Origin of the sequence: Nostoc cycadae WK-1 (assembly GCF_002897135.1) — a bacterium.
Lineage (GTDB): Bacteria > Cyanobacteriota > Cyanobacteriia > Cyanobacteriales > Nostocaceae > Nostoc_B.
Map to the genome: position 1 here is coordinate 104809 of NZ_DF978430.1, position 82131 is coordinate 186939.

An 82131-nucleotide genomic window follows, 5' to 3' on the forward strand; every position below is an offset into this window, starting at 1 on the left:
CAAAAGAGACTTAACGGGAAAAGTCAGATTAGACAAGACTGTTTCTCAGTATTATCTCGTAGTCTTTTTCAAAAATCAAATATGATTCCTATAGTTATTTATCGTCAACAAAGCGCAGATATGAAAGAGATTTTAGGCTTGTTAGCAAATAAGCCAATTAATGTTCAAGTTGATAACAAAGTAGAGAATAAAAATATGCCTAATGGTAACGATTCTAGCCGGAACTTTAATATTGGCAGTATCGGTGGAGATTTTAATAATAGCGGCACAATTAATTTAGGTGAAATTAGCGGTACGGCAACAAATACTATTAACCAGTTACCACCTTCACCTGAACCAGATAAACCCGGAATTAAAGAATTATTAGAAAAATTAAAAACTGCAATTGAGGCAGACAAAGATTTAGCTGAAGAAGATAAGGTGGAAGCATTAGAACAAATACAAGCTTTAGCTGAAGCTGGTAAAAATCCTCAAGAGGGGGCGATGCAAAAGGCGGCGAAAACGGCGATGAAGATTTTAAAAGGAACGATCGCTAGTTTACCCACTACAGCCACACTGGTTGAGGCAGGTAGTAAGCTGTTACCGTTGATTTCTAAATTTTTGGGTTTGGGTTAAAAAAATGGGCAGGCTTTTAGTCCTACCCCATAAGAGTTTTATGAAAAAATTTGCCTAATTAATGAGTACGAGGTGTGTTGAAAGCTTCCCAGGCGGCTTTGGCCGCACTTTGGAGGCGATCGCCAAAATCAGCAAATTCTTTCCAAAGTAAGTGCCAGTTTTTCTCTGTTTCTTCTTGGATAATAGCCCAAGCATTTTCCAGGCGATCGCGTTCAATTAATTTTTCGCCTTCAATGGCTTCTCTCGCTTGGCGCACAGCATTTAAATATGTTTCGCGGGTAAGAGTACCGGCTGATTCTGCTTCGGCTTGGGCGCGTCTTTTGAGTGCTTCAATTAAAGCTTTGGTTTCGTTCTTTACTTCATCAGTCTCCCCAGCCATTTCTGCTTCTACCATTTCATTAGTTTGAGAACTGATTTCTACAACTACAGTAGATTCAATGGATTCAAAATTATTACCAGTCATAGTTACAATATCCTCTTAATTCAGTTTCCCACAAAGGACAAATGACTAATATTTTGTAGACAGTTGTTGTTCTAATTTCAGCAATTGTTCAATCCGTGATTCTGTGTCAGGGTGACTAGAAAACAAGTTACCCAAAAACTTACCAGAGATAGGATTAATAATTAATAACGGTTCAAAAGCTGGATTCGCATCTAAAGGTAACTGTCGTGCTGTAGCTTCTAATCTTTGGAGGGCGCGAGCTAATGCACGGGGATTACCTGTTAATCTCGCAGAACCAGCATCTGCGGAGAATTCTCTTGTGCGAGAAAGGCCTAGTTGAATGATTGTTGCAGCTATTGGCGCTAACAATACAGTTAACAATATTCCTAACGGATTACCGCCTCTATCATCATCGCGTGAACCACCGCTAAACCACAAACCATAACTCACCATTTGTGCCAAGAAAGAGATAGCACCGGCAATAGTAGCAGCTACAGCTTGGGTTAAGGTGTCACGATTGATAATGTGCGTCAGTTCGTGGGCAATTACACCTTCTAATTCATCTTCTGGCAGGATACGTAAAATCCCTTCAGTCACAGCCACAGCCGCGTGTTCTGGATCGCGTCCTGTAGCAAAAGCATTAGCAGTTTGACCGGGAACGATGTAAACACCAGGCATGGGGATATTAGCGCGTGCAGCTAATTTCTCAACCATCCGATAAAGTCCTGGTGCGTCGGCTGCACTCACTGGCTGGGCGCGATATGCTGCTAATGCAATCTTATCTGATTGATACCAAGAAATTAAATTAGTTACTGCTGCTAAACCTATACCTGTAATTAAGCCGCTAGTGCCACCAATTACCCAATAACAGATAGCAATTAATAAACCACTGAGCGCACCAAGCAATGCAACTGTTTTAAATTGATTTCCCATATTTATGCTCTCCTATTAATGCTGTATGATTTTTTTCAGCTTTGATCAATCACAGCATTACTTAAGCCACATATAGATTGTATCCATCCCAACACATCTTTATCAGGTAGAGATTGCGCCCCAAGACAGTACGGTTTTCCTACTCACATCAGCAAATAATAACTTACTTGAAAAGTAAAAAAATTAGGATTCACTTAATCTAGTCAGAGTGTTAAATTAAACTATCAATTTAAGAAAAAATAGTAATTAATGCCCAATCTAGATAATATTTATTCTTTAATAATTAGTCTTGAGCAGATGAAAACAACTCTTGTAGGTAAGATGATAGTTTAGCGATCGCTCGGTTTATCGTCTTCTCTTCCACACTCATCAGAAGATTGTGTTCAAATTTGGCTGAGTTTCATATCCTGGAGATAGACAGCAAGGAAAGCGGCATGACCAGTCAGAAAAAACAATCAAAAACTCTCAAAATTGCTGTAGTTGGAGATATTCACGACCAATGGGAAGTGGACGATGCCATTGCACTCAAGTCTTTGGGTGTGGATTTAGTGCTATTTGTGGGAGATTTTGGCAATGAATCAGTGGAAGTGGTAAAAGCGATCGCTTCCATTGATATCCCCAAAGCAGCAATTATGGGCAACCACGATGCTTGGTACACTGCTACAGAATGGGGACGAAAGAAATGTCCCTACGATCGCTCTCAAGAAGACTGGGTACAAGAACAACTTGATTTATTGGGTGCAGCCCATGTCGGTTACAGCAAGCTGGAGTTTCCTGAATGGAATTTAACAGTAGTTGGCGGTCGTCCTTTTAGTTGGGGTGGCCCAGAATGGAGATTTGCCGATATCTGCAAAGAACGTTATGGTGTCACAGACATGGAAGAATCAGCAGCTAAAATTACCGCTGCGGTCAAAAGTGCTGCTGGCGACGCAGTTATTTTTCTCGGACACAATGGGCCGAGTGGGTTAGGCGATCGCCCCGAAGACCCCTGTGGTAAAGATTGGCATCCTATCGGCGGCGACTTTGGCGATCCAGATTTTGCCGAAGCCATTTCTCAGACAATCAACCTTGGTAAAACCATTCCCCTAGTTACCTTTGGACACATGCACCACACTTTGCGGCACACCAAAAAAGTGTTACGCACATCAGTGTTTAGAAGTCCAGAAGGCACAATTTACTTAAATGCAGCCAGCGTCCCCAGAATTGTTGAAAATGATGGACACAAGCAGCGGAATTTCTCGATTGTCAACTTAGAGGCAGGTGTAGTTACACAAGCTGCCTTGGTTTGGGTAGGCCAAGATTTACAAGTGATCTCAGAGGAAATTTTGTATGAGCTTTCCCCTAGTAAGTTGTAGATATTTACTTTCAGTAGTGCAACCTGCGTAGATGTAAGATATATTATTATCTGTCAGCTTTGTTGCTCACCAAAAAATATAGGGTAAGCAGTTGCTCGACAGTTTTACTGGAGAGGTGGCAGAGTGGTCGAATGCGTCCGACTTGAAATCGGATGAACCGAAAGGTTCCGGGAGTTCGAATCTCCCCTTCTCCGTTGTTATATCCAAACTAGCCGAAAAAAAGATTAGGGTAGCAACCAGTATCATGTTCGCTACCCTAAAATATATTTATATTACTTAATTACTACAAACAATTACTTAACTTCATTAGCTGCAAACTTCTCGACTCTACCTTTTTTCACAGCTACAACTACATCAAAGGTAGAACAGTAAGAAAATGTCACATCGTTAGCTTTGTTGTAGAGATTAACTACATGACCTGCACCACCAGGTTGAATTCCGATAGGTTCAAGGTCGCCAAAGAAGAAACGACGCAGCTGATCACCATTACCAAAAACACCTTTATTCTTAGTGATCAAATCAATTTTTTGTTGAGCAGATAAACCTGTAGCATCAGCCGCTGAGGCTGGAAGTAGTGAAATTGAAGGTTTTACAGCCTGAAATGAAACATTCCCAACTGTCAATAAACCAGCTATGGCAACACCTGTAAGTAATGAAGGGGCGAATTTCATGGGTTAATTCCTTATGTTTGAGCTTCGTAGCTATTCAGAGCATCTCAGATACTACTGAAGCTCATCTGAAACTTAGCCATAAATTGTCTGAATTTATTCCTTAATAAAATTCAGTTTAAACTCAGCATTTTCTCAGGTAATTGTGATGTCAAAAATCTCAGCTAATTTTTAAGGCTGTTTCAGATTGTTCTCACCTAGACTTAAGCTAAGATTTTTAGTATTGTTGACGTTACTTTTATTGCAACTGCAAGTGGTATTGCTGTGACTAGCCTGAGAAGATGGCATCGTTTCATTGATAGAATTCCTAACCAAGCCTATCTCTGGGTAGCAATCCTCATTTTTGGCGCATCAGGTGCAGTTACGCGCAAGTTAACAGAAATTGGTTCGCAAAACTTAATAAATGGGAGAAATCCAATTTCTCTGTGTAATGTTTTGTTCGTTGGCAATATCTGTGCATTGCTGGTGCTGATTATCATCTATCGGCAACAGTGGAACAAAACAACATTGAAGCAAATATCTGTAAAGCATTGGCTAGTGTTATCGGTAGTAGCAATCTTATCAGGGGCGTTGGCTCCTGGGTTAATTTTTCAGGCATTAGCACTCACCAATGTTAACAATGTGATTTTAGTTGGTAGATTAGAACCGCCACTGGCTTTAGCTTTATCAATCTGGTTATTAAAAGAACGAGTAAATATTTGGGAAATTATTGGGGCGATCGCAGCTTTTGTGGGTGTCGCACTGACTGTCTTACTCCAACCAGCAGGACATACCATAATGAATACGCCAGGCTTTCATTTGGGTACAGGCGAAATTCTGACAGCAGTGGGATCAGTCGCCGCAGCAGTAGCTACAGTTCTTGGTAAAAAATATGTCTTCCATATTCCTTTAGGAATTTTTACAATCTATCGCACTGCTGTAGGGACTATAGTATTTTTCTTTCTGGCTTTACGGCTATACGGTCAACATCATTTTGCCGAAGTATTTTCGCCTTTTTTGTGGCGGTGGATGTTGCTTTATAGTGTGGTGATTGTAGTATTAGGCCAGTCCCTATGGTTTAAAGGTTTGAGAGCTACTACGGTATCTGTCGCTTCCTTAGTTGGCTCATTTACTCCCATTGCAGGTATTGTGGCTGCTTATTTTATCTTAGATGAAGCCCCAACCCTACCTCAATATATCGGTGGTAGTTTGATTATCGTGGGGATATTAATTAGCCAACTGGGAGTTATGCGTCACACTCGTCTTACCGCCGCGGCCGATCAGGTAAACTCTACACAAGTACAACAAGTAGAAAGCGAAATGGGATTTAAAGGCATTTAATATTTAATATTTTCAACCTACCCAGATGTAGATTCTTGTGGAAGCATTTCTCCCTCTTCACCTGCAACCGCAGTATTACCATCATTAGATACAGCAAAACCATCGGCAACATCTTTAATAAAACCCGCCACTGGTACAGCAATAATTAATCCCAAAACCCCACCAATATAAGTTCCTACTAATAAAGAAATTAACACCCAGATTGGTCTTAACCCTGTGAAACTGCCTAATAATCGCGGTGCGATCGCTTGGTCAATTAACTGATCAATAATCACCGCTACTGCCAGCACTTTCACGGCTAACCAAAAATCATGGGTAGCTATAATTAAAGTGATAACAATCAAACTCAACACATCTCCAAAGGGAATCAAGCTTAAAATTCCCACTCCCAAACCAAAAAGCAAGCCAAACTGGACTTGAAACAACAAAAACATGAATGTTTGGGCAAGTCCCATCAGTAAAGCTAATGTCCCTTGACCAATCAAGTAATTTTGAAAGTTTTGTTGAATAGATTTACTAATTTGTTGGGCGAAATCCCAAGGAAGCTTTTTAAATACTCCCTCCCACAGTCTTGGCCCATCTAACAACAAGTAAAAACTTAAAACTACTGTAATTAATGCTCCCGAAACACTATCAATTGTGTCGACGATAATGCTTAAAAGTTTATCGGAAAGATACTCCAATTCATCAGGAATTTTATCAGTAACTTTAGTAAAAATTTGACTGAAATCTATTCTACTACTCTGGCTAAAAGCCCAATCATTTAAACCCTGTAATTTTGCCTCACTAGAATCAATCCATTGAGGCAATAATTTAACCATTTCATTAAATTGCTCGGAAACTATGGGTAATAATGTAATTCCCAAAGTCACCAGAATAAAAGTAGCTAAGATAAAAACTAGTGTGACTCCATAGTTACGTTTAACTCCTTGTCGTTCCAGTAACGAAACGGGGTAGTTTAAAATAAAAGCAAACAAAGAGGCTAAGACAAGAATAGCTACTAAAGGTTGAAAATATTGAAAAAATCGCAATAATAACCATCCATTAAGAAATAATAGGGGAAATAACAATGTTAAAATTAGCCATTTTAGAAGTCGATTAACTGATAAATTCATAATTATTCCTAGCTTTCAGTAAAAGCTAAAAGTTGCTCATCATTGATTCTTCCTGCTTGGTACAAAGTTTTGACGATTTGGGAAATAGTGAAAACTGCATAACTTCGATAACCATTTTCTCGGAGTCTGGCTTGCACTCCTTGTTCATGGTCAATTAAAACCACAATATCATGCACATTTAAGCCAGCAGATTTCAATTTTTCGGCTCCTTCCATCACACTTTTACCACTGATGAGAATATCATCTACTACTACTACTATTTCACCAGGCGCGAAGTTTCCTTCAATTACCTTACGTGTTCCATGTGCTTTCACTTCTTTACGGGGAAAAACCATTGGACAATTCAAACGCAACGCTAAACCAGTCGCCGTTGGCAAAGAACCATAAGGTATACCCGCCAATCTATCAAAAGTCAAGTTTCTGATAATTTTTTCATAGGCACTGAGAACTTGATTAAAAACTTGCGGATTAGAAATAATTTTGCGTAAGTCTATGTAATAGGGAAATGTCGCTCCTGATGCTTGCACAAATTTACCAAACATAATGCAACCAATATCATAAAGTTGCAAAATTAAATCATTCTGGAGTTGCTGATCTTCAAAATGAACATCAGGTAGCCATACAGAACAGCTAGAAGCATCAGCATTAATTTGACTTTTTGTTTGATTAATTTCGGCACGTAAAGATTGGATTTCCTGGGATAAGTTTGGGTTTGACAACATATCTTGAGGTACAGGAATTAGCAATCCATCACCATTACTATTTAAGCCAGCTTCTAAAATTTGCTTAAGATTACTACCCTCAGCCCAAATGCTGCGTGCCATTATGGTTCTTTCTGGTGCCACTGCCCGAATTAAACCCAAAACTTCAGGATTAGTCGTTCCTACTTCTAAAGCTAATTCTTCTGGGGTTCCCCAGTTTTTTGCTTCTTTGACCACCTGCAAATAAAGCGGTGAATCATTAGCAGGATACTGTTGTAGAGTTTCGGCTCCAGGATTAGAAGTACAGCATAAAATAAACACTGCTTTATCAGGGTAAACCAAAAATGGTGCAACATGATCTTGCCCTGTATATGGGCTGAGAGTAATTGCATCCACATGCCATTCTGCAAATACAGTGTGGGCAAAAATACTACTGGTATTTAAATCACTATGTTTGGCATCCAAAATAATGGGAATATGACTGGGGATAGCTGCTAAAGTTTTGTATAACAGTTCCAAACCAGGAATACCTAAAGCTTGATAAAAGCCGAGTGTTGGCTTATATGCACAAACAAAATCCGCAGTTTCGTGAATAATAAATTGCAACCAATCCCCCAAACCAGTAATCACATCTTGAGACCGATAACGACTAGGTATCATCTCTGGGTTGGGATCAAGCCCTACAAATAGTAAGCTTTGGTTTTGGATAATATTTGTGTATAATTTATCAAAAAATTGCATAATTTATTTATCAAGCTTGAAAAGAAAATAGATAAGTAATATCAATTCATTACATTCAGGTGATGTATGTCTTTTATTGTAGAAATATTAAGTTGTAATTAATATTTTATTTTAATATTGCTCAAGTATAAAGTAGTTATGCTCAAGCTAGAGATAGGCTGAAGCAACTTAATTTGCTTTCAGAAAATTATGATTTATTTTATCTGTATGATGATATTTAATGGTAGACATGCTGAGGGGCGCAAGATATTGCGCCCCTATTAGTTGTCACCTAGTCCCCAAAATATTCAAGAGTAGAAGTATTAACGAAGAGAGGTCAGTGGTACACCTAACCAAGCAGCAAAATTTTCTTTTTGTGTAGCATCAGGATTGTTGATTGGAACTACCTGATACTTACTAGGACGTGGTGCAGCCAGGGTGACAGAACAAGTGCGGAGTTCATCTTGATGAAAAACTGTAACTTGAATGATGTCGTTTGGTTGGTAATCTTTTAAGCGATCGCTTAGTTGATGAGATGTTACTCGTATGCCGGCAATAGCCAGTAACTCATCACCTGCATCAATTCCCGCCAATTGTGCGGGTGAACCAAATTCGACAAATTTGACTATCTCTCGTCCATTTTCGGTGTTTAACCTCAAACCAAAGTAAGGTTCTTCTTCTCTATCGGCAATCACTTGTAAGCCAAAAGGTTCTAGGTACTGATTAAAAGGCAATTCTTCTGTGCCATTAATGTAGCGATTAAAAAAGTCAGTTAAACCCATTTCTGCGACAGATTCAATCACTTCCTGTAATTCTTCGGGTGTGTAACCAATCTCTTGTTTGCCAAATTTCCGCCACATCAGCCGCATAACGTCATCTAGCGATCGCTGATTTCTAGACCGCTGTCTAATTAGCAAATCTAGCAATAAAGAAACCATTTCTCCCTTCAGATAGTAGGAAACTTGGGAATTATTGCTATTGGCATCTGGGCGATAAAGTTTAATCCAAGCATCAAAACCTGACTCAGCCAGTGATTGCACTTTCCGCCCTGGTGTAGTTAAAAACCGCGAAATTTCTTTACTCCAATTATGAAAATATGACTTCGCATCATAAATTCCTGCCCGCAAGGGAATTAACAAATCGTAGTAACTGGTAGTCCCTTCACAAAACCACAAAGAAGATGTATAATTTTCCCGGTCGTAATCAAAAACTTCTAAAGCTTTTGGGCGAATCCGTTTAACATTCCACAAGTGAAAGAACTCGTGTGCCACCAGCTGAATGAAGCGATCGTATTTATCTGGTGAGCTAAAACCAAAACGCTGATAAATTAAGGAGCAGCAGTTTTTATGCTCTAAACCGCCATAAGCTTGGGCAAACAAATGCAGTAGAAACACATACCTGTCGTAAGGCAAACCGCCAAACATCTGGGCTTCTACATGAATGATTTTTTGAATATCGGCAATTATTTGTTGTGCTTGGTAATTTCCTTGACCCCAAATAGCTAGTTCATGAGGTTTTCCCAAGACCTCAAAGTGATATAACTCGTGATAACCAATTTCAAAGGGACTATCTACAAGAGTATCAAAATCAGCAGCATAAAAAGTAGAAGACTGTCCATCAACTGATGGCAAGGCAGTAGTTACTCGCCATTCAGGATGGGGCGGTACAATAGTCACTTGAATTGGCAACCCTTCACAGCCTCGTAATCTAAAAAACAAAGCTGCACCGTTGAAATAACCGTGAGTGCTATCCAAATGGTTTGTCCGTACCGATAGCTCGTTGGCAAATATGCGGTAACGCACGGTTAATTCAGAAATACCGTTTGTGTTTACCTGCCAGTGGTTTTTACTGATTTTGCGCCAAGATAAGGGCTGCTCCCCGGCAAAAGCAGCAAAATCTTGTAAATTTTTCGCATATTCCCGCACTAAGTAGGAGCCTGGTGTCCAGACGGGCATTTTCAAGTCGAGTGTTGGGGATGAGTGATTAACCAGCAGCAAGCTCACCTCAAACAGATGGGTTTCTGGTTGGGGCATTGCTACCAGGTAGTGAATCGTCGGTACGGTTTCCTTAACGCCAATTTCGAGACGAGGTGCTGTTGCTTCAGTCATTTGTAGTAGTAGACAGGAGTGATAAGTTATGAGTTTATAGTTATTAGTCAATAATTAATAGTCAATGGAGAGAGTTTGTAAAGAACTATGAATAAAATAGTCTGAACGTGAGATTGGAAAAAATTTACAATTAATTAATATTTTATAGTTGATGTCAAAGTTTCAGGTGTTTTTATCCATAATTAATTAATTTTTCTTACCAAGCATGTGTTTCCAGCATTTTTGATGCTCAGAAGTGTTTCATCCACAATAGTCAATAGAGGTGATTTCAAAACTTGTAACTCAATATCTTCATGCTCAACACCATTGCCAAAAGTCGCATCTGGGGTCTTTGCCGTTGATAACTTCGTAAAGGCTTCCTGACAAAGACATCAGCTGTTAGTGCTATTGTTAGCAAGTCTGTGAGTTGGCAAACTGAATATAGGATGAATTGTCACAGTATCTGAAATTGTGGCTACCCTACACTCAACTCAAATTAGATTTTGCCTGCCAAATTCATCAATTGCTTGAAGTTAACCAAGTAAATGATGTTATTAACATTATCAATTGTAATCCATCCCTTTTCATGTAATTTTTCCATGATTTTGGTGGTTTCTTCTACTCCGATTTCTGTCACTTCAGCCAGATCTTTAAAGGGAATATTAAAAATTTCTTTACCTGGGGCTGAGTCTTGTCCATAGCTTTCACCCAAACTTACTAAGGTGTGCGCCAGTTTTACAGCTGGTGGAGAAGAGCGAATCTGTAAGCGTTGGTTAAATTGCCGGATTCTTCGCACCATCAGTTGCAGCATCCGATGATGCAATTGCGGATCTTTAAATAAGATTTGAATAAAACGCTCACGAGAAATGCTGAGTAACTTCACAGGCGAAAGGGCAATGACATCAGTTGAACGCGGAGATTCATCTAAAATCGCCATTTCTCCAAAAAAATCGCCCCGACCTAAAATTGCTATAGCAACAGAATCTTCTCCGGAAGTACGGCGGACTTTCACCCACCCAGATACCACAAAGTAAACTGCGTTACCCCAGGCATCTTCCATTAACACGGCACGTCCTACGGGATATTCGTGATCAATTGCAACATTGAGCAGCCATTCTAAAGTTTGTGGGTTGGCTGTACTCAGCAAGGGGAAAAGTTCACTAAAAACCTCAGTCTGCATGAAATATCTGTAAAAATGAATTCAATAATGGAAAATTAAGTTGACTAATATAAGTTTAAAAACCGCTACCATAGTATTAATACAGTTAAAATATGTAATGATTAATACTTAAAATTATGGTAATTCGGTCTAATGTTCTTTTACAACATAGCAATTATGTCAGGGATCGAAATCAGCGGTTTTACTGACCCAATTGTGATTTATTATTTGCCCATTGAATCGCTATTTGCTGTGAGTATTTTGACTTGTTGTTCTAAATTTTCGACTATGCGATTTAAGCTATCTAAAGCATCTGATTGCTCTGATGTAAGGTTAGAGTTGAGTATTAGTCGTTGATTTAGTTCCTGTAATTTATAGCTGAGTTGTTGAGAAATACCCAAAACATCTCGGCTGAGACGGGCTAACTGTTGTTGTTGATGAAACTTTAAGGCGGCTCCCCGTAACACTTGTAGTGTAGCTTCTTCACCGTAAATTCCTGGCATCACTCGCAGACGTAATAATACACGGTTTTGTTGATATACACATTCTTTTTCAATTTGTTTTGGTTCTGTAATTGTGGTAACAGGTAAGCTGGCAAATCGCTTTAATTCATTCAGTACGCCTTGAAAAACCGATAGCGGTAAATTTTCTAATACCGATTGCACAACACCATTATCACTCCAGAGTATCCTACCTTTGTAAGGTTGTCTTTCTAAATACAAGCGACCAATTCCGCCACCAAGCACTCGACCGAGTAATTCTTCTAGTAGTTTTTTGGGTGGGAGTAATGCTAACACTTCTACAGGAGTAGATAGTTCTGGTGCAGGGACTGGCAGGATAGTTAAATTATTGGTGAGTACTGCTTCGGTGATCTCTTCTCTGAGCTTTTTGGCTAAAGCTGAAAGATTCGGTTCTGGAAGCGGGGGAAAATCTGTTAATTTTTGAGTATTTTCAGGAGTTTCCATATTTGCCACCATTGATGCTGGTGGTTGCTGCTGATTTTGAGATGCGCTAAAGGTATTTTTATAGTTGAGGTAGGCTGAAAGGATGTGGCGGTGGCTGTCACTGGCAATTTCTTGAGTCATCATTGTGCAGTTGATATAAGCTAAGATGCGATTCACATAATCTAGGGCGCTGCTGTCTTGTGGATGCACCATACCTAGGAGTAATTTGTTACTTTCTAATCGAAAGGGCAAAATTTGATGGTATAGACAAGCTTCAAAGGACAGGAGATGATCAATTAGCTGAAATATTTGTTGACGATCGCTTTCTTGCTCTAAGTTGATCGATATGTTTGATAGTATCTGCTGCTCACTGGTTGCGGTATCAACTGGCTTGTCCTCTGAAGACAACATAATTTTTGATTATTTTAAAGTTTCCTTATATTTTATTTTGCTCTAAGTTGATTGGCAGTAAATAAAGATACTTTGTTATCTTGGTAAAAATTAAATTAATCACTCTCAGTAAGATGATACTTAGTTAAATAATTAAGGGAGCAGGGGAAAGGTTGCTAGGTTGAAAAACCCTCCCAATTGCGTTCCGCAAAGTCCCCAATTTATTTATGGGTAGGAATTGCGGCGATCGCTGATTATGCTCCTGATTCTTCGGTTCTCAACGATTGGGCGATGAGATAAATTTTTGTCCATTCTCCCATTGCCTGATGGCTTTTGAGGTTTAACTGTTGGGCGATCGCTTCAAGGGAATGACCTGCTTTGCGTAAATCTAGTACCTGCTGCCCCAGTGGAGTTAATTTTTGATAAAGTTGCTGCCATTGACTAGGTGTAAGTCCCAAGTTATGTTCTTCTAAGGAAATTGATAACCAGCTATTGACGAGTTCTGGTTTGCCTTTAAGGGCAAAGACACGGACTGCATGGTAGCTAATTTTTTCGCGCAGGCGGTAGATTTCCCGAATCGGCTTTTGCAGTTGCTTGGCAATTTCATCTTGAGATTTGCCTTGAAGATACAACTTCAGCCACTCGACTGCGTCTTGTCCGAGATTTTCTTGTAAATAATCGGCAAATTCTGTTTGCACAGATTGGCGCAGTGATTGTTGTTCTTCTAGTTGTTGTGCTTCTTGATATTCGGCAATCGCTTGGGTATCTACCAAATTAACGCGATTATCACTGTCGTCGGTGAGAATTTCTTCGGAAACGAGTCTCACCATGTCACTACCTGGTACTTGAGTTAAGCCACCACGCTGAGTCCGACGCAAGTAGTTGACAAATCGGTAAACGAGTAGGGGTTGATTGCGGACTGGGCGCAACGCATACTCTTCTACACTGGCAAACAGGAGTGTATCTTGTAGTCTTCTGTCGGGCGTAAATTCCACAATGCAAGCCATTTGCTGCTGCATATAGGTGTCGCTTTGCAGTAATTCTTGGATAACTTCTTGTAATACATCCATGACACTGCGTTGGCGATCGCGGCTTAACGCTACCCAAGTTTGAATTTTATGGCGTAAGCTCACTAAACTCCCCAATCGTGTGATTAAGTTACGATACGCACGTTCTCGGCCAATACCCAAGTAGCGTTGACGTAAAATTTTCCAGCGATATTCCATCGCTTGCTTGGCAATTTCCAGTTCTTTGGGATTTAATAGTTCAAATCGGTTTAAGTCTTTTCCCAAAAGCCACAGAACAATACTCTCCCTCACAGATACACTTTGTTCTGGAATTTCGACAGCTAAACGTTTAAGCCAATACTGTGCCAGTTGGTCTGCATCTTTTGCCATAGTGAGATTGTATTCTTCAAAACCTTGCCTTAAAGTTTGCATCACAACCCCCGTTTATCGTCAATCACTCTTAACATTTTGGCTGGCAGTTGTCCATGAATCGGTCGCTTTCATGAAGACATTTCAGCGATTCTATTCTTATTACGTTTTTATTCCCAAACTTTATGCAGAAGTTTTCAGATTGTAGTTTTAGCTTTTATTCTCTGAATAATATAAATTTCAGGATTCAGAAATTTTGTTTCTATCTCTGAAAATTTTAACTTTTGTAAACTTATCATCAAGATACTTTAAAAGCAGATTTATCCCCAACCAAACTGATCAAGAAAAATTGCGATTAAAGTTCTTCAGTTAGTAAAAGCTAGAAAGTTGACACTTCTGCAAAAGAAGTAGTGGGATTTACCCAAAAGACGTTATCTTGGGTAGATAAGTTTCACCCCATAAAGTCTTTTTTTAGCTGTTGGGTAATTATGTAATTTTTCTTATTAATCTTTACTAGTTTACCTATAGCTTTCACGCCCAAAAGCTATAATTTATAGTTAACTCCTTAGTTTTTTCTGGCTATTGGCAAGTCTTTTGAACTTGGGAAGCGATCGCTAACACTACAATTTTCTTAAAATTTAATACTCTTGGTAAGAAAATTTTTTTTAATTATATGCAAATTTGACAACTAGTTGTACAAGTAATTTGTTTCTCTTAAGAGTTATTTGTCAGTTGAGTCAAAGTGATGTTTTTGACTAACATCTATCTCAATTAAATCGAAATAACATATCTAGCAAAAAGTCAATAGTCTAGTCTCAATTATTAATCATCGATTAGCAATTAGACTGAGAACTTTTGACTTTAGCTGTTGGATGAATATGCTAATGAACTTAAATCTAGCGTCCGTTACCAGACCTACCAATGATGGGATTTTCTACAGAGTCTCGATACTGTTGCACTTCTTCAGTGTAAGCAATTGGTAAAACAGCCTCAACGTTTTCATGGGGACGGGGAATAATTACCCAAGATTCTAATGTTCCACCATAAACATTTTCTGCTGCTTCTACACCGGCAGCCATCGCGGTTTTGACTTCTGATACATCTCCGCGAATATTGACTGTAAAACGTGCGCTACCAACTCTGATATAACCAACGAGGGTAACTCGCCCAGCTTTTACCATTGCGTCTGCTGCTGCAAGCACAGCAGGAAAACCTTTAGTTTCCAGCGAACCAACGGCTTGTAATGACATTAGCAATCTCCTGTATAAATAAACGTATGTGGTAACGCTACAAGTTAATTGTAGAAAGCTTCGTTACAGATTTTAATGGCAAAATCTTTTAGAAGATACGGAAAGGTTCTGATTTGGCGGTGAAGTGGATTGGTAGTATTGTTTCCACGTTTTCCGGGGGATTAGGAACTATATAATGGGTGATTACTGTTTCAGCCTTTACTTGCTCTCCAGCATTTATCCCTTGTTCAACGGCTCTTTTTACTTCAGCAACATGTCCTCGGACAGCAACAACAAAGCGGCCACTTTCTGCTAGGCCATAATACACTAGCGTGACTGCGGCAGATTTCACCATTGCATCTGCTGCGGCTAACACAGATGGAAAACCTAAAGTTTCAATTACGCCAACAGCCATTGGCATGGCATTAGCTCCTGAGACACTAAAATAAGTAATCTTTATTTTACGAGGGTTTGGCTCCAATTGTGACATTGAGTAGTGTTTTTTTCACTACACTGAGTCACCATTTGACCAATCAATATTATTTTGGTAATGGGGTGCTGTAAATTATAAGTTATGTTTCCCAGCTTTTTACCGACCGCAGTTAGTCAATTAACAGAGCCAGAATCGATCGCCCTAGCGCGGAGTATTCAAAGTCAAGCGATCGCTACTCCTTTATCTAATCAGCCAATTACCACTACCTATGTGCAGCAAGGTAGTGGTGGGATACCGATTTTACTAATTCACGGCTTTGATAGTTCCGTATTAGAATTCCGCCGACTGTTGCCACTGTTGGCAGAAAATAATGAAACTTGGGCAGTTGACTTACTGGGTTTTGGCTTTACCGATAGACTCGCAGGCATACCATTTAGCCCTGTCGCCATTAAAACCCATTTATATTATTTCTGGAAAACTTTAATCAAGCAGCCTGTAATTTTGGTAGGCGCATCAATGGGAGGTGCAGCCGCCCTTGATTTTACCCTCACTTACCCAGAAGTCGTCAAAAAACTGATATTAATCGATAGTGCTGGGTTAAAGGCGGGTTCACCTTTAGCGAAATTTATGTTTCCGCCGTTAGATAATTGGGCTACACAATTTTTGCGTAATCCTAAAGTGCGCGATCGCATTTCTCGGACGGCTTATAAAAACCCCAGTTTGATTTCCCTGGATGCTAAATATTGTGGCGGATTGCATCTAGAAATGCCTAGTTGGCATTTAGCGTTAATTGCTTTTACCAAAAGTGGTGGCTACAGTGCCTTTAGATTTAAGCAACTGGCACAAATTTTACAGCCAACATTAATTCTCTGGGGCGACTCAGATAAAATCTTAGGCACTACAGATGCTAAAAGATTTAAACGGGCAATTCCTCACAGTAAACTTATTTGGATACAAGACTCAGGTCATATCCCCCATTTAGAGCAACCACAAGTTACGGCTAAACGCATTCTAGAATTTCGAGAGGAATCATAAAAGCATAAAAATAGAGTGAAAGGAACTCAATAAACATATCCTTTCACTCCAAAATCTTGATTAATTGCCTGCTAACAAACCAAAATAAACGATCGCCTAAACGTTAACTTTTTCCTTTGACCAAACACCGTTTTGGTCTTCATCAAAACGCTGATGTACTGCTTGCCAAGCAGCTTGTTCAGCATTAAACTCATCACTGGTTTCATTCAATACAGCATTGTAACGCTCAATGAATACTTGTTGAGCTTGTGCAGACAAATGCGAACGTACTTCAGGAGATAAATCCTCTGCACTGTTACATGGCCCAGGACAAGGATGAGCTAATGTTTTATCGATTGTGTTAATTTCTTCAGCACCAGCACTTTCTAAAAGCAATTGAAATTCGCCAGCGCGATCGCTGGGGATTTCTGCCATTAATAAAAATTCGCCAGCTTCTAAGCGAGTTTGGTAGATTGTAGCTTTATCTTCTGGCATTCCCCAAGCGGTGAGAACTGAGACTAAACCAGCACCAGCACTACCGGCGATCGCACCACTTGCAGCCCCCAACAGTAATGCACTAATTGGCCCAGCAGCCACAATTGGGCCAACAAAGGGAATGAACAGTACACCTACACCTGTGAGCAAACTTAGGAAAGAGCCAAATAGAGAACCAAAAATCGCCCCTGTTCTCAAACCTCCTAAAATTACATCTCTCTTAGTAATAAAGCCTGCAATTCTAGTTTCCGACTGGAAATTTCGTCCCAGAACCGAAATATGATCTCTGGGTACACCTCTGTCTAGTAAACGTCGAATTACATCATCAACTTGCTTCTGTTCTTTAACTACCGCTGAGATAGTACGTTCTGCTTGATAGACTTCTGGCACTTGAATACTCCTGAAAATCTGCTTTTTTATAACGCACTGGCTAAAGAGGCAAATGCGGGAGATAAGTTCTTCCCGCAGCCTAGTATGTTCAGTCAGACTCTAAAATTTAGGGATAAAAGGGATAAATCTGCGTTCAACTACACACCCACAGGAGTTTTTGATCCTGTAGCTGGCTTGGTTCCATCTGGCTGCAATTCTTGTCCTTCAATAAATGAGCGCAGCATCCAAGCCATTTCTTCATGCTCTTCCATAAGTCCAGTTAAAAAGTCAGCAGTTCCTTCATCATGAAACTCTTCACTAGACTGATCTATATGCTCTCTGAGATTGCGAATAACCTGCTCATGATCTTCCACAAGGTTGGCTACCATACCTGTAGCTGTGGGAACATCACCTGAATGTTCTTTGAGGGTAGCAATTTGCAGAAATCCTTCCATTGTCCCAATAGGGTAACAACCCAAAGCACGAACCCGTTCGGCTAGTGCATCAATATTGAGAGTCAGTTTTTCGTAGTGTTCTTCCCAAAGCTGGTGCAGACTGCGAAACTGAGGGCCGACAACATCCCAATGATACTTTTTAGTTTTTACTAAAAGTAAATAGGCATCTGCTAAATCTTGATTTAACAGATTTGCCACACCTTGACGCTGTTCTTCTGTCAAACCAATGTTGATCGCACGCATTGAATTTAATTCCTAAATAGACTAAATAGACTTATTTATAAGTTCACAAAATTCAAACATCATTTACATCAACCATAGGAATGATTGCCAAAGTCGAATTATTTATGACTTAAGTTCAGATTGATTTATAACCTTGAATAGAAAAAATTAAAAAATCTATTTCATCAATAAAAATAAACACCTTGATAAAATGAATTAACCAAGGTGTTTAAATTGAGTAACTATTCTATAGAAGGGAGGAGGTATGAGGAGTATTTTTCCTAACTAGCAGTCAAAGTATTTATTTGGTAAAGAATTCTGATTCCAGGATTACTCATAATTACCAAATATTCTTACTTATATTACCTTTGGATCTGCTAAGTAGTCTCATTGATTTTTACTTCTTATTACCTGTGACTTTTTCCAACAGATTTTCAACTTCATCTTCAACGGAAGTTGCTCCTTGAGAATTGTCAGGACGCTTCATTTTGTCAATGTCAGCATCTCCTTGCACTTCGTTAAGTCCTTTATTAGATTCTTCTTGTACCTTCTTCAGTCCAGGAGGTGCAGATCTACCAATTTCATCAGTTTTCTTTTGAGTTTCTAGCAGTTGTGTTGTAGCTTCTGTCGGGTCACTTTTATAGCTTTCAATCGCAAAAGCTGGAAAAGCATTAGACACCAATATTAATGCACAGGTAAAAGCTACAATGAGAAAACGTACTGGACGCAGTAGAGATAAAACAGAAGTCATATTTTTCATTTGAATTCCTCAAAAACAACGTTAACAACACATAAGTTATATTTTTCTAGCAAAGCCAGACTGAGTCATCATCAGATAAAATGGTGGCAGAAAAAATTAATCCATGCTTTACTAGTGAGTTATTTTTAGGTAGATATTTGCCATAAATTATTGCTGTGAATCAATTTAATTATGGCTAGATAAAACTTAATATAGCCATCAATTCTGTGTAGTTTCTTCACAACAATTTTTCTAGCGAATTTCACCTAACTTATATTTACGTTGAATCATCCTACTTTGGGATCGACCTGTAGAGTGAAGTTTATCGCTTCTGAGTTAGGGAGAAAATCAACCTGTAGGTAGAGTGGCTGAATATGGGTAAATTTGGCTATTTATTGCTTTTATCTGGCGTTGGTGCAGTGTAGTCGCTAGATTGATTAGTCTGGATGACTGTATAGAGGGATTACAGCATACAGCAAATAGAAGCAGTAGGAAAGATTTATCTGATAGTGCTATTGATAAATAATTAAATAACTTTCATCAAATTAGCGATGTCTAACGACAAGCCGCTTTGCGTCTACGCAACCATTAAACTCGATTGTTTTATCCATATATCATGAAGATTTATCAACCTCATACTTGGCCTCAAACCCTAGAAGCAGCTATCACTATTCAAGAAAGTTTGAGTCAACAAGTAATTACAGAAGATCAATTAAGAGAACCTATCAGTTATGTTGCTGGTGTAGATATGGGTTTTACCGCTGATGGGACAGTTAGCCGCGCCGCTGTAGCAGTGCTGAGTTTTCCTGATTTGCAAGTTGTAGAAACAACCCTCGCACACCGTCCGACTTCATTTCCTTACATTCCAGGGTTTCTCTCCTTTCGAGAAATTCCTGCTGTACTTGATGCCTTAGAAAAGATTCAAACAGTACCAGATATTATCCTTTGTGATGGACAAGGCATTGCTCATCCCCGGAGATTTGGTATAGCCAGCCATCTTGGGGTAATTTTGGATATGCCAACTATTGGCGTGGCTAAATCACTGTTAATTGGCAAACATCAGGAATTGCCAGAAACTAGAGGTAGTTGGCAACCACTGATACATAAAGGTGAAACTATTGGTGCAGTTTTACGGACTCGCATTGGGGTTAAACCTTTGTATATTTCTAGTGGTCACAAAATTAGCTTGACTACAGCCATTGATTATGTATTGCACTGTACACCAAAATACAGACTACCAGAAACTACTCGTGTGGCTGATAAGTTAGCTTCTAATAGATAATCGGCTTAATTCAGAAAAGTTAATATTGCAGCATCAATGACAAAAAAGATACGTTGGAATAGTGTAGAAATGTATAGAATCTTGTAAAGATATAAAATATAGTCTTTTTTAGGATGCAAACACTACAAGCTCTTTCTTCAATGCAACTGTCTTTAGCCCCGAATCAATGTCAGTCTTTGAAGATTGTCGCTCTTGGAGACAGCATAGTTTACGGTTTTGGTGATCCCGAACGTGGTGGTTGGGTAGAACAACTGCGGCGATGGTGGATGTTGCCCGGTAGTGCTGGTCATGTTTTATATAATTTAGGTGTTAGAGGCGATCGCACACAACAGGTAGCCCAAAGACTAGAAGTAGAATTTCGCCATCGCGGCGAACTCCGCAACCGCGTTCCCGATTTAATTATTCTTTCCGTCGGGTTGAATGATTCAGCACGGTTAGGTCGTCCCAATGGTAAAAATTACACAGATTTTGCCGTTTTTGAGACAGATATCGCCCATTTGCTAGATTTGGCACAACAACTTTGCCCAGTTTTATTTGTGGGTATGACACCCGTAGATGAAACCAAGATGCCATTTCTGGATTGTTTTTACTTTAATCACAGCGACCAACTCCGTTACAAAGAAGCTACACGCCTAGCTTGTAACCAACGCCAAATTCCTTACTTGGATATTTTCGACCAATGGATGGGACGCGGTGAAACTTGGCTACAGCAAAGAATGAACGTCGATGGTTTACATCCCAATACATTAGGCTATCAAGCTTTGTTAGACGATGTGTTGAAATGGGATGCTTTAGCACCATATCATTCTCAACCAGAATACCAACTGAGATCATTTTAATGATTCGGTTCGGCTAAATATTGATACATTTGCCAACGTGCATCGACTAAGGATTCTGTTGGGCTAAATATTGATACATTTGCCAACGTGCATCAACTTCGGCTTGTGCTTGTTCTAACAATTGCTTGGCAATTTCTGGCTTACTCTTGGTGAGCATTTTGAAGCGATTTTCTAGATACATTGATGCTTCTACAGATTGTGTAGGAGGGCGCATATCCAATTGCAAGGGGTTCTTACCTTTTTCTCGTAATTGGGGATTGTGGCGATACAATAACCATCGTCCTGATTCTACCAATGCTTTTTGGTGATTCATCCCGGTGGTCATGTTGATGCCGTGAGCAATGCAATGGCTGTAGGCAATAATTAATGATGGCCCGTCGTAAGCTTCGGCTTCTAAAAAGGCTTTGAGGGTATGTTCATCTCTTGCACCTAAAGCTACACTGGCTACGTAGGCATTGCCATAGTTCATAGCCATTAAGCCTAAGTCTTTTTTTGGTGCTGGCTTACCACTGGCGGCAAATTTCGCTACGGCTGCTTTGGGGGTGGCTTTGGAAGATTGTCCGCCTGTATTAGAATATACTTCTGTATCCATCACCAAAATATTGACGTTGCGACCACTGGCTAACACATGGTCAATACCACCAAAGTCAATATCATAAGCCCAACCATCACCGCCGATAATCCAGACGCTTTTTTTAACTAAATAATCAGCGAGGGATTTGAGAATTTTGGTTTTAGATATTAAATTAGCGTCTATTTCAGAAGTGAGAATTTTATCTAATTTTTCTTTTAATAATGCTACTCTTTCCCGTTGTTCCCAAATATCGGCTTCGTTTTTTTGTTCTGCTTTGAGGATGGAATGAACAAGATTATCACCTAATTCACTGCCTAATTGTTGTAATAATTCGGTGGCAAATTCTGCTTGTTTATCTATAGATAAGCGATAACCAAAACCAAATTCGGCGTTATCTTCAAATAAACTATTTGACCAAGCCGGGCCGCGTCCTTGGGCGTTGGTAGTCCAAGGTGTGGTGGGTAAGTTCCCGCCGTAGATGGAAGAACAGCCAGTGGCGTTGGCAATGACTGCGCGATCGCCAAACAATTGGGTTAATAATTTTAAATAAGGTGTCTCACCACAACCAGCGCAAGCACCAGAAAATTCAAATAAGGGTTCTTGTAATTGTTGTTGACGAATTTGGGTTAATTTTAAATTTCTGCGGTCAGGATTGGGTAATCTTAAAAAGAAATCCCAGTTTTTCTTTTCTTGTTCTGTTAAAGGTAGTTGCTGCGCCATATTAATGGCTTTTTTAGTCGGTTCAGATTTATTTTTGGCCGGGCAAATATCTACACAAATAGCGCAACCTGTACAATCTTCTGGGGCAACTTGAATAGTAAATTTTTGATGATTAAAGTCTTTATCTTTGGCATTTACCGACTTAAAAGCTTGTGGTGCATTAGCTAATTCACTTTCTGCATAAGCTTTTGCACGAATAGCACTGTGCGGACAAACCATCACACATTTATTGCACTGTACGCAGATATCCGGTTCCCAAACGGGAATTTCTTGGGCGACGTTGCGTTTTTCCCATTTGGCTGTTCCTGTGGGGAAGGTTCCATCTGCGGGTAAGGCGCTGACAGGTAAATCATCACCTTGCCAAACCATGATTTTACCAAGGACTTCTTGAATAAATTCGGGCGCAGTTACAGGTAAGGAAGTTGTAGAGAATAATTCCTCATCTAGCCATTTACTTTGTTCGGTGGTGGGGACTTGGACTTGATGCAGATTATCCAGTGTCATATCCACCGCTTGCATATTCATACGGACGATATCTGCACCTTTCTTACTGTATGTTTTTTCGATCGCCTTTTTAATTTTGGCGATCGCTTCTGCTTGTGGTAATACCCCAGCTAAAGCAAAGAAGCATACTTGCATAATTGTATTGATGCGTCCCCCCATTCCACTGTCGCGAGCGACTTGGTTGGCGTTAATTACAAACAATTTCAGATGCTTATCTAAAATTTGCTGTCGCACTTTTGGCGGGAGATTTCGCCAAACAGTATCCTGATCAAAGGGACTATTTAATAAAATTGTCGCCCCAGTTGCCGCCGCTTGCAGCACATCTATTTTTTCTAGAAAGACCCAGTGGTGACAGCCAATAAAGTTAGCTTTGTCTATGAGGTAGGTAGAATGAATGGGTTGCGGCCCGAACCGCAGGTGAGAAACGGTAATCGAGCCGGATTTTTTGGAGTCGTAGACGAAATAACCTTGGGCGTAGTTATCGGTTCCCTCACCGATAATTTTGATGGAGTTTTTATTCGCCCCTACCGTACCATCTGAACCCAACCCATAGAACATCGCTCGGACGACGTTATCGGGTTCAATAGAAAAGTTGGGGTCAAAGTTGAGAGAAGTGTGGGTAACGTCGTCGTGAATACCCACAGTGAAATGATTTTTTGGTGTCGGTTGCGCGAGGTTGTCGAAGACGGCCTTCACCATCGCCGGAGTAAACTCCTTGGAGGAAAGGCCGTAACGTCCACCAACAATTACAGATGGAAGTTTATCTCTACCACTACCACGCGCAGCAACAGTTACAGATGGAACTTTGTCTCTACCACTACCACGCGCAGCAACAGTCACAGATGGAACTTTGTCTCTACCACTACCACGTTCAGCACGGATTTCGTGGATAGCTGCGACCACATCGAGATATAGTGGTTCGCCGGCGCTACCTGCTTCTTTGGTGCGGTCTAAAACCGCGATCGCTTGTACAGTTTCTGGTAACATATCAACAAACCTTTGGACATCAAAGGGACGGTAGAGGCGCACTTTCACCACGCCTACTTTTTCCCCACGGGCGTTGAGATAATCCACTGTTTCATGGACGGTTTCACAACCAGAACCCATGATGACAATTACCCGTTCTGCATCTTCCGCACCGTGATATTCAAAAATGCGGTAGTATCTACCTGTGCGATCGCCAAATTGATCCATAACGTCCTGCACAATCTCTGGACAGGCGTTGTAGTAAGAGTTAGCGCCTTCCCGCGATTGGAAGTAAACATCAGGGTTTTGGGCTGTACCGCGTAACACAGGGCGGTCTGGGGTTAAAGCACGGGCGCGGTGTTCTAAAATTAATTCATCGGGAATGAGCGATTTAATCTCGTCATCCGCCAGTAATTTCACCTTCTGCACTTCATGAGAGGTGCGGAACCCATCAAAAAAGTGCATAAACGAAACTCTCGATTTGAGAGTAGCTGCATGGGCGATGAGGGCTAAGTCGTGACTTTCTTGCACTGAAGCGGAACACAACAAAGCAAAGCCAGTCGCCCGCGCCGCCATCACATCACTATGATCGCCGAAAATTGATAAAGCGTGAGTAGCCAAAGATCGTGCAGCCACATGAACAACTGTGCTAGTGAGTTCCCCAGCAATTTTGTAGAGGTTGGGAATCATCAACAATAGCCCTTGAGAAGCCGTAAAAGTCGTACTCAGAGAACCTGTTTGTAGCGCCCCATGAACTGCACCAGCCGCACCACCTTCACTTTGCATCTGTACAACGCTGGGAACCGTACCCCAAAGATTAGGGCGGCTTTCCGCTGACCAAGCATCTGCCCACTCGCCCATTGCCGAAGAGGGGGTGATAGGATAAATAGCAATTACTTCATTTAATTTGTAAGCAACACGGGCTACAGCTTCATTCCCGTCGATGGTTGCAAAGGTTTGACTCATAATTGTAGTCCTAGCCTTTAAACGGCACTATCAGACAGCGTTGTGATACTAATTAGAAATAGTTAAAGCCTAGAAGTTGGTGTTTCATGTTAGCTGCATCTAACTGGAAAATCCAATATATGTAGGTAGGATTATCCCTGGTTAGGATAATATTTGATTGACCACTTGCGGGCTTTGGATTTGACTCTAAATAGTGATTATAAGCTTTAGTATCTCATCCGAAATACTTTATTTATTTATATCTATTAACGATGTACTCAAGCGCCAAAACAATATCTGGCAAAGGTTTTTAAACGAGTACTTCTCATTCGTGGGGGTACAGGTTCGGGATTTGATTTCTAATGTAAAATCAGCTTTATTTTATTGTTTAATCTATTCTAAAATTTTAGCTGATTATATTTAAAAGCACAAAATTAAATTTTTAAATATGCCTTAATCTATGAATTAAACAATAATGATTATTACCTAATATTTTTCGTTTGTGGCTGAGGCGACATTACAGATGGGCGCGGCGTAACATGATTTCGGAAAAATAGTAAAGGAATACTCAGCAAGCCTAAAATCATCACAATTGTGGTGATAAACCAAACAGGTAAACGATTGGGTTGATAATCTCCCCGTTCAATTTGCCAGAACACCTGATTATATCGCCAAGCAGCTAAAGCGATCGCACCTACTCCCACAATCACCAAAGCAACTCCTAAATTTTCCGAGTTAAATAGCGGATGTACTGTTGGTTCTTGTTGCGTAATTGCCGTATTTAATTGGCGTAAAAATAGACCAAACCTTGCAATGGCAAAACCAAAACCAATTAAAGCGATGGAAGTTCTCAACCAAGCTAAAAAAGTTCTTTCATTGGCTTGATGTTCCCGTTGACGGTCTATTTTATTCATGAGTAAAGTTAATCTATAACTCCTGATACTCTCCGCGACTCTGCGCGACGGACACTTTGCTCAAGTCGGGAAACCCGCCCACGCAAGTGTCCTCCTCTGCGTGAGGTAATATTATATGACGTAATTGCGATCGCCCCGATAAACGCCACCAAATTGCCAAAGTTGGTTTTGCTGTAAAATCACGATGGACAGCGTAACGCAACCAACAGAATTTCAAGCAAATTCCAGGTTGATATGCTAACAACCAAGTTTGTTCATACCTGACTAAATCACCTATCCAAGCAGGTTCTAAATTTTCATTTTGCGCCACCTTAATCATAAAGTTAGCAAAAGCGATCGCATCATCCCGATGTTTTTTAATTCCCGTAGGTAAATAAGTCTCTGCATATCGCCAAAACAAGGTATTAAAATTTTTCCCCAACGCCTTAGCAGTACGAGGTAATAATTCCCTTATTTCCCCTAACCGCTTCCACTTGAGAGAATTGGCAAATATATTGACTTCCTGTGATGAAACTTCTGCTAACTGCTGCACTTCATCATCACTCAAGCCAAACTCCACACCCACAGCTTGCGGGTTGGCAAAAAAACGCTCTCGAAATTCAGTATTGGTGTAAAGCTGGGCTAAAACTTGCTGAGTTTCTGCTAACCCCATCTCTGATGACTCCTACCAATTTCTCGTGCTGTTTGCAATTCTTGGGCTATTTCTGTGAACGGGGGTAAATTTTCATCCCGTTCTAACACTATCCCTTTCACCGGAATACGGCCTACAACTTCCTCCATTATTTGCCAGACTTCGGTTGGTGTGGACTGGGAATGACTATCAATTAATACACCATCATGCCAATGTCCACCAACGAAATGTAACTGTACAACACGTTCCCAAGGTAAATCATTGAGAAAATCATGCACATCATAACCATAATTCACCGCATTGGTATGTAAATTTGTCACATCCAACAGCAACCCACAGTCAGCACGTTCTACCACTTCTGCCAAAAATTGGGCTTCGGTCATCTCTGCACCAGGAAGTTTTACCATATAGGTAATATTTTCCAAAATTAACGGCACATCAACAAAGCGCCGCACTTCGGCAATATTGCGACAGAGTATATCTACCGCCTCTTTGGTGTAAGGTAAGGGTGACAAATGCCCTATATCCACACCGCCAGCTTTGGTAAAACAAATATGTTCACTCCACCAAGGCGGGTTAAGTTGTTTAATTAAGGTTGCAAGTTTGCGTAAATAATCTGTATCTAAACCTTCCGCACTACCCAGCGACAAATTAATGGCGTGGGGAATTATCGGGAAATGTGCAGCCAGTATTTCTAACTCTTGTTGTTTTTGTACAGGTGCATCAAGATAATGTTCGGCCACAATTTCCAGAAAGTCCACTTGTTGACGGTTGAGAAACAAATCACTTTTGAATGGTTCTCGAAAACCCAGTCCGACACCTAAACTAGGGAGATGAGATAACATCATTTTTTAGTCTCCACCACAACCGCCACAACCCCCACAACCACCGCCACCGCAGGAACCGCTACAACCGCCGCCACTACATCCCCCTCCGCCACAGCCGCCAGAACTACTATTTTGACTACTGGTAGTAGTTCTCACGGGTACAAAAATATTTTGATATCTGTCGTAACGAGTTCCTGCAAGTAAATCAAAACCGTAGAGTGCTACAGCCAAGTTATATTCAAACGCAGAAGGAATGCCAATTTCTACTTTTTGTTTTAACTGTGCGAAAGTTGCTTCCGGGATATCAGCTTGAATTTTTTGTTTTAATTGCTTAAATGTTGCTTCCAGTTGTTTCAGGTACTCTACCCCTAGTAGACTTCTATGTTGAGTTATCTGACAGGCATTCTGAAGAAAGTAAAACGAGAATATTCCCATCAGCACGAGATAACCCATATTATTGCGACTATGTAACGAAGCTATTACCAACTTAAAGCCGCCCAAACCGACAATGATAGAAGCCCCTATCCATTTGATTAACTCTGTTCTAGCTTTCAGGTTGTCAGAAGTTAGCAGTTGTTCATTTAGGAGTTGCTGCTGATAAACTGTGCAGTGCGGCTGCAATTGTCTAGCTAATAACCACCCAGATGTTCTTGGTGTTGTCGGTGTAGCAAACCAATCAAATGCTTCACGCTGTATTGTTGTTAGCAAAGAGATATCAGGATGATTTTCCGCTTGCTGGATAGACTCTTCCGTGATTTGTAAATAACCGCGCTGTGACAAGTCCATCACTGCTACTTTAGCGACTCCTATTTCTTGAGAACGCAGGTAAGCAATTTTGTAAGGATCTGGTTCAAGAGGAATTAACGGTAAAGATTGATTTTTTGTGGGATCTAGGACTAGCCAACTACTAACTAGCACTGTGATAGTCACAATAGCACCATAGAAAAGCAGAAAATCAGGATCAGGCATATCTGGTACTATTGTTGCGATCGCCACTACTAAACCTATCGCCACTGAAATAATCAGTAACTTGAGTATTACCGATTTTGTAATTGTGCTTGGTACAGGTTTATCTAACATTCTTTCAGTCTCAATTCTTCAGACAGCCTGTTGTATGACATTTGTCGTCCAAGTCTTGATGACATTCTCTCTAGTCTCCACCGCCACAACCACCACAACCCCCACCACAAGAACTACCGCAGGAACTACCACTGCTGCATGAACTGTCGCCAGAACTACCACTGCTGCATGAACTACTACTGTACGAACTACATCCAGAACTACCACTGCTGCATGAACTACCACCAGAACTACTACCACTTGAACGATTAGATGATCTGCTAGTGGTGCGGCTACTTATTCTGTAAGAATAAGTAGGTGGAAAGAATGCTTTGTAATAGGAATCGTAGGAAGTACCAGCAAGAGCCTCTACACCAAAGATTGCTATTAACAGGTTGTAGTCAAATAGAGAAGGAATATGATATCTAGCTTTTTTTATGAGTTGCGCGAAGGTTGTTTGAAGTTGTTGTAAATACCTTTTTCCCAGATGACTTAGGGGCGAATGGTGCTTGCTCACAAACCACAGCAGATAGATAATAGAACATACACCCATAACTATCAAAAAACTAACGTTATAGCGTCCTTTATCCAGAGCTATTAGCAATTTATAACCGCCTAAGCTCAAAATAAGCATTGCCCCAATTAAGCCAACTTTAACGTTCCATATTTGCCATTTGCCTGCATACAGCAATTGTTCATCATTCAATTGTTCTTGATAAGCAATGCAGAATGACTGTACACACTGGGTAGCCAGCAAAAGGGATGTTTTAGCTGTAGCAGGTTCCGAAAACTTTTCCAATACTTGCTGTTCTATTGGCTCTAAATTTGATGTGTCGGGATGGCTGGGTATTTTGCTAATAGTCTGTCCGCTAACTTGCAAATAACCTTGCTGAATCAAGTTGAATAATACTAAATGAGTAATTCCTGTTGCTTGAGAACGCAAGTAAGCGATTTTGTAAGGATCTGGTTCCGCCGGAATTAGCGGTAAAGGCTGATTTTTTGTCGGATCCTGGACTAACCGCCCACACAGTAACAAAGTTACGATAATAACAACACCATACAATAACAGAAAGTTCGGCCCATACATATCTGCAACGGGATTATGCAGTAATGTATCCATTACTTTTACTCCTTATAAGGAAATTCCTAAATTTAGGAAAAATTAATTGTCAAAATCTTGGCAGCGGTTTTTCAATACATCTCGCTTTTTCAACTCTGCAATGTATTATATCACACTCAGTTTTAGCCACCACCACTGCCAATTCTCAATTTAGTACCACATCTTTTACAAAAAGCTGCATCCATATCATGAAAAGCTAAACCACAGCCGGAACACACAGTTTCTACCTGATTAGCATTTTTTACCAAACGCTTAATTAAATCTCCCACTTGCCAAGGAATTAAGCCTACACCTGTTAAAATCATCAATACAGTTAACAAACGACCGACTTCAGAAATTGGTGCGATATCCCCAAATCCGACAGTCGTCATGGTCACAACCGAGAAATAAAACGCATCCAAAAATGTAGTGTAGAGTGGATTTACTGGATGTTCAACTTGATAAATTAACCCCGAATAAACAAAAATAATGGCAAATAATGTAAATAATATCCGCGCGAAAATTAGCCCATCTTCTGTACTGATGCTGGCGAATAAAAACTTTTGATCGATAAATCTAATTAATCGTAAAATACGAAACCATCTTAATAGGCGAATAAAACTGATATCTACTGCGCCGAGAAAAAAGGGCAATATCGCCATTAAATCAATAATTGCATAAAAGCTAAAAATATACTTAAGTTTGTTTTCAGCACTCCAGAAACGAATTATGTATTCTACTGCAAAAATTACAAGGATAGCAGTATCAATTAAATCTAGCAAAAACCTAATATTATAAGGAATATTATAAGTTTGAGCCACAAAAATTCCTGACGAAATTAGCACTAAAGCGGCAATTGTCAGATTGATAATTTTACCTGTAGGTGTTTCCAAGTCTGTTAGATAAAATTCTGTTTTTTCTCTACTTAACAACATATTTTTTCGACCTTTCGAGTCTGTACTTGCATCTCATAAATCATGAGATATGATTGAGCATGATTTTTCCCTGATAATAACGAAAATGAACCAAGAATATTTTATGCGGTTAGCTTTAGAAGCAGCAAAAAAAGGTGATTGGCCTTATGGTGCTGTGGTTGTCAAGGATGACGAAGTTGTTGAGGTAGCATATAATACTGTGCAGCGAAATAATGATCCATCTGCCCATGCAGAAATGAATGTTATTCGCAGTTTAACAAATAAACTAAAAAACCCTTCTTTAGAGGGTTACACCATATATACGACTTGCGAACCTTGTCCTATGTGTGCGACAGCTTGTATTTGGGCTGGGATATCCGAAATTGTTTATGGGGTTTCCATTCAAGATTTAATTAGGCTAAATCAGTCACAAATTCATGTTTTTTGTGATGATATTATCGCCAAGTCTTTTAGAAACATTAAAGTAACAAAAGGCATTTTAAAAGATGAATGCTTGGCTTTATTTATGGAAAATTAGCTATTTTAAGATTTTTGGGTATTAAATGTAACCGATAGTTGTTTGGCTGGCTTGACTGGATTAATCAGACTCATTTAAATAAGCTAAAAATGTATTTGCAATAATAGCCGCCTGAGTGCGATCGCGCAAACTTAAGCGATTTAAAATATTAGTAACATGATTCTTGACTGTACCTTCAGAAATATATAATTCCTGGGCAATTTCGCGGTTACTCGCACCTGTCGCAATTAATTTTAAAACTTCTTTTTCTCTGGGTGTCAGTTCAGTTAAACTAGGCGGCACAGGTTCTGATGGAGTTTGCCCACCACGAGGAAATTGATTCAATAGTTTTTTCACTATTCCTGGGCCTAGTTGAGTATAACCTTTGTGAACGGCGCGAATTGCCGCAGCTAATTCTTCTGAAGGTGTATCTTTGAGTAAATAACCCATTGCACCATGTTGTAATGCGGCGGAAACATATTCATCATCGTCAAAAGTTGTGAGTACTAAAATTTTGATGTTACCAAAATTTTGATGAATTTCTTGTGTAGCTGCAACTCCATCCATAATAGGCATTCTAATATCCATTAGCACTACATCTGGCTGTAATTTTGCTACCAAGTCTACAGCTACCGCACCATTTTCTGCTTCGCCCACAATTTCTAAATCTGGTTCCAATTTTAATAATTCTTTGAGACCTTGACGAATTAAATTTTGGTCATCTACCAGCAAAACTCTAATCATACTCTGCAACTTTATAAAGGAATATCAACTATAATTTGACAGCCAGAATTGGGAGTAGTGTTAATCTTAAATTCACCACCCAATGCTAAAGTGCGATCGCGCATACTATGTAAGCCAAAACCAGTAGTATTTTGCTGAATATCAAAACCTATGCCATTATCTTGAACCATTAAACGTAAGCTTTTTTTCGTACTAGTCAGTGCTAAGATCACTTCTGTAGCTTTTGCATATTTAGAAATATTTGTCAATGATTCTTGAATAATGCGATAAAGGGCAATATTAATTTCTGGAGGTGGGGAATAATCCAGGTTAATAAAACAACGTGGGCTAACGCCATTAGCTCGATGAAAATCTTCTAAAAGTACAGAGATAGCCTGCTCTAAAGTTTTTTCCTGCAAGGGATTAACCCGTATTGTTGAAACCGACTGGCGTACATCTTTTAAAGCTTTAGAACCAAGTTCTTTAGCTCTGGATAAAAATGTTTGAGCTTTCTCTGGATTAGACTGCCACAATTTTAAAGCAGTTTCTAATTGTAAATTTAATGCTGTTAAAGAATGTCCTAAAGAATCATGAATTTCACGGGCAATGCGAGTTCGTTCTTCTAGAGTAGCTTGATTTTCAATTCGTAAAGCATATCGGCGCAGTTTTTCATTAGCGATCGCTAGGTGTTCTCGACTTTGCCGTTCTGATAATACAGTATTCATTAATAATAAAACAAAAATTAAACTTAATCCAAATAACAGAGCCGTGTTGAAAGTAATAAACCGAAAACGCTCTTGCGCTTGTGGGGGTAAAGCACGAGGTAAACGAGCATTCAAAGTCATTAAAAATAAAGAGAAAGACAAACCTGTGACAACTAAGCGTCCAGGTAACTGAAAAATTAAACAACTGCGAGTGACTAAAATTAGGTAAATAAACGGGAACAATCGCGCAACTCTTCCGCCAAACATCCCCGTAATAAATAGTAAAATAATTTCAATAGCTGTGTAAATTATTTTATAGATAGGTTTACCTGTAGGTAATCTTAAACCCATAAACCCAAAGATAATTAAACAGCCAATAGTAAGTTCAGGGAACTGATTAGCAAATCGCGGCGAAGGATCAGGAAAAGTTGATGTAGAAATAGCCAGAGTTAGCAATATCCATTCTAGATACAGTAAAAACCGAAAAGGATGATTGTTAATTTGAATAGGTTGATTCATATTATTTGATATTTGTGATCAAAAACTTGGGTTAATAGTGATAATAGTGAGTATTAGTTCATCATTACAGCTTGATTGAGAGTTGTACTAGAAAATGTACATATATAGATAATTTTGCATTCTGTTGTAACTATAATTTACAAGTTATTGTTACTCAAATAACACAAAAAGAAAGTATGACTAAAGTCATGGGTGTAACCATGACTTTCTCCTCATGTGATGAGTAAGAGTAAATTCCTATGATGATGACATCCTCAGAAGGAAAATAAAACAAGGTAACAAATGAAACTGAAGTCATTATCATTAATTGCTGGTGCGATCGCTCTTACTCTGTCTGCAACATCCTTCGCTGTTAAAGCTCAAGCCTTATCTCATTCACCTCTATTAGTTGCTCAAGCTCAAAAAGAAGGACAATGGCAAGGTAAAAAAGGCCCTTGGGCAGAATTAGGTCTGTCCGATGCCCAAAAGACCCAAATTCAGCAAATTCAACGCAATACCCGCAGTCAAATGGAAAATGTTCTTACACAAGAACAAAAAGATAAATTAAAAGCAGCCTTTGAAGCACGTCGCGCTCAAAGACAAGCTAATCAAGGTCAATCACGGCAACCTGGACAGCGTGCAGGCCGTCGAGGTGGTAAGGGTTTTGCTGAGTTGAATTTAACTGAAGCACAAAAAACTCAAATGCGGCAAATACGTGAGTCTTCTAAACAACAAATTGAAGCAGTTTTAACTCCAGAACAACGGACAAAACTTCAGCAATTACGTCAAAATGGCAAACAGCGCCGTCAACAACGCCAACAACCCAATAGCTAATTCTGCTACCCCAGCATTGAAGTTCAGAGCAAAAACTATCACTAGTTAGAAGGTTATGTTTATGAACCGCTTTGCATACATTGTTCTATGTGCGACTGCTATTTTTTTACCTACCGTAGCTTCTGCTGGGGAAATTCATCACCGCGAAGTGAATCAACAACAACGCATCTATCACGGTGTTAAAAACGGCTCAATTAATAGAGCAGAATTACGGCAATTAGAACGGCGTGAAGCGTCTTTGGAAGCTGAAAGAAGACGGGATATTCGTAGTGATGGACATCTAACTCCTCAAGAAAGAAGACAACTCAATCGCCGCGAAAATCGTCTCTCTCGTACCATCTACCGAGATAAGCACGACTAGTTATTTAAGTAGGGTGGGAATTAACCCACCCCACACAATCCTTAATCTCAAAATTATGCAACCTGATATTGCTTCCTCAAAATCTCATCCCCCCATCCAAAAATTTTTAGATAAACTCGATCGCGTTGCTGAAGCACGCGGCAAAAATGTACCACAAATTGTGTATGTAGAAAAATTGCGATCGCTCCCTGTCGGCACTTTTGGTCAAGCTTGGGTTGATTTTCTCGATACACACAACCTCAAACCCTTCACGACAGGTCTTCGCCGCAAACAACTCCACGATGGTGTTCATGTTCTGACAGGTTATGGTGCAGACCCCATTGGTGAAGCAGAAGTACAAGCATTTTTATTAGGTGCAAAATTTGGATTGTTTAATCTTGTTATAGGATTAGGTCTATTAAGGGTTATTTATAAAAATCTCAATTCTCGTCAAGAATTTACATGGAAAAGATTATGGCAAGCATATCAGCGTGGTAATCACTCCAACTTTGACCCCGATACTTGGCAGCCTGAATTAGTTTGGCACTTACCCCTAACTGAAGTGCAATCAATATTTTCTATAGACAAATAAATCTTTTAACTTTTAACTTAATTTAGGCTTCCTTGCAGAAGATGGCGGGAGGGGATAAGTTCCATCTCCTTTCGCATTCCTAATTTTTTCCCAACTATATTTACTCTACCCCAACAAAATTGGCAACCCCTTTAGGATAAAGTTAGGAGTTAATTCAAACTTCTAGCTTTTTTTATATGTCCAAAGAATTCGCTATTGGTAGTAAAGTCCGGGTTGTGGCGCTACCACCTTACGTCAAAACAGCCGACCCTATGCCGATGTTACGTCCCCCAGATGTAATCAATCTTGGCGAAGAAGGTATTGTCCTTGACCGTCGTCCTGGCGGTTATTGGGGTATCCGCTTTACTAGAGGAGCTTTTCTTCTCGATAGCCAATACATTGAAAGCACAGATATTCCTAGTGAATCTGACCAAGGTGACAATAACAGTAACCAAGAATTATAAACTTATGTAAAGTTGTAATTTTGGTCTAAACCATGATTTCTCGGCGCAATTTTTTGAATATATTATTTGCCAGCTGTTTTGCCCTCATCAGCTGGTTAAACTTTTCCCCGACGGCTCAGGCGCTTGGTGGTAAATTACCAACAGTGAATCAACCTGCACCAGAGTTTACTTTACCTACCAACACAGGCGACGGCCAAATCTCTCTTACCGATTTGCGCGGAAAGTGGGTAGTACTATATTTTTATCCCAAAGACTTTACAGCAGGTTGCACTATCGAAGCACGGCGTTTTCAGCAAGACTTACCCAAATATTTAGCAAAAAATACTCAAATAATTGGTGTCAGTGCTGATGATATCGATTCTCACGCCGAATTTTGTGATTCCGAGGGATTAAAATTTCCTCTATTAGCTGATACAACTGGCGCAGTCAGCAAAACTTATGGTTCTTGGATTGGTTTTGTCTCTATGCGCCACAGCTTTATCATCGACCCAGAAGGTATTTTGCGCGAGACTTTTGTCAAAGTTAACCCATCTGTTCATAGTCAAGAAGTGTTAGCAAGATTAGAAAAATTACAATCCTCCGCTTCCTAGACTTTATATATCTGTCTTGGTGGTGAAATTGAACCCATCAAGACATAGACACTAAAGATATTTGCGCGGCTTCCACTGATTAGTTAGGCTATTTGTATCCTCTTTTTTCTATAGCCTGCTATGGATTTTGAAGGCGAAGCTACCGCCACGACGGCTACAAAAAACACAGAATTTACTCAATCAGTAACGGCTCGTAAACCATTAGAATTGTTACGAGATACCGAAGCGTTACTACGTCGGCCTACAGTAACAACATTAGTGCCAATTTTGCCCCCAAAATTGAGTAACAGAATGCAAGAAGTCTCAACTGTTGCCGAAACATCGTTGCAAAAATTGGCAGAAATTGACCTAGAACAAATTAGTGACTGGGAATTACAGCCTATACGTCTACGCGTAGGTTTAAGCTTTGTAGGTTTTGGCGCACTAATGATACTGGTGCTGCTACTGTATTTGAATACACTGCATCCAGAACTGAGTACAGTTGGGCAGATTCGCCAATACTGGTACCAATATGTTTGGTTTGTTTGCTTGGGGATAGCCGGGATGTTTGTGATTGGTCGAGAAACTATGCGACCCACTATCAGGCCAAAAAAGCTCAAAAAGCGATAACATAAGCGATGTTTTATAGCAATTAAACTCAGATGGGTAATGCTTAAAATTCAGTCAAAATTTTATTTTGCATCTGTGAATATTGCCCATCCTACACACCATAAATACTTGATATTTCAAACTTCATACTTTATATGAATCACGATGCTTTTATTGTGCCACCTGCTGCCAAGATTTCTCTCCTCAACAATTATGACCCGGCTTATACAGCTAATTATCATGACAGAAATGATGCAGCACTCAAATTAAAATCAGACATAGAAAGATTAGCCAAATATCAAGATACTCTTTATGCTCAAAATAGCTATGCTTTACTAATTATCTTTCAAGCAATGGATGCGGCTGGCAAAGATAGTACCATTAAACATGTGATGTCTGGGATTAATCCCCAAGGCTGCCAAGTCTTTAGTTTCAAATCTCCTAGTCATGAAGAATTAGACCATGACTACCTGTGGCGCACAATGAAGGCTTTGCCAGAAAGAGGTAGGATTGGCATATTTAATCGCTCTTACTATGAAGAAGTTTTAGTAGTGCGGGTTCATCCAGAAATTCTCCAAAAACAGCAACTTCCTCATTTGCCAAAAGGCAATAAAATCTGGCAACAGCGATTTGAGGAAATAAATAATTTTGAAAAATATTTAGTAGATAATGGCATTATTGTTTTAAAGTTTTTTCTTAACGTCTCAAAATCTGAACAGAAAAAAAGATTTTTAGCGAGAATTGATGCTCCAGAAAAAAATTGGAAATTTTCGGCTAATGATGTTCGAGAAAGGGCTTTTTGGTCAGATTATATGGCTGCTTACGAAGAGGTTTTTCAGCACACTAGCACCAAACATGCACCTTGGTATATTATTCCTGCCGATCGCAAATGGTTTATGCGTATGGTAGTGGCTGATATTATCTGTTCTAAATTAGAGTCGCTGAAGTTAAAATATCCTACCGTCAGCGAAGAAGATAAGCAGCAACTTTTGCAAGCAAAGTATGCCTTAGAGCAGGAAGAATAGCTCATCATTGTATCAATTTAATCAATCTATATAAACTTTTCTAAATCTGCTCTACCTAGAGGCTGATCACAACTTTATGCAAATATGTCATTCTGGGCAAAGTGTAGATATTGAGAATTTGTCTACGTCGCACTAGATTAAAAGCCAAATTAATTAGATATGTTGATGAATATGAATTAATATCCTCTATTACATAGCTTCAGCTAGGTTTTATGCTGTAGTTCGTCACAATTTTCTCAAATTCTTTTGATAATTTTAAGATAAAGTCCAAGCATTGATTGCTTGGGAATTTAATTCCTTGATCATAAACTAAGGAACCAGGTATGGACATTGCTGTTAAATACGACATTGAACTAATTAAAGACGAAGCACGTCAACTAGTTAAAAAGGGACTTATTAGTCGCCAGCGACCAATTTATGCTTTGTGCAAGTATATCCCTGAACGTGACTGGGCCATTTTTGAACTTGAACTTGAAAAAAATGAATTTTTGCTCCGAGATAGAATTATTGACCTGTTGGGTAGTGAAAATTGGGAAGAAGATGGCAGTTGATCATCCAAGTTATTAATCTTGGGAGTGATTTGGCGGGAATAAATAGGCGATCGCCGCCCAGCCAGAGATAGTTAGTAAACTCACTAAACAAGAAGCCAGTACAAAAGTAGTCATCTCAAAAATCAATTAAAACTCTAGTTTGAATATCTTCAAACTATCAATTGAGTATGACAGTAATGCGACTAGCTTGTGTCAATTCTTTGTACAATTAAAGTGCTGAGTGCTGAGTGCTGAGTGCTGAGTATAAAGCCATTTCTTTCAAAGCTTTGTAACAGCCATTAAGCTAAAGGTAGACAAAAACGAAATGTACTGCCAATTCCTAATTCGCTTTCTACCTGAATTATTCCACCTTGTAATTCAACTAAATGCCGAGAAATAGTTAAACCAATCCCAGTTCCGCCCGAATGGCGATCGCGCGATTGATCGGCTCGCCAAAAGCGCTCAAATACATGAGGTAAATCCTGTGCCGCAATACCAATCCCCGTATCAATCACAGCAATCCAAAGTTGAGATGCTTCCGGCCAAAGTTGCACAGTAATTGAGCCATTGGTAGTGTAACGAACTGCATTTCCTACCAAGTTGACTAACACTTGTTCCGTACGATCAACATCCGCTAATACCAAAGGTAATGGTGTAGGGCAATCTAAACGTAGCACTGGCCCATCTTCTAACAGTTGTTCGCTAAATCTTTCTACTAAAGACTCTAATAAAGGAACTAGATTTATCGGCTGTATTTTAATTGGTAAATAACCGGCTTCTGCCTTAGAAAGTTCTTGCAAATCATTCACTAATCTTTCTAAGCGTCTAGTTTCTCTGGCTAAACGCCGATAAACTTCCGGTGAAGGTTCTATTTCACCATCTGCTAATTGTTCCAAGTAACCGCGTACAACTGTTAGTGGTGTCCGCAGTTCATGAGTCATATCACCAATTAATTCTCGTCGCCGTGCTTCTACACCCTCTAAACTAGCAGCCATACGGTTAAAACTAGCACCCAAGCGATTTAGTTCGGGAATCTCCGACAGAGGTAGTCGTGCGTCTAACTCACCAACGGCAAACTTTTGAGTAATTTGTTCCATTTCCGTTAACCGCTGCATAATTCGTTTAGACACCCAGTAGCTCAATCCTCCCGCCGCTGTAGTACCAACAATAACTGACCAAATTGTGCTGCGCCGCCAAGCTGTTTCAAAGCCTTCCACTAGTTCAGTCCGGACGTTAATTAAATCTAAACCCTGGCTTTGTAGTCGCTCTAAGTGCAGTACAAAAAAACGAGGTGACGAGACTTTGCTGATAATCACAAAACTCACTACCCCCACAATCATGACTACCAAGTGGGAGAAAAACAAACGTGATGCCAAAGGCAAAGATTTCGTCCAAGGCCAACTCATTTTAAAAAGTAAAAAGTAAAAAATAATTCCCCAGAATTAGGGAATTTGAAGCAAATACTTTTTTCAGGGAGCTTATTACCCTATAAATGTTACTGCTTTTTTTGCCTTTTAGCTCTTGCGAGTTCGCCAGTTGACGACAGTTGCCTCAAGTCGGGAAACCCGCCCACGGCACTGTCTCCTTTATGCCGGGGAACCCGTCCACCGCACTGGCTCACTTTTTACTTTTGCCTTCTGTTTTGTTGATCACGCTCACGTTACAGCAGAGTCTTCAAATTTATAGCCGACTCCAACAACAGTTTTAATAAATGAGGGATTAGCTGGGTCAGGCTCAATTTTTTTCCGCAACCGCGCTACATGGGTGTCAACAACTCGCTCATCACCAAAAAAATCATCCCCCCAGAGTTTATCAATTAGCTGGGTGCGGTTCCAAACTCGCCCAGGATTACTAACAAAGGTGCTTAATAAATTAAATTCCAGGTTGGTTAAGTCTAAAATTTCTGCTTCTTGAGAATTTAACTGACGAGAAGCTGTGCGTTGTTCAACATCGACGATAAAGTTTTGCGTCCGCGTGACTTGATGTTGTCCGCCTTGGCGGAGACTACGCCGCAATAACGCCCGCACTCTCGCCACTAACTCTCTAGGGCTGAAGGGTTTAACCATGTAGTCATCAGCACCCGTAGATAAACCAATCACGCGATCGATTTCTTCACCCTTGGCCGTCAACATCAAAATATAAGGGTCTTTTGTACCAGGTTTTTGCCGAATTCTGGCACAAACCTCCAATCCATCCAACCCAGGAATCATTAAGTCTAAAATGATTAAATCAGGCGGTTGCTCCTGAAACATTCGCAAAGCGTTAACACCATCGCGGCTTATGCGACAAGAAAATCCTTCTTTTTCTAAAGACAGTTGGATTAACTGAGCAATTTCAGATTCATCCTCAACAATTAAAATATCCATCGCAATTCAAAATTTAGCGGAATACGCAGAGTTATTTCCTGGCTTGTAATTGTACTCTAAAAACCTGCGATGGAGGATGAGTAATGGAATTTACAGTTGAGAGTTAGATAGTGACCGATAGTTGTAACCCAAATGGGAATCTTTTTGAATTTCTTGTTTGATGCTATCGAGATCAAGAAAGTAATCAGCTACATCAATCAAACTATCACTGGTCATCGGTCGCAAACTCACGACTTCTACTCTTCCACCTTTGCTAGTGACAGCTTCGACAGCATAGGCTAAAGCGCCATCACCACTGACCAAAATAGCAGTATCGTAATAAGGCGCTAAAGTGATCATATCGACAGCAATTTCTACATTCAAATTAGGTTTTTTTGTAGTGTCTGTCAGCTGTGCTTCTTTGGTAACTACTCGATAACCATTTCGCCGCATCCAAAACAGAAAGCCTTGTTGTTTTTCATTCGCCCGTGGGCGTGTTGGTGTTGGTCTTGTAACATCAACTATTGTGTAAAAGAAAGCCCGTAATAACCGTGAACCAGAGGTTAAACGGCAAAGTAATTTGAGATAGTCAATTTCAATGCCTAGTTGCAATGCTGCATGAAATAGATTGACACCATCAATAAAAATTGCTACTCGCCCACGGTTTAATCCGTTGATTGTTGAACTGCTGGTTCTTGGTTCTCTATTGTGATAATTGTCGATTTTGGCAGGATTCTTCAAGACAATTTTCCCTGATGAGGGTGATTCTTGTTCCAGAGGTTTATAGGCATTTCTGGGTTTGGTAAAATTAGTGAAAGTCATTGAATCCTCGGAAATTTTAAATTTGTGAAGACTGTTGAGAAATGACCAAGAAAGCATCTGTGCTAGTTTATTTACATAGCAGCAAATTATGTGAAGCTATTTGTGATTAAGCTGTTATCTGTTTAAGTTACACATTGGCTTGCAGAGTTTGTATTGTGTTATTAGTCATTGATATTGATGAGAACAAACTGAAAAATGACTAATGAGTTTATACTTAGCAGCACTAGCTTAATACACAGGTATTGTGTTAATTTTGCAGATTCCAAAAATAAACGCCCCAGAGTTATAAACTCTGATCAGAGCGAGTTTTACGAGATATTCCCTTTGCCTACAAATATAAGGCTCTTTATCTATTCCCTCTGCATCTCAACTTACCACAGGATGCTAACACTTGCTCAAAGGCAATTTGTTTTAAGGTGAATAGCGAAAAGCGATCGCATCTATATCTTATTGTACAACTGTATGGCAAAATCCTTCAATCAAAGTAAGCTTTGTATATTGATATCAACATATATCAAGATGTAGAACTCGGCATTGACTAGAAAAATCTGCCAGAAAAATTCTCAAGTCTCTACTTAGGTTGATGGCAAGTATAATTATTTAAAATTAATGGTAATAACAATTACAGCAATATTTGAGAATATTTGCTATTTAAAGTTTATCTACTGACAACATCAGTCAAATAAGCAGTTAGCGAAATTGTCATCCCAATAACTTATCAACTTAACCTTTAATTCTTCTTAAGATGGAGTGCATTGATTGAGTAATAGAGCTAAATTTATATCTAGACTAGTCCACAAAATGTCTTTGCTCATCTCCTCCAGTGGTTATTTAACCCCGGAGGTTATTTTTTCTCATACACCATTAATTGGTAATAACAATCAATAAATGCGTTTAGTAAAACAAATTACTTTCTAGACAAAAAATTAAGAAATGCTAAGTAATATTCTCATCTTTCCTCAGCTATATGTTATTCTGGCAATAATTTGTACCTAAAACAAAATGTTAGAAAAACTACGTTTATTTTGGCATTAATTTGTTTTAGGTAGCCTGATAAAGAAAACCAAAGATTTTCTCGAACTGAGGAAAGAAAGCTGGGTTTTCTGTTGAATTCACTTTGTTTATAACACGCTAACAAACCGATAACACGATCGCGCCAGTTTTATTCCGCTTTAACTGGCGCTTTTTCTCGGTTGAAAATAGTGAAACAGGTTAATTTTGACTTTTGATCTGCAAAATTTCTAGAAGCGATCGCTCAATTGCTGCACTCACAAACTGATTACCCTGTAAGTTCATGTGAATGCTGTCATGATATAAAGCTTGAGCATTGGCAGTTTCATTAAACAGCGGTAAAAAATCTATATAGAAAATTTGCTGGGTTTTGGTAAACTCACTCAACCGTTGACGCGCTGTAATTTCGTAATCCAGGGGGCCAGGTTCGCCGAGTTCTCGCAGCAAAGGAGTCATGGCTAAGAGAAATTTGCTGTTGTGTTGACGAACTATGGCTTGAATTTGCTTAATTGCTGCGAGATTCACACCGACGCGATCGCCTGGTTCTGTTTGAAGTGCTTTGAGTTCGGGAATTGGCTGTTGTTTAGTGATATAACGCTGCCATACTTCGACTAATGCTAAAGGTGGTTTACTATCTGGATAGTTGCGATCGCGTCCTACTGGTAAAGCTGTAGGAGTATGAGCAAACAAATCGTCAGTATTAATTAATAAAACTACTACCTGCGCCTCAAAACTGCCAAATCGCTGCAAATAAGCGAGTTCGTTTCTTGGCCCCCAAGAATTAGCCGAAGCATTCAAAACTTCGACTTGGGGATATTTGTCAGCGATCGCTGATGTTAGCGAATTCATGATTAAGCTGGAGATGGTATTTTTTTGATCCGTCCACCAACCACCATTGGCGATGGAGTCTCCTAACAACAGCACTCGCAACGTCGAAGGTGCAGGAATTTTAGCGATGGAACTGCTACGCATGGAAAATTCGTTAATTTCAATGCGATTACCAAAGCGACGAGTGCTTTGATTTGGTGCTAATAAGTAACCGATCTGGGAGTCGCCAATATAAACGAGGGGATTACCAAAACCAAAAAGCGATCGCAATCCCATCTCAATCACAATTAGTAGTCCGATTACTCCCAAAATCATGAATATTACTACTTTCACTTGTTAACCCTCAGCGATAAATTATGCAAATCTACAAGTATAAAGTAATCAACTATACTATATTTTTTCAGTATGTCCTTCTGAACGCATAGATTTATCAACTCGTAGATTCACTGAAAAATCTCATTAATTAGCGCCCAACATGATTATTTCTGAATAAGTCAAATCAGGTATATAGAAGAATGCAGGAGAATAAGGTATTAATCTTCAGAATAAAGCCATATACCTAGAGATTTTCCTACCTATTTCCTGCCGTATCTTGGTTCTTTGTATAAAGTAAAATAGTACTACTAACGGCATAAGTAAATTTAGGGATGTATTTGTTGCAAAGCTTAAACAAAATAACAGAAGAAACTTAACTTGTTTTGCTAACAGAAGGACTACAATCAAAACGGACAAATTAGGACTCTAACGAAGGAGGATTAAAGGCTATGTCCGACTTAAATAGAGGAATTATGAAATTTGAGGGTGCAGACTCTCCAAAATTGGTGACTATTTCTACCGTGTTGCTTTTGGGTTCGATTGCTGGCCTAATTATTTGGGCGCTGCAAGCGGCTTATGCCCTAAATTAAGTAACAAAGTTAGAACTTACGTACAACAATTGTCTGTAGAGACTGGTTTTAGGGGTGTAAGGGTTTTGAATAACTACACCCATACTCCCCTGTAACCTTGCCCAAAGCCTTGATTTTGCGCTTTTATGCGTAAGTTCTATTCAATGGTAGAATTTTGGCCATTGACCCCGGAATTCGACTTTGAGAAAATGTCTGCACACCCTTAAAAAAACTTCAAAAAGATTTTAGACTTTGCGATTTGAGATTTTAGATGCAATATAAATCTAAAATCCAACATCAACAATGCTTGAACTTTGGGGTGCCTTAGTTATTTTAATTGCCTGCCCCTTATTAGGCGGCTTACCGCTGATAGCCTGGATTACCAACGGGTTAACAGGTAGGCGATTGTCACAAATAGGCACAAAAAACATTAGCGTCTCGGCTGCTTTTTATCATGGCGGCACATTAGTAGGGCTTTTGGCAGTATTGTCAGAAGCGTTAAAAGGAATCGCCGCCGTTTTTCTGACTCGTGCATTTTTCCCAGATGGATCACCTTGGGAAATAGTCGCCCTGATAGCCTTAGTCTTAGGTAGATTTTGGCTAGGTAAAGGTGCAGGAACCACTAATGCTGCTTGGGGATTTCTCATCCATGATCCCCTAGTGACTGTATTTGTCAGCTTTTTGGCAATCACGACATTTTTAGTATTTCGTGCCAAAAAACCAGTAAAGTACGGGGTGTTAGTTTTGTTTCCCTTACTTGTGACTATTGTGCATTCGGATGATGTATTTAGAATGCTGGCAGCGATCGCCTTAGCTGGCTTACTAGGCTGGATTTATCGGCAAATGCCTGACGATTTAGATTTACCAGCCGAAGAAGCACAGACAGATACACAAGCAACATTAGAAAAGTTACAGGGCGATCGCCCAATTTTGACTTTAGATAATGAATTAGATGGGGCGATAGTTGGGCAGAAAGCTGCTACTCTCTCGCAAATTAAGAGTTGGGGCTATCCTGTACCGAAAGGTTGGGTAATTGTTCCTGGTGCTGACCCAGAAAAGTTAATCGCCATTCTTCAGCCATCAGATTTATCGCCGTTAATTGTGCGTTCATCAGCCATTGGGGAAGACTCCGAACACGCTTCCGCCGCTGGACAGTATGAAACTGTAATCAGTGTCACCAGCAAACAGCAATTGCAAAATGCGATCGCCCAAGTGCGTGATTCTTACAACCATCCGGCTGCTGTGCAGTATCGTAGCGATCGCGGTTTACCAGAAACAGCCATGACTGTACTGGTACAACAGCAAGTGCAGAGTGTGTATTCCGGCGTGGCTTTTACTCGTGATCCCATTACCCAGCAAGGTGATGCGATTGTCATTGAAGCTTTACCTGGTAGCCCCATTCAAATCGTCTCTGGACAAGTTACACCAGAACCATATCGCGCCTTTGTTGTCGAGACAGATAATATTTCATCTATTCATATAGAAGGAACGGGACAAGTCCCTCAATCCATCCTCAAACAAGTAGCTTACCTCGCCCACCGCATCGAAAAACGTTATCACGGTATTCCCCAAGATATTGAGTGGAGTTATGACGGACAAACTTTGTGGGTGTTGCAAGCAAGGCCAATTACTACCCTATTACCAATTTGGACAAGGAAAATTGCAGCGGAAGTGATTCCCGGTGTGATTCATCCCTTAACTTGGTCAATTAATCGCCCGTTAACTTGTGGTGTGTGGGGAGATATTTTCACAATTGTTTTAGGCGATCGCGCTTCTGGGTTAGATTTTACAGATACTGCTACATTGCATTACTCTAGAGCTTATTTTAATGCCTCCCTCTTAGGAGATATTTTTCTGCGGATGGGTTTACCGCCAGAAAGTTTAGAATTTCTCACTAGAGGCGCAAAAATGAGTACCCCGCCGTTGCAGTCAACAGTGCAGAATCTGCCAGGATTAATGCAGTTGCTGAAACAAGAATTAAATTTAGACAAAGAATTTAAGCAAGACTACCGCCAATTATTTATTCCTGGGTTATCTCAATTAGCCCATGAATCAATTGAGGAAATGGAGTCGTCGGAAATCTTAGCCAGAATTGACTTTAACTTAGAATTACTGCGACGTGGTACGTATTACAGCATTTTAGCGCCCTTGAGTGCGGCAATTAGACAATCAATTTTTCGGGTAAAAGATGGGCAGATTGATAACAGTGTGACACCAGAAGTCGCCGCCTTGCGATCGCTCAGTGCTTTAGCCGCCGATGCAAGACAAGTATTACCAGAGTTTGAACCAGACAGAGTTTTTGAACAATTAGAACAAACTCCCGAAGGACAAAAAGTTCTTTACGAATTTAACGAACTGCTAGAAGATTACGGTTATTTAAGTGATGTGGGGACTAACATTGCTGTTCCCACCTGGAAAGAAGACCCCCGACCGATTCAGCAGTTATTCATCCAGTTGATTCAAGGTAATCAACCTGAAACTGGGGATGTTGACCCGATTAATCGCGCCTTATCAGGTAAACGCAAGCGTGGCTTTGTCCAAGAACGTATAGATATTAAAGGACGGGTGACAGAGGTGTATTCGCGGCTATTAGCCGAATTGCGCTGGCGATTTGTAGCGATTGAGAAAACTTGGCTAAAATCTGGGTTACTCAAAACAGCCGGAGATATTTTCTTTTTAGAAATAGCCGAAATTAGACAACTAATTGCCGAAGCTGATACACCGTTGCGAGAACGCTTACCAGAAATTATCGAATATAGGCGATCGCAATTTATAGAAGATAGCAAAATTCCCCAAGTCCCAATTTTAGTTTACGGTAATACACCACCGCACCCCCTAGCACCTTCTCCTATCTACTCTGACCAAGTATTACAAGGTATTCCCGCCAGCCACGGACAAGCAGTCGGTCGAGTCAAAGTTGTGCGGAACTTACAAGATTTACCACAAATCGACCGCGATACTATTTTGGTTGTACCTTACACTGATTCTGGCTGGGCCCCTTTGTTAGTTAGGGCTGGCGGACTAATTGCAGAAGCTGGCGGTAGATTATCTCATGGTGCAATTGTCGCCCGTGAGTATGGTATTCCTGCTGTAATGGATGTCAAAGGTGCAACTTGGCTATTGCAAGATGGTCAACGAGTCCGCATTGATGGGTCTAGGGGTATCGTAGAACTATCTAACGACTTAAGACCACAATGATTACCACTTCCCTCAATAATTTGCCGGAAGAATCCGTTTCTCACAACCCCGATATCAAAAAAAAGGTGATGTTACGCCTTGGCGATTTACCTCACCTCACTAACTTTTCTCAAGCCCGTTTTGCTCCCGGACACACCGCACCAGCACACACCCATCGAGATATGTGTGAAGTATTTTTTGTCGAAGCTGGCTCAGGGATAATTCGTGTTGACAACCAAGAATATCCTCTGCTTCCCGGAAACTGTATCGCCATAGAGCCAGGAGAAGTTCATGAAGTCATCAACAATGGCGTAACTGAACTAGTCCTTACCTACTTTGGTTTAAGAGTGGAATCAAGAGCGTAATTATTGGGTTATTGTCAAGTAATTCTACTGATATATCTGGGGGTGCTTACATCCAGAATCCAAAATGATAGTTACTCAAGAGGTATAGTCTTTTATCTATGTCATCAATTTAATATTTAGGATTGCTATAACCATAATTGGCATAAATTAGTCTTGCCCCGCTTGCCAATGAGGATTAATCAGACTTGTGAGAATATGGTCTTGCCATTTACCATTAATTAATAAATAGTCTCTAGCATATCCTTCCACGACAAATCCCAGTCGTTTTAGCACATTACCGCTACGTTGATTATGTGGCATATAATTTGCCATAATGCGATGAAAATTTAAATCATCAAATACATATTGAATTGCCTCTTTTAGTGCTTCTGTCATGTAGCCTTTACCTTGTTCATTTTCTGCCAAGCCATAACCTACATAGCAAAAATGGGCGGCTCCCCGAATAAAATTATTAAAATTAATAGTTCCGACGATGAGTTTAGGATTTTTTTTAGAAAAAATAAATAGTTTTAAAGATTGGTCATGAATGAATTCTAAAAATGTATTTTCTAGTTGATATTCCCAATACTCCTCTGTAAAAAAATCATCTACCCATTGAGGATAAAATGGAGTCAGATAAGCTTTGTTTTCCCGAAAATATTTTAATATTTGGGGAATATCTTCTTTGATGGCAATGCGTAATAGTAGGCGATCGCTAGTAATAATTGGTAATTCCGAATTCATACAAATTTGACTAAATCAACAACTTATAGCTACAGTATTTAGACTTATTGACTTTTTTATTCCATCTGTTTACGGCTGTAACTGCTGATCGAAAATAGTAAAACTGTTATAACAAGATTTCAGAAAATTAGCATTTTCTAGATTTGTACAGCAGAAATCTGCTTAAACTAGGTTTTAGTTTGTAAGTTAGCATAAATAATACATAAGTATCATAAAAGAGCGAGCGCACTGTACTAGATCGAAAATTTGGGAAATGAGGCGATCGCATTTTGATGATATTCAAGGCTTTAGTAGCAGAGGGTGAGTTGTCTGTTGAGGTAGTCAACAATCTTAGAGAGATGGTAGCGCGATCGCTATATAGAATTCCCTCGTTATACCAATTCACCAAATAATTGAGACAAATAGATTGACACAACTCAGGCGCAGACAGCAATTCCCAATCCAAAATCTAAAATGGTATTAGCAGGTTAATTCACCACCTTGCACAAAAAATATCACAAGCCACGTTTCTCAACAGGGTTCTTGAGGAAAATGGCTTGCAATTACGAGAGATTGAATAACAATCTTCAGGCTAAATTTTCGGGTTCTACACCTAAAGCTTTTAATTGTTCTGCAAGTAGCTGCATTTTGTGTTCTGTTTGGATACGTAGTTGTCGCTCAACATATAACTGTTCTTCTATTTCTTGGATACGTTCTTCTGGAGTAGGGAACCTTTGTCCTTGCTCGTCATACCAATACAACCATTCCCGTGCAATACCTTGATAAAGTCCTATTTCGCTACCAATTCCTAAATTAATTTCTGGTAGCCAAATGGGATTTCCTGACATAAGGATATATTCACCATCTATTAATTGATAAACTTCCAGATGTGGCTTTTTCTTTCGTAAGGGTTTGTAAATAACGTAGTATAAAACTCCTAATTCTTTGGCGTAAAATTCTTTTTTGGTACTGTATTCGTCATGACTGAGTTGAGAAACAACCTCTAGTGCTAAAATTGGGGGCTGTTTTTCTTCCCACATAACATAACTCAGGCGTAAGTCACCATCAATAAAGCGCTTCACTCCTACACTGAGAAATCCATCAGGAGCGATCGCCGCTTTTTTCGGGTCGTAATAGATCCCCATATTAACGCCAAAAAACCAATCCCAGCGTTCTGACCATACAAACGCCAGTGTCGCTTTCAGCAAACTGGGAATTAAATCTTGTAGTTCATTATCCACAGGTATATCCTCTGAGTCTGGTAGCTCTTCGGAAGACGGCAAACAGTGTAACGGGTTGTAGTTTAACATGACTGGTCTTAGTAGATGCTATTTCTAGAAAGATTTTAGAAAATAATGTAATTTTGATATGTGTAGATATCGCAAAGTTTTAATAATGTAAATTAATACTGCGTTTTTATGGAGAATATGACATGAAGTGCCAAAAATAATCAACGAATAACAAATGACGCATAGACACGTCAGCTACTTCCCACAGGTTAGATAATAAGTAACTTTATAACAAAATATCTCTTGGATGAATCAGATTATATATGACTCATATTTGATTTGAAGAAAAAACTCAGTACACTTTTATCCCTTCTTATCTGTTCCCTATTCCCTTCCTACGCAAATCATTTTAGTAATCAAAGCGGATTCCCATATAATAATTCTCAATAGTTAATATCTTAGCTTGAATAAAAAAGGCGAGTATAAAACCCGCCCTCAAAAACATAAATCGAACTTAACAATACTTGTCTAATTCCCAATTGTTGGCGCATTCAATGAAAGCTTTGGTGCTGCTTCTTTTTCCTGTGCCAACGTTGGTACAGAATCACGCAATCTTGCTGTCAATTGTACGGTTGTAGCGTCGTAAATTTGAGTGAGCAATTTGGGATAGAAACCAATACCAATAATTGGTACTAACAAACAAGCAATGATAAAGACTTCACGGGGTTCGGCATCGATAAGTTTCTGGTGAGAAACTAATTCTTCGTTTTCTTTACCGTAGAAAATTTCCCGCAACATTGATAGCAAATAAATTGGCGTTAAAATTACACCAACTGCCATCAAAAACACCACGATAACCTTGAAGGTAGAGCTATAAGCATCGCTAGTGGCAAAACCCACAAATATCATCAATTCTGCTACGAAACCACTCATGCCTGGCAATGCTAAAGAAGCCATTGAACAGGTAGTAAACATAGCGAAAATTTTCTGCATTCGCTTACCAACACCACCCATTTCATCTAACATCAGGGTGTGTGTGCGATCGTAAGTTGCACCGACCAGGAAGAATAAACTTGCCCCAATTAAGCCGTGAGACACCATTTGTAAAACTGCTCCACTCAATCCCAAATCGGTAAAGGAGGCGAGACCGATGAGGACAAAGCCCATGTGCGATATTGAGGAGTAAGCAATTTTTCGCTTGAGGTTGCGCTGGGCAAAGGATGTCAGAGCAGCGTAGATAATGTTCACCACCCCTAAAATTACCAGCACAGGGGCGAAATAAGCATGGGCATCAGGCAACATTTGGGCATTCATCCGCACCAAGGCATAACCGCCCATTTTCAGAAGAATACCTGCCAGTAACATGTGTACAGGTGCTGTTGCTTCACCGTGGGCATCGGGTAGCCAGGTATGCAAGGGAATAATTGGCAATTTGACGGCGTAGGCAATCAAAAAGCCAGCATACAATAACAACTCGAAATTGAGGGCGTAATCTTTGAGAGCGAGCGATCGCATATCAAAGGTGACTGTATCGCCATAAAAGGCCATCGTCAACGCGCCGACTAAAATAAACAGCGAACCGCCAGCAGTGTACAAAATAAACTTTGTCGCTGCGTATTGCCGCTTTTTACCACCCCAAATCGCCAGCAGCAGGTAAACCGGAATCAATTCCAGTTCCCACACCAAGAAAAACAGCAGCATATCCTGCACGGCGAAGACAGCAATCTGTCCGCCATACATCGCCAAAATCAAAAAGTAAAATAGCCTGGGCTTGAGGGTTACAGGCCATGCTGCCAAAATTGCCAGGGTAGTAATGAATCCAGTCAAAAGAATTAGGGGCATGGATAAGCCATCTGCCCCTACTGACCACTTCAAATCTAGTTGTGGTACCCAGGCATAACTTTCAAACAGCTGCAAATCTGGATTGGAGAAGTCATACCCGGTATAAAAGGCGTAGACAATCAGTGCGAAGTCTAGTAGCCCAATAATCAGGGAATACCAGCGCACGGTTTTACCATCTTTATCAGGGATGATCGGAATCAGGAGTGATGCCGCAATCGGAAATAGGATAATCGTCGTCAGCCACGGGAAATTAGCTGTATTCATCACAATTTATCTGCAATCAAAATCATGTTTTTCAAGGAAGCCCTAGCTATTAACTAGCAGCTTTTTGAAGATTTGGCATTCCTTGTTAGGTTGATTTAATGAATATAAAGAAAGATGAAGGTGGGTCAACCTATACCCTAGCCTTCATCTTTGAAAGTGCTGAGTTCTGAGTTAAAAGTGCTGAGTCAAGATAGTGTCTGCGGTACTGCTTGCTAATTGCGAATTCTCTTTCTACTCAATACTCAGCACTCGGTTAGGTGATACCAAAAACGATCACTAAGCCCAAAACTGCACCAAACACAATCAAGGCATAGAATTGAACGCGACCGTTTTCTAAATATTTCAGACCTTCGCCGCTGACTAGGGTAAAAAATCCTGTCAAGTTAACAGCACCATCAACAACGCGGAAGTCAACTTCCATCACTTGTCTAGCTACACGACGTAAACCAAGGACGAAGACGCGATGGTAAATGTCATCAAAGTACCACTTGTTGAGTGATAGCTCGTACAGCGGTTTGATTTTAGCTGCGATCGCAGCTGGGTCAATTTTCCCGCGCAAATACATCAAGGAAGCTAAGGTAATCCCAATCAAGGAAATCCCCACTGAAGCCCCCGCCATAATATAAAATTCCGTCGGGTCAAACTCGGCGGCTTTTTCGAGAACTTCGCTGAGAGTTTCGTTGGGTGAGTAAATAAATTCCTCAAAGTAATTGGCAAAGGGAGTTCCCACCAAACCAATCAAAATCGAAGGCACAGCCAGCACTACTAATGGCAAGGTCATTGTCCACGGTGATTCATGGGGAGAATCGCTGTGATGACCATGAGAACCATGATGGTCTCCTGTGGCAGCTAGTTCACCGTGTTTCATTGCCCCAGGGCCAAAATTCGGGGCTGGTTCTGCGGCTTGTAGTTCGAGAATGATTGTCGATGCTTTTTTTAGCTTGTCTTTGATTTTCTCGTCGTTGCCCCGGAATTTGCCTTCAAATGTCATGAAATACATTCTGAACATATAGAAAGCTGTAATCCCAGCAGTTAGCCAGCCAATGATCCACAGAAATGGATTGGCCTCAAATGCCTTGCCGAGAATTTCATCTTTTGACCAAAAGCCGGCAAAAGGAGGCATCCCGGAGATTGCCAAGCAACCAATCAAGAAGGTTGTAGCTGTGACGGGCATATATTTCCGCAGTTTGCCCATCAGCCGCATATCCTGGGCTAAAGCGGGGTCATGACCGACAACTCCTTCCATACCGTGAATTACAGAACCGGAACCTAAGAACAGCATCGCCTTGAAGTAAGCGTGAGTCATCAGGTGGAATAAACCAGCACTGTAAGCGCCTACTCCCATCGCCATCACCATGTAACCTAATTGGGAGATGGTGGAGTATGCCAAGCCTTTTTTGATGTCGTTTTGCGTAATCGCAATGGTTGCCCCTAAAAATGCCGTAAATGCCCCAGTAAAGGCAATGACGTTCATAGCAGCAGGAACGTGTTCAAAAACAGGGTACATCCGAGCAACCAGGAACACACCCGCAGCCACCATTGTGGCGGCGTGGATTAAGGCAGAAATGGGTGTCGGGCCTTCCATCGCGTCTGGTAGCCAGACATGGAGAGGGAATTGCGCCGATTTCGCCACTGGGCCGAGGAAGACTAAAATCGCAAACAGAACGGCAAGGAAATTGCTGATTGTCCCTGATTGCACTAGTTGGGCGAGGCGGTCGCCCATGATATGAAAATCAAAGCTGCCGGTTGCCCAAAACAGTCCCAAAATACCGAGTAATAAGCCAAAGTCACCGACGCGGTTGGTCACAAATGCTTTTTGACAGGCATCTGCCGCTGACTTGCGATCGTACCAGAAGCCGACCAGCAAGTAGGAACACATCCCCACCAGTTCCCAGAATATATAAATTTGCACTAGGTTGGGGCTGACCACCAGACCCAACATTGAGGAACCGAATAAGCTCAGATAAGCGTAAAACCTTACATATCCTGGATCATGTGCCATGTAGCCATCGGTGTAAACCATGACTAGAAAGGCTACGGTTGTCACAATTACCAGCATGAGGGCGGTTAGATGGTCAATAGTGTAGCCCATGCTCAGGTGGAAATTTCCCGCTGCTGCCCATTCCAAGGTACGGAGATAAGTCGGGTGTCCTTGAATTTGACTCCATAGCAAGGCAAAGGACAAACCCATCGCTGCTCCCATCAAGGAGATAATCAACACAGCGTTGAGTTGCCGCAGGCGGTTAGTCACCTGATTTATCGAAATTAATCCCAAACCGACCAGCATTGCCCCTAATAAAGGGAACACCGGAATCAGCCAGGCATATTCATAGATTGCTTCCATCACTGACGCGTAATTTTAGAATTCTTGACTAGCTTAGGACAGTTTTGCGGCGGCTGTCCTCCGCAAGCATCTGTCCAGGTCGGAACTGTTAATAATTGTGACACACACCCCTGATGATAAAATACCCCACCCAAGGGTGATTGGGTGGGGTAATTAAGCATGGTTTTAGATTTAGCCAAAAGTCCATAGTTAACAATCAAAATTATTATCTATTGACTATTGACTTATATTATGCTGTACGACATTCTAAATCTGCCGTTTGGGGATGGTTGTATGTTTTAGAACGGTTGGTATAGGTGAGTTTGATTTCTTCTAACGCCAGACGTAAATCGTCTCTGCCACGAAAACCTTCTAGGCGATGTCGGATAATTCCGTTTTCTACTAAAAGTAAAGTGGGTAGTGACTTGAGACGATATGTGTTGGATAGTTTGAAGTTTTCATCAGCATTAACTCCCACCAATTTAATTTGCTCCCCACATTGAGATTTAAATTGCAACAATAAAGGGTGGATAATGCGGCATAAGCCGCACCAGGGTGCTTCAAAATTCACTAAAACAGGTACTGGAGATTCTAAAACTTCTTGAGTAAATGTCCGCTCACTAACCGACAACACCATGACGCCTCGAAAATTATAAGGTTTTAATATCAAACTAGCTATCAGCAGGGAGAATTGGCAACTTAGTCAGCACCTACCTATGAATAAGCATTCAGGATTAAGATGATTCAAAAATTTCTTCTGCTTTGATTTTAACTCTGATAAAAAAGCCAGCGCGATTGTCACAGTGGCATTTTGATTTTTTAACTCCTGATTGCCTCTGTGATAGAGGGCGTTGAAAATACTGTGCCATTAAATTCTCAACCAAAGTATTTGATCAGCGACTTACCACTATATGAAGATCAAACTGGCTAAGTTTACCCCCACTGACTACTAGTTGATTTGATCCTACATTGATTTGGGAGCAATTGATAAGTGGAAGTTTCTATTGACTCAGATTTTTTGTTGATAGTGGGGATCAGCAAAAATCACCATCCTATCTTACTAGTTCCTATTATCAACAGTGGATGTGACCACCACAGCAGAGCTACAAAAATTACTACTCCTAAATAAGCCGGACGGATAAATTCCTGCCATAAGATAGATTGACGACCATCAATAATTGCTTTAAAGGGAATGATGGAAGTTCTTTGTTTCACAAGTTCAAAAGCTTCGCCGTAACGTTGGGATAAACGGCGATCGCCATGCCAAACTCCAAATAAGTGATGTAATACCAATCCCAGAGATGTTACGAGGGTAAAGCTAGTTCCTAACCACAGACTATGGGCAATACACCAAATAACTTGTCCTACCATTTGGGGATGACGGGTAATTCGGATAATCCCCGTTTCGTACAGATGGACTTGGGGCTTTTGAATAGCCGCAATTTCTAGTAGATTGAAGGTGGCAGGATACAAAAACAAAAACGAAATTGCTGACAACACCCAAACGACAGCCTTTACCCCTGGTAATCCCTGTACCTGCCAAATTTGCCAGCCATCATAGCGGTGGTTAAAAAAGTAAATAATTAAGATGACAGCCAACGGTAAACTAACTAATGCAAATAAAATGCGATAAAGCCTTGCTCCTATGTGCTTCTCAGCCAATGGACGTAGAGCAGCCCCGCCGCTGTGGGCGATCGCAAAAGCAAATTGTAACCCCAACATGACAAAATGACTGGGAGTAAACCAAGGATCGGGCATCGTAGACATGGGTGAAGTTATTTAAACAAAAGTTAATACAGTACAACCAATAACACAAAGTATTCAACAGGGGACTTGAGCAAAGATGCAATATTACTGTCTTTTTCGAGTCAAGTCTTCAAGTTTTAAGATGCAATAAATCATCTCTCACTTTTTCGTGATGAAATCGGATTTATTGCCAAAGTTGCTCCTTTCAAAGTTTGTGGGTTGAGCCTTATGTCTGACCTTCCTTTCACTTTAGATCAGTTACGTATCCTAAAAGCGATCGCTGTAGAAGGGAGCTTCAAGCGTGCTGCTGATAGCCTGTATGTCTCCCAACCTGCCGTTAGTTTGCAAGTGCAGAATCTGGAACGGCAACTAGATGTTCCCTTATTTGACCGTGGTGGCCGTCGCGCACAATTAACCGAAGCAGGGCATCTACTTTTAAGTTACGGCGAAAAAATCCTCAGTTTGTGTCAAGAAACCTGTCGCGCTATTGAAGATTTGCAAAATCTCCAAGGCGGTACATTAATTGTTGGCGCTTCTCAAACCACTGGGACTTATTTATTGCCCAGAATGATTGGGATGTTTCGCCAAAAATATCCCGATGTGGCAGTGCAATTGCACGTTCACTCGACTCGGCGGACGGCTTGGAGTGTAGCCAATGGACAAGTTGATTTAGCAATTATCGGTGGTGAAATTCCAGGTGAATTAGCAGAATCTTTGGAAATTATTCCTTATGCAGAAGATGAACTGGCACTGATTTTGCCAGTCTTTCATCCCTTTGCCAAACTTGAAACAATTCAAAAAGACGACCTATATAAATTACAATTCATCGCTTTAGATTCACAATCAACTATTCGCAAGGTCATCGATCAAGTACTAGCACGCTGCGAGATTGATACCAGACGTTTTAAGATAGAAATGGAACTCAACTCCATAGAAGCCATCAAAAATGCTGTGCAATCAGGCTTAGGGGCTGCCTTCGTTTCGACATCAGCGATCGCTAAAGAATTACAAATGGGTGTGCTACACTGCTCCCCCATTGAAGGAGTGATCGTTAAACGCACACTGTGGCTGATTTTTAATCCCAATCGGTATAGATCCAAAGCAGCGGAGGCATTTAGTCAAGAAATTTTGCCGCAGTTTGCTACTCCAGGATGGAACCAAGACCTGATAAAATTATCAGAAAAAAAGCTAGTAGTTAATACATTAGATGTAGCAACACCCAGTTCCTCTGACGAGGGCTGATACTTGTCAATAGTCAATAGTCACTAGTTAAGGGCTACAGGCTATTGACTACTAACTGTGGACTATTGACTCAAAACTAACATGGAAGCTTACTGCACCCGTCCACGCTGCCCCCGCCCGAAAAACTATTTTGCCGACCTAGATGAAGCGACAACCTTAAAAACAGCGCAGCAAAAATACTGTGCTACCTGCGGAATGCCACTCATCCTTGATGGTAGATACATGTCCACCAAATTGCTGGGTCGGGGAGGATTTGCTTCCGCCTTTCTTGCACGCGATCGCCGTATTCCAGGAATTCGTGCCTGTGTAGTCAAACAGTTCCAACCTGCGGAAAACATCAGTGCCAATCAACTGCGAATCGCCCAACAACTATTTGAAAGAGAAGCAGATGTCTTAGCCGAAATTGGCAGAGAACACGAACAAATACCAGAACTATACGCTTTTTTTCAAATTACTGTTCCTGGCTTTAATCAGCCAAATCACGAAGAACAGTTTTTTTACTTAGTACAAGAATATATTGATGGGCTAAATCTTGAGGAAGAACTAACGCAAAAGGGTAAATTTTCTGAAGCAGAAATTTTATATGTGTTGCAAGAAATCCTGACAGTACTCAAGTTTGTCCATGATAAAAGTATTATTCATCGAGATATCAAGCCTTCTAATATCATGCGCCGCCAAGATGGGAAACTATTTCTCTTGGATTTTGGTGCAGTTAAGCAAGTCACAAATGTCGCAACAGGTGCGGTTGCCGCATCCACAGGAATTTATTCAGCCGGATTTGCACCCCCAGAACAAATGACTGGGAATCAAGTATTTCCCTGCACCGATTTATATGCTTTGGCTGTGACTGCTGTTACCTTGCTCACAGGTGAACCAGCCACACAGTTATTCGACCCATTGATTAACCAGTGGACATGGCGATCGCATGTGAATATTAACCCCCACCTAGCTGATGTTTTAGATAAAATGCTTTTGCCTGCGGTCAGTCAACGCTTTCAATCAGCAGAGGAGGTGTTAAAAGACCTTTTTCCTCAGTTCATACCCCCAACAACTCTGGGAAACACACCACCTCAACCCCAGGTAATACATTCAAATTTCGCTTTTTCTACTAGGGAGTTATTATCAGGGGCAGCTGTTAGCGGCTTTGAAAGTGCATTAATTGCGATCGCTCTATTTAGCCTCATCCCATTACCCATAATCGTTGTGATGATCACAATGGTGATTTTGGGTGTCATCATTTTTGCTCAAACTCGACGCTGGATTAAAACCACAAATTTGTTAATTGTTGCAGCAATTACCTTTGCGATCGTTCTTTTCATTCCTTCCTTGCAAGCAGGAATGGATATTCAACAAATAGTCATACTAGGACTTGCTGGCAGTTTAATAGCTATTGCCGTTACAACACTATTTCGACTTGTATATAGATTTTTATCTATGATGTTTTAAATAAAACCAAGCACATTTCTACTTGTCACCTACAGCCAGTAATTTCAGGAATTAGATCGAGGTATTGTGTAGCATATTTCGTACCAAAATAATTGTACCTAGAGAATTAGAGTTTAACGAAACTTTAACCTAGAGTTACCCATAAAATGAGAAATTACTTTCAAGGGAAAAAAACCATACAACCAACTATGACGCAACAACATAGAACTAACGAAACTAAAGTTTTGGTTCTAACACTAGCAATCACCTTGGGACTAGTGGGTGGTTTGTTGTGGTGGTTTTCTCACAGCTATGGCATAAAAGCTGGTTATTTTAATAGAACACGGGTAGACACACCAAGTACTGATACTTTTTCCCAAGTACCCAATGTTCCCACAGGATTATTTAGTTATGGGGGTAGTACTACTTGGGCCCCCATCCGTCAACAAGTAGATTCAGCAGTAAAAATTGTTTGGCCTAGATTTCAACTACGCTACACCGAGCCGATAGAAGCTGCACCCGGTTCTGGTACAGGAATTAAGATGCTACTAGGTAATCAGTTAGCATTTTCTCAGTCTTCCCGCGCCTTGAAACCAGAAGAAAACGAACAAGCAAAACAATTGGGATTTACAATCAAAGCTGTTCCAGTAGCAATTGACGGAATTGCGATCGCTGTTCACCCGAATCTCAATCTGCCTGGATTAACCCTCGCCCAGCTAAAAGATATCTACACAGGTAAAATTACTAATTGGGAGCAATTAGGCGGAACAAAGCTACCAATAACCCCATACTCTCGCCGTCCAGAAGACAGCGGAACTATCGAGTTTTTTGATGAGAACGTTCTAGGTGGAGAAAAATTTGGTAGCAATGTGCAATTTATTGATACTACAACTAATGCCTTAAAAGAAATAGCCAAAAACCCTGGTGCAATTTACTATGCCTCAGCACCAGAAGTAGTTGGACAGTGTAGCATCAAGGCTTTACCACTAGGACGACAGCCAGACAAATTTGTTGAACCTTACAAAAAACCTTATATTCCCTTAGAAAAATGCCCGCAACAGCGTAACCAACTGAATACAGAAGCATTTCAAACTGGTGAATATCCCATCACCAGACGTTTATTTGTCATTGTGAAACAAAATGGACAAAGTGATCAGCAAGCCGGAGAAGCTTACGCCAATTTGCTGCTCACAAATCAAGGTCAAGAATTAATTGCTAAAGCCGGATTTGTCAGACTGCGCTAATCAAGATTGGCGATTTATCGCAGTCCAAGCATAAATTAGGTCTATGAGGATGTTTGAAAAGTCAAAAAAAGCTCAAGTAACAATATTCTGTCAGTAGATAAAAAAGCGACAGCGTTAATTGAGCCATGTTTAAATCATACCCAAGTGACCTCACCTCGGAACAATGGGAATTACTGTCAACTCTGCTCCCACAAGAAAACCCAGCTTGTCGTCCTCGTTGTGTTGACCTACGGGCAGTCATGAACGCGATTTTCTACATTTTGTGTGCAGGTTGTGCGTGGCGGATGCTACCACATGATTTTCCAAACTGGCAAACCGTCTACTATTACTTTCGCAAATGGCGTTTGGATGGGACATGGGACAAAATGAACCATAAACTCCAACAATGGGTACGAGTCTGTGAAGAGCGTGAACCCAACCCCAGCGCAGCAATCATTGATTGTCAGTCTATAGAGAGTGGAACAATGGTGTCACAAGACGTTGGTTTTGATTCAGGCAAGTTAGTCAAAGGACGTAAACGTCATTTTCTCGTGGACACTCTTGGATTGGTGTTGATGGTCGTAGTTACATCAGCGTATGAATCTGACCAGGCTGGGGCAAGAAAATTATTTGCGAAAGCAAGCAAACAGATTAGCCATCGCCTGACACGGTTAGTTTGTATTTGGGTTGATGCTGGGTATCAAGGTGAGGGGTTTATGAAATGGGTTATGGACACCTATCGATGGATTTTAGAAGTTGTACGTCGGCCGACTGCGGCTAAAGGGTTTGTTCTTCTACCAAGACGTTGGGTTGTGGAGCGTAGTTTTGGTTGGTTTAATTGGTGTCGTCGGTTAAGTAAAGACTACGAAATCTTACCACAGACCCATGAAACATTTGTACAGGTCGCAATGATTCGGTTAATGCTTAAAAGACTTGCTTAATTGATTCCTTTAATACTTTCCAAACATCCTCTATGTTGATTATTAAAAGTCTGAAACATACTAAATTTAACGCCGTTTGCAACTTTTTTCTCAAACCGAGTAAATTTATGTTCAGTACTTTGCTACGTACAGGCAAAATTGACAATTGGAGCCTAGGGTTAGGCTCCAATTGTGTGAATCAACTGTATTTCCACTGCACCACTGATAACAACAAGATAGACAATTGCACTGAAAAAGTCTTGGGTAATCAATACTTTCGACTCTAATTGTGAGTTTTTTCAAGACCACCCAAACTTTAGATAAAGTTGGCTGATCTTTATTACTGGAATCTACTACGCTTTTGCCTTAAACAAGCATTATCTTTATGGTTCAATTTAGTTCCTGCTGTTGAAAGGCAAACAAGATAATTAATAAGTTCTCTACCAAGAACTATTATTTTTGCCTTGTGAATATCTTGTACAAGAAACAAACTTCACACAGAGGCTTTTTTATCTAGAAACCACCCGATTACGCACAATCTGTTTGTGGTGGTCAAACAGATTGGTCAAACACAACAGTAAGGAGGTGTTGCTGCGCCAACTTACTGATGACTGATCGGGGTCAAGTTCTCATAGATGCCATGACAGGAACTCTAAAAGCGTCTTAGCTGGCTCTATTAATTGATTCTGCTGGCAAGCAAATGAGATTATCTCCTTGAGTGAGGATTAAACCTCTTTGACGCAATTTGCCCATTAAGCGGGTAACAGTTACACGAGTAGAGCCAATCGCGCTACCAATTTGGGCATGAGTTAGAGGGAAAGGCAAACAATAGCCTCGAATCACATCGGGATCAGTTTCACTCATCGCCGGTTCACCATATTCCTCAATCAATAATGTGAGGAATCCTAAAAGTCGGTCAATTGTGCGTCGTTGGCCTAAAGCACTCAGCCACAACAATTTACGTTGATGCTGATACCTAAAGGCATCCATAACTTCGCGCCGGAAGTGAGGCCAATTATCTAAATCGTGCCAGTACATCCATAACACCGCAGTTTGGTCAACGTGCGCGTATGCCTGGAGGGTGAATGGTGACTGAGCCACAATTTCAAATGGTTGTCCTGCTCCCACAAAACCCAAGAAGGCTTCTTCTGGAGTTCTGTTAATGCGTCGAGATGTTAGCTGACTGGCAGTAGCACTAACTTGAGCAGTACCTACCATACGGATCGCACCTCTTTGCACCAAATACAGCAATCCAGGTCTAGCTGGAATGCGCTCATCTTTGCTAAAGGTGCGGCAACGATAGTGTTCTTGAGCCCAATCAAGAATACGTTGCCAAGTCAAAAAAGGGCGTGATGCCTCAGAAAAGGAGGATGGAGATTGCATAGGTAACAAAGAGCGTTCGGCTGAAGACAAAGACGTTATAAAACAAGGTGCAAGGAGTGTCTTTGTGTTGACGGGTAGGCTTAACGCCTAACAGCGCCAGCCATCCAAAGAGTAGAAAGCAATTTCGCCCCTACTCTTTTGTTATACTTCTTACTGTACAATGATGGTAGTAAAGTTTACTTACTATTCATAGAATATTTATTAAATTTTATGCTCTTCTCATTTTCCTTTATATAGATAAAACTTATATCTAAAGAAAGATGACAAGCCACTGTTAGAGAAATAATCAAAAGATATTCTTATCGTATTTAGTGCAGAGTCAGTCAATAATCAGCAATTATTCGTCAATTAAGCAGTTACTATATGCCTTGTTGTTTAATACACTAAGTGAAAGTACACAGGTAGAAAAAAAGCAGTTCATAGAATTTAAAAAAAATCATCTATATAAAGATAGAGATAACAGCAAAATTTTGTATATCTCAGGAGTGGCACAGCAGTTATCAAAATCTCATAATTGCACCGCTATGGATATAGCCGATAGTATCAGATCTAAATTATCGGCGACCAGTGGCGACGTTTGTCAGGTCAAAATTGTTCCACCCGGTTGGATTTATTTAGAATTAACTCCTCCTTTTTTGGCAACTTGGTTACAACACCTGGTGATGGGATGCTTGGGACAAGACGGAAAGATGGGAACAGAAAAAATAAACTCAAAATTTAAAGACCACAACCCTGCAAATATTTTTGTTGTTCAATACTCCCATGCACGCTGTTGTTCATTAATATTGCTAGGTCATCGAGAGGGATTAATCAAACTGAGGGAACCTTTACCAGATAATCATCCTGCATTTGGGCAGCTATTACCTCAACAGCCAATACCTTGGTTGAATCATGACAAGCAACTTTGGCTCAATCTCTCAACTGAGAAAGATTTACTTGCTCAGTTAGTACAAGTAGTGGACAACTTGGCATGTGCGAGTAATAGTGATGCAATTAACTGGCAAAAAGCAGCTTTGAAGTTGAGTCAAGCGCTAGAAAACTTCTGGTGTCAGTGCCGCATTTGGGGTGATGTAAAAATTTATTCACCTGAACTAGCTCAAGCTCGGTTAGGTTTGGTGATCATTACTCAACATTTGTTGAGATTTTTGCTAGTAGAAAAACTAGGAGTTACTGCTCCGTGGGAACTGTGAACTTTTATCGTTGCCTAAAACTCACAAATTCAAAGGAGTTATCCCAATTCACCAAAATCTTGATACACATACAAAAACTGGCATGACTCAATAATTTATTGAAGTTATAAAGTTGAATTTTCCAGAAACAGCTACGCGATTTTGTTAGAAATAAGCGTGGTATTCAATCAGTAGTGTTTCTGACAAGAAATATAACAATTTTTATCGTAGCTATTGACCCATGAAAGTAGTTCGACTATACTTTCAGTTGTGTGAGGAGCGAACCAGCAAGAACACCGAGACGAAACACGGCCAGTCGTCGGTGTTCTTTCTGATTTCATGATGTACAAAAGCTTAAATAGCAATCTTTAAGAGAGTAGAAATTTTTTGATTGCGATCGCGGCTCCATCTTTTTCTACACTAGGAGCTATCCACTGAGCGATAGCTTGCACGTTTTTTGGTGCATTACCCATCGCTACACCAATCCCAGCATATTCCAACATTTCTACATCATTAAAGTTATCACCAATAGCCATCACATTGTTTCTTTGTAAACCTAGAAGTTCTTCTGCAAAATAACGTACAGCCGCCCCTTTGTTGACAGCAGGATTTGTGGCTTCAAAAAAGGTAGCAACAGAAGTTGTTAGGTAAAGTTCTGCGGGTGTGTACTGACAGCGCAAATTTCCCAGTAACAGATCAATCGCTTCTGTGTCATCACACAAAGCTAGAATTTTTGTTGGTTCATGTTCAATTAAGATTTGGCGCAAATCACCCACAGCAATTGGGGTAATTCCAGATCGTTGTGCATAAATTTTGGTTTCTCTGGTTAACTCCCGCACATAAAGTTCATCATTAACGTAAAAGTGGATAGAAAGAAGCGATCGCCACTGGGGTTGTTCAAAATAGTCTAGTAGTTGGTGGGCTAGTTCTTGAGCTATAGGCAAATGACGATGTATTTTCTGGTTGTTTGGGTCTTGAATCCAGGCTCCTTGATAAGCTGCTAATGGCAGGTTAGAGCCAATTTCTTGGTGGAAGCGTAAGGCGGAACGATACATACGCCCAGTAGCAATTGCGACATGAATTCCTTTAGCTTGGGCTGCGGCGATCGCTTGTTTGACAGGTTTGCTTAAGGAATTAGATTTTCCTGCGATCGTACCATCTATATCTAAAACTAGTAACTTAATATCTTGTGTAGGTAGAGCTTGATTTTCAGGCGATGCCATATATGTAAATTTTTAACCTGTGAACTTCCAGTATGAGGGTAGCAGGCATTGGCACAAGATGATTCAGTCTAGGCGTTGCAATTGTCAACTAAAATGTAAGAATTTATTACTCAAAAGTCAGAATCATGAATAAATCGGGAGTCTCCTAGATCAAGATTTTCCTATTCTCATAGTACTGATGATCAAACTCTAATTAATTCTGACTTCTGTATTCTGCACTCTTACCCCAAAATAAAAAACCCAGACTTATTGTCCAGGTTTTTCACAGTTAAATCAAATATGATTTTGACAGTAATAATCGGCATGAAGAGCAGTCTAACAAATGCACACCTTTGTAACTATGAAATGTGCTTTTTGGTATTTAATTGGTAGTAGATTAAATCAGGTGAGAAAAATCATCCATTTCAACCAATTAGTTAGACGCTTTGAGCCAGCTTTTTTTGCGTTGGGACATTAAACCAATTCCTGCTACTAAACCAAGACCAATTGCAGCAGAAGGTTCGGGTACAGCTTTGGGATCGTATTCGTAGGTGACAGTTAAACCTGCGGCAGCGTATGTATTAATGCCATAGGAAAAATTACCTGAACCTTTAACACTTGAGGTTGCATCTGCAAAGAACTTAAAGTCTGCTGTTCCTGCGCCAAGAAAATATTGGAAAAATTCGTCGGTACTATCGATTGTTTTTGTTTGTGCTAGAGTAGCACTCAGCCCATTAACTTGCTTGCTAGATTTGGCAGCGACGGTATAATTATAAGACTGTGTTGGGCTGATGTTAAAGCGCTCTACACCTTCTGGTAGTTCCAATCTCAAATTACCTGCAAAATTGACCAGAACATTAGTAGCTTTGTTGCCTGTGTTGTTAAAATTCGCATCTCCCTTCAAGTTACCGAGAAAATCTATCGTTACACTTTTGAGAGTACCTAGTTTTGAGTTGAACTTTTGAACGCTGATTGTATCGTCGATATCTGTTTTATAGTAACCATCAGCTGATGCTGCTTCATCTGTAGGTTTGTATTGGTATTGAGTAGAGTAAGAGAGTGAAGCTGCATTTGCTGCGCCTGCGGTGGCTACGATACCTGCTAATGTGGTAGCTGCTGCTAGAGTTTGGAATAGTTTTGTTGTCATGGGAAATTGGGAAATTATCTTCTCAAACTGGATAAACGCAAGATTGCTACATTATTTCTAACTCGTAGTTTTTGGTTCTCGGCTTGCTAAATTTACCGAAATTTATGTGAAGCTTTGATTAGGAAAAAACTCGGATAAATCTAGCTTTGAGAACTATATATAAAGTTGTGTTAAGGTTAACAAATTAGATGGGGACATTGGTTGCACCTCCTTGACCCCTAAAAACTATCAAAAGTTTTTCCCCATAACAACTACATTTAACTCAGCAAATGCTCAGATATGAGGTAAATTTCCTATACATCAAGTTATTTATTAAGGATATATGCACTATTAGTATGATGAGCGTATAAGCTAGTGTGAATCGTTAAAATTTAAAAATTCTATGGGTGTAATTAGCACTATCTATGATTTAGAAATGAAAAGGTCTATTAACGATCGCCACAATAGTAGATAAAGGTACTTCAGAAAAATACTGTTGCTGAAATTGTTCTTCGCTGACTGCGGCTAAAAATTGAGTGACGGCTGCATCCGCTAGGTTGGCGGAAATTGTTTGGGGATTTTGGCTAATTTGTAAAGAACGGTCTTGTCTTGTGACGATAAATCCCCAATATTTTAAAGCTTTGATGCCTAACAGTAAGCTTTGGTTGCCTATGCTTAATTTTGCTAGTAGTTGTGTGCGGGTAACTAGTTGTTGTGTACGACTCAGATATTTAGCTATGCCAACTAGAGTCTGCCAAATTTCTTGGGGTGGTTGTAGGTGAGGTTTAGACCAAGCCAGGGCTAATTTTTGATGATTGTAAAGAGAACGTTGCCACCAAATGCGTACTTCATCCCAGCTAGTAGGGCATTCTTCGAGGATGAGTGGTGAGTGGGATGTGGGAAGTACTGAGTATTCTTGGTTGCGCCAGTCGAGAATTTGTGTTGAATATTGTTGATTGAGTTCTGAGTTAGCACTGGGGCGGACGGCGATTAATCTAATTTCATAGCGTTTTTTGAAACTGTTGTAATCTAGCTCGACTATGCAATCAGATTTACCTATAGGTAATTCATCTTTATAATGTCCCCACCACACACCTGGAAAAGGATTTTTAGTTGATTCATCCCGAATGTCAAAATCTGTTTTAATGTACTGTACTTTTTTTCCTTGCCAGTCTTGCTGATTGCGATGCCAAGCGTTTTCAAACCAGCAGTTTTGGATGAGTAGTTTTGGGACTGGGTTTCCCATACCGCAAGGTTCTAGCAGTTTCAGTTCTAAAAATAATTCTTTGCTTAAGTCTGCTACGGTAACTTTTAAATCTGCTTGAACTGTAGGCATCAATTCTGTACTACCCAAAGATTGCCGCAACTGCTGATTAATTGCTTGGGTAAATAAAGGTATATTTTCTACTGGTAGACTCAAACCCGCAGCATAGGGATGTCCGCCAAAACGATGTAATAAATGTGCTTGGTCTTTGACTAGTTGATATAAATCAACAGAATTGATGGAACGGGCTGAACCACGGGCTAGAGGAGTGGAGTTATCCAAACTCTCTTCTGTGCTTAACAAAATTGTGGGACGGCCTGTTTCTTGGGCTACTTGTCCGGCGACTAAACCTAACACGCCGACTGGCCATTGGGGATCTTCGAGAACGATGACGCTGGTAGTTGATAAATCTAATTGGGTGAGTTTTTGAGCTACTTGGGTTTGCACATCTTTTTGTAATGACTTGCGGCGAGTGTTGGCAAGTTCTGTCTCTTCAGCCAATTGATTGCAGTGTTTGGCATCACGGCTGGTCAATAATTCTACACAAAAACTTGCATCGCCTTGAATGCGGCTGACTGCGTTGATGCGCGGCCCTAAACCAAAGGAAATATCTGTGGGGCGATCGCCACTTTTTTGGCACAATTCTAATAATCGCCCTACACCTGGCCTGCGTCGCGCTGTTGGTGGTTGTTTAAAGTCTGTTTGTAAGCGTTGAATTCCCAATTGCGCTAAATACCGACAATCTCCCTTGAGTTGTACCAAGTCGGCAATTAACCCCACTGCTACTAAATCTAATAAATTTTCTAGCGCATCTTGCGGTACATTGGGCAGAGTTTGATAAAGTGCTTCTACCAACTTGTAAGCTACTGCTACCCCAGAAAGATGAAATAACGGATGTTCGCTTGGTAAATAACGGGGGTTAATAATTGCTGTAACTGGTGGACGTTGGGCGGGTAAGGTGTGATGGTCAGTAACAATAACATCTATACCTAACTGTTTGGCATAAATAATTTCATCAATATTTGTGCTACCCGTATCACAAGTAACTATTAATTTAAAATTTTGTTTTGCTAAATTCTCAATTCCTGAATTATTCAGTCCGTGAGATTCTCTGAGGCGATTGGGAATGTAATAAGTTAACTGTGTATGTTGCTGAAAAAATTGCCCCAACCCGTCCCATAACACGGCAGTGGAAGTGATACCATCAGCATCAAAATCTCCCCAAATAGCAACTTTTTCACTAGTATTACGTGCTTGCTGTAATCTTTCTATTGCTAGGTGCATTTCTGATCCAAATTCAAAAGGACTAGCAGGTTGATAGGTTTGATAGTTAACAAAAGCTGCTAGTTGTTGAATATCTTTGATACCTCTTTGCCACAATAATTGTGCAGCATATAATCCACTTGATGCAGGTATGTAAGGGTTTACTGCGGCAATAAACCAATCTGGTGGTTGTTCAGTTGGTGCTAAAAGCCACTGTGTTTGGTCATTAGTCATTTGTTATTTTTATTCTTCAGTTTTTATAGGTTCATTTACTAAAGGATTGAGGACTAATTCATTAGCAATACCGTCCGATTTTCTTGGACGAATTGTCGGACGCGATCGCCTGTAACCTGCTCTTTCTGCTTTTTGATGTTCGTAATCAATTAGTCTGCCATAATGCGGATGTTTACTTAAATTCATCGACAAGAAAATATGTTGCCTGATGTTACCAAATCCTTTACGATTAAAAAATTTCACTGCGGCTACATTGGTGGGATCAGTATCTACTAACATGAATCTTGCCCCATCTTCAATCATCCGAGCAACGACTTTATCAACTAATTTGTCTGCTACGCCTTGACGCTGATATTTTGGGTTAACGCCTAGCCACAAAATATAACCATAAGTCCAAGAGGCTTTAGTAATAATAGTTCCTAAAATAAATCCTGCTAGTTCTCCATTTGTTTCAGCTACTAAGCAATATTCTGGATCTGTATTATAAAGTCCTATTACTTCCCATTCATCCCAAGTACGGTATAGATATGGATATAAATCGCTTGTAAATAATTCTTCGCCCAAATGGTATATGGGAGCGATATCATCAATGCCTAATTCACGAACATAAATTGAATCGCTTTCGTCAAAGTTAGTCATAATTTAATATTCAAAACATGAGATTTTAAAAATATGCTAAATATAATGTACTTAGTTATAGACCAAAGTGCTAATTGCTGAGTCTAAACCCATATAGTAATTATTATTTAAAGAGAGACTTCTTGAATACTATCAATAGTTGGAAGTGGAGATGTGATGTTACCTTCAGTTGATGGTGTGCGTTGACAACGAATAGCAAACTGACAGTAATCGCAAGCTTTACTACTTTCAATTATTTGCGGAAATGGTTGACCATTTTGGTAAAGTTTTAGCCAATTAGACAGATAATTTAACAGTTCATTAAGGTCTTTTTCTGTTTGCTGATGTTGTCTATTATTATAAGTATATTTTATATTCTGTGGTCTGCCTTGAGACTGAACAAACCAGTAAGTCATAGAAATATTTTCTGGCAAATATTCGCTAGTTTCAGCTAACACGTACATATAAAGACGTGTTTGCCAATTTTGGGCTAATTTGCGTTTATCTGGCGGTTTTGGATAGGTTTTCCAATCTAAAATTTGTGCTTGTTGGTTATCTGCAATTAATAAATCATAAATAACAGTTAGTAAATAATCTTGAAATTGTAGGGTGCGGTAGTGTTCACTGTCCCGAAAGGTTTGATTATGTCTTAGAGGTGTGACAATTTCTGGTGCAGCATTGGCAAAAGCAGACATCCAGCTTTGCAGTTGCGGGTCTGCTTGTAATAAACTATCGATTGGTAAACCTATTTCTTGTTGCTGCATTAGCAAGTGAAAGCGGCTACCTAAAGTTTGTCTTTCTTCGTGTTCTGGATCTGAAGGAGAATTGAGTTGTTCTAAATAAGTATGCTGAAACTGACGGGGACAACGTTCTAGTAAGTTGAGTTGTCCTTGAGATAGTCGTAATAAATTAGTAGAATTTGATAGCATTATTCTAGTTTAAATTTATAAGCGATCGCTCAGAGTAATTATTTCTCATTTGTAATAATTTTTATTTTGAGGATTATTTTGTTTATCTCAGATAAACTATAAGTAATTACTTAAATTATTCGTTATAACCAAATTTTTGTCTAAATTCTTCAAAATGATCTGCAAAAATAAATTTTGCACATATATGTTTTGAGCTAACTGGACAATAAATGCCAGGCTGTAATTGATATTTTGTGATTAAAGTTTTATCTTCATAACCAATTATGATTAATTCAGAACCGCATACTGCACATAAAATTCGACCTCCATTTGTATAAATATCAAGAGCTTTTTGTAAGTTGTCACACTTACTATCATAAATAAAATTTTCTCTATTCATTACTATTCAAAACTTTAATTTAAAGCTTCACTCAACAAATCGCGGTGCGTTAAGGCACGATCTATTAAAGATTGAATTTGTGCTGATAAAAGTGGCTCACCATTTGCATAATGTTCCAGCCAAGTTTTACTAATAATATTTGCATCATCTGGTAAATTATCTAAATCCCATCCAGGTATCGCTAAATCTTCCATTAAACGATTAACTTTGGGATCATAACTGAGGGCAAAACAGCGACAACCTTCAGCAGCAGCCATAATTAAACTGTGTAATCGCATTCCAATTGCCATTTCAACACCACGATATACACCTTTTAACAGTTGTGGATCTTCCAGACATAATATTTGACTAACATCTGCAAGATGAGGTTGAATGGCTTGGGCAATGCCCAAATCTTCACTTTTTTGAAATGGTAACAGTAAAATAAATGCTTGGGTAGCTGTTTGAAAATCCACTAATGCTTTTGTGAGTTTAGCTAGGCGTTTTGCTGTCAATTGAGGATGCGATCGCAATGTTACAGCAACTCTTGGCGCAGGTAAATCTGCTAATCCTGGTACTGATTTTCCTTGTAACGCCCAAACCGGATCAGGTGCAATGATATGGGGAATTTGCCAATCTGATAATAAAGCAGCACTGGCGCGATCGCGTACACTAATTTTGGTACAACCAGCAAAGTTGCGTTTTGCTAACCAACGAGTTTGCGGACGCACCAAAGGGCCAATACCTTGCGCCCAAGCAATGGTTTTCAAATTCATTGTTTGCGCCAATGTCATCAATCCCCCATAATACAGAGGGCTAATGGTACTGGTGACATCTTGAATTAAACTCCCACCGCCCCAAATAAAAGCATCACAAGAACGTAAAGCTTGCAGTACAGGTAGCATAGCCATACGGTTGTGAGTTTCTACATTGTAGCGATCGCGCGTTTCTTTTGGATTGCCAGAAAGCACCACAGGTGTGACATGAGATGGCAACATTTGTAGAAGCGTCGCCAGTAAAGCTTCATCACCACCATTACCTTTGCCATAATAACCAGACAATAACGCCCGCATAGTTCCCATATTGAGAGTTTGGATTTTAGAATATCAACTTTTTCCTAGTAGTTCATAGAAAGTCAGCCATCTTGTCGACAAAAGATGAATTTCCTTGTGGGAAGATGAACTGAAGGGAGAATCAGAGGACGATTAACTCTTGACTTTTGACCTTTGACTTTTGACTTTTAACTTTCCTATGCACGTCCTATCAATTCCCACTTGGATTATTCATATTTCTAGCGTTATTGAGTGGATTGCCGCGATTTGGTTAATCTGGACTTACGGCGAACTCACTGGTAATCGTAGTTGGTGGGGATTGTCCCTGGCTATGTTACCAGCTTTAGTTAGTGCTATGTGTGCTTGTACTTGGCATTATTTTGACAATGCAGACTCTTTAGAATGGCTGGTAACGCTACAAGCTACCATGACCTTAGTTGGTAATTTTACCCTGTGGGCAGCTGCGGTGTGGATTTGGCGTTCCACCAAGTCTGTCAAAAATCCCACTGATACTATTGCAGTCCCATCTATTAAATCAGAACCATGATCTCGAAAGAAACCCTATTTGCCCTTTCTCTATTTCCCTATTTGGGTTTCTTGTGGTTTATTAGCCGTAGTCAGCAAATGCCACGTTTAGCACTATATGGATTTTACGGCACACTTGTATTTGTGGGCGTGACCATTCCGGTAGGGATTTACGCTAAGGTGCATTATGGAGAAACTTTAGCAAATGTAGATTGGCTACACGGTGGTGCTGAAGTATTTTTAACCCTAGCTAACATCTTGCTTGTAATTGGTTTTCGCCAAGCTGTGAAGGAATTAAAAGGCAAGAGGCAGGAGGCAGGAGGCAGGAGGCAGGAGTAGATATTATGGTTTCGACCTTTGAACTTGGAACTTCAACCTCAGAACTCAAAACTTCGACCTTTGAACTTGGAACTTCAACCTCAGAACTCGAAACTTCGACTTCAGAACTCAAAACTTCGACTTCAGAACTCAAAACTTCGACCTTTGAACTTGGAACTTCAACCTCAGAACTCGAAACTTTGACCTTTGAACTTGGAACTTCAACCTCAGAACTCGAAACTTCAACCTCAGAACTCGAAACTTCGACCTTTGAACTTGGAACTTCAACCTCAGAACCCGAAACTTCACACTTTTTTCCTTACTCCCTGTTTTTTAAAAGGAAAGTTAAATGGACGTAATTCCAGCAATTGATTTACTTGAAGGTCGTTGTGTGCGACTGTATCAAGGAGACTATGAAAAATCGCAAGTTTTTAGCGAAAATCCTGTTGATGTTGCTCAACAATGGGTAGATCAAGGTGCAACTCGATTGCACTTAGTAGATTTAGATGGAGCAAAAGCAGGTAAAGTAGTAAACTTGAAAGCGATTGAAGCGATCGCTCAAGCAATATCAGTACCAATTGAAGTTGGTGGCGGATTGCGCGATCGTTCTAGCGTGCAGCAAGTGTTTAACTTGGGTGTACAATGGGCAATTCTGGGAACTGTCGCTGTTGAACAACCCCAGCTAGTCCAAGAACTTTGTCAAGAATTTCCCCAACAAATAATTATCGGCATTGATGCGCGTAATGGTAAAGTAGCAACTCGCGGTTGGTTAGAAACCTCGGAAGTTTTAGCCACCCAACTAGCGGTGCGAATGCAAGAATTAGGTGCAGCAGCCATTATCTACACCGATATTCACCGCGATGGAACTCTCAGTGGCCCCAACATCGAAGCATTACGCGAACTTACCAATGCTATTTCTATTCCGGTAATTGCTTCTGGTGGTGTGAGTTCTGTGACTGATTTGTTGAGTTTGTTAGCCTTAGAAGCGCAAGGTGTCACAGGTGCAATTGTGGGACGCGCTTTGTACACTGGCGATATTTTACTCCCAGAAGCACTGCGAGCGATCGGGCCAGGACGCATTCAAGACGTACCCCCAAATCTGGACTTTTCCTCCTTCGCCTAAAAATAGCTTGATTCAAAATTGCGGCTAGACAAACTCAGGTTATGTCTGTTTAGCCGTATGTAATTTCCGGAATAGCTATTTACACTGTTGTAGTTCAAGTAGTAAACATTCTACCAACAGTGAGATTATTCTTATGACTCGTCAAAAACCACTTAATAACGGTAAACCAAGGAAAACAGAACCTGGTGCTATTCAGTCTATTGGAAAAATTGACAGAATCAATCAACAGAAATCTAACAAACTTGATAAAGCAGAATAATTTAGTATAAAACTAACCTAACTAATTATAGTAATCACAGGTAATAAGACTTTTAATTTTTACAATATTGGGTTTCTTCTCGACTTAGAGACATGATTATAATCACGTCTCTTTTTTATTTTTGTATGTAAATTTTTTAACTAATTTCTGGATTCAGTAATATCCTTGTTGTATGTAAACTTATCGTTAATTTCCGCAGTCTTATGTCTAATCAAAAATCAAACGCTAACCCACAACCTAATAAAAAATCTAATGAAACTAGCACTCCTCGCAAGAAACCTTTGAACAACGGTAAACCAAATAAAACCGATCCCTAATTATCAATAAAAACTCATAATCAATTATGCTTAAATAATAGAGACGTAATAGTAATTACGTCTCTAAATTATTTTATTTGTATCCTAACTATTTATTTTTTACCTGGCTTTTTGCCTGTTCTAAAGCTATTTCCTTAATAGCCTGATAAGAATTGACATTTGCAGTACCTTCAATAGCCTTAACTGCCAAATCTTGAACTTGTTTCAAAGCCGAGTCTAACTGTTTAGAAAGATTCTGAATACGTGTTTCTTGATTGTTGATAGTTTGTTCTAGAGATTGTAACCTCTGCTCATAAAAACGTTTTTGTCCCTCTACTTCTTTCCCATATAAATCTGATTTTACTTTCGCCTGATAATGAGCAATACCCTTACCTTCTTCTGTAGCTTTTTTCAAGGCTGCTTCTTTATCTTTCGGGAAGGATTCTACCTTAGCTTTAGCTTCTACAAATTGCGTTTCTCGTTCTACAATTTGTTTTTCACGTTCATTCCATTGTTTTTCTGTAGCTTGTTGAAATTCTTCTAACTGCTTGTATAAAGTTTTTTGCACTTGTTCATATTCATCAGATTCCAATTTGCGTTGCAGTTCTAAATCATATTTATACCCTGCTGTATCTCGTTGTCTGGTTTTATTTAAACTATCATTGCGTTCTTTAATTGACTGCTTATATTCTTCTTGTTCTTTTTGCCAAGCAATACGTTGCTCAAGTATATCTTGTGATAAGACTTCATAACGTTGACTATATTCTTCCTGATATGCCTTAGAATTATCTTCATAGGCTGTAATCAAAATATCTAATGTATCCTCTGCAACTTCTAAGTTATGTAGTTGTTTTAACGCTGTAATTTCAGTTTCTACAGATTGCCTAATTTCTCCTAATTTAGAAGCTTGTGTGGTTAACTGTTCTGATAGCTCATTTGCCGCACTACCGAAGCCTAATTGAATTTTAGCTAAACTTTCAATTGTGAAATTCATCTTCTGTTGGATAGTTGCTGGCTGAGTCATAATTGTATTTGGTTCTACTTTTGGCTTTTCTATATCTACATCGACATTTTGATTAGCTTTTGTAGCTTGATTTATTTGGGTTTTGAGTCCTGAAGCTTCCTTTGTCAATTCTTCATAAGCTTGCAAAATTTCTGCTTTTGTATTCTTATCTGTGAGTTTTTTACTAGCCATTATAAATCTCCTATTATTCGCAACTATTTAGATAAGAACTGCCTATTTAGCAGCAGAATTACCAAAAGCTCTCATTGCCAAATCTTGTGCTTGCTTCAGAGTAGCCTGTAGTTGTGTAGAAATACTTTCTATTTGCTCTACTTGCTTTATAATGGTTTCTTCCAAGCTTTGAATTTTTTGTTCATAGCTTTGCTTGCTAGATTCCCATTCTTTCTCAAATAAATCAGCTTCGATTTTAGCTTTTTGACTGGTTTCTTTAATTGCTTCTTCTCTCGCCTTTTTAACTGCTTCTTCCAATTCACCAGGAAAAGCTGTAACTTTTTGTTGATATTCTTTAAACAGAGATTGATTACTAGATAGAAGTTTTTCCCGTTCAGCCCAATCTTTTTCTTTTTCTTGTGTTTTCTCTTGAATATCTCTTTCTAAGTTGCGTTTCTTAGCTTCATAAGCATCTGTATTAAGCTTGCGAGTAGTTTCTAGTTTATATTGATATTCTTCTTGTTCTTGTTGGCGTTCTTTATTAGTCACATCATTGTATGCTATGACTGCTTCTTCATACTCTGACTGTTCCTTTTGCCATTCTTTACGCTTAAGAGCAATTTCTTTTTCAATTGCCTCTTTCTTACTGGTAGTATCTTGTTCAAGAGTTTTTAATTTTTCTTGATGTTCTTGAGTGAGAATATCTAATGTATCTGCGACAATTCTGATTTTTTGTAATTCTTGCAGATGTTGAGTGGCAATTTCTATACCTCTGTTTAGTTCATCTAACTTGGAGTTTTCTTTAGCTAACTTTTCTGCCAGAGAATTGACAATACTCCCAAATTCCAATTGTAAATCAGCTAAACCTTTAACAATGCTATCAACTGTATATGTAGAAGCCGCAGTTAAAATTTCTTGGTTTTTGACTTTTTCTGCTTCTTCTTGTTTAGTAGCAATTTTTGATTCTAATTTTTTTCTTTCAGTTAAAATTTGTTGAAATGCTTGTATTAGTTGCTGTTTGCTATCTTTAACTGCAACTGAAGTCATACTCGAACTCCCTTAATTAGCAATGAATTGATGGGGTAACAAACCATACCAATAGCTACCCTATGCAGACATCAGAGTAACCTTTAAAACAGTAGTTTTTGTTCAGTACAAATACTGGAATGAAGAAATACTGAAACTGGATTACGATGTAAATTTACCGTACTGCTTTTTGTAAGTATGGTTTCTACTGGGAAAGTAGTAGTATTTTTGTACTAATTACTATACTCAAACTCATTAGCCCTTGTCAATAGAGAATGGCTGCTGGAATGAGAATATATGTAGGGTGTGGTAAAAAGCTTGTTTTTCAGCGATGTGGCGGTGTAAAATCACCTAACTTTGCCACTTATAATCAGTAAAAGCAAGCTTTATCATAACTGTCGCTCTAAGTTTGACAAAGAATTTTTCTTGCCAATATGCAATAAATCTGCTTTATAATATTTGTAGATATAGCTGTTACATATGTTACTTTTTGCAAATTAATTTGCGACGGTGCGACTGTAAATGCACCGAGAAGTTAGATAATTGACTCAATTCTCATATTGATACAAGCACAGGGCAGACTTTTGTGATATCAATGTACACCAGTGAATCGACCAAGTATTCTGCTAGAGCAGATATCGGACACACCAGCCAGATTCTAGTGGTAGAAGATGAAGAGTTAATCCAAGAGATGCTATCTGTAGCCTTGGAAGAGGAAGGTTATGAGGTCGTAACAGCGCCAGATGGGCGGGTAGCGATCGAGTATCTCAAAAACTTTGAAGCCAATTCAGGCGAGTTTCCCTTTGATTTGGTAATTCTTGACTTGATGTTACCGCAAATCAATGGTCTAGATATTTGCCGCTTGCTACGCCATCAAGGCAATCCAGTGCCGATTTTGATGCTCAGTGCTAAGGGTAGTGAAACCGATCGCGTGTTGGGTTTAGAAGTCGGTGCAGACGACTATCTCACCAAACCTTTTAGTATGCGGGAATTAGTGGCTCGGTGTCGCGCACTGCTGCGTCGCCAACGTTTAAGCACTCTACCGCAGCTACCAGTTCTGAAACACAAAGATGTTACCTTAAACCCGCAAGAATGTCGTGTGTTAGTGCGGGGTCAAGAAGTGAACCTTTCCCCAAAAGAATTCCGGTTGTTGGAATTGTTTATGAGTTATGCGCGGCGAGTTTGGTCGCGGGAGCAGTTGTTGGATCAGGTTTGGGGGCCAGATTTCGTTGGGGATAGCAAAACTGTGGATGTTCACATTCGCTGGTTACGAGAGAAATTAGAATTAGATCCTAGCCATCCTGAATATATTGTGACTGTAAGAGGATTTGGCTATCGATTCGGATAATCGATGAAGATAGTTGTTAGTTTATTAATCACGACGCAACTAGCAACTGGGACTCATAATGTTCTTATTGGGATTTATTCTAGGTTTGGCGGTAGGTATCGGTTTTTGGATTTGGCAACAGGTTCAACTAAACCGTTACCTAGAGAGAGTTTTGCAACCCTACTCTAAATCTACTGATTTAGCCTTACCGCTTTTACCCCGTTTGCGTCAGGAAATCAAGACATTACAGCAGCAGCGCCAAGATTTGCAAAAATCCCTGCAAACATATCAAGACCTGTTGGATTTTGCACCAATGGGATATTTGCAAGTAGATGAAGAAAATCAACTGCTGTGGTGTAACCAACAAGCAAGAGAAATTTTATATCTGCAAAGATGGCAACCAGGACAAGTACGCTTGTTATTAGAGTTAGTACGCTCCTATGAATTAGACAGATTAATTGAGCAAATACGCGATCGCCAAAAACCCCAAACTAAAGAGTGGTTATTTCATCCCTCATCCGACAATCCAGCAGAATTACCCACCATCAAGTCTATGACTTTACGGGCATCTGGCTTGCCCTTACCCAATGGCCAAGTTGGTGTATTTCTAGAAAATCGTCAACCACTGCTAGACGTAAATCAAGAACGCGATCGCTCATTTTCTGATTTAGCTCACGAACTGAGAACGCCTTTAACTTCCATTCGGCTCGTTGCAGAAACCTTACAACATCGCTTAGAACCACCGTTAAATCGCTGGGTTGATCGCCTGATGCAAGAAGTTGACAGACTTATTAGCTTGGTTCAAGGTTGGTTAGAACTGACACAAATTGAAGCTAACCCCAAAATGCAATTGCATCTAGAGCCAGTGGAAGTGCGATCGCTAATTGTATCTGTGTGGGAAACTTTAGAACCCTTAGCACAACGACAACATCTCTCTCTTAGCTATTCGGGGCCAGAAGACATTTGGATTAAAGCCGATCAAGCCCGGATTTATCAAGTTTTTCTCAACTTGCTAGACAATAGTATTAAATACAGTTCTCCTAGCACAAACATTCAAGTGGAAGCAAAAATTACATTTTTTGAAGATCATCATCAAGATAATTCTATACATCCCACCTTAGAACTTAATTTAATTGATTCAGGTACAGGTTTTTCGGAAGCAGATTTACCCCATATTTTTGAGCGCTTTTATCGCGGAGATAAAGCCAGAACTCATTCATCCTTAGCCGATAATTCTATTGGATCGATTGTCGGGAATGGTTTAGGATTAGCGATCGTCCGACAAATTCTTTTAGCTCACGGTGGTTCCATCAAAGCCATGAATCACCCCCAAACAGGTGGTGCTTGGATGCAGGTGATACTTCCCGAAGTTGTGGCGAACTCTCAAAGCCAAGACTATAGTTAATAGTATCTTCACTTTTGAGAATACAAGTGTGGAAGCTGTCGTTTATAATCCCAACCCTGACAGTTCTCAGTTAGCACGCGCTATCAGGCGCTTAGAACGAGATGTTTTACGTATGGGAGCTTTGGTAGAACAATCATTTCGCCTCAGCCACCAAGCGTTATTTGCTCGTAACCTAATAGCTGCTGAAGAACTACCCAAATTAGATAAAAAAATTGACCGTTTTTATAGACAAATAGAATCAGACTGCACAGCAATTATGACACAAGCGCCAACAGCCCAAGATTTGCGCTGTTTAAGTGCTTTCATGCAATTAGTCCGAGATTTAGAACGCATAGGTGACTATGCTAAAGATTTAGCTAAAATTGCCATTAAACTCTTTCCTTATGAGCCTCATACATCTTTGCCAGAAATTGAAATCATGTCACACCATGCACAGGCGATGTTAGCAACTAGCTTGGTAGCTTTGGCAGATTTAGATGAAGCTGGTGGCCGGGGAATTAAGCATCTAGATGATGCTGTTGATAATGCTTACGATCGCCTTTATCAAACTTTAGCTCAACAACGAGATATACCTGGAGTTGTAGAGCCAATTATCCTGTTGGCGCTGGCAATTCGTTGTCTGGAACGTATGGCCGATCATGCTACTAATATTGGTCAAAGAGTAGCATATATTGTTACTGGTCAACGCACTTAAACACAATTGATGATAGATTTTTCCCAATTACGGAATTGATTATTTAGCAAATATTGTGTTACTAAATACAACTTTAAAAAAAGCGAGAATTGGAAATTACACATGCCAATTCTCGCTTTTTTTTGCTCATAAGTAAAGAAATATCCGACTTTTTGAAGAATTAGCGGATTTGAACTTCCTATTATTTTGGATTACCCAAAAAGTTAAAACTTGCTTAACTAAGTTAGATTTCACTAAATTTTTACCTATTCTTAACCTTGCATGATTAAAGTATCCGCAAGCACAATAAATATCGCTTTACCGATATAAATGACTATTCAGCGTCGAGATTTCTTACTATTAATGGGAGGTAGCGCTAGTGCATTAGCGCTTATTAACCTTACAAGTTGCGGTCAAAATACTACGACGCAAAAAAGCACATCATCAGTAGGGGAATCTGTATTTTCGTTTCAACCCATTAAGGGGCCAATACCCTTAGAAACCGCAGGCTTTAACCCAGAACAGCAGCAAGTCCAATATAGTAGTTATGAAGTAGTTGATGACTTGGTACTGCCAGAAGGGTTTCAATATCAAGTAATTGCTGCTTGGGGTGATCAAGTTGGTGATTCGCGCTTTGGGTACAACAACGACTATTTATCGTTTATACCGACGGGAGAAAATGCTGGTTATCTAGCAGTGAACTTTGAATATATCAGCGCTATTCCTTGGATGGAAGCATATCAGCAAGTGATTGGTAAATCGTTACCATTTGCCGATGTGAAAGTAGCTTTAGCAAGCACAAACTTAGGAAAAAGTGCGATTAATGCTTATGCTTTGCCAGATAATGACCCAGTAAAACCTAAAATTGCAGAAATTTGTCAAGCAGCTTTATTAGACCAAGGTTTAGGGGTGATTTCGCTGCGTAAAACAGCTAATGGTCAGTGGGAAAGAACTAATTCCCCAGCAGATAGAAGGATTAGTGGTATTTCTGGCTTAACAGATAATCGCTATTTAAAAGCTACTGGCCCCGCGGTTGCAGTATTTGGCAAACAAACAGGTCAGGGATATATTGATAAACTTGGCGATCGCATTATCGGCACTTTTGCTAACTGTGCGGGGGGAACAACACCTTGGGGTACAGTTCTCAGCGCCGAAGAAAATTTTCAAGCCCAAGTCCCAGAACCAGTGTATGCCGATGGTACAGCTTTTGACCCTAGCACACTACCGTTTGCTTTGGGTGATGAGGAATTATTCGGTCAAGGGAATGTGTTTGGTTTAGCCGGGAATAAATATGGTTGGATTGTGGAAATTGACCCTGCTAACCGCCAAGATTACGGTACAAAACATACTTGGTTAGGACGTTATCGCCATGAAGCTGTGGGTGTGCGAGTAGAAGCCGGGAAACCACTAGCTTTTTATTCAGGGTGCGATCGCCGGGGAGGACACATATATAAATTTGTCAGTCGTGATCAGGTAACGAATCCCCAAGACAAGGTTAATTCTCAATTATTACAACAGGGAATGCTGTACGCAGCCAAATTCAACGCCGATGGTACAGGTAGCTGGATAGCACTCCAAGCAGAGACTCCTATTAATCCAGATGTTCCCAGTAGTATTGCTGGCAATATTATATTGTTACCAATAGGCGCTAAAGCAGAAAAATCCGACCTGAAGGCGGGTTATTTACCCATTACTAAAGATGAGGCGATCGCACAATACAAACAAAAATATCAAAAACTCGCAGACCTTTACACTGGTAACACCGAAGAACAGCAAGGCGCAATTTTAATTGATGCACATTACGCCGCCAATGCAGCTGGTGCTACCTGCACAGCGCGTCCAGAAGATACGGAAATTGCCCCTAATGGGGATTTATACATCAGTTTTACTTCTGGTGCGCCTGACAAACAAGGTGGTTCTGATCTGCGAGTTTTTAAAAGTCCCAAAGGTGAAGCAGGTTATGAATATGGTTGGGTGATGCGTTTAACCGAAGATAACAACGACCCCGCCGCCATGACTTTTCATTGGCAAATGTTAGCCACAGGTGGAGAACCAGCCGCAGGCGGTATGGGTTTTGCCAATCCAGATAATTTATTACTAGATCCTCAAGGTAACGTCTGGATGGTAACAGATATTTCCACCGCCAAACTCAATCATGCGGTGAATAACCGCAACGCTGAACCAGGAAAATCTGTTAGCTTGTCTGGGTTATTTGGCAATAACTCTGTATGGTTTATTCCTACCAGTGGTACAGATGCAGGTAAAGCTTTTTTATTTGCCACAGCACCAATGGAATGTGAAACTACAGGCCCCTGTTTCACAAATGATCAGATAACGATGTTTTTATCCATACAACACCCTGGTGAAATAAATGGGACTCGTAAAGACCAAGCGATCGAGATCCGACAATTTATCGTTACCGCTACCACAGGCGAAGAATTATTACAAACTCGTCAAGTTCCCATTGGTTCTAATTGGCCTGATAAAACCCCTAATGCACCCCCTAAACCAGCAGTTATTGCGATCGCAAAATCTTCCATCTCCGCTAATAAACCACATCAAAATATTTAATTAGCCACATAATCAGCAATCTATTATTTATCTACAAATTATTTTGAATTTATCAAGCAACTAGCTGTTAAATATTACCAAAAATCACTTAAATAATTAGCATAATTGCTGCGATCGCCTTGTAAACCTGTCAAAACATTCACTACATACCATAAAATTTATAATGACATCCACCAGTTTGACACCAACATTCTCCACGGCATCTGTAAGCGAACAACTATCAGTAAAAATATTTGCCAGAAAAGAAATTATTCCCCTACGAAATGAGGTAATATGGCGCATAGATAGGGGTGCAGTTCGTACCCTAACTTGGGCTGAAGATGGAACATTCATCACTTTAGGTTATTGGGGGCCAGGAGATTTAATTGGCTCTCCTTTATCGAAAGTTAAACCCTACCAAATTGAGTGCCTTACAAGCGTAGAGGTCAGCATTGTACCATCTTATTTGTGGCATCAAGAGATTGAAGGTTTATTTAACCATATTCAACAGTCAGAAGAACTTTTAAGCATAGTTCATCTCAAACCAATTTCCCTGCGCTTATGGAAATTTTTATTATGGCTCAGTGATAAGTTTGGTCGCAATGTTGAACAAGATAAAGTTATCGATATCAACATCACCCATCAGGAAATAGCAGAAGTTTTAAACACAACTAGGGTGACAATTACAAGACTATTACAACAGTTTGAAGAACAAGGGGTCTTATTAAGATACAAACGTCGGATTATTTTGCGTTTACCAAATAAATTTACAACACAAACTATAGTTAAAAACAATGTTTATTGACTTGTGATAATTGCATCGTATCTGGTATATTGATGCCTGTAATTATATGTGTATACCCTGAAAAAAAGCAGCAATTGTAGCCAAAATACAGCCATATATTGCACTAGTGGGTGTGAGTGAGAGTTAAGATAATGACAAAACTTTTTTGGAATGTTCTGAAAGTCAGTCCAGCAGTTTTAGCTGCGACCTTATTAGCGGCTAACAGCGCTTTAGCAGGAGAAGCTAACGAGCAAATTACAACTGTTAATCAGTTGTCTGCACAACC

At 40.0% G+C, this 82131-nt stretch carries 76 protein-coding genes and 1 tRNA gene; 34 read left to right on the forward strand and 43 right to left on the reverse strand.

The window, feature by feature from the left end; translation table 11 throughout:
- The first annotated feature begins 81 nt into the window (after positions 1-81).
- Entirely contained in the window at positions 82-615 is a 534-nt protein-coding gene (locus NCWK1_RS15630) for a hypothetical protein (protein ID WP_422730865.1), read from the forward strand.
- Between the two features lie 58 nt (positions 616-673).
- On the opposite strand, the gene NCWK1_RS15635 is transcribed toward NCWK1_RS15630, so the two are convergent.
- Both NCWK1_RS15635 and NCWK1_RS15640 read right to left on the reverse strand, forming a co-directional pair.
- Positions 674-1078 carry a hypothetical protein gene (locus tag NCWK1_RS15635; RefSeq protein ID WP_103125343.1) on the reverse strand — a complete coding sequence of 135 codons (405 nt, stop codon included), beginning with the start codon at positions 1076-1078 and terminating at the stop codon, positions 674-676.
- A 45-nt stretch (positions 1079-1123) separates the two neighbouring features.
- On the reverse strand, positions 1124-1990 hold the full coding sequence (locus NCWK1_RS15640; protein ID WP_103125344.1) for a zinc metalloprotease HtpX: 867 nt from the start codon (positions 1988-1990) through the stop codon (positions 1124-1126).
- Between the two features lie 434 nt (positions 1991-2424).
- Between NCWK1_RS15640 and NCWK1_RS15645 the strand changes: the two genes are divergently transcribed.
- Complete coding sequence (locus tag NCWK1_RS15645) at positions 2425-3345, forward strand: TIGR04168 family protein (protein ID WP_103125345.1); 921 nt, start codon at positions 2425-2427, stop codon at positions 3343-3345.
- A 109-nt stretch (positions 3346-3454) separates the two neighbouring features.
- A tRNA-Ser gene (locus NCWK1_RS15650) sits at positions 3455-3539 on the forward strand.
- 99 nt (positions 3540-3638) lie between these two features.
- Here the strand turns inward: NCWK1_RS15650 and NCWK1_RS15655 are convergent.
- Positions 3639-4016: a hypothetical protein gene (locus tag NCWK1_RS15655; RefSeq protein ID WP_103125346.1), complete on the reverse strand. Its 378-nt coding sequence runs from the start codon at positions 4014-4016 to the stop codon at positions 3639-3641.
- Between the two features lie 261 nt (positions 4017-4277).
- Between NCWK1_RS15655 and NCWK1_RS15660 the strand changes: the two genes are divergently transcribed.
- Complete coding sequence (locus NCWK1_RS15660) at positions 4278-5333, forward strand: DMT family transporter (RefSeq protein WP_103125347.1); 1056 nt, start codon at positions 4278-4280, stop codon at positions 5331-5333.
- A gap of 17 nt (positions 5334-5350) precedes the next feature.
- Here the strand turns inward: NCWK1_RS15660 and NCWK1_RS15665 are convergent, their stop codons facing one another.
- The 8 genes from NCWK1_RS15665 to NCWK1_RS15700 all read right to left on the reverse strand — a co-directional run bounded on the left by NCWK1_RS15665 (position 5351) and on the right by NCWK1_RS15700 (position 15475).
- Positions 5351-6448 carry an AI-2E family transporter gene (locus tag NCWK1_RS15665; RefSeq protein ID WP_103125348.1) on the reverse strand — a complete coding sequence of 366 codons (1098 nt, stop codon included), beginning with the start codon at positions 6446-6448 and terminating at the stop codon, positions 5351-5353.
- An 8-nt stretch (positions 6449-6456) separates the two neighbouring features.
- Positions 6457-7890, reverse strand: a complete 1434-nt coding sequence (locus NCWK1_RS15670; protein WP_103125349.1) for a bifunctional orotidine-5'-phosphate decarboxylase/orotate phosphoribosyltransferase — start codon at positions 7888-7890, stop codon at positions 6457-6459.
- A gap of 302 nt (positions 7891-8192) precedes the next feature.
- Positions 8193-9977, reverse strand: coding sequence for a M61 family metallopeptidase (locus NCWK1_RS15675; RefSeq protein WP_103125350.1), 1785 nt, complete (start codon positions 9975-9977; stop codon positions 8193-8195).
- A 475-nt stretch (positions 9978-10452) separates the two neighbouring features.
- A complete protein-coding gene (locus NCWK1_RS15680) occupies positions 10453-11136 on the reverse strand; it encodes a Crp/Fnr family transcriptional regulator (RefSeq protein WP_096576766.1) in 684 nt (227 codons plus the stop codon).
- A 203-nt stretch (positions 11137-11339) separates the two neighbouring features.
- Positions 11340-12470, reverse strand: a complete 1131-nt coding sequence (locus NCWK1_RS15685; RefSeq protein WP_103125351.1) for a GspE/PulE/PilB domain-containing protein — start codon at positions 12468-12470, stop codon at positions 11340-11342.
- Between the two features lie 233 nt (positions 12471-12703).
- Positions 12704-13888 carry a HetZ-related protein 2 gene (locus NCWK1_RS15690; RefSeq protein WP_096576770.1) on the reverse strand — a complete coding sequence of 395 codons (1185 nt, stop codon included), beginning with the start codon at positions 13886-13888 and terminating at the stop codon, positions 12704-12706.
- 833 nt (positions 13889-14721) lie between these two features.
- A complete protein-coding gene (locus tag NCWK1_RS15695) occupies positions 14722-15075 on the reverse strand; it encodes a carbon dioxide-concentrating mechanism protein CcmK (RefSeq protein WP_096576772.1) in 354 nt (117 codons plus the stop codon).
- 88 nt (positions 15076-15163) lie between these two features.
- Positions 15164-15475 (reverse strand): carbon dioxide-concentrating mechanism protein CcmK, encoded by a 312-nt coding sequence (locus NCWK1_RS15700; RefSeq protein ID WP_096576774.1) that lies wholly within the window; start codon positions 15473-15475, stop codon positions 15164-15166.
- Between the two features lie 153 nt (positions 15476-15628).
- On the opposite strand from NCWK1_RS15700, the gene NCWK1_RS15705 reads away from it, so the two are divergent.
- Positions 15629-16522, forward strand: a complete 894-nt coding sequence (locus NCWK1_RS15705) for an alpha/beta fold hydrolase (protein ID WP_103125352.1) — start codon at positions 15629-15631, stop codon at positions 16520-16522.
- A 96-nt stretch (positions 16523-16618) separates the two neighbouring features.
- Here NCWK1_RS15705 and NCWK1_RS15710 read toward each other — a convergent pair whose 3' ends face one another.
- The 3 genes from NCWK1_RS15710 to NCWK1_RS15720 all read right to left on the reverse strand — a co-directional run bounded on the left by NCWK1_RS15710 (position 16619) and on the right by NCWK1_RS15720 (position 18802).
- Entirely contained in the window at positions 16619-17386 is a 768-nt protein-coding gene (locus NCWK1_RS15710) for a ChaB family protein (RefSeq protein ID WP_096576778.1), read from the reverse strand.
- Positions 17387-17523: 137 nt separating this feature from the next.
- Complete coding sequence (locus tag NCWK1_RS15715) at positions 17524-18063, reverse strand: Dps family protein (protein ID WP_096576780.1); 540 nt, start codon at positions 18061-18063, stop codon at positions 17524-17526.
- A 376-nt stretch (positions 18064-18439) separates the two neighbouring features.
- Positions 18440-18802, reverse strand: a complete 363-nt coding sequence (locus NCWK1_RS15720) for a hypothetical protein (protein WP_096576782.1) — start codon at positions 18800-18802, stop codon at positions 18440-18442.
- 595 nt (positions 18803-19397) lie between these two features.
- On the opposite strand from NCWK1_RS15720, the gene nfi reads away from it, so the two are divergent.
- Together nfi and NCWK1_RS15730 are read left to right on the forward strand one after the other, a co-directional pair.
- Complete coding sequence (gene nfi, locus NCWK1_RS15725; RefSeq protein WP_103125353.1) at positions 19398-20063, forward strand: deoxyribonuclease V; 666 nt, start codon at positions 19398-19400, stop codon at positions 20061-20063.
- 113 nt (positions 20064-20176) lie between these two features.
- Positions 20177-20902, forward strand: coding sequence for a GDSL-type esterase/lipase family protein (locus tag NCWK1_RS15730; protein ID WP_187308160.1), 726 nt, complete (start codon positions 20177-20179; stop codon positions 20900-20902).
- Positions 20903-20948: 46 nt separating this feature from the next.
- Here the strand turns inward: NCWK1_RS15730 and nifJ are convergent, their stop codons facing one another.
- The 7 genes from nifJ to NCWK1_RS15765 form a co-directional block, all read right to left on the reverse strand.
- Positions 20949-24632, reverse strand: coding sequence for a pyruvate:ferredoxin (flavodoxin) oxidoreductase (gene nifJ, locus NCWK1_RS15735; RefSeq protein WP_103125354.1), 3684 nt, complete (start codon positions 24630-24632; stop codon positions 20949-20951).
- 461 nt (positions 24633-25093) lie between these two features.
- Complete coding sequence (locus NCWK1_RS15740; RefSeq protein WP_103125355.1) at positions 25094-25525, reverse strand: YidH family protein; 432 nt, start codon at positions 25523-25525, stop codon at positions 25094-25096.
- A 13-nt stretch (positions 25526-25538) separates the two neighbouring features.
- Positions 25539-26177: an SCO6045 C-terminal-like domain-containing protein gene (locus NCWK1_RS15745; RefSeq protein WP_245894910.1), complete on the reverse strand. Its 639-nt coding sequence runs from the start codon at positions 26175-26177 to the stop codon at positions 25539-25541.
- Positions 26168-27004, reverse strand: a complete 837-nt coding sequence (locus NCWK1_RS15750) for an MbnB/TglH/ChrH family RiPP precursor modification enzyme (protein ID WP_103125356.1) — start codon at positions 27002-27004, stop codon at positions 26168-26170. Before NCWK1_RS15750 ends, NCWK1_RS15745 begins: the two co-directional genes overlap by 10 nt.
- A 3-nt stretch (positions 27005-27007) precedes the next feature.
- The gene (locus NCWK1_RS15755) at positions 27008-28063 is read right to left on the reverse strand and encodes a TIGR04222 domain-containing membrane protein (RefSeq protein ID WP_103125357.1); all 1056 of its coding nucleotides are present in this window, start codon (positions 28061-28063) and stop codon (positions 27008-27010) included.
- A gap of 70 nt (positions 28064-28133) precedes the next feature.
- A complete protein-coding gene (locus NCWK1_RS15760) occupies positions 28134-29162 on the reverse strand; it encodes a TIGR04222 domain-containing membrane protein (protein ID WP_103125358.1) in 1029 nt (342 codons plus the stop codon).
- Positions 29163-29284: 122 nt separating this feature from the next.
- Positions 29285-30076: an ion transporter gene (locus NCWK1_RS15765; protein WP_103125359.1), complete on the reverse strand. Its 792-nt coding sequence runs from the start codon at positions 30074-30076 to the stop codon at positions 29285-29287.
- Positions 30077-30161: 85 nt separating this feature from the next.
- On the opposite strand from NCWK1_RS15765, the gene NCWK1_RS15770 reads away from it, so the two are divergent.
- Positions 30162-30593, forward strand: coding sequence for a nucleoside deaminase (locus NCWK1_RS15770; protein ID WP_096576800.1), 432 nt, complete (start codon positions 30162-30164; stop codon positions 30591-30593).
- Between the two features lie 60 nt (positions 30594-30653).
- Here the strand turns inward: NCWK1_RS15770 and NCWK1_RS15775 are convergent, their stop codons facing one another.
- Together NCWK1_RS15775 and NCWK1_RS15780 are read right to left on the reverse strand one after the other, a co-directional pair.
- On the reverse strand, positions 30654-31316 hold the full coding sequence (locus NCWK1_RS15775; protein ID WP_096576802.1) for a response regulator: 663 nt from the start codon (positions 31314-31316) through the stop codon (positions 30654-30656).
- A gap of 11 nt (positions 31317-31327) precedes the next feature.
- Positions 31328-32518: a sensor histidine kinase gene (locus NCWK1_RS15780; RefSeq protein WP_103125360.1), complete on the reverse strand. Its 1191-nt coding sequence runs from the start codon at positions 32516-32518 to the stop codon at positions 31328-31330.
- Between the two features lie 282 nt (positions 32519-32800).
- Here NCWK1_RS15780 and NCWK1_RS15785 point away from each other — a divergent pair, with 282 nt between their 5' ends.
- The 8 genes from NCWK1_RS15785 to NCWK1_RS15820 all read left to right on the forward strand — a co-directional run bounded on the left by NCWK1_RS15785 (position 32801) and on the right by NCWK1_RS15820 (position 37460).
- Positions 32801-33331, forward strand: coding sequence for a Spy/CpxP family protein refolding chaperone (locus tag NCWK1_RS15785; protein ID WP_103125361.1), 531 nt, complete (start codon positions 32801-32803; stop codon positions 33329-33331).
- 61 nt (positions 33332-33392) lie between these two features.
- Positions 33393-33692 carry a hypothetical protein gene (locus tag NCWK1_RS15790; protein WP_096576808.1) on the forward strand — a complete coding sequence of 100 codons (300 nt, stop codon included), beginning with the start codon at positions 33393-33395 and terminating at the stop codon, positions 33690-33692.
- Between the two features lie 55 nt (positions 33693-33747).
- Complete coding sequence (locus NCWK1_RS15795) at positions 33748-34263, forward strand: Coq4 family protein (protein WP_103125362.1); 516 nt, start codon at positions 33748-33750, stop codon at positions 34261-34263.
- 176 nt (positions 34264-34439) lie between these two features.
- On the forward strand, positions 34440-34706 hold the full coding sequence (gene sipA / locus NCWK1_RS15800) for a regulatory protein SipA (RefSeq protein WP_096576812.1): 267 nt from the start codon (positions 34440-34442) through the stop codon (positions 34704-34706).
- Between the two features lie 32 nt (positions 34707-34738).
- On the forward strand, positions 34739-35296 hold the full coding sequence (locus NCWK1_RS15805) for a peroxiredoxin (RefSeq protein ID WP_103125363.1): 558 nt from the start codon (positions 34739-34741) through the stop codon (positions 35294-35296).
- Positions 35297-35416: 120 nt separating this feature from the next.
- Positions 35417-35905 carry a hypothetical protein gene (locus tag NCWK1_RS15810; protein WP_096576816.1) on the forward strand — a complete coding sequence of 163 codons (489 nt, stop codon included), beginning with the start codon at positions 35417-35419 and terminating at the stop codon, positions 35903-35905.
- 134 nt (positions 35906-36039) lie between these two features.
- The gene (locus NCWK1_RS15815) at positions 36040-36909 is read left to right on the forward strand and encodes a polyphosphate kinase 2 family protein (protein WP_103125364.1); all 870 of its coding nucleotides are present in this window, start codon (positions 36040-36042) and stop codon (positions 36907-36909) included.
- Between the two features lie 323 nt (positions 36910-37232).
- On the forward strand, positions 37233-37460 hold the full coding sequence (locus tag NCWK1_RS15820) for a DUF4327 family protein (RefSeq protein ID WP_103125365.1): 228 nt from the start codon (positions 37233-37235) through the stop codon (positions 37458-37460).
- Positions 37461-37738: 278 nt separating this feature from the next.
- Here the strand turns inward: NCWK1_RS15820 and NCWK1_RS15825 are convergent, their stop codons facing one another.
- The 4 genes from NCWK1_RS15825 to NCWK1_RS15840 all read right to left on the reverse strand — a co-directional run bounded on the left by NCWK1_RS15825 (position 37739) and on the right by NCWK1_RS15840 (position 42778).
- The gene (locus tag NCWK1_RS15825) at positions 37739-38845 is read right to left on the reverse strand and encodes a sensor histidine kinase (RefSeq protein WP_103125366.1); all 1107 of its coding nucleotides are present in this window, start codon (positions 38843-38845) and stop codon (positions 37739-37741) included.
- Between the two features lie 249 nt (positions 38846-39094).
- Entirely contained in the window at positions 39095-39805 is a 711-nt protein-coding gene (locus NCWK1_RS15830; protein WP_103125367.1) for a response regulator transcription factor, read from the reverse strand.
- Between the two features lie 90 nt (positions 39806-39895).
- Entirely contained in the window at positions 39896-40606 is a 711-nt protein-coding gene (locus tag NCWK1_RS15835; RefSeq protein ID WP_103125368.1) for a LabA-like NYN domain-containing protein, read from the reverse strand.
- Between the two features lie 1212 nt (positions 40607-41818).
- Positions 41819-42778: an SGNH/GDSL hydrolase family protein gene (locus NCWK1_RS15840; protein ID WP_103125369.1), complete on the reverse strand. Its 960-nt coding sequence runs from the start codon at positions 42776-42778 to the stop codon at positions 41819-41821.
- A 431-nt stretch (positions 42779-43209) separates the two neighbouring features.
- Between NCWK1_RS15840 and NCWK1_RS29620 the strand changes: the two genes are divergently transcribed.
- The 3 genes from NCWK1_RS29620 to NCWK1_RS15850 all read left to right on the forward strand — a co-directional run bounded on the left by NCWK1_RS29620 (position 43210) and on the right by NCWK1_RS15850 (position 46871).
- Positions 43210-43350 carry a hypothetical protein gene (locus NCWK1_RS29620; protein WP_015114367.1) on the forward strand — a complete coding sequence of 47 codons (141 nt, stop codon included), beginning with the start codon at positions 43210-43212 and terminating at the stop codon, positions 43348-43350.
- Between the two features lie 282 nt (positions 43351-43632).
- Positions 43633-46527 carry a glycerol-3-phosphate acyltransferase gene (locus tag NCWK1_RS15845; protein ID WP_103125370.1) on the forward strand — a complete coding sequence of 965 codons (2895 nt, stop codon included), beginning with the start codon at positions 43633-43635 and terminating at the stop codon, positions 46525-46527.
- Positions 46524-46871 (forward strand): cupin domain-containing protein, encoded by a 348-nt coding sequence (locus NCWK1_RS15850; RefSeq protein ID WP_103125371.1) that lies wholly within the window; start codon positions 46524-46526, stop codon positions 46869-46871. Before NCWK1_RS15845 ends, NCWK1_RS15850 begins: the two co-directional genes overlap by 4 nt.
- A gap of 147 nt (positions 46872-47018) precedes the next feature.
- Here NCWK1_RS15850 and NCWK1_RS15855 read toward each other — a convergent pair whose 3' ends face one another.
- The 6 genes from NCWK1_RS15855 to NCWK1_RS15880 all read right to left on the reverse strand — a co-directional run bounded on the left by NCWK1_RS15855 (position 47019) and on the right by NCWK1_RS15880 (position 54989).
- Positions 47019-47594 carry a GNAT family N-acetyltransferase gene (locus tag NCWK1_RS15855; RefSeq protein ID WP_103125372.1) on the reverse strand — a complete coding sequence of 192 codons (576 nt, stop codon included), beginning with the start codon at positions 47592-47594 and terminating at the stop codon, positions 47019-47021.
- 566 nt (positions 47595-48160) lie between these two features.
- Entirely contained in the window at positions 48161-48883 is a 723-nt protein-coding gene (locus tag NCWK1_RS15860) for a Uma2 family endonuclease (protein ID WP_103125373.1), read from the reverse strand.
- Positions 48884-49330: 447 nt separating this feature from the next.
- Complete coding sequence (gene ndhD1, locus NCWK1_RS15865; RefSeq protein WP_103125374.1) at positions 49331-50908, reverse strand: photosynthetic/respiratory NAD(P)H-quinone oxidoreductase subunit D1; 1578 nt, start codon at positions 50906-50908, stop codon at positions 49331-49333.
- A gap of 253 nt (positions 50909-51161) precedes the next feature.
- Positions 51162-53252: an NAD(P)H-quinone oxidoreductase subunit 5 gene (locus tag NCWK1_RS15870; protein ID WP_103125375.1), complete on the reverse strand. Its 2091-nt coding sequence runs from the start codon at positions 53250-53252 to the stop codon at positions 51162-51164.
- Positions 53253-53481: 229 nt separating this feature from the next.
- Positions 53482-53868 carry a thioredoxin family protein gene (locus NCWK1_RS15875; protein ID WP_096576842.1) on the reverse strand — a complete coding sequence of 129 codons (387 nt, stop codon included), beginning with the start codon at positions 53866-53868 and terminating at the stop codon, positions 53482-53484.
- A gap of 407 nt (positions 53869-54275) precedes the next feature.
- Complete coding sequence (locus NCWK1_RS15880; RefSeq protein WP_103125376.1) at positions 54276-54989, reverse strand: NnrU family protein; 714 nt, start codon at positions 54987-54989, stop codon at positions 54276-54278.
- 216 nt (positions 54990-55205) lie between these two features.
- Between NCWK1_RS15880 and NCWK1_RS15885 the strand changes: the two genes are divergently transcribed.
- From NCWK1_RS15885 to NCWK1_RS15900, 4 genes are all read left to right on the forward strand, one after another.
- Positions 55206-56219: a LysR family transcriptional regulator gene (locus NCWK1_RS15885; protein ID WP_096576846.1), complete on the forward strand. Its 1014-nt coding sequence runs from the start codon at positions 55206-55208 to the stop codon at positions 56217-56219.
- An 81-nt stretch (positions 56220-56300) separates the two neighbouring features.
- Positions 56301-57665 carry a serine/threonine-protein kinase gene (locus NCWK1_RS15890; protein WP_103125377.1) on the forward strand — a complete coding sequence of 455 codons (1365 nt, stop codon included), beginning with the start codon at positions 56301-56303 and terminating at the stop codon, positions 57663-57665.
- A gap of 146 nt (positions 57666-57811) precedes the next feature.
- Entirely contained in the window at positions 57812-58888 is a 1077-nt protein-coding gene (locus NCWK1_RS15895; RefSeq protein ID WP_245894911.1) for a PstS family phosphate ABC transporter substrate-binding protein, read from the forward strand.
- 125 nt (positions 58889-59013) lie between these two features.
- Positions 59014-59808: an IS5 family transposase gene (locus tag NCWK1_RS15900; RefSeq protein ID WP_096576542.1), complete on the forward strand. Its 795-nt coding sequence runs from the start codon at positions 59014-59016 to the stop codon at positions 59806-59808.
- Between the two features lie 642 nt (positions 59809-60450).
- Here NCWK1_RS15900 and NCWK1_RS15905 read toward each other — a convergent pair.
- Entirely contained in the window at positions 60451-61170 is a 720-nt protein-coding gene (locus NCWK1_RS15905; RefSeq protein WP_015114387.1) for a Crp/Fnr family transcriptional regulator, read from the reverse strand.
- Between the two features lie 485 nt (positions 61171-61655).
- On the opposite strand from NCWK1_RS15905, the gene NCWK1_RS15910 reads away from it, so the two are divergent.
- Positions 61656-62360, forward strand: coding sequence for a glutamate acetyltransferase (locus tag NCWK1_RS15910; protein WP_340641205.1), 705 nt, complete (start codon positions 61656-61658; stop codon positions 62358-62360).
- A 347-nt stretch (positions 62361-62707) separates the two neighbouring features.
- Here NCWK1_RS15910 and NCWK1_RS15915 read toward each other — a convergent pair whose 3' ends face one another.
- The 7 genes from NCWK1_RS15915 to csaB all read right to left on the reverse strand — a co-directional run bounded on the left by NCWK1_RS15915 (position 62708) and on the right by csaB (position 70406).
- Positions 62708-63562 (reverse strand): Cof-type HAD-IIB family hydrolase, encoded by an 855-nt coding sequence (locus NCWK1_RS15915; protein WP_096576852.1) that lies wholly within the window; start codon positions 63560-63562, stop codon positions 62708-62710.
- Positions 63563-63974: 412 nt separating this feature from the next.
- Positions 63975-64688 (reverse strand): choice-of-anchor E domain-containing protein, encoded by a 714-nt coding sequence (locus NCWK1_RS15920; protein ID WP_096576854.1) that lies wholly within the window; start codon positions 64686-64688, stop codon positions 63975-63977.
- 409 nt (positions 64689-65097) lie between these two features.
- Positions 65098-67428, reverse strand: a complete 2331-nt coding sequence (gene recJ / locus NCWK1_RS15925; RefSeq protein ID WP_103125378.1) for a single-stranded-DNA-specific exonuclease RecJ — start codon at positions 67426-67428, stop codon at positions 65098-65100.
- A 9-nt stretch (positions 67429-67437) separates the two neighbouring features.
- Complete coding sequence (locus NCWK1_RS15930; protein WP_103125379.1) at positions 67438-68067, reverse strand: GNAT family N-acetyltransferase; 630 nt, start codon at positions 68065-68067, stop codon at positions 67438-67440.
- A gap of 107 nt (positions 68068-68174) precedes the next feature.
- Positions 68175-68975, reverse strand: coding sequence for a PD-(D/E)XK nuclease family protein (locus tag NCWK1_RS15935; RefSeq protein ID WP_103125380.1), 801 nt, complete (start codon positions 68973-68975; stop codon positions 68175-68177).
- Between the two features lie 115 nt (positions 68976-69090).
- The gene (locus NCWK1_RS15940) at positions 69091-69354 is read right to left on the reverse strand and encodes a hypothetical protein (protein ID WP_103125381.1); all 264 of its coding nucleotides are present in this window, start codon (positions 69352-69354) and stop codon (positions 69091-69093) included.
- 14 nt (positions 69355-69368) lie between these two features.
- A complete protein-coding gene (gene csaB, locus NCWK1_RS15945; RefSeq protein ID WP_103125382.1) occupies positions 69369-70406 on the reverse strand; it encodes a polysaccharide pyruvyl transferase CsaB in 1038 nt (345 codons plus the stop codon).
- A gap of 178 nt (positions 70407-70584) precedes the next feature.
- On the opposite strand from csaB, the gene NCWK1_RS15950 reads away from it, so the two are divergent.
- The 5 genes from NCWK1_RS15950 to NCWK1_RS30425 all read left to right on the forward strand — a co-directional run bounded on the left by NCWK1_RS15950 (position 70585) and on the right by NCWK1_RS30425 (position 72610).
- The gene (locus tag NCWK1_RS15950) at positions 70585-70932 is read left to right on the forward strand and encodes a DUF2499 domain-containing protein (RefSeq protein WP_096576864.1); all 348 of its coding nucleotides are present in this window, start codon (positions 70585-70587) and stop codon (positions 70930-70932) included.
- Positions 70929-71249 (forward strand): DUF3593 domain-containing protein, encoded by a 321-nt coding sequence (locus NCWK1_RS15955; RefSeq protein WP_096576866.1) that lies wholly within the window; start codon positions 70929-70931, stop codon positions 71247-71249. Before NCWK1_RS15950 ends, NCWK1_RS15955 begins: the two co-directional genes overlap by 4 nt.
- Positions 71250-71254: 5 nt before the next feature.
- Positions 71255-71587, forward strand: coding sequence for a hypothetical protein (locus NCWK1_RS29625; protein ID WP_187308161.1), 333 nt, complete (start codon positions 71255-71257; stop codon positions 71585-71587).
- Positions 71578-72351, forward strand: a complete 774-nt coding sequence (gene hisA / locus NCWK1_RS15965) for a 1-(5-phosphoribosyl)-5-[(5-phosphoribosylamino)methylideneamino]imidazole-4-carboxamide isomerase (RefSeq protein WP_103125383.1) — start codon at positions 71578-71580, stop codon at positions 72349-72351. Before NCWK1_RS29625 ends, hisA begins: the two co-directional genes overlap by 10 nt.
- A gap of 133 nt (positions 72352-72484) precedes the next feature.
- Positions 72485-72610, forward strand: coding sequence for a hypothetical protein (locus tag NCWK1_RS30425; RefSeq protein WP_281259127.1), 126 nt, complete (start codon positions 72485-72487; stop codon positions 72608-72610).
- 405 nt (positions 72611-73015) lie between these two features.
- Here the strand turns inward: NCWK1_RS30425 and NCWK1_RS15970 are convergent, their stop codons facing one another.
- Positions 73016-74101, reverse strand: a complete 1086-nt coding sequence (locus NCWK1_RS15970; protein ID WP_103125384.1) for a hypothetical protein — start codon at positions 74099-74101, stop codon at positions 73016-73018.
- A 42-nt stretch (positions 74102-74143) separates the two neighbouring features.
- Complete coding sequence (locus NCWK1_RS15975; RefSeq protein ID WP_103125385.1) at positions 74144-75127, reverse strand: coiled-coil domain-containing protein; 984 nt, start codon at positions 75125-75127, stop codon at positions 74144-74146.
- Positions 75128-75701: 574 nt separating this feature from the next.
- Between NCWK1_RS15975 and NCWK1_RS15980 the strand changes: the two genes are divergently transcribed.
- From NCWK1_RS15980 to NCWK1_RS16000, 5 genes are all read left to right on the forward strand, one after another.
- Positions 75702-76454, forward strand: a complete 753-nt coding sequence (locus NCWK1_RS15980; RefSeq protein WP_096576877.1) for a winged helix-turn-helix domain-containing protein — start codon at positions 75702-75704, stop codon at positions 76452-76454.
- A 58-nt stretch (positions 76455-76512) separates the two neighbouring features.
- Positions 76513-77838: a sensor histidine kinase gene (locus tag NCWK1_RS15985; RefSeq protein ID WP_103125386.1), complete on the forward strand. Its 1326-nt coding sequence runs from the start codon at positions 76513-76515 to the stop codon at positions 77836-77838.
- A gap of 28 nt (positions 77839-77866) precedes the next feature.
- Positions 77867-78532 (forward strand): phosphate signaling complex protein PhoU, encoded by a 666-nt coding sequence (gene phoU, locus NCWK1_RS15990; protein ID WP_103125387.1) that lies wholly within the window; start codon positions 77867-77869, stop codon positions 78530-78532.
- Between the two features lie 309 nt (positions 78533-78841).
- Positions 78842-81082 carry a PhoX family protein gene (locus NCWK1_RS15995; protein WP_103125388.1) on the forward strand — a complete coding sequence of 747 codons (2241 nt, stop codon included), beginning with the start codon at positions 78842-78844 and terminating at the stop codon, positions 81080-81082.
- A gap of 163 nt (positions 81083-81245) precedes the next feature.
- Positions 81246-81866, forward strand: a complete 621-nt coding sequence (locus tag NCWK1_RS16000; RefSeq protein WP_096576885.1) for a Crp/Fnr family transcriptional regulator — start codon at positions 81246-81248, stop codon at positions 81864-81866.
- The last annotated feature ends 265 nt before the right edge of the window (positions 81867-82131 follow it).

What these genes read in the sequence shown, in the direction of transcription:
- NCWK1_RS15950 (WP_096576864.1), top strand. Translation starts at nt 70,585, where the DNA reads ATGCACGTCCTATCAATTCCCACTTGGATTATTCATATTTCTAGCGTT.
- NCWK1_RS29625 (WP_187308161.1), top strand. Translation starts at nt 71,255, where the DNA reads ATGGTTTCGACCTTTGAACTTGGAACTTCAACCTCAGAACTCAAAACT.
- NCWK1_RS15760 (WP_103125358.1), bottom strand. Translation starts at nt 29,162, where the DNA reads ATGGATACATTACTGCATAATCCCGTTGCAGATATGTATGGGCCGAAC.
- NCWK1_RS15715 (WP_096576780.1), bottom strand. Translation starts at nt 18,063, where the DNA reads ATGCGTGCGATCAACATTGGTTTGACAGAAGAACAGCGTCAAGGTGTG.
- NCWK1_RS15895 (WP_245894911.1), top strand. Translation starts at nt 57,812, where the DNA reads ATGAGAAATTACTTTCAAGGGAAAAAAACCATACAACCAACTATGACG.
- NCWK1_RS15765 (WP_103125359.1), bottom strand. Translation starts at nt 30,076, where the DNA reads ATGTTGTTAAGTAGAGAAAAAACAGAATTTTATCTAACAGACTTGGAA.
- sipA (WP_096576812.1), top strand. Translation starts at nt 34,440, where the DNA reads ATGTCCAAAGAATTCGCTATTGGTAGTAAAGTCCGGGTTGTGGCGCTA.
- NCWK1_RS15695 (WP_096576772.1), bottom strand. Translation starts at nt 15,075, where the DNA reads ATGTCATTACAAGCCGTTGGTTCGCTGGAAACTAAAGGTTTTCCTGCT.
- NCWK1_RS30425 (WP_281259127.1), top strand. Translation starts at nt 72,485, where the DNA reads ATGACTCGTCAAAAACCACTTAATAACGGTAAACCAAGGAAAACAGAA.
- NCWK1_RS15635 (WP_103125343.1), bottom strand. Translation starts at nt 1,078, where the DNA reads ATGACTGGTAATAATTTTGAATCCATTGAATCTACTGTAGTTGTAGAA.
- NCWK1_RS15745 (WP_245894910.1), bottom strand. Translation starts at nt 26,177, where the DNA reads ATGGGGTTAGCAGAAACTCAGCAAGTTTTAGCCCAGCTTTACACCAAT.
- NCWK1_RS15970 (WP_103125384.1), bottom strand. Translation starts at nt 74,101, where the DNA reads ATGGCTAGTAAAAAACTCACAGATAAGAATACAAAAGCAGAAATTTTG.
- NCWK1_RS15630 (WP_422730865.1), top strand. Translation starts at nt 82, where the DNA reads ATGATTCCTATAGTTATTTATCGTCAACAAAGCGCAGATATGAAAGAG.
- NCWK1_RS15795 (WP_103125362.1), top strand. Translation starts at nt 33,748, where the DNA reads ATGCAACCTGATATTGCTTCCTCAAAATCTCATCCCCCCATCCAAAAA.
- NCWK1_RS15720 (WP_096576782.1), bottom strand. Translation starts at nt 18,802, where the DNA reads ATGAAAAATATGACTTCTGTTTTATCTCTACTGCGTCCAGTACGTTTT.
- NCWK1_RS15690 (WP_096576770.1), bottom strand. Translation starts at nt 13,888, where the DNA reads ATGCAAACTTTAAGGCAAGGTTTTGAAGAATACAATCTCACTATGGCA.
- NCWK1_RS15685 (WP_103125351.1), bottom strand. Translation starts at nt 12,470, where the DNA reads ATGTTGTCTTCAGAGGACAAGCCAGTTGATACCGCAACCAGTGAGCAG.
- nfi (WP_103125353.1), top strand. Translation starts at nt 19,398, where the DNA reads ATGAAGATTTATCAACCTCATACTTGGCCTCAAACCCTAGAAGCAGCT.
- NCWK1_RS15900 (WP_096576542.1), top strand. Translation starts at nt 59,014, where the DNA reads ATGTTTAAATCATACCCAAGTGACCTCACCTCGGAACAATGGGAATTA.
- NCWK1_RS15880 (WP_103125376.1), bottom strand. Translation starts at nt 54,989, where the DNA reads ATGCCCGATCCTTGGTTTACTCCCAGTCATTTTGTCATGTTGGGGTTA.
- NCWK1_RS29620 (WP_015114367.1), top strand. Translation starts at nt 43,210, where the DNA reads ATGTCCGACTTAAATAGAGGAATTATGAAATTTGAGGGTGCAGACTCT.
- NCWK1_RS15780 (WP_103125360.1), bottom strand. Translation starts at nt 32,518, where the DNA reads ATGAATCAACCTATTCAAATTAACAATCATCCTTTTCGGTTTTTACTG.
- NCWK1_RS15915 (WP_096576852.1), bottom strand. Translation starts at nt 63,562, where the DNA reads ATGGCATCGCCTGAAAATCAAGCTCTACCTACACAAGATATTAAGTTA.
- hisA (WP_103125383.1), top strand. Translation starts at nt 71,578, where the DNA reads ATGGACGTAATTCCAGCAATTGATTTACTTGAAGGTCGTTGTGTGCGA.
- ndhD1 (WP_103125374.1), bottom strand. Translation starts at nt 50,908, where the DNA reads ATGAATACAGCTAATTTCCCGTGGCTGACGACGATTATCCTATTTCCG.
- NCWK1_RS15770 (WP_096576800.1), top strand. Translation starts at nt 30,162, where the DNA reads ATGAACCAAGAATATTTTATGCGGTTAGCTTTAGAAGCAGCAAAAAAA.
- NCWK1_RS15640 (WP_103125344.1), bottom strand. Translation starts at nt 1,990, where the DNA reads ATGGGAAATCAATTTAAAACAGTTGCATTGCTTGGTGCGCTCAGTGGT.
- NCWK1_RS15775 (WP_096576802.1), bottom strand. Translation starts at nt 31,316, where the DNA reads ATGATTAGAGTTTTGCTGGTAGATGACCAAAATTTAATTCGTCAAGGT.
- NCWK1_RS15835 (WP_103125368.1), bottom strand. Translation starts at nt 40,606, where the DNA reads ATGACTTTCACTAATTTTACCAAACCCAGAAATGCCTATAAACCTCTG.
- NCWK1_RS15785 (WP_103125361.1), top strand. Translation starts at nt 32,801, where the DNA reads ATGAAACTGAAGTCATTATCATTAATTGCTGGTGCGATCGCTCTTACT.
- NCWK1_RS16000 (WP_096576885.1), top strand. Translation starts at nt 81,246, where the DNA reads ATGACATCCACCAGTTTGACACCAACATTCTCCACGGCATCTGTAAGC.
- NCWK1_RS15815 (WP_103125364.1), top strand. Translation starts at nt 36,040, where the DNA reads ATGAATCACGATGCTTTTATTGTGCCACCTGCTGCCAAGATTTCTCTC.
- NCWK1_RS15890 (WP_103125377.1), top strand. Translation starts at nt 56,301, where the DNA reads ATGGAAGCTTACTGCACCCGTCCACGCTGCCCCCGCCCGAAAAACTAT.
- NCWK1_RS15680 (WP_096576766.1), bottom strand. Translation starts at nt 11,136, where the DNA reads ATGCAGACTGAGGTTTTTAGTGAACTTTTCCCCTTGCTGAGTACAGCC.
- NCWK1_RS15845 (WP_103125370.1), top strand. Translation starts at nt 43,633, where the DNA reads ATGCTTGAACTTTGGGGTGCCTTAGTTATTTTAATTGCCTGCCCCTTA.
- NCWK1_RS15850 (WP_103125371.1), top strand. Translation starts at nt 46,524, where the DNA reads ATGATTACCACTTCCCTCAATAATTTGCCGGAAGAATCCGTTTCTCAC.
- NCWK1_RS15955 (WP_096576866.1), top strand. Translation starts at nt 70,929, where the DNA reads ATGATCTCGAAAGAAACCCTATTTGCCCTTTCTCTATTTCCCTATTTG.
- NCWK1_RS15675 (WP_103125350.1), bottom strand. Translation starts at nt 9,977, where the DNA reads ATGACTGAAGCAACAGCACCTCGTCTCGAAATTGGCGTTAAGGAAACC.
- NCWK1_RS15825 (WP_103125366.1), bottom strand. Translation starts at nt 38,845, where the DNA reads ATGAGTTGGCCTTGGACGAAATCTTTGCCTTTGGCATCACGTTTGTTT.
- NCWK1_RS15755 (WP_103125357.1), bottom strand. Translation starts at nt 28,063, where the DNA reads ATGTTAGATAAACCTGTACCAAGCACAATTACAAAATCGGTAATACTC.
- NCWK1_RS15940 (WP_103125381.1), bottom strand. Translation starts at nt 69,354, where the DNA reads ATGAATAGAGAAAATTTTATTTATGATAGTAAGTGTGACAACTTACAA.
- NCWK1_RS15730 (WP_187308160.1), top strand. Translation starts at nt 20,177, where the DNA reads ATGCAAACACTACAAGCTCTTTCTTCAATGCAACTGTCTTTAGCCCCG.
- NCWK1_RS15935 (WP_103125380.1), bottom strand. Translation starts at nt 68,975, where the DNA reads ATGCTATCAAATTCTACTAATTTATTACGACTATCTCAAGGACAACTC.
- nifJ (WP_103125354.1), bottom strand. Translation starts at nt 24,632, where the DNA reads ATGAGTCAAACCTTTGCAACCATCGACGGGAATGAAGCTGTAGCCCGT.
- NCWK1_RS15665 (WP_103125348.1), bottom strand. Translation starts at nt 6,448, where the DNA reads ATGAATTTATCAGTTAATCGACTTCTAAAATGGCTAATTTTAACATTG.
- NCWK1_RS15975 (WP_103125385.1), bottom strand. Translation starts at nt 75,127, where the DNA reads ATGACTTCAGTTGCAGTTAAAGATAGCAAACAGCAACTAATACAAGCA.
- NCWK1_RS15860 (WP_103125373.1), bottom strand. Translation starts at nt 48,883, where the DNA reads ATGTTAAACTACAACCCGTTACACTGTTTGCCGTCTTCCGAAGAGCTA.
- NCWK1_RS15655 (WP_103125346.1), bottom strand. Translation starts at nt 4,016, where the DNA reads ATGAAATTCGCCCCTTCATTACTTACAGGTGTTGCCATAGCTGGTTTA.
- NCWK1_RS15805 (WP_103125363.1), top strand. Translation starts at nt 34,739, where the DNA reads ATGATTTCTCGGCGCAATTTTTTGAATATATTATTTGCCAGCTGTTTT.
- NCWK1_RS15645 (WP_103125345.1), top strand. Translation starts at nt 2,425, where the DNA reads ATGACCAGTCAGAAAAAACAATCAAAAACTCTCAAAATTGCTGTAGTT.
- NCWK1_RS15700 (WP_096576774.1), bottom strand. Translation starts at nt 15,475, where the DNA reads ATGCCAATGGCTGTTGGCGTAATTGAAACTTTAGGTTTTCCATCTGTG.
- NCWK1_RS15820 (WP_103125365.1), top strand. Translation starts at nt 37,233, where the DNA reads ATGGACATTGCTGTTAAATACGACATTGAACTAATTAAAGACGAAGCA.
- NCWK1_RS15670 (WP_103125349.1), bottom strand. Translation starts at nt 7,890, where the DNA reads ATGCAATTTTTTGATAAATTATACACAAATATTATCCAAAACCAAAGC.
- NCWK1_RS15920 (WP_096576854.1), bottom strand. Translation starts at nt 64,688, where the DNA reads ATGACAACAAAACTATTCCAAACTCTAGCAGCAGCTACCACATTAGCA.
- NCWK1_RS15930 (WP_103125379.1), bottom strand. Translation starts at nt 68,067, where the DNA reads ATGACTAACTTTGACGAAAGCGATTCAATTTATGTTCGTGAATTAGGC.
- NCWK1_RS15980 (WP_096576877.1), top strand. Translation starts at nt 75,702, where the DNA reads ATGTACACCAGTGAATCGACCAAGTATTCTGCTAGAGCAGATATCGGA.
- NCWK1_RS15830 (WP_103125367.1), bottom strand. Translation starts at nt 39,805, where the DNA reads ATGGATATTTTAATTGTTGAGGATGAATCTGAAATTGCTCAGTTAATC.
- NCWK1_RS15985 (WP_103125386.1), top strand. Translation starts at nt 76,513, where the DNA reads ATGTTCTTATTGGGATTTATTCTAGGTTTGGCGGTAGGTATCGGTTTT.
- NCWK1_RS15750 (WP_103125356.1), bottom strand. Translation starts at nt 27,004, where the DNA reads ATGATGTTATCTCATCTCCCTAGTTTAGGTGTCGGACTGGGTTTTCGA.
- NCWK1_RS15740 (WP_103125355.1), bottom strand. Translation starts at nt 25,525, where the DNA reads ATGAATAAAATAGACCGTCAACGGGAACATCAAGCCAATGAAAGAACT.
- csaB (WP_103125382.1), bottom strand. Translation starts at nt 70,406, where the DNA reads ATGCGGGCGTTATTGTCTGGTTATTATGGCAAAGGTAATGGTGGTGAT.
- NCWK1_RS15790 (WP_096576808.1), top strand. Translation starts at nt 33,393, where the DNA reads ATGAACCGCTTTGCATACATTGTTCTATGTGCGACTGCTATTTTTTTA.
- NCWK1_RS15995 (WP_103125388.1), top strand. Translation starts at nt 78,842, where the DNA reads ATGACTATTCAGCGTCGAGATTTCTTACTATTAATGGGAGGTAGCGCT.
- recJ (WP_103125378.1), bottom strand. Translation starts at nt 67,428, where the DNA reads ATGACTAATGACCAAACACAGTGGCTTTTAGCACCAACTGAACAACCA.
- NCWK1_RS15875 (WP_096576842.1), bottom strand. Translation starts at nt 53,868, where the DNA reads ATGGTGTTGTCGGTTAGTGAGCGGACATTTACTCAAGAAGTTTTAGAA.
- NCWK1_RS15855 (WP_103125372.1), bottom strand. Translation starts at nt 47,594, where the DNA reads ATGAATTCGGAATTACCAATTATTACTAGCGATCGCCTACTATTACGC.
- NCWK1_RS15870 (WP_103125375.1), bottom strand. Translation starts at nt 53,252, where the DNA reads ATGGAAGCAATCTATGAATATGCCTGGCTGATTCCGGTGTTCCCTTTA.
- NCWK1_RS15810 (WP_096576816.1), top strand. Translation starts at nt 35,417, where the DNA reads ATGGATTTTGAAGGCGAAGCTACCGCCACGACGGCTACAAAAAACACA.
- NCWK1_RS15905 (WP_015114387.1), bottom strand. Translation starts at nt 61,170, where the DNA reads ATGCAATCTCCATCCTCCTTTTCTGAGGCATCACGCCCTTTTTTGACT.
- NCWK1_RS15885 (WP_096576846.1), top strand. Translation starts at nt 55,206, where the DNA reads ATGTCTGACCTTCCTTTCACTTTAGATCAGTTACGTATCCTAAAAGCG.
- NCWK1_RS15705 (WP_103125352.1), top strand. Translation starts at nt 15,629, where the DNA reads ATGTTTCCCAGCTTTTTACCGACCGCAGTTAGTCAATTAACAGAGCCA.